The 111,797-nt window shown below is 64.9% G+C and carries 113 protein-coding genes, 6 tRNA genes and 9 pseudogenes (2 of these 128 cut by a window edge); 41 read left to right on the plus strand and 87 right to left on the minus strand.

Annotation, left to right across the window (positions count from 1 at the left end; all coding sequences use genetic code 11):
• The 3 genes and pseudogenes from G4G31_RS29440 to G4G31_RS29450 all read right to left on the minus strand — a co-directional run.
• On the minus strand, positions 1-88 hold the 5' end (the start) of the coding sequence (locus G4G31_RS29440; RefSeq protein WP_374011262.1) for a 3'-5' exonuclease. The gene continues 440 nt to the left of window position 1, outside the view; the window shows 88 of its 528 coding nt (coding positions 1-88); it begins with the start codon at positions 86-88; the stop codon falls past the left edge of the window.
• A gap of 106 nt (positions 89-194) precedes the next feature.
• Complete coding sequence (locus G4G31_RS29445; protein ID WP_374011263.1) at positions 195-1,364, minus strand: ATP-dependent helicase; 1,170 nt, start codon at positions 1,362-1,364, stop codon at positions 195-197.
• A 58-nt stretch (positions 1,365-1,422) separates the two neighbouring features.
• Positions 1,423-1,650, minus strand: a pseudogene (locus G4G31_RS29450) (UvrD-helicase domain-containing protein); the annotation flags it as partial.
• A 662-nt stretch (positions 1,651-2,312) separates the two neighbouring features.
• On the opposite strand from G4G31_RS29450, the gene G4G31_RS18660 reads away from it, so the two are divergent.
• From G4G31_RS18660 to G4G31_RS18695, 8 genes are all read left to right on the plus strand, one after another.
• Positions 2,313-2,489: a hypothetical protein gene (locus tag G4G31_RS18660; RefSeq protein WP_182988895.1), complete on the plus strand. Its 177-nt coding sequence runs from the start codon at positions 2,313-2,315 to the stop codon at positions 2,487-2,489.
• 73 nt (positions 2,490-2,562) lie between these two features.
• A complete protein-coding gene (locus G4G31_RS18665) occupies positions 2,563-3,093 on the plus strand; it encodes a chromate transporter (RefSeq protein ID WP_182991836.1) in 531 nt (176 codons plus the stop codon).
• A gap of 10 nt (positions 3,094-3,103) precedes the next feature.
• Entirely contained in the window at positions 3,104-3,685 is a 582-nt protein-coding gene (locus G4G31_RS18670; protein ID WP_182988896.1) for a chromate transporter, read from the plus strand.
• Positions 3,686-3,748: 63 nt separating this feature from the next.
• Positions 3,749-4,588, plus strand: a complete 840-nt coding sequence (gene fghA / locus G4G31_RS18675; protein WP_182988897.1) for an S-formylglutathione hydrolase — start codon at positions 3,749-3,751, stop codon at positions 4,586-4,588.
• A gap of 248 nt (positions 4,589-4,836) precedes the next feature.
• Positions 4,837-5,307 (plus strand): Hsp20/alpha crystallin family protein, encoded by a 471-nt coding sequence (locus G4G31_RS18680; protein ID WP_182988898.1) that lies wholly within the window; start codon positions 4,837-4,839, stop codon positions 5,305-5,307.
• Positions 5,308-5,317: 10 nt separating this feature from the next.
• Positions 5,318-6,148 carry a phosphoribosyltransferase gene (locus G4G31_RS18685; RefSeq protein ID WP_308621720.1) on the plus strand — a complete coding sequence of 277 codons (831 nt, stop codon included), beginning with the start codon at positions 5,318-5,320 and terminating at the stop codon, positions 6,146-6,148.
• Positions 6,145-7,245 (plus strand): SRPBCC family protein, encoded by a 1,101-nt coding sequence (locus G4G31_RS18690; protein ID WP_182988899.1) that lies wholly within the window; start codon positions 6,145-6,147, stop codon positions 7,243-7,245. The genes G4G31_RS18685 and G4G31_RS18690 overlap by 4 nt, the downstream gene beginning before the upstream one ends.
• 91 nt (positions 7,246-7,336) lie before the next feature.
• Positions 7,337-8,677 carry an erythromycin esterase family protein gene (locus G4G31_RS18695; RefSeq protein ID WP_182988900.1) on the plus strand — a complete coding sequence of 447 codons (1,341 nt, stop codon included), beginning with the start codon at positions 7,337-7,339 and terminating at the stop codon, positions 8,675-8,677.
• A 35-nt stretch (positions 8,678-8,712) separates the two neighbouring features.
• Here G4G31_RS18695 and G4G31_RS18700 read toward each other — a convergent pair whose 3' ends face one another.
• A complete protein-coding gene (locus tag G4G31_RS18700; RefSeq protein ID WP_182988901.1) occupies positions 8,713-9,480 on the minus strand; it encodes a hypothetical protein in 768 nt (255 codons plus the stop codon).
• A 124-nt stretch (positions 9,481-9,604) separates the two neighbouring features.
• On the minus strand, positions 9,605-10,252 hold the full coding sequence (locus G4G31_RS18705; RefSeq protein ID WP_182988902.1) for a zinc ribbon domain-containing protein: 648 nt from the start codon (positions 10,250-10,252) through the stop codon (positions 9,605-9,607).
• Between the two features lie 322 nt (positions 10,253-10,574).
• Between G4G31_RS18705 and G4G31_RS18710 the strand changes: the two genes are divergently transcribed.
• From G4G31_RS18710 to G4G31_RS26780, 3 genes are all read left to right on the plus strand, one after another.
• On the plus strand, positions 10,575-11,054 hold the full coding sequence (locus G4G31_RS18710; RefSeq protein ID WP_182988903.1) for a (2Fe-2S)-binding protein: 480 nt from the start codon (positions 10,575-10,577) through the stop codon (positions 11,052-11,054).
• A gap of 69 nt (positions 11,055-11,123) precedes the next feature.
• Positions 11,124-12,746: a xanthine dehydrogenase family protein molybdopterin-binding subunit gene (locus tag G4G31_RS18715; RefSeq protein ID WP_229425637.1), complete on the plus strand. Its 1,623-nt coding sequence runs from the start codon at positions 11,124-11,126 to the stop codon at positions 12,744-12,746.
• On the plus strand, positions 12,644-13,303 hold the full coding sequence (locus tag G4G31_RS26780) for a molybdopterin cofactor-binding domain-containing protein (RefSeq protein ID WP_210283263.1): 660 nt from the start codon (positions 12,644-12,646) through the stop codon (positions 13,301-13,303). Before G4G31_RS18715 ends, G4G31_RS26780 begins: the two co-directional genes overlap by 103 nt.
• A 35-nt stretch (positions 13,304-13,338) precedes the next feature.
• Here G4G31_RS26780 and G4G31_RS18720 read toward each other — a convergent pair whose 3' ends face one another.
• Complete coding sequence (locus G4G31_RS18720) at positions 13,339-13,698, minus strand: hypothetical protein (RefSeq protein ID WP_182988904.1); 360 nt, start codon at positions 13,696-13,698, stop codon at positions 13,339-13,341.
• A 474-nt stretch (positions 13,699-14,172) separates the two neighbouring features.
• Between G4G31_RS18720 and G4G31_RS26785 the strand changes: the two genes are divergently transcribed.
• The 9 genes from G4G31_RS26785 (at position 14,173) to G4G31_RS18755 (ending at position 22,344) form a co-directional block, all read left to right on the plus strand.
• Positions 14,173-15,000, plus strand: a complete 828-nt coding sequence (locus G4G31_RS26785; protein WP_229425098.1) for a cache domain-containing protein — start codon at positions 14,173-14,175, stop codon at positions 14,998-15,000.
• Entirely contained in the window at positions 14,982-16,409 is a 1,428-nt protein-coding gene (locus G4G31_RS26790) for a response regulator (RefSeq protein WP_229425099.1), read from the plus strand. The genes G4G31_RS26785 and G4G31_RS26790 overlap by 19 nt, the downstream gene beginning before the upstream one ends.
• Positions 16,410-16,481: 72 nt before the next feature.
• Positions 16,482-17,150, plus strand: coding sequence for a cation:proton antiporter (locus G4G31_RS26795; RefSeq protein ID WP_229425100.1), 669 nt, complete (start codon positions 16,482-16,484; stop codon positions 17,148-17,150).
• A gap of 69 nt (positions 17,151-17,219) precedes the next feature.
• A complete protein-coding gene (locus tag G4G31_RS26800) occupies positions 17,220-18,179 on the plus strand; it encodes a hypothetical protein (protein WP_229425101.1) in 960 nt (319 codons plus the stop codon).
• Between the two features lie 100 nt (positions 18,180-18,279).
• Entirely contained in the window at positions 18,280-19,416 is a 1,137-nt protein-coding gene (locus G4G31_RS18735; protein WP_182988905.1) for a DNA topoisomerase IB, read from the plus strand.
• Between the two features lie 24 nt (positions 19,417-19,440).
• Positions 19,441-19,947: an L-dopachrome tautomerase-related protein gene (locus G4G31_RS27720; protein ID WP_267873628.1), complete on the plus strand. Its 507-nt coding sequence runs from the start codon at positions 19,441-19,443 to the stop codon at positions 19,945-19,947.
• On the plus strand, positions 19,944-20,531 hold the full coding sequence (locus tag G4G31_RS27725; protein WP_267873629.1) for a hypothetical protein: 588 nt from the start codon (positions 19,944-19,946) through the stop codon (positions 20,529-20,531). The genes G4G31_RS27720 and G4G31_RS27725 overlap by 4 nt, the downstream gene beginning before the upstream one ends.
• Before the next feature lie 158 nt (positions 20,532-20,689).
• Positions 20,690-21,991 carry an ATP-binding cassette domain-containing protein gene (locus tag G4G31_RS18745; RefSeq protein ID WP_202033652.1) on the plus strand — a complete coding sequence of 434 codons (1,302 nt, stop codon included), beginning with the start codon at positions 20,690-20,692 and terminating at the stop codon, positions 21,989-21,991.
• A complete protein-coding gene (locus G4G31_RS18755) occupies positions 21,988-22,344 on the plus strand; it encodes a hypothetical protein (RefSeq protein ID WP_182988907.1) in 357 nt (118 codons plus the stop codon). The genes G4G31_RS18745 and G4G31_RS18755 overlap by 4 nt, the downstream gene beginning before the upstream one ends.
• Positions 22,345-22,770: 426 nt before the next feature.
• On the opposite strand, the gene G4G31_RS18760 is transcribed toward G4G31_RS18755, so the two are convergent.
• The 3 genes from G4G31_RS18760 to G4G31_RS18770 are packed head-to-tail and all read right to left on the minus strand — an operon-like array spanning position 22,771 to position 25,066.
• Positions 22,771-23,322, minus strand: coding sequence for a DUF4019 domain-containing protein (locus G4G31_RS18760; RefSeq protein WP_182988908.1), 552 nt, complete (start codon positions 23,320-23,322; stop codon positions 22,771-22,773).
• 36 nt (positions 23,323-23,358) lie between these two features.
• Complete coding sequence (pncB, locus tag G4G31_RS18765; protein ID WP_182988909.1) at positions 23,359-24,564, minus strand: nicotinate phosphoribosyltransferase; 1,206 nt, start codon at positions 24,562-24,564, stop codon at positions 23,359-23,361.
• 16 nt (positions 24,565-24,580) lie between these two features.
• Positions 24,581-25,066: an SET domain-containing protein gene (locus tag G4G31_RS18770; protein WP_182988910.1), complete on the minus strand. Its 486-nt coding sequence runs from the start codon at positions 25,064-25,066 to the stop codon at positions 24,581-24,583.
• A gap of 346 nt (positions 25,067-25,412) precedes the next feature.
• On the opposite strand from G4G31_RS18770, the gene G4G31_RS18775 reads away from it, so the two are divergent.
• Both G4G31_RS18775 and G4G31_RS18780 read left to right on the plus strand, forming a co-directional pair.
• Positions 25,413-25,961, plus strand: a complete 549-nt coding sequence (locus G4G31_RS18775) for a GNAT family N-acetyltransferase (RefSeq protein ID WP_182988911.1) — start codon at positions 25,413-25,415, stop codon at positions 25,959-25,961.
• Positions 25,962-26,084: 123 nt separating this feature from the next.
• Entirely contained in the window at positions 26,085-26,429 is a 345-nt protein-coding gene (locus tag G4G31_RS18780) for a hypothetical protein (protein ID WP_182988912.1), read from the plus strand.
• 211 nt (positions 26,430-26,640) lie between these two features.
• Here G4G31_RS18780 and G4G31_RS18785 read toward each other — a convergent pair whose 3' ends face one another.
• The 18 genes and pseudogenes from G4G31_RS18785 to G4G31_RS18865 form a co-directional block, all read right to left on the minus strand.
• Complete coding sequence (locus G4G31_RS18785) at positions 26,641-28,320, minus strand: AMP-binding protein (RefSeq protein ID WP_182988913.1); 1,680 nt, start codon at positions 28,318-28,320, stop codon at positions 26,641-26,643.
• Between the two features lie 136 nt (positions 28,321-28,456).
• On the minus strand, positions 28,457-28,960 hold the full coding sequence (locus tag G4G31_RS18790) for a hypothetical protein (protein ID WP_182988914.1): 504 nt from the start codon (positions 28,958-28,960) through the stop codon (positions 28,457-28,459).
• Between the two features lie 64 nt (positions 28,961-29,024).
• The gene (locus tag G4G31_RS26805) at positions 29,025-29,477 is read right to left on the minus strand and encodes a 4Fe-4S dicluster domain-containing protein (protein WP_229425102.1); all 453 of its coding nucleotides are present in this window, start codon (positions 29,475-29,477) and stop codon (positions 29,025-29,027) included.
• Positions 29,435-29,920 (minus strand): hypothetical protein, encoded by a 486-nt coding sequence (locus G4G31_RS26810; protein ID WP_229425103.1) that lies wholly within the window; start codon positions 29,918-29,920, stop codon positions 29,435-29,437. Before G4G31_RS26810 ends, G4G31_RS26805 begins: the two co-directional genes overlap by 43 nt.
• Positions 29,887-30,750, minus strand: coding sequence for a hypothetical protein (locus G4G31_RS26815; protein WP_229425700.1), 864 nt, complete (start codon positions 30,748-30,750; stop codon positions 29,887-29,889). The genes G4G31_RS26810 and G4G31_RS26815 overlap by 34 nt, the downstream gene beginning before the upstream one ends.
• Before the next feature lie 434 nt (positions 30,751-31,184).
• Positions 31,185-31,511, minus strand: a pseudogene (locus tag G4G31_RS26820) (DUF3306 domain-containing protein); the annotation flags it as partial.
• A gap of 8 nt (positions 31,512-31,519) precedes the next feature.
• Positions 31,520-31,960 carry a DUF3305 domain-containing protein gene (locus tag G4G31_RS18805; RefSeq protein WP_182988915.1) on the minus strand — a complete coding sequence of 147 codons (441 nt, stop codon included), beginning with the start codon at positions 31,958-31,960 and terminating at the stop codon, positions 31,520-31,522.
• Positions 31,957-32,646: a hypothetical protein gene (locus G4G31_RS26825; protein WP_229425104.1), complete on the minus strand. Its 690-nt coding sequence runs from the start codon at positions 32,644-32,646 to the stop codon at positions 31,957-31,959. The genes G4G31_RS18805 and G4G31_RS26825 overlap by 4 nt, the downstream gene beginning before the upstream one ends.
• Entirely contained in the window at positions 32,646-33,095 is a 450-nt protein-coding gene (locus G4G31_RS18820) for a hypothetical protein (RefSeq protein WP_182988917.1), read from the minus strand. The genes G4G31_RS26825 and G4G31_RS18820 overlap by 1 nt, the downstream gene beginning before the upstream one ends.
• Before the next feature lie 19 nt (positions 33,096-33,114).
• Entirely contained in the window at positions 33,115-34,206 is a 1,092-nt protein-coding gene (locus G4G31_RS18825; RefSeq protein WP_229425105.1) for a formate dehydrogenase subunit gamma, read from the minus strand.
• 10 nt (positions 34,207-34,216) lie between these two features.
• Entirely contained in the window at positions 34,217-34,429 is a 213-nt protein-coding gene (locus G4G31_RS18830) for a hypothetical protein (protein WP_182988918.1), read from the minus strand.
• Entirely contained in the window at positions 34,426-35,109 is a 684-nt protein-coding gene (gene fdh3B / locus G4G31_RS18835; protein WP_202033655.1) for a formate dehydrogenase FDH3 subunit beta, read from the minus strand. The genes G4G31_RS18830 and fdh3B overlap by 4 nt, the downstream gene beginning before the upstream one ends.
• Positions 35,110-35,199: 90 nt before the next feature.
• The gene (locus G4G31_RS18840; RefSeq protein ID WP_182988919.1) at positions 35,200-38,034 is read right to left on the minus strand and encodes a molybdopterin-dependent oxidoreductase; all 2,835 of its coding nucleotides are present in this window, start codon (positions 38,032-38,034) and stop codon (positions 35,200-35,202) included.
• 19 nt (positions 38,035-38,053) lie between these two features.
• Positions 38,054-38,287, minus strand: coding sequence for a formate dehydrogenase (locus G4G31_RS18845; protein WP_182988920.1), 234 nt, complete (start codon positions 38,285-38,287; stop codon positions 38,054-38,056).
• A gap of 19 nt (positions 38,288-38,306) precedes the next feature.
• Positions 38,307-38,921, minus strand: coding sequence for a molecular chaperone (locus G4G31_RS18850; protein WP_229425106.1), 615 nt, complete (start codon positions 38,919-38,921; stop codon positions 38,307-38,309).
• A gap of 188 nt (positions 38,922-39,109) precedes the next feature.
• A complete protein-coding gene (locus G4G31_RS18855) occupies positions 39,110-39,253 on the minus strand; it encodes a DUF2474 domain-containing protein (RefSeq protein WP_182988921.1) in 144 nt (47 codons plus the stop codon).
• Positions 39,253-40,260, minus strand: coding sequence for a cytochrome d ubiquinol oxidase subunit II (cydB, locus tag G4G31_RS18860; RefSeq protein ID WP_182988922.1), 1,008 nt, complete (start codon positions 40,258-40,260; stop codon positions 39,253-39,255). Before cydB ends, G4G31_RS18855 begins: the two co-directional genes overlap by 1 nt.
• A gap of 1 nt (position 40,261) precedes the next feature.
• Positions 40,262-41,698, minus strand: a complete 1,437-nt coding sequence (locus G4G31_RS18865; RefSeq protein ID WP_182988923.1) for a cytochrome ubiquinol oxidase subunit I — start codon at positions 41,696-41,698, stop codon at positions 40,262-40,264.
• 154 nt (positions 41,699-41,852) lie between these two features.
• Here G4G31_RS18865 and fnr point away from each other — a divergent pair, with 154 nt between their 5' ends.
• A complete protein-coding gene (gene fnr / locus G4G31_RS18870) occupies positions 41,853-42,620 on the plus strand; it encodes a fumarate/nitrate reduction transcriptional regulator Fnr (protein WP_182988924.1) in 768 nt (255 codons plus the stop codon).
• A gap of 320 nt (positions 42,621-42,940) precedes the next feature.
• Here the strand turns inward: fnr and G4G31_RS18875 are convergent, their stop codons facing one another.
• From G4G31_RS18875 to ccoN, 10 genes and pseudogenes are all read right to left on the minus strand, one after another.
• Positions 42,941-43,369 (minus strand): VOC family protein, encoded by a 429-nt coding sequence (locus G4G31_RS18875; protein ID WP_182988925.1) that lies wholly within the window; start codon positions 43,367-43,369, stop codon positions 42,941-42,943.
• A gap of 310 nt (positions 43,370-43,679) precedes the next feature.
• Positions 43,680-44,837 carry a DUF885 family protein gene (locus tag G4G31_RS18880; RefSeq protein WP_267873630.1) on the minus strand — a complete coding sequence of 386 codons (1,158 nt, stop codon included), beginning with the start codon at positions 44,835-44,837 and terminating at the stop codon, positions 43,680-43,682.
• The gene (locus G4G31_RS27730; protein ID WP_267873631.1) at positions 44,828-45,184 is read right to left on the minus strand and encodes a DUF885 family protein; all 357 of its coding nucleotides are present in this window, start codon (positions 45,182-45,184) and stop codon (positions 44,828-44,830) included. The genes G4G31_RS18880 and G4G31_RS27730 overlap by 10 nt, the downstream gene beginning before the upstream one ends.
• A 4-nt stretch (positions 45,185-45,188) precedes the next feature.
• On the minus strand, positions 45,189-45,524 hold the full coding sequence (locus G4G31_RS26830; protein ID WP_229425107.1) for a hypothetical protein: 336 nt from the start codon (positions 45,522-45,524) through the stop codon (positions 45,189-45,191).
• Positions 45,525-45,634: 110 nt separating this feature from the next.
• Positions 45,635-46,177: a FixH family protein gene (locus G4G31_RS18885; protein WP_182988926.1), complete on the minus strand. Its 543-nt coding sequence runs from the start codon at positions 46,175-46,177 to the stop codon at positions 45,635-45,637.
• Positions 46,178-46,185: 8 nt separating this feature from the next.
• Positions 46,186-47,581, minus strand: a pseudogene (gene ccoG, locus G4G31_RS18890) (cytochrome c oxidase accessory protein CcoG).
• Positions 47,578-48,561, minus strand: coding sequence for a cytochrome-c oxidase, cbb3-type subunit III (ccoP, locus tag G4G31_RS18895; RefSeq protein WP_182988927.1), 984 nt, complete (start codon positions 48,559-48,561; stop codon positions 47,578-47,580). Before ccoP ends, ccoG begins: the two are co-directional and overlap by 4 nt.
• Positions 48,554-48,718 carry a CcoQ/FixQ family Cbb3-type cytochrome c oxidase assembly chaperone gene (locus G4G31_RS18900; protein ID WP_182988928.1) on the minus strand — a complete coding sequence of 55 codons (165 nt, stop codon included), beginning with the start codon at positions 48,716-48,718 and terminating at the stop codon, positions 48,554-48,556. Before G4G31_RS18900 ends, ccoP begins: the two co-directional genes overlap by 8 nt.
• Before the next feature lie 10 nt (positions 48,719-48,728).
• Entirely contained in the window at positions 48,729-49,346 is a 618-nt protein-coding gene (gene ccoO, locus G4G31_RS18905) for a cytochrome-c oxidase, cbb3-type subunit II (protein ID WP_182988929.1), read from the minus strand.
• A gap of 16 nt (positions 49,347-49,362) precedes the next feature.
• On the minus strand, positions 49,363-50,820 hold the full coding sequence (gene ccoN, locus G4G31_RS18910; RefSeq protein WP_182988930.1) for a cytochrome-c oxidase, cbb3-type subunit I: 1,458 nt from the start codon (positions 50,818-50,820) through the stop codon (positions 49,363-49,365).
• A 226-nt stretch (positions 50,821-51,046) separates the two neighbouring features.
• On the opposite strand from ccoN, the gene G4G31_RS18915 reads away from it, so the two are divergent.
• Complete coding sequence (locus G4G31_RS18915; RefSeq protein WP_182988931.1) at positions 51,047-51,445, plus strand: TraR/DksA family transcriptional regulator; 399 nt, start codon at positions 51,047-51,049, stop codon at positions 51,443-51,445.
• A 46-nt stretch (positions 51,446-51,491) separates the two neighbouring features.
• Here G4G31_RS18915 and ccoS read toward each other — a convergent pair whose 3' ends face one another.
• The 3 genes from ccoS to G4G31_RS26835 all read right to left on the minus strand — a co-directional run bounded on the left by ccoS (position 51,492) and on the right by G4G31_RS26835 (position 53,762).
• Positions 51,492-51,641 (minus strand): cbb3-type cytochrome oxidase assembly protein CcoS, encoded by a 150-nt coding sequence (ccoS, locus tag G4G31_RS18920; RefSeq protein ID WP_182988932.1) that lies wholly within the window; start codon positions 51,639-51,641, stop codon positions 51,492-51,494.
• Positions 51,620-53,326 carry a cation-translocating P-type ATPase gene (locus G4G31_RS18925; protein WP_229425108.1) on the minus strand — a complete coding sequence of 569 codons (1,707 nt, stop codon included), beginning with the start codon at positions 53,324-53,326 and terminating at the stop codon, positions 51,620-51,622. The genes ccoS and G4G31_RS18925 overlap by 22 nt, the downstream gene beginning before the upstream one ends.
• Positions 53,327-53,501: 175 nt before the next feature.
• Complete coding sequence (locus G4G31_RS26835) at positions 53,502-53,762, minus strand: hypothetical protein (RefSeq protein WP_229425639.1); 261 nt, start codon at positions 53,760-53,762, stop codon at positions 53,502-53,504.
• Between G4G31_RS26835 and G4G31_RS26840 the strand changes: the two genes are divergently transcribed.
• A complete protein-coding gene (locus G4G31_RS26840; RefSeq protein ID WP_229425701.1) occupies positions 53,686-53,850 on the plus strand; it encodes a hypothetical protein in 165 nt (54 codons plus the stop codon). The genes G4G31_RS26835 and G4G31_RS26840 overlap by 77 nt on opposite strands.
• 38 nt (positions 53,851-53,888) lie before the next feature.
• Here G4G31_RS26840 and G4G31_RS28605 read toward each other — a convergent pair.
• The 4 genes and pseudogenes from G4G31_RS28605 to hemN form a co-directional block, all read right to left on the minus strand.
• A pseudogene (locus G4G31_RS28605) lies at positions 53,889-54,026 on the minus strand (heavy metal translocating P-type ATPase metal-binding domain-containing protein); the annotation flags it as partial.
• A 3-nt stretch (positions 54,027-54,029) separates the two neighbouring features.
• A complete protein-coding gene (locus G4G31_RS28610; protein WP_308622180.1) occupies positions 54,030-54,410 on the minus strand; it encodes a sulfite exporter TauE/SafE family protein in 381 nt (126 codons plus the stop codon).
• Positions 54,411-54,471: 61 nt separating this feature from the next.
• Positions 54,472-54,783: pseudogene (locus tag G4G31_RS28615) on the minus strand (sulfite exporter TauE/SafE family protein); the annotation flags it as partial.
• A gap of 5 nt (positions 54,784-54,788) precedes the next feature.
• Complete coding sequence (gene hemN, locus G4G31_RS18935; RefSeq protein WP_182988933.1) at positions 54,789-56,240, minus strand: oxygen-independent coproporphyrinogen III oxidase; 1,452 nt, start codon at positions 56,238-56,240, stop codon at positions 54,789-54,791.
• Positions 56,241-56,865: 625 nt separating this feature from the next.
• Between hemN and G4G31_RS26850 the strand changes: the two genes are divergently transcribed.
• The 8 genes and pseudogenes from G4G31_RS26850 to G4G31_RS18965 all read left to right on the plus strand — a co-directional run bounded on the left by G4G31_RS26850 (position 56,866) and on the right by G4G31_RS18965 (position 63,746).
• Positions 56,866-57,246, plus strand: a complete 381-nt coding sequence (locus tag G4G31_RS26850) for a metal-dependent hydrolase (protein WP_229425109.1) — start codon at positions 56,866-56,868, stop codon at positions 57,244-57,246.
• The gene (locus G4G31_RS18940) at positions 57,234-58,097 is read left to right on the plus strand and encodes a hypothetical protein (protein ID WP_229425110.1); all 864 of its coding nucleotides are present in this window, start codon (positions 57,234-57,236) and stop codon (positions 58,095-58,097) included. Before G4G31_RS26850 ends, G4G31_RS18940 begins: the two co-directional genes overlap by 13 nt.
• A 175-nt stretch (positions 58,098-58,272) precedes the next feature.
• Positions 58,273-58,554: pseudogene (locus tag G4G31_RS26855) on the plus strand (hypothetical protein); the annotation flags it as partial.
• Positions 58,555-58,624: 70 nt separating this feature from the next.
• Positions 58,625-59,596 carry a sigma-54-dependent Fis family transcriptional regulator gene (locus G4G31_RS18945; protein WP_229425111.1) on the plus strand — a complete coding sequence of 324 codons (972 nt, stop codon included), beginning with the start codon at positions 58,625-58,627 and terminating at the stop codon, positions 59,594-59,596.
• Positions 59,597-60,115: 519 nt separating this feature from the next.
• Complete coding sequence (locus G4G31_RS18950) at positions 60,116-61,957, plus strand: hypothetical protein (protein ID WP_182988934.1); 1,842 nt, start codon at positions 60,116-60,118, stop codon at positions 61,955-61,957.
• 128 nt (positions 61,958-62,085) lie between these two features.
• On the plus strand, positions 62,086-62,547 hold the full coding sequence (locus G4G31_RS18955) for a hypothetical protein (protein WP_182988935.1): 462 nt from the start codon (positions 62,086-62,088) through the stop codon (positions 62,545-62,547).
• Positions 62,544-63,227 (plus strand): C39 family peptidase, encoded by a 684-nt coding sequence (locus tag G4G31_RS18960; RefSeq protein ID WP_182988936.1) that lies wholly within the window; start codon positions 62,544-62,546, stop codon positions 63,225-63,227. The genes G4G31_RS18955 and G4G31_RS18960 overlap by 4 nt, the downstream gene beginning before the upstream one ends.
• 9 nt (positions 63,228-63,236) lie before the next feature.
• On the plus strand, positions 63,237-63,746 hold the full coding sequence (locus G4G31_RS18965; protein WP_182988937.1) for a hypothetical protein: 510 nt from the start codon (positions 63,237-63,239) through the stop codon (positions 63,744-63,746).
• Positions 63,747-63,788: 42 nt separating this feature from the next.
• Here the strand turns inward: G4G31_RS18965 and G4G31_RS18970 are convergent, their stop codons facing one another.
• Complete coding sequence (locus G4G31_RS18970) at positions 63,789-63,956, minus strand: hypothetical protein (protein ID WP_182988938.1); 168 nt, start codon at positions 63,954-63,956, stop codon at positions 63,789-63,791.
• Positions 63,957-64,017: 61 nt separating this feature from the next.
• Here G4G31_RS18970 and G4G31_RS18975 point away from each other — a divergent pair, with 61 nt between their 5' ends.
• Positions 64,018-65,235 carry an acetate kinase gene (locus G4G31_RS18975; RefSeq protein ID WP_229425112.1) on the plus strand — a complete coding sequence of 406 codons (1,218 nt, stop codon included), beginning with the start codon at positions 64,018-64,020 and terminating at the stop codon, positions 65,233-65,235.
• A gap of 106 nt (positions 65,236-65,341) precedes the next feature.
• On the opposite strand, the gene G4G31_RS24630 is transcribed toward G4G31_RS18975, so the two are convergent.
• The 31 genes and pseudogenes from G4G31_RS24630 to G4G31_RS19125 form a co-directional block, all read right to left on the minus strand.
• Complete coding sequence (locus tag G4G31_RS24630; protein WP_202033657.1) at positions 65,342-65,728, minus strand: hypothetical protein; 387 nt, start codon at positions 65,726-65,728, stop codon at positions 65,342-65,344.
• Between the two features lie 14 nt (positions 65,729-65,742).
• Complete coding sequence (locus tag G4G31_RS18980) at positions 65,743-67,299, minus strand: glycosyltransferase family A protein (RefSeq protein ID WP_202033659.1); 1,557 nt, start codon at positions 67,297-67,299, stop codon at positions 65,743-65,745.
• A gap of 295 nt (positions 67,300-67,594) precedes the next feature.
• Positions 67,595-67,668: transfer RNA gene (locus tag G4G31_RS18985), tRNA-Cys, on the minus strand.
• A 124-nt stretch (positions 67,669-67,792) separates the two neighbouring features.
• Positions 67,793-67,866, minus strand: a tRNA-Cys gene (locus G4G31_RS18990).
• A gap of 76 nt (positions 67,867-67,942) precedes the next feature.
• Positions 67,943-68,018: transfer RNA gene (locus G4G31_RS18995), tRNA-Gly, on the minus strand.
• 40 nt (positions 68,019-68,058) lie between these two features.
• A tRNA-Gly gene (locus G4G31_RS19000) sits at positions 68,059-68,134 on the minus strand.
• Positions 68,135-68,175: 41 nt separating this feature from the next.
• A tRNA-Gly gene (locus G4G31_RS19005) sits at positions 68,176-68,251 on the minus strand.
• A gap of 88 nt (positions 68,252-68,339) precedes the next feature.
• Positions 68,340-68,415: transfer RNA gene (locus G4G31_RS19010), tRNA-Gly, on the minus strand.
• A gap of 88 nt (positions 68,416-68,503) precedes the next feature.
• The gene (pgsA, locus tag G4G31_RS19015) at positions 68,504-69,082 is read right to left on the minus strand and encodes a CDP-diacylglycerol--glycerol-3-phosphate 3-phosphatidyltransferase (RefSeq protein WP_182988939.1); all 579 of its coding nucleotides are present in this window, start codon (positions 69,080-69,082) and stop codon (positions 68,504-68,506) included.
• Between the two features lie 277 nt (positions 69,083-69,359).
• The gene (gene uvrC / locus G4G31_RS19020) at positions 69,360-71,351 is read right to left on the minus strand and encodes an excinuclease ABC subunit UvrC (RefSeq protein ID WP_229425640.1); all 1,992 of its coding nucleotides are present in this window, start codon (positions 71,349-71,351) and stop codon (positions 69,360-69,362) included.
• A 117-nt stretch (positions 71,352-71,468) separates the two neighbouring features.
• Positions 71,469-71,870 carry a holo-ACP synthase gene (acpS, locus tag G4G31_RS19025; RefSeq protein ID WP_182988940.1) on the minus strand — a complete coding sequence of 134 codons (402 nt, stop codon included), beginning with the start codon at positions 71,868-71,870 and terminating at the stop codon, positions 71,469-71,471.
• A gap of 13 nt (positions 71,871-71,883) precedes the next feature.
• Positions 71,884-72,654, minus strand: a complete 771-nt coding sequence (locus G4G31_RS19030; RefSeq protein WP_182988941.1) for a pyridoxine 5'-phosphate synthase — start codon at positions 72,652-72,654, stop codon at positions 71,884-71,886.
• A 13-nt stretch (positions 72,655-72,667) separates the two neighbouring features.
• A complete protein-coding gene (recO, locus tag G4G31_RS19035; RefSeq protein WP_229425641.1) occupies positions 72,668-73,597 on the minus strand; it encodes a DNA repair protein RecO in 930 nt (309 codons plus the stop codon).
• Positions 73,531-74,640, minus strand: coding sequence for a GTPase Era (era, locus tag G4G31_RS19040; RefSeq protein ID WP_229425113.1), 1,110 nt, complete (start codon positions 74,638-74,640; stop codon positions 73,531-73,533). Before era ends, recO begins: the two co-directional genes overlap by 67 nt.
• A 67-nt stretch (positions 74,641-74,707) precedes the next feature.
• A pseudogene (rnc, locus tag G4G31_RS19045) lies at positions 74,708-75,463 on the minus strand (ribonuclease III); the annotation flags it as partial.
• A 213-nt stretch (positions 75,464-75,676) separates the two neighbouring features.
• Positions 75,677-76,072, minus strand: a complete 396-nt coding sequence (locus G4G31_RS19050; protein ID WP_182988943.1) for a DUF4845 domain-containing protein — start codon at positions 76,070-76,072, stop codon at positions 75,677-75,679.
• 26 nt (positions 76,073-76,098) lie between these two features.
• Positions 76,099-77,016, minus strand: a complete 918-nt coding sequence (gene lepB / locus G4G31_RS19055) for a signal peptidase I (protein ID WP_182988944.1) — start codon at positions 77,014-77,016, stop codon at positions 76,099-76,101.
• A complete protein-coding gene (gene lepA, locus G4G31_RS19060) occupies positions 77,013-78,806 on the minus strand; it encodes a translation elongation factor 4 (protein ID WP_182988945.1) in 1,794 nt (597 codons plus the stop codon). Before lepA ends, lepB begins: the two co-directional genes overlap by 4 nt.
• Positions 78,807-79,135: 329 nt before the next feature.
• Positions 79,136-79,339, minus strand: a complete 204-nt coding sequence (locus G4G31_RS19065; RefSeq protein WP_229425642.1) for a glutaredoxin family protein — start codon at positions 79,337-79,339, stop codon at positions 79,136-79,138.
• A 59-nt stretch (positions 79,340-79,398) separates the two neighbouring features.
• Positions 79,399-80,868, minus strand: a pseudogene (locus G4G31_RS19070) (DegQ family serine endoprotease).
• Positions 80,869-81,168: 300 nt separating this feature from the next.
• Positions 81,169-81,486: a sigma-E factor negative regulatory protein gene (locus G4G31_RS19075; RefSeq protein WP_182988947.1), complete on the minus strand. Its 318-nt coding sequence runs from the start codon at positions 81,484-81,486 to the stop codon at positions 81,169-81,171.
• 167 nt (positions 81,487-81,653) lie between these two features.
• Positions 81,654-82,256 carry an RNA polymerase sigma factor RpoE gene (gene rpoE, locus G4G31_RS19080; RefSeq protein WP_182988948.1) on the minus strand — a complete coding sequence of 201 codons (603 nt, stop codon included), beginning with the start codon at positions 82,254-82,256 and terminating at the stop codon, positions 81,654-81,656.
• A gap of 195 nt (positions 82,257-82,451) precedes the next feature.
• Positions 82,452-82,937: a hypothetical protein gene (locus G4G31_RS19085; protein WP_182988949.1), complete on the minus strand. Its 486-nt coding sequence runs from the start codon at positions 82,935-82,937 to the stop codon at positions 82,452-82,454.
• Between the two features lie 101 nt (positions 82,938-83,038).
• Positions 83,039-84,286, minus strand: coding sequence for a beta-ketoacyl-ACP synthase II (gene fabF / locus G4G31_RS19090; RefSeq protein ID WP_182988950.1), 1,248 nt, complete (start codon positions 84,284-84,286; stop codon positions 83,039-83,041).
• A 27-nt stretch (positions 84,287-84,313) separates the two neighbouring features.
• Positions 84,314-84,553, minus strand: coding sequence for an acyl carrier protein (acpP, locus tag G4G31_RS19095; RefSeq protein WP_020653257.1), 240 nt, complete (start codon positions 84,551-84,553; stop codon positions 84,314-84,316).
• Positions 84,554-84,744: 191 nt separating this feature from the next.
• A complete protein-coding gene (gene fabG / locus G4G31_RS19100; protein ID WP_182988951.1) occupies positions 84,745-85,482 on the minus strand; it encodes a 3-oxoacyl-ACP reductase FabG in 738 nt (245 codons plus the stop codon).
• 37 nt (positions 85,483-85,519) lie between these two features.
• Positions 85,520-86,458, minus strand: coding sequence for an ACP S-malonyltransferase (gene fabD, locus G4G31_RS19105; RefSeq protein ID WP_182988952.1), 939 nt, complete (start codon positions 86,456-86,458; stop codon positions 85,520-85,522).
• Between the two features lie 114 nt (positions 86,459-86,572).
• The gene (locus G4G31_RS19110; RefSeq protein WP_182988953.1) at positions 86,573-87,553 is read right to left on the minus strand and encodes a beta-ketoacyl-ACP synthase III; all 981 of its coding nucleotides are present in this window, start codon (positions 87,551-87,553) and stop codon (positions 86,573-86,575) included.
• A 28-nt stretch (positions 87,554-87,581) separates the two neighbouring features.
• A complete protein-coding gene (gene plsX, locus G4G31_RS19115; RefSeq protein ID WP_182988954.1) occupies positions 87,582-88,604 on the minus strand; it encodes a phosphate acyltransferase PlsX in 1,023 nt (340 codons plus the stop codon).
• 197 nt (positions 88,605-88,801) lie between these two features.
• Positions 88,802-88,984, minus strand: coding sequence for a 50S ribosomal protein L32 (gene rpmF / locus G4G31_RS19120; protein ID WP_028104096.1), 183 nt, complete (start codon positions 88,982-88,984; stop codon positions 88,802-88,804).
• A 184-nt stretch (positions 88,985-89,168) separates the two neighbouring features.
• Positions 89,169-89,666, minus strand: coding sequence for a DUF177 domain-containing protein (locus G4G31_RS19125; RefSeq protein ID WP_182988955.1), 498 nt, complete (start codon positions 89,664-89,666; stop codon positions 89,169-89,171).
• 217 nt (positions 89,667-89,883) lie between these two features.
• Here G4G31_RS19125 and G4G31_RS19130 point away from each other — a divergent pair, with 217 nt between their 5' ends.
• Positions 89,884-90,522: a Maf family nucleotide pyrophosphatase gene (locus tag G4G31_RS19130; protein ID WP_182988956.1), complete on the plus strand. Its 639-nt coding sequence runs from the start codon at positions 89,884-89,886 to the stop codon at positions 90,520-90,522.
• 98 nt (positions 90,523-90,620) lie between these two features.
• Positions 90,621-91,368: pseudogene (locus tag G4G31_RS19135) on the plus strand (SAM-dependent methyltransferase).
• 159 nt (positions 91,369-91,527) lie between these two features.
• On the opposite strand, the gene G4G31_RS19140 reads toward G4G31_RS19135, so the two are convergent.
• From G4G31_RS19140 to cadR, 11 genes are all read right to left on the minus strand, one after another.
• Complete coding sequence (locus G4G31_RS19140; RefSeq protein WP_182988957.1) at positions 91,528-92,799, minus strand: EAL and HDOD domain-containing protein; 1,272 nt, start codon at positions 92,797-92,799, stop codon at positions 91,528-91,530.
• A gap of 102 nt (positions 92,800-92,901) precedes the next feature.
• Positions 92,902-94,617 (minus strand): 23S rRNA (adenine(2030)-N(6))-methyltransferase RlmJ, encoded by a 1,716-nt coding sequence (locus G4G31_RS29455; RefSeq protein ID WP_182988958.1) that lies wholly within the window; start codon positions 94,615-94,617, stop codon positions 92,902-92,904.
• 194 nt (positions 94,618-94,811) lie between these two features.
• Positions 94,812-96,110 (minus strand): isocitrate lyase, encoded by a 1,299-nt coding sequence (gene aceA / locus G4G31_RS19150; RefSeq protein ID WP_182988959.1) that lies wholly within the window; start codon positions 96,108-96,110, stop codon positions 94,812-94,814.
• Positions 96,111-96,236: 126 nt separating this feature from the next.
• On the minus strand, positions 96,237-96,461 hold the full coding sequence (locus G4G31_RS19155; RefSeq protein WP_182988960.1) for a hypothetical protein: 225 nt from the start codon (positions 96,459-96,461) through the stop codon (positions 96,237-96,239).
• A gap of 32 nt (positions 96,462-96,493) precedes the next feature.
• Positions 96,494-99,106 carry an ATP-dependent chaperone ClpB gene (gene clpB / locus G4G31_RS19160; protein ID WP_182988961.1) on the minus strand — a complete coding sequence of 871 codons (2,613 nt, stop codon included), beginning with the start codon at positions 99,104-99,106 and terminating at the stop codon, positions 96,494-96,496.
• Positions 99,107-99,245: 139 nt separating this feature from the next.
• Positions 99,246-99,686 (minus strand): hypothetical protein, encoded by a 441-nt coding sequence (locus tag G4G31_RS19165; protein WP_229425114.1) that lies wholly within the window; start codon positions 99,684-99,686, stop codon positions 99,246-99,248.
• A 586-nt stretch (positions 99,687-100,272) separates the two neighbouring features.
• Positions 100,273-102,315, minus strand: a complete 2,043-nt coding sequence (locus tag G4G31_RS19170; protein WP_182988962.1) for an AAA family ATPase — start codon at positions 102,313-102,315, stop codon at positions 100,273-100,275.
• 1 nt (position 102,316) lies between these two features.
• Positions 102,317-102,757 (minus strand): hypothetical protein, encoded by a 441-nt coding sequence (locus tag G4G31_RS19175; protein WP_182988963.1) that lies wholly within the window; start codon positions 102,755-102,757, stop codon positions 102,317-102,319.
• A 5-nt stretch (positions 102,758-102,762) separates the two neighbouring features.
• Positions 102,763-103,689: a hypothetical protein gene (locus G4G31_RS19180; RefSeq protein ID WP_182988964.1), complete on the minus strand. Its 927-nt coding sequence runs from the start codon at positions 103,687-103,689 to the stop codon at positions 102,763-102,765.
• Between the two features lie 514 nt (positions 103,690-104,203).
• A complete protein-coding gene (locus tag G4G31_RS19185) occupies positions 104,204-105,226 on the minus strand; it encodes a toll/interleukin-1 receptor domain-containing protein (protein ID WP_182988965.1) in 1,023 nt (340 codons plus the stop codon).
• An 11-nt stretch (positions 105,227-105,237) separates the two neighbouring features.
• Positions 105,238-105,678 (minus strand): Cd(II)/Pb(II)-responsive transcriptional regulator, encoded by a 441-nt coding sequence (gene cadR / locus G4G31_RS19190; RefSeq protein ID WP_182988966.1) that lies wholly within the window; start codon positions 105,676-105,678, stop codon positions 105,238-105,240.
• A 77-nt stretch (positions 105,679-105,755) separates the two neighbouring features.
• On the opposite strand from cadR, the gene G4G31_RS19195 reads away from it, so the two are divergent.
• The 5 genes from G4G31_RS19195 to G4G31_RS19215 all read left to right on the plus strand — a co-directional run.
• On the plus strand, positions 105,756-108,179 hold the full coding sequence (locus G4G31_RS19195; protein WP_182988967.1) for a cation-translocating P-type ATPase: 2,424 nt from the start codon (positions 105,756-105,758) through the stop codon (positions 108,177-108,179).
• A gap of 88 nt (positions 108,180-108,267) precedes the next feature.
• Positions 108,268-108,585 (plus strand): DUF2946 family protein, encoded by a 318-nt coding sequence (locus G4G31_RS19200; RefSeq protein WP_229425643.1) that lies wholly within the window; start codon positions 108,268-108,270, stop codon positions 108,583-108,585.
• Between the two features lie 73 nt (positions 108,586-108,658).
• A complete protein-coding gene (locus G4G31_RS19205) occupies positions 108,659-109,954 on the plus strand; it encodes a TolC family protein (protein WP_182988969.1) in 1,296 nt (431 codons plus the stop codon).
• Between the two features lie 9 nt (positions 109,955-109,963).
• Positions 109,964-111,205, plus strand: coding sequence for an efflux RND transporter periplasmic adaptor subunit (locus G4G31_RS19210; protein ID WP_182988970.1), 1,242 nt, complete (start codon positions 109,964-109,966; stop codon positions 111,203-111,205).
• Positions 111,206-111,219: 14 nt separating this feature from the next.
• Positions 111,220-111,797, plus strand: partial view of an efflux RND transporter permease subunit gene (locus G4G31_RS19215; RefSeq protein WP_182988971.1) — the beginning only. 2,593 nt of this gene lie beyond the right edge of the window; 578 of the gene's 3,171 nt are visible here — the first part of the coding sequence; the start codon lies at positions 111,220-111,222; its stop codon lies beyond the right edge, outside the window.

A 111,797-nucleotide genomic window follows, 5' to 3' on the forward strand; every position in this document is an offset into this window, starting at 1 on the left:
GGTCCAGCGTGATCTCGGCGAGGAAGGTTTCGCGGGTGCCGTAGCCGCCGGCAAGCTGCACCAGCTGCTCGAGGTCGGCCGCGCGCACCGGGCGTCGTCGTGCAGGCGCTCCAGGTGCGGGGTGTACCACTCTTTGGCGAGCTCGAGGTCGGCTGGCCAGCGCAGCCCCGGCGTACGCAGGCGCCGGTACAGGGTCACGAAGGCATCCCAGTCGCCGCGGCATTTCGCCGGCACCTCGAAAGCGGCGACGGCGTCCGCCGCTTCCGGCGCCTCGGCCACCGCGTCGAGCAGGCGCGTGGCGGTAGCCGGCCGATGCCGGGGATGAGCTGGGCGACCCGGAAACCGGCCATGCGCCCGTTCGGATTCTGGGCAAAGCGCAGCAGGGCCAGCAGGTCCTTGATGTGCGAGGCTTCCAGGAATTTCAGGCCGCCAAACTTCACGAACGGGATATTCCGGCGCATCAGTTCGAGTTCCAGCGCCGCGCTGTGGCTGGCCGCGCGGAACAGCACGGCCTGGTTCGTCAGCTTGATGCCCGCGTCGCGGTGCTCGAGAATGCGCTTGCAGACCCAGCGCGCCTGCTCGGCTTCGTCTGGAATGAGTACCAGTTGCGGCAGGTTGCTGGCCGCCTTGTCGGTCCAGAGCGTCTTCGCATGGCGTTCCAGCGCCGCCGCGATCACGGCGTTCGAGGCGTCCAGGATGGGTTGCGTCGAGCGGTAGTTGCGCTCGAGCGTGATCACCTGCGCGCTCTGGCTGAACTGCCCGGGAAAATCGAGGATGTTGCGCACGGTGGCGCCGCGGAAGGAATAGATCGACTGGGCATCGTCGCCCACCACCATCACGCCCTCCCCGCCCGGCTTCATGCCGGTGATGATGGCCGCCTGCAGGCGGTTGGTGTCCTGGTATTCGTCGACCAGCACATGGTCGAACAGGGCGCCGAGTTCTGGCCCCAGTTCCGGATCGGCCGCCATCTCGGCCCAGAACAGCAGCAGGTCGTCGTAGTCGAGCACGTTCTGTTCCTGCTTGGCGTCGACATAGGCGCCGAACAGGCGTTTCAGTTCCGGTTCCCACTCGCTGCACCAGGGGAAGGTACTCTGCAGCACGACGTCGAGCGGTTCGCGCGCATTGACCACCCGCGAATAGATCGACAGGCAGGTGCCTTTCAGGGGAAAGCGCTTCTGGGTCCCGGTCAGGCCGATCTCGTGGCGCACCAGGCCCATCAGGTCTTCGGAATCGCCGCGGTCGTGGATCGTGAACGATTCGTCCAGGCCGATGCGGCCGGCATACTCGCGCAGCAGGCGTGCGCCGATGCTGTGGAAGGTGCCGGCCCAGGGCAGGCTGATGCTGCCGTCGCTCCTCGCCTTCATGACGCGTGCCAGCACATTGCCCGCGCGCCGCGTCATCTCGCCGGCGGCGCGCCGCGAAAAAGGTCAGCAGCAGGATGCGCTGCGGGTCGGCGCCGCTCATGATCAGGCGCGCGACCCGGTGCGCCAGCGTGTTCGTCTTGCCCGAACCGGCTCCGGCCACCACCAGCAAGGGACGGCTGGCGGCGGCCCCGATGTCATGCTCGACAGCGGCGCGCTGCTCGCGGTTCAGGCTGGCAAAAGGGTCGTCGCCGACAGCGGCGGGTTCGGGAAGGACGGCAGAGGACATGGATGCATGACAGTTGGGAAACCACGCAACTGTACATTTGTCCAGTGGAGGTCGGCAAGTGCATTTTACGACGATGGCCTTGCGCAATGTCGTGCAAACCACGCAGGGTGCATGAGCGCAGTTAAAGCGAAGTCGGACGCTTCTGCGCTAAGTCTTCGGAATTAAAGAACTTTTCCAGATATCCACAAAGTCTGTGAATAACTTTGTGGACAAGGCGGGACTTGACAGCCCGGAAGCGCGGCCGGATGCGGCTTTCAACAATTTGCCCAATCCGCGTGCAGAGCGCAAAACGCGAAAAATCAAGGACTTGCAGGTAGTTGTCCAGAAAGGTGGTGCAAGGCCGTGATGATAAAAAAAAGAAACATTTGTGTATAACCGCAGGACCCTACGTGACATAAAAATGTCTGTTTGATATCAGATTCTAGTTTCTTGGGGAAACTTTGTAGAACCGGACGGCCTTGGCGGGGGGCCGCGGCCCGCGGCACGCTGGTGCCCGGGCTCCGGCATCACGCGCGTGTCACGCCGGTACCGGCGCCGGCCATGCACGGATACGCGGCTGCCGGCATCGTGGAGCAACCCGGCCGAGCCGGCCCAGCGTGGCGCCGCGCGCCTGCGCCGCGCACTAGAATGGTCCCGTTGTCGACCCTACCTGCGAGGCACCCATGTCCACGACTCCCGAACCAGACCTGAACCCCGGCGACGAAGCCGCTCCCGGCACGCCCGGCGCCGGCGAAGACGTCTGCGAAGCCTGCGCCGGCAGCGGCAAGCTCGGCGACGGCAAATCCTGCCCCATGTGCGGCGGCAGCGGGCGCGTGATGCGCGGTATCGGCGGCGGTTGACCGCCATGGACCGGCACGGCGGGCAGGCGGGTCGCCTGATGCCGCACCCCTCGCCCACCCGCGCCCGGCCTCGCTGTCCGCGCTGTTCCTCGCCTTCACGCTGCTGGCCCTGCAAGGGTTCGGCGGGGTGCTGGCGGTCGTCCAGCGCGAGCTCGTCGAGCGGCGCGGCTGGCTCAGCCAGGAAGAATTCGTCGAGGATTGGGCCGTGGCGCAGATCATGCCGGGGCCGAACGTCGTCAACCTGTCGATGATGATCGGCGCCCGCTACTTCGGGCTGCGCGGCGCCCTCGTCGCATTGGCCGGCATGCTGGCGCTGCCGCTGCTGGTCGTGCTCCTGCTTGCCACCTTGCATGCACGTTTTGCCGGCAATCCCCAAGTAGCCGGCGCCCTGCGCGGCATGGCCGCCGTCTCGGCCGGCCTGATCGCGGCTGCCGGCCTCAAGCTGTCGCTGGCGCTGAAGCGCAATCCCCTGCCGCTGCCCTGGTGCGTGCTGCTCTGCGCGCTCGGCTTCATGCTGGTGGCACTGCTGAAACTCCCGCTCGTGCTGGTCCTGCTTGGCCTGGGCGGACCTGGCTGCGTACTGGCCTGGCGTCGCCTGGCCTGACGAACTGCCCATGGACACGACGCTGCACATCACCCTGAGCTGGCACGACTGGCTGAACCTGTTCTTCCACTACCTGCTGCTGTCGATGATGTCGCTTGGCGGCGCCATCTCGACGACCGCCGACATGCACCGTTTCCTGGTCGAGCAGCAAGGCTGGCTGACCCAGGCCCAGTTCAACGATGCGATCGCCATTGCCCAGGCGGCGCCGGGACCCAACGTGCTCTTCGTCGCCCTGATGGGCTGGCAGGTGGGAATGAACGCAGGCAGCCTTGCCGCCGCGTGGCTGGGCGTGGCCACAACCATGACGGGCATCCTGCTGCCTTCCACCATCTTCACCTACCAGGTGGCGCAGTGGGGCCACCGCAACCGCGAGCTGCGCGCCGTGCGCGCCTTCAAAGGGGGCATGGCCCCGGTCGTCATCGCGCTGCTGCTGTCGACCGCATGGATTCTCGCCACCGCCGGCGGCGCGGACAGCAACTGGCGGCTCTGGCTGCTTGCCCTGGGCAGCTGCCTGGTCATCTGGCGCACGCGCCTGCACCTGCTGTGGATACTTGCCGCGGGCGCACTGCTGGGCGCGCTCGGGATCGTCTAGCCTGCGCTGCGCGGTGCATGCCGAACTGGCATACTCCCGCAATCGACCACGACGGATCTTCCCATGCCACAGCTTCTCAGCGAACATGCCTGCTTCGGCGGATTGCAGCGCTTCTACCAGCACGATTCCAGCGCCATCGGCCTGCCGATGCGTTTTTCAATCTACCTGCCACCCGGCGCCGAGGGCCGCCCGCTGCCCGTGCTGTTCTATCTTGCCGGCCTGACCTGCACCGAAGAGACCTTCGCCATCAAGGCCGGCGCCCAGCGCGTGGCCGCCGAGGAGGGCCTCATCCTGGTCGCGCCGGACACCAGCCCGCGCGGCGCGCAGGTCCCGGGCGAGGCCGACAGCTGGGACTTCGGCGTGGGGGCCGGCTTCTATATCGACGCCAGCCAGGCGCCGTGGTCGCGCCACTACCGCATGGACAGCTACATTCTCGAACTGCGCGAACTGGTGCTGCGCGAATTCGGTGCCGACCCGGCCCGTTGCGGCATCTTTGGCCATTCGATGGGCGGACATGGGGCGCTGACGATGGCGCTGAAGCATCCCGAGCTGTTCCGCTCGGTGTCGGCCTTTGCGCCGATCGCCGCGCCGAGCCGCTGCCCCCGGGGCGAGAAGGCCTTCACGGGCTACCTTGGGGAGGACCGCGCCGCCTGGCGGGCGCACGATGCGACCGAACTGGTGGCAAGCGGCCCGGTGCGCTTCCCCGGCGGCATCCTCGTTGACCGGGGCATGGCCGACAAGTTCCTGCCAGAGCAGCTCCATCCGGACGCCTTCGAAGCGGCCTGCCGCGCCGCCGGCCAGCCGCTGACCCTGCGCCGCCACCCCGGCTACGACCACGGCTACTACTTCATCGCCAGTTTCGTCGAAGACCACCTGCGCTTCCACCGCCGCCAGCTCGGCTGAGCACACGGCGGCTGCGCCGGGCGCCAACCAGTCCCGGCGCAGCCGGCTGCCAGGTCACAGCTTGACCACGCTCGTGGCAAGCGGTTCCCGGTTGCCGCACCCTTCCTGCCCCTGCGCAAAGCTGCCTCCGCACGAGGGCAGCCCCCTTCCGCCCGCCTTGAAATCGCCGCCGCCCTGCCCTATAAATGAAGGGCGGCAGCCCGCCGCACACCATCCCAAACGTTCATTGCGAGGAAAGGAGGCCGATCATGAATCTCGTCAGGAGAGCGGGTACGCCACTGCCCGCATATCGTCCCGGTTCGTTCAAGGACGGCTTCGCCCGCCTCGTCGACAACATGTTCCAGGACTTCTTCGCGCCCCTGGCGCAAGGCGGCAATGCCATGGATGGCAGCACCGGCATGCCGCGCCTGGACATGACCGAAAGCGAACAGGCCTACGACATCCAGGCCGAGATGCCGGGTGTGGACAAGGAAGACCTGAAGGTCGCGATCGACGGCACGCGCGTCACCATCGAGGGAGAATGCCGCAAAGCAAACGAGCGGCGCGAGGGCGAAAACGTGGTGTATTCTGAACGCTCGGCACGCAAGTACGTGCGCAGCTTCACGCTGCCGACCGAGATCGACGATACCGCCGCGCAGGCCAGGCTGGAGAACGGCGTCCTGCACCTGACCCTGCCTAAAAAACAGGGCAAGGGGGCACGGCGGCTGGAGATCCACTAAGGTCAGGCGCGTGACGCCAGGCGCTGGCGGGCGCGACGCCATGCGCCGATGGGCGCGCCGCTGGGGGGCTGACGGGCGCGCCGATGGAGGCGCCATCGGCGCCACGGTCAATGCCGGCCACGGCCGGACGGAGCATGCGATGGCGGACCTTCCACGCTTCAGGAACCGCGCGCAGGCCGGCAAGCAGCTCGCCGGCGCGCTCGCGGCCGAGGTGCGCGGCTGCGACGCCATCGTCCTGGCCCTGCCCCGTGGCGGCGTGCCAGTCGGCTTCGCCGTCGCCATGACGCTCGGCCTCGCGCTCGACATCCTGATCGTGCGCAAGCTGGGGCTGCCCGCCCAGCCCGAGTTTGCCATCGGCGCCGTCGGCAGCGGCGGCGTGCGGGTGCTCCAGCCGGGCGTGCCCGGATTGATGGGCGTCACGCAGGACGAGGTCGAGGCGATCGCCGCGCGCGAATTGGCCGAGATCGGGCGGCGCGCCCGTCTCTACCGCGGCGAGCGACCCGAACCCGACCTGGCCGGGCGCACGGTGCTGCTGGTCGACGATGGCATCGCCACCGGCTCGACCATGCTGGCGGCGGTCGAGGTGGCGCGGCGCCGTCGCGCCGCACGCGTGCTCGTGGCGGCGCCTGTCGCGCCGCCCGCCACGCTGGCCAGTTTGCGGGCACACGCCGATGGGGTGGCCTGCCTGCTGGCACCGCCGCGCTTCTTCGCGGTCGGGCAATGGTACGAACGGTTCGACCAGACGAGCGACGAGGAAGTGCAGGATCTGCTGGCGATGGCCTGGCGCAGCCGGGCCACGGGCCAGATTGAAACGCAACCTAACCGAGAGGAACGAACATGAGCATGAACACGCGACATCCGACCACCACCGAAACCAATATCGAAGCGTCCGACCTGGTCAAGCTGCTCGGTGGCGCCGCCGCCGGCGCCCTCCTGATGTACATGCTCGACCCGGACCGCGGCGGTGCCCGCCGTGCCAGCTCGACGGCAGCGATCCGCAACGCGGGTTCGCGCACCGGCAGTGTGCTGGGCAATGCCGTCCATGGCATTGGCGAGCGCATCGGCCTGGCCGCGCGCGAAGCGGGCGACACCGCGAGCGACCTGTTGGGCAGCGCCGGCAGCACCGCGCGCGACTACATGGACGAAGCCGGTACGCGCACCAGCCGCATGCTGGAATCGGCCAAGCCGAACGGCTCGGCACGCCGCACCCTTGACGACACGATGGATTCCGCCTCGCGCATGGCCGGCTCGGCCGCCGACAGTGCCGACGCCGCCGCTTCCCGCCTGGGCCGCCTGGCCAGCCAGGCCGCCGGCAGCGTGATGGGCGCCCTCAACGTGCACGGCCGCGACGACCTCTCTTCCCTGCTGCGCAACCCGGCGGTGGTCGGCGGCGGCCTGCTCGGCCTGTTCGGGCTGATGCGCCGTTCGCCGGTAGCCGCGGCGCTGGGCCTGGCCGGCTTGGCGCTGGCCGCGCGCAGCGGCGGCGGCCAGGGCCTGTCGAACCTGCTGGGCCTGGGGGGCGGCCGCGGCCAGAGCATCGAGCTCGAAAAATCGATCCGCATCGACGCCTCGCCTGACGAGGTGTACGAACTGTGGAGCAACTACGAAAACTTCCCGCGCTTCATGTCGCACGTCGTCGAAGTGCGCGACATCGGCCGCCGCCGCTCGCACTGGGTGGTGCAGGGCCCGGCTGGCACCCAGTTCGAATTCGACTCCGTGCTGACCGAGCAGTCGAAGAACCGCCGCCTGGCCTGGCGCAGCGAACCGGGTGCCCAGATCCCGAACGCCGGCTCGGTCGAGTTCGAACCCTACCGCGGCGGCACCCGCGTCACCGTGCGCCTGTCGTACACGCCGCCGGCCGGCGTGCTCGGCCACGGTCTGGCATCGCCCCGGGCTCGGACCCGAAACGCCAGATGGACGACGACCTGGCGCGCATGAAGCACTTCATCGAGCGCGGCGTGATTCCGCACGATGCTGCCATGCGCGACAAGTCGAGCAGCCGCTTCCTGCACTGAGGCGAGGCGATCCGATGACGAGCGCGATCGACATCAGCGCGGCGGCCCTGGCGGCCGCTGCCCGGCCGCTGACGGGCGGGCCGGGCGACTACGACGCCCTGCTGCAGCTGGTGGGCGATGCCCGCTTCGTCCTCATCGGCGAAGCGACCCACGGCACCCACGAGTTCTACGAGGAACGGGCGCGCATCACCCAGCGCCTGATCCGCGAAAAGGGCTTTACGGCCGTGGCGGTCGAGGCCGACTGGCCGGACGCCTACCGCGTCAACCGCTACGTGCGCGGCCAGGGCCAGGACGGCAGCGCCAACGAGGCCTTGTCCGGCTTCGAGCGCTTCCCGTCCTGGATGTGGCGCAACACCGATGTCGAACGCTTCGTCGACTGGCTGCGCACGCATAACGAGGGTAGCGGAGCCGACGCGCAGGTCGGCTTCTATGGACTCGACCTGTACAGCCTGTTCACCTCGGTGCGGGAAGTGCTGAACTACCTGGAAGAAGTCGACCCGCAAGCGGCGGCCGAAGCACGCCAGCGCTATGCCTGCTTCGACCACTACGGCGAGGACAGCCAGCAGTACGGCTACGCGGCCGGCATCGGGCTGTCCGAGTCCTGCCAGAAAGGTGTGCTGACCCAGCTTGCCCACCTGCAGGCCAGCGCCCTCGACTACATGCAGGCCGACGGCGGATCGAGCGAAGACGCCTTCTTCTACGCCCAGCAGAACGCGCGCCTGGTGAAAAACGCCGAGGAATACTATCGCACCATGTTCCGCGGCCGGGTCTCATCCTGGAACCTGCGCGACAGCCACATGGCGGAAACGCTGGACGCGCTGGCCAAGCACCTGTCGCGCGACGGCACCCCGGCGAAAATCGTCATCTGGGAGCACAACTCCCATATCGGCGATGCCCGCGCCACCTACATGGGCGGCCTCGGGGAATGGAACCTGGGCGAACTGGCGCGCAAGGCCTACCCTGGCGAAACCTGCCTGATCGGGTTCTCGACCTATGACGGCCACGTGACGGCGGCTTCGGAATGGGATGGACCGGCCGAACACAAGCGGGTACGTCCGGCCATGCCCGGCAGCTACGAGGAATTGCTGCACCACGTGGGCCTGCCCCGCTACTACCTGAACCTGCGCGACGACAGCAGCGTGCGCCGCATCATGCTCGAGCGGCGCCTGGAGCGGGCCATCGGCGTGCTCTACCTGCCGCGCAGCGAACGCCAGAGCCATTACTTCGATGCCAAAATGGCCGAGCAGTTCGACGCCATCATCCACATCGACCGCACCGAAGCCCTGGTCCCGCTCGACGCCACGAGCGGCTGGCACTCGGGCGAGCCGCCGGAGACTTACCCGGAAGGCATCTAGCCGATCAGCCGGATTGCCGTCCTGGCCCGTGCAGCTTACGGCGCCGCGGCGGCGTCGAAGACGGCCGGGTCGATTGTCAGGCCGACCTTGACCGATACCGGCTCGGTCACCATCACGCTCTGCAGCTTCTGGACAATGGGGACGCGCGAGTACAGCACCAGCGGCTCGTTCTGCACATCGGTCAGCGTACCCGGCTTCAGGTCCGCAACGCACAAGTCGGTGATCAGCGCTTGCGTGTTCGGCAGCATCGGCATGCATTTGACGGCATGGCCCTTGACCATGCGTGGCTCGGTAAACAAATGCTCCCGCGACTTTTCGGGCGGCAGGTTCCACTCCTGTGGCGGCTCGCTGTAGCGCTTGCCCTGCGCATCTACGCCGGCGTCATACATCTTGCCGTCGCGGATCAACTGGGTATTCGAGGTTTTTTCCAGGTAGGTGCGGCAACTGAATGCCGGTTCGTCGACCTCGGCGTGATAAGTAAAGTGTTCTTCCTTGACGAGGTAAGCCTTGCCGTCGCTGGTGTAGGTCTTGCGCTCGGTGATGTAATCGGCCGGTGGCTGCAGCATCGGCGCCGGCGGCCCCATGCCCTTGGCCTTGCGCACACCAGCGCACATTTCGTAGATTCCCCGATACATCTTGTGGTACTCCGCCACCGATTCCGGGCGCTCCACCGTCACGATCTCGTAGGAGCGGGCACCTGATGAACCTGGCTGTCCAAGCGCGGCGTCCTGCCCATCCGTCCTGGAGCAGGCGCAGAGGCCTGCGCACACGGCGCCTGCGAACAGGACGCCGGAAAATGTCATTCGCATGTCAACCTTGTCGGAAATGCAGTCCTGTTGCGTTCCAGGCGCGCGTGTCCCGCCGCTCCGGGCAGCGTCCTCACCGGCATGCCGCAGGCACGCTTGGCGGCAGGCGCGACGCGCCCGCTCAAGCCTGGCGCTCGCCGCAGTCGGTACAGAACTTGGTACCGGGCTGCAGCATCGTCGAGCAGGCGCGGCAGGCCACCTGCTGCGCGGTCTTGTGGCCGCACTCCGGGCAGAATTTCGCGCCGTGGGTCTCGGCCCGGCATTGCGAGCAGACCAGCTGCATGTCCGCCGTCACGTCGTGGCGCCCGCCGCGCACCTGGCCTTCGGCAGTCGCCTTTTCCGATGCCGCATGGACCTCGCCCTGGGCGCGCGCCTGGGTGATCTTCACCTGCACGTTCGGTGCGCAGTTGAAGCACAGGCCGTTGGCCGTGTCGAAGCACTGGCTGCAGACATAGTCATGGCAGTTGCCGCAGCGGTTGAAATGGGCCTTGCCGGCAGCCACGGCTTCGGTGAAGGCTTCGTCGCGCGACGAGTGCCAGCCGGCTTCGGCCATGCTGCCGAGCACGCTGCCGGCATTGCCCAGCAAACCGCCGAACATGCTGGCGCCCTTTTGCAGCCAGCCCGAAGCCTGGGCGCTGCGGTAGGGCTTGAAGTGGGTACGCCAGCGATCGCTGCAGCGTTCGCAGTAAAACTCGAACTGGAAACCGGCGTCGACGCCTGTCGAGTTGCTCAGGTCGCGGTAGTTGTTGGCAAACTGCATTTCGGACATAGACGGGCATGGTTGGTTAACACGGAGCAGCGATTATAACTAGTTAGCAAATAAACAGCTTGTGGACCGGTACCTCAGCCGCTCCGGCGTCGCGCCCGCACCACGTTTGCGCTGCATTCGGCGCGTGGCGCATGGGCCGCCGCGGGCCGGCTGGACCAGGGGAGCCGCATCGATGCCGACTTCCAGGCTGTTTCAGGAATTCCTGCAACAATTCCCTAACAATAAAACTTGCCCGGCGCCACCGCTCCGGCGGGCTGTTTTGGTAGGATGCTCGGGTTTATCCTCAGGCAATTCTCGAGCAATTCTCAGGCAAGGAGCAGTAATGAGTCGCACTACGCTGAACATCAATGGCAAGCCGCGCCAGGTCGATGTCGAACCGGATACCCCCCTGCTGTGGGCCCTGCGCGACACACTCGGCCTCGTCGGCAGCAAGTACGGCTGCGGCGCCGGCCAGTGCGGCGCCTGCACCGTGCACGTCGACGGCGCACCGGCCCGTTCGTGCCTGCTCCCCGTGTCCAGCCTGGGCAAGGCGAAGATCACGACCATCGAGGGCCTCGACAAGGAGCACCGCCATCCGCTCCAGCTCGCCTGGCAGGAACTGGACGTGCCGCAATGCGGCTACTGCCAGGCCGGCCAGATCATGAGCGCCTGCGCCCTCCTGAAACAGCATCCGAAACCGACCGACGCCCAGATCGACGAGGCCATGGCCGGCAACCTGTGCCGCTGCGCCACCTATACCCGCATTCGCGCCGGCATCCACCGTGCCGCCGAGATCGCTGGCAACGGGAAAGGCAAGAAATGAGCGCTCCCACCTCCCCTTCGCGCCGCGGCTTTCCTGCGTGCGGGCGCGGCCGGTGCCCTCGTGATCGGCATGCACCCCTCCGGCCTGCTGGCCGCACCGACCGCCGGCTCGCCCGCAGCCGGCGCCGATGCTTCCTTCGCACCGAACGTCTTCATCCGCATCGACCGCAAGGGCATCGTCACCCCGGTGTCGAAACAGCCCGAAATCGGCCAGGGCATCAAGACCTCGCTGCCGATGGTGATCGCCGAGGAACTCGAGATCGACTGGCGCGACGTGCGCATCGTCCAGGGCGACCTCGACCCGGCCTACGGCAGCCAGGGCGCCGGCGGCTCGACCTCGACCCCGACCAACTACAACGACTTCCACCGCCTCGGCGCCACCGCGCGAACGATGCTGGTGCAGGCCGCGGCCCAGACCTGGGGCGTGCCCGCGAGCGAATGCAGCGCCGCGCATGGTGCCGTCCTGCACGGCCCGAGCAAGCGCAAGCTCGGCTACGGCGCCCTGGTGCCTGCGGCCAGGGAGCTCGCCTTGCCCGACGCCGCCGCCGTCCAGCTGAAGGATCCGTCCACCTACACCCTGCTGGGAACGCGCATCGGCGGTGTCGACAATGCGGCCATCGTCAGCGGCAAGCCGCTGTTCGGCATCGACGTGCAACTGCCCGGCATGCTGTACGCGGTCTACGCGAAGTGCCCGGTATTCGGCGGCAAGCCGGTGAGCGCCAATCTCGACGCCGTGAAAGCCCTGCCGGGCGTGAAGGACGCCTTCATCGTCGAAGGCACGGCCAACCTGAACGGCCTGCGCCCGGGCGTGGCGATCGTCGCCACCTCGACCTGGGCCGCGTTCAAGGCGCGCCGCGCGCTCGCCGTGCAGTGGGACGAAGGCGCGGGCAGCACCCACAGCTGGGCCGGCTTCACGGCCCAGGCGCAGGCGGCCGCCGGCAAGCCCGGCGCCACGGTCCTGCGCCAGGATGGCGACGTGCAGGCCGCCCTGCAGGGCGCAGCCAGGACGGTCGCGGCCAGCTACAGCTATCCCTTCATCTCGCACGCGAGCATGGAGCCGCAGAACTGCACGGCATGGTTCAAGCCGGGTTCGGCTGGCGAAGCGGGCCAGCTGGAACTGTGGGCGCCGACCCAGAACCCGGGCGCCGGCCAGGCCCTGGTCAGCACGACCTTCGGCATCCCGAAGGACAACATCGTGCTGCACATCATTCGCAGCGGCGGCGGCTTCGGCCGGCGCCTGAGTTCCGACTTCATCGTCGAGGCGGCCGCGATCGCGCAGAAGGTGGGCGCGCCAGTGAAACTCACCTGGACCCGCGAAGACGACCTGCAGCACGACCATTTCCGCGCCGGGGCTTCCACCACCTGCGCGGCGGCCTCGATGCGCAAGGCAAGCTGGTGGCCTGGCACAACCACTTCGTCACCTTCGCCAACCGCGTCGAGCGCGAGGGCAAGAGCATCCTGCAACCGGGCAGCGGCGGCTCGCTGTCGGGCGACGAGTTTCCGGGCCGCTGGCTGGCCAACTGCCTGCTGGAACAGACCGCGCTCGAATGCCGCATCCCGATGGGACCGTGGCGCGCACCGGGCAGCAATGTGTTTTCCTGGGTGTTCCACAGCTTCATCGACGAGCTGGCCCATGCAGGCGGGCGCGATCCGATCGCCTTCCGCCTGGAGCTGCTGGGCGACAAGGATGTGATTCCGGGCACCGGAGAACGTGGACAGCCGTACAGCGTCAGCCGCATGCGCAATGTGCTGAAGGAAGTGGCCGAGCGCTCGGGCTGGGGCAAGCGCAGCTTCAAACGCGGCCAGGGTGCCGGCGTTGCCTTCCACTTCAGCCACCGTGGCTACGTGGCGGAAGTGGCCGAGGTCACGGTGTCGCGCGATGGCAAGCTGACCGTCGACCGTGTCGTGGTGGTGACCGACATCGGCGCCCAGATCGTCAACCTGAGCGGCGCGGAAAACCAGGTGCAGGGTTCGGTGATCGATGGCCTGTCGACCTTGCTATACCCGGAACTGGACATCGAAGGCGGCCGCGTAGTGCAGAGCAACTTCCACGAATACGGCCTGCTGCGCATGCCGGACACGCCGACGCAGATCGACATCCACTTCCTGAAGACCGACTACCCGGTCACGGGACTCGGCGAACCGGTGTTGCCGCCGCTGGCGCCGGCTGTCTGCAACGCGATCTTCGCCGCCACGGGAAAACGCGTGCGCCAGCTGCCGCTCGCCAAAACCGACCTGAGCTGGAGCTGAACGCGCACCCGCGCCTGGCCCGGCCAGGAGTAGGCTCAGGTGCTGGCGTGGCCGGGATCGGTCGCGCCCGGCGGATCGCGCGCGACGTCGATGTCGTGGGCGCCGTGGCGTGCGAGGATGACCGCGGCGCGCTCCGACTGCGCGGCGTCGGCCGCGCCCACCGTCATCACGCAATGCGCGGTGCCGTGGGCGTGGGGCGCGAAGACGTCCTTGTAGTCGGTACCGCCCTTGACGGAGGGCGTGTCGCCCACCAGGAAGTTGCCCTGGCCGGGACCCGCCTCGTCGGAGGTCACGGCGATCTCGATACCGGCGCGGTCGAAACCCTCGGCCAGTAATTCCTTGCGGGCGCTGTCCGCGCCCTCGAACGTGCTGAACACGCGTACGATCTGGTTCATGTCTGCTCCAATGTCACGGTTGATCCCACCGTACCAGAATCGACTGCGGCGCGGCGCCCGCACGCCTGCCCGGTCCGCGCCGGGGCGCTGCTGTGCGCCCGGTGCCGGCCGCTCCCGCTATGCTGGCGGGCACCCCGCCTGCGCCCTTGCCCGTGCCCGCAGCGCCCCCAGCCTGTGGCGCGGCCATGCCCGCCGCATGGAACCTGGCGTGCGCCGCTGCGCGCCCGCGGCAAACTATGTGTATATGCACTTTTGTGACTGGCGAAGGAACCAAAATTTAGTACAATCGGGAAACGTTGAGGAGCGGGGAGACCACGACGGGAAACCCATGCCGGCAGCTTGCCGCCAACGGGTGGACGCTTTACCCACTACACACAAGAAGATGACGAGATCACACCGGACTGCCCCATTCCGGCCCCTGGCAACCACCGACGCGCGCCGAACCGCCCGCTGCGGCTTGCTTGCGGCGCAGCGATGAAACCATCAAGCGGCTTCTTCCGCCTTACCAGCCTGCGCAGCAGGCTGATGCTGCTGGTCGCCCTGGCGATCCTGCCGCTTGCCCTGATGACGATCCTGGGTGGCGTGCGCGAACGCGAACAGGCCATCCGCGCCTCCGAAGACAACCTGCGCCGCCTGACCAGCCTGGCCGCCGCCAACGAGGCGCAATCGGTCGAGCGCGCGCGCCAGATCCTGGTCGACCTGGCCAGCGTGCCCGATTTGCTGGGCCCTGCTCCGCGCTGCAATGCCCTGCTGGCCGACGTCCTCGACCGCAACGAAGGCTATGTCAACTTCGGCCTGATCCAGCTTAACGGCGAGGTCAGCTGCAGCGCCGTGCCGATGCTCCATCCGGTCAACCTGGGCGACCGCGCCCACTTCAAGCGCGCCATCCTCGAGCGCCGCTTCATCGCCGGCGACTACGTGTTCGGCCGCGTGATCCGGCGCCACACGATCAACCTCACCTATCCCGTGATCGACCGCGCCGGCAAGGTCGTGGCGGTGGTGTTCGCGGCCATGGACCTGGCGGGCCTGGACACCTTCGTCGCCGACATCAACCTGCCGCCCGGCTCGGTGCTGGTGACCTCCGACGCCAACGGCACCATCATTTCGCGCCGCCCCGACCCGGAGCGCTGGTTCGGCACCAAGGCCTCGACCACCATGCGCGACGCGATGCGCAGCGCCGGCCGGCGCGCCGTCGTGATCCGCGACGACGACGGCATCGAGCGCCTGCATACCTTTGCCCGCGTGGGGGGCCCGCGCTGTCGGACTACACCGTCACCATCGGCGTGCCGGTCGACAGCGTGACGATCGGCGCGCGCCGCGCCCAGTTCATGTCCCTGATCGGCCTGGCCGCCACCACCATGCTGGCCCTGCTGGCGGCCTGGCTGGCCGGCGACGTGCTGATCGTGCAGCGGGTGAGGAAGCTCATGGACACGGCGCGCCGCATCGCCGCCGGCGAACTCGATGCGCGCTCGGGCATCCCCTACGAACGCGAAGAGATCGGCCGCCTGGCCGAGGCGCTCGACGAGATGGCGGCCACGCTGCAGAAGAAGAAGGAAGCGGCGCGCGGCCTGGCCGAGCGCGAGCTGCGCGCGGCCGACCAGCGCAAGGATGAATTCTCGGCGATGCTCGCACACGAGCTGCGCAACCCGCTGGCGCCGATCAGCACCGGCGCCCACCTGTTGAAGCTCCTGCACTCGGATAACGCCCAGATCACCCAGACCTGCGCCATCATCGCGCGCCAGGTCGAACACATGACGGGCCTGGTCGACGACCTGCTCGATGTCTCGCGCGTGACCCGCGGCCTGGTCTCGCTGTCGACCGGGGTGCTCGACCTGCGCCGCGTCATCGACGACGCCGCCGAACAGATCCGGCCGCTGATCTCGACGCGCCGCCACACCGTGCTGCTCGACCTGCCGCCGGAGCCGGCCACGGTCAAGGGCGACCACAAGCGCCTGGTGCAGGTGATCGCCAACCTGCTCAACAACGCCAACAAGTACACGCCCGAGGGCGGCCGCATCGAGCTGCGCCTGTTCAGCGAAGGGGGCGAGCATGTGGTGACCGTCACCGACGACGGCATCGGCATGGAGCCGCAGCTGGTGGCGCGCGTGTTCGACCTGTTCACCCAGGCCGAGCGCACCCCGACCGCTCGCAGGGCGGACTGGGCCTGGGCCTGGCGCTGGCCAAGAGCCTGGTCGAACTGCACGGCCGGTAAGGTAGAGGCGACCAGTCCGGGCCTGGGCAAGGGCAGCACCTTCACCGTGCGCCTGCCGCGCCACACCCGGGAACTGCCTTTGATCGTGGCGCAAACCTCGGGCCACGGCGCCGCCGTCAAACCGCTGAAGGTGCTGCTGGTGGACGACAACCTCGACGCCGCCCATACGCTGCAGCTGTTCCTGCGCGCGGCCGGCCACGAAGTCGAAATCGCCTATTGCGGCGCCGACGCCGTCGACCTGGCCCGGGTGTTCGCCCCCGACGTCTGCCTGCTCGACATCGGCCTGCCCGACTTCGATGGCAACGAGCTGGCACGGCGCCTGCGTCGCCTGCCGCAGGCCACCGGTGCGACCCTGATCGCGATGACCGGCTACGGCCGCCAGCAGGACCGCGACGCCGCCCAGGCGGCAGGCTTCGACCACTACATGGTCAAGCCGGTCAATACCGTGCAGCTGTCGGACCTGCTGGCCGAGGCGGCCGAGGCCCAGCACCCGCGGTAAGGCCCTCCGCGCCCGTCCGCCATCCCCTGGCACATTCCCGTATCATCGCTGCTCGACGATGAGGGAATGAAAATGGATTCGATGGACGTGGTGCTGGCCATGCTGCTGGCCGTGATCGGAAGCGGGTATCTCGTGCGCCTGCTGCCCTTCGGCCTGCCCCTGCCCCTGGTCCAGATCGCGCTCGGCGCCATCATCGCCGGCGTCTTCAAGCACGGCGTCACGCTCGACCCCGAACTCTTCTTCGTGCTCTTCCTGCCACCCCTGCTCTTTCTCGACGGCTGGCGCATCCCCAAGGTGGGCCTGTTCCGCGACAAGGGCACCATCCTTGAACTGGCCCTGGGCCTGGTGGTCTTTACCGTGGTCGGCGCGGGCTTCCTGATCCACTGGCTGGTACCAGGCATGCCGCTCGCCGTTGCCTTCGCCCTGGCCGCCATCGTCGCCCCGACCGATCCGGTGGCCCTGTCCGCGATCACGGCGCGCGTTCCCGTGCCGCGCCGCCTGATGCACATCCTCGAGGGCGAATCCCTGCTCAACGATGCCAGCGGCCTGGTGTGCTTCCGCTTTGCCGTCGCCGCCGCCATGACCGGCAGCTTCTCGCTGGCGACGGCTTCGCTGACCTTCCTGTGGGTGGCGCTGGCCGGGGTGGCGTGCGGGGTCGGCGTCACGCTCGCCATCTCCTTCGCGCAGCGCGTGGCCGCCAAACCGCGTCGGCGAAGAGCCCGGCTCGCCGATCCCTGGTGAACCTGCTGATACCCTTCGGCGCCTACCTGGCCGCCGAGCACCTCGAGGCCTCGGGCATCCCTGGCGGCGGTGGCGGCCGGCGTCACGATGAGCTATGTCGAACTGTCGGGCCGCGCGCTGGCCACCACCCGCGTGCGCCGCGCCGTGGTCTGGGACACGGTGCAGTTCGCGCTCAACGGCGTGATGTTCGTGCTGCTGGGCGAACAGCTGCCCGAGATCGTCGGGCGCACGCTGGCCGACAGCCGGCTCGACACCGGCGCCACGCCGCTGCAACTGGCGGGTACCGCGCTGGCGATCGCGCTGGCGCTGACGCTCCTGCGCCTGGTCTGGGTGTGGGTATCGCTGCGCCTGACGCTGCGCCATGCGCGCCGCCAGGGGCAGGAAGTCTACAAGCCGGGCTTCCGCCTGGTGCTGGCCACCTCGCTGGCGGGGGTGCGCGGCGCGATCACGATGGCCGGCGTCCTGACCTTGCCCCTGACCCTGCCGGGCGGTGCGCCCTTCCCGGGGCGCGACCTGGCCATCTTCTACGCCAGTTCCGTCATCATCCTGTCGCTGCTGGCGGCCAGCGTGGCGCTGCCGCGCCTGCTGCGTGGCCTGGAGGTGCCGGAAGAAAGCGGCGAGGAAGCCGCGGAAGACCATGCGCGCCACGCGGCCGCCGTCGCCGCGATCGCGGCCGTCGACAAGGCGGCGCACGCCCGTATCGAAGACGAGCTCGACATCGATGCCGACGTCCATGCCAGCGCGGTCGACCATGTCCGCGCGGCATCTACGAGCATCGACTCGGCGGCGAGGGTGCCTACGACCCTTCGCGTTCGCGCGTGGCCGAGCAGACCGAGCGCGATTACCGGCTGGCGGCGCTGCAGGCCGAGCGCCGCGCGATCCCGGCACTGGTGCATGCGCGCAGCCTGTCGGACGAGACGGCGCGCAAGCTGCTGCGCGAAATCGACCTGGTCGAGGCACGCTACCGGTAGCGAGGGCGGCCGTGGCCGCCCTCGGCTGCAACGTTTGCCCACCGCTTCGGCCCTGTGACGCCGGTCGCCCGGGCGCTCTCGAGCGTTAGCTCGCGAACGGTGTGCGCATGCAGAAGGCGTAACATCGGCGCGGCATGTTCCACTTCCGATCGGCACCCATGACTCTCGATACCCAGCCATCAAGCGATGCGGCGCCGCTCAGCGATCCGCCCGTTGCCGCCAGGGCGGCCGGCCTGCGCTACGTCCACGACGACAAGCCGGGCATCCGCCGCGAGCGCAATGGCGAGGGCTTCCGCTACGTTTCGCCCAAGGACGAGCCCATCGAAGACGAGGCCACGCTGGCGCGCATCAAGTCGCTGGCGATTCCCCCCGCCTGGACGGAAGTGTGGATCTGCCCCCAGGCCAATGGCCACCTCCAGGCTACGGGGCGCGACGCGCGCGGGCGCAAGCAGTACCGCTACCATCCGAAATGGCGCAGCGTGCGCGACGAAGCGAAATACGAACGCATGATCAACTTCGGCAAGGCGCTGCCGGCGATTCGCTCCGAGGTCGACCGCGCCCTGAAACTCCCCGGCCTGCCGCGCGAGAAGATGCTGGCCACCATCGTCTACCTGCTCGAGGCGACGATGATGCGCGTCGGGAACGAGGAATATGCCCGCACCAACAAGTCCTTTGGCCTCACCACGCTGCGCAACCGCCACGTGAAGGTCGACGGCAGCGATGTCGAGTTCCGGTTCCGGGGAAAAAGCGGGGTGTACCACAAGATCCAGGTGCACGACCGCCGCGTGGCCCGCATCATCCGCAGCACGCGCGACCTGCCTGGCCAGGAACTGTTCCAGTACGTGGGCGAAGACGGCGAGACCCACAGCATCGATTCCAGCGACGTCAACGACTACCTGCGTTCGATCACCGGCGAAGACTACACGGCCAAGGACTTCCGCACCTGGTCCGGCACGGTGCTGGCGGCACTGGCCCTGCAGGAATTCGAGAAGTTCGATTCCGAGACCCAGGCCAGGAAGAACATCGTGCGCGCCATCGAATCGGTGGCCGAAAAACTCGGCAACACGCCTTCGGTCTGCCGCAAGTGCTATGTGCACCCGGGCGTGCTCGATGCTTACCTCGACGGCGCCGTGCTCGAGGCCCTGCGCGAACGCACCGAGGAAGAGCTGAGCGAAGACCTGCACGCGCTGCAGCCGGAAGAAGCGGCCGTGCTGGCCATGCTGCAGCAGCGCCTGGCCCACGATGCCGAGCGCGCCGCGGCCAGCAAGGGCAAGGGCCAGCGCAAGGCCGCTTGAGCCACCCCTGCAACAGGAGAACACATGAACGACACCGCCGCAGCTTCCCTTCCCTTGCGCGAAAACGCCTGCACGATCGAGCGCGTGGCCCGATTTGAGCACCAAGTGACCGGCGTTACCGTCAGCGAAGACGGCCGCATCTTCGTCAACTTCCCGCGCTGGACCGAGGACGCGCCGGTGTCGGTGGCCGAGCTGCTGGCCGGCGGCGAAGTCAAACCCTATCCTGACGAGGAATGGAACGCCTGGCGCAATGCGCGCAAGGACGAACTCTCGCCCGGAGAGCATTGGGTATGCGTGCAGAGCGTGGTCGCCGACGGCCGCGGCAGCCTGTGGGTGCTCGACCCGGCGGCGCCGGCGCAGAGCCACGTGGTATCCGGCGGCCCGAAGCTGGTGCAGGTCGACCTGACCAGCGACAAGCCGGTGCGCACGATCGCGTTCGACGAAGACACGGCGCCGCAAGGCTCCTACCTGAACGACGTGCGCTTTTCCCGGATGATGGGGCCTGGGCCTACATCACCGATTCTGGCGTGAAAGGCGCGCTCGTCGTCGTGGAACTGGCAAGCGGGCGCGCCGTGCGGGTCCTCGACGGCGACCCGTCGACGCAGATGAAGAAGGGACTGGACGTCAAGGCCGACGGCGCCGTGCTGCGCCGGCCGGACGGGCGCGGCGTGGAGTTTTCCGCCGATGGCATCGAACTGTCCGGCGACGGCGCCTGGCTGTACTGGCAGGCGATCAAGGGCGACATCCTGTACCGCATCGCGACAAGCGTGCTGCAGGGCGCCGGGATGCGCGGCGAGGATGTCGGCGCCAGCGTCGAGGACTATGGCCACAACGGCGTCAACGACGGCCTGTTGATCGCGCGCGGAACCGAGCGCATGCTGCTGACGGCGGTCGAACACGACGCCATCCGGATGCGCGACCTGGCCCGGGGTCCGCAGGCCCCCCTGGTCACGCTGGTGCAGGACGCGCGCCTGCGCTGGCCCGACACCTTCAGCCAGGGACCGGACGGCAGCGTGTATGTGACCACCTCGCATATCCAGGATTCGGCCTTCTTCAAGCCGGACGCGCCGGGCGCCCTGCCGACCGAACTGTGGAAGCTGCGTCCGGCGGAGTAAACCCGGGGAGCCGGCGCCTTTTTGCCGGGCAGGCATGCATATCCAATGATGCTTGCCTTTCCGTCAAGGTCTCGTTATCGTGCAGCTTCCTCCCTGCTGGAGCCGCCCATGCGTCGACCTTTCCCGCTGTCCTCTTCAGCTTGCGCGCTGGGGGCGCCATGAGCCCCGCCATCGAACTGTCCGGCGTCGACAAGCGGCTGGGCGCGCGCGATGTGCTGGGTGGGGTCTCGCTGCAGGTACCGGGCGGCAGCGTCTTCGCCTTCCTCGGCAATAACGGCGCCGGCAAATCGACGACGATCCGCATCCTCACCGGCCTGCTCGATGCCGACCGCGGCGAGGTGCGTGTCCTCGGCCGCGCACTCCCGGACGCGCGCATGGAGGTGCTGCGCGAGGTCGGCTGCCTGGTCGATTCCCCCGCGCTCTACCCCAACCTGAGCGCCACGGAGCTGCTCGAGATCGGCCGTCGCATCAAGGGTTTGCCGCGCTCGGAAAGCGCACGCGTGCTCGAGCTGGTGGAACTGACGCCGCATGCCCGCGAGCGCATCGCCGGTTTCTCGCTGGGCATGCGCCAGCGCCTCGCCCTGGCGCATGCGATGCTGGGCGGGCCCCGCCTCCTGATCCTGGACGAGCCGGGCAACGGGCTCGACCCGCAAGGCATGCGCGACATCCGTGCCCTGCTGGCCGCCCTGCCGGCGCGTACCGGCTGCACCGTGTTCCTGTCCAGCCACCAGCTCGACGAAGTGGAAAAGATCGCCACCCACGTCGCGGTGCTGCATGGGGGCCGGGTCCTGTGCCGGGAAGCGGTGCCGCGCCTGCTGGCCAGCCAGCCGGGCAGCCTGGCGCTGGAGGTGGACGACGCCAGGCGTGCCCAGGCCGTGCTGGCAGGCCTGGGCCGGCCGGCTCGCATGCTCGATGGCCGCCGGCTGGAGGTGGCGGCCATCGATGCACAGGGGGCGCGCCGCTGCATGCGGCCCTGGTGGGTGCCGGCGTGGCGCTCTACCAGTCGGTTCACCGGCGGCCCACGCTGGAACAATGGTTCCTCGAACTCACCACGACGGATGCGAACAAGGAGCGCCATGCTGCTCGCGACACTGTTCCGGCTTGAGGCGATGAAGGCGCGCCGTTCGCTGGCGCTCTTGATGATGCTGGCCTGTCCGCTGATGGTGGTGCTGCTCAACACGGGCATGCTGCTGCGCCAGGTGGGTGCCGATGGTGTGCCGCCGCGCGCCTGGGAAGGCTTCTGGCTGGGCAACCAGGCCCTGTGGTGCTACTTCATGCTGCCGCTCTACCTGGCGCTGTGCACGGCGCTCGTCAACGGTGTCGAGCACCGCCAGCACGGCTGGCGCCTGATGCTGACCCTGCCCGTGGGCGCGCGCCAGCTCTACCTGGCCAAGCTCTTGCTGGCCCTGACCATGGCCGCCATCGCCCACCTCTGCCTGCTGCTCTTCACCGGGCGGTGACGATGCTGCCGCTGGGCGCACCCGCACCGCACGGCGCGTTCGGGGCGATGACGATTGCGATGCTGGGGGCGCTGGCGGCCAGCCTGCCCGTCCCGGTGCTGCAGCATACGCTCAGCTGGACCAGCCAGAACATCGTCACGCCGCTCGCGCTGGGCGTGTGCGCGACAATGGGCGTGATCCAGCTCGGCAGCTCCGAGCACTGGCGCCTGTTTCCCCGGACCTACCCCCTGATGGCAGCCAACGGCAGCGACCCGGCCATGCGCGATGCCGCCCTGCTGCTCGGGCTGGCGGTCGGCGCCGGGTTGCTGGCGCTGGGCTGCTGGTGGGCCGGACGCCGGCGCCAGCCGGCGTGATCGTGGCAGTTAAGCTGACGTCTTCCAGGTTGAACCGCAAAGACCTTGTAGGGTGGGCGGCTCTACCCCGGCAGAGTGTCCACCCGCTGCTTGAATGCCGCCCACGCGTTCAACCACGCCCTGAAACCTCGCGAGGAATCGCCTGCTGGTTGAACGCGTGGGCGGCGCAGACCTTGCCGGTTCGCTGGCTGACAGGGTGGAGCCGCCCACCCTACGGGCCTGTGCATGGTTCGGGAAGAAAATGCGATGTCACATGTGCGTCGGGACGAACAGGAGCGCCTGACAACAGCTTCAGAACAAGGCGCGTCGTCGAAGACAGTACGAGCGTACGGCGAGACGATGCAACCCTGGACTGGAGGTGTTGTCGGGCGCTCCACAGCATGGCTTGAATGACCGGCATGACGCCCTGACCGGGCGCCCCAGCCCTTACTGCACGCGGTAGGTCGCGACTTTCCAGCTGCCGTCCGGCTGGCGCATCGGCACCACCGTCTCGACGACCCCGGCGCGGGTGGCGAAATCGGTCGTGTAGCGGATGATGACGAATTCGCCCGGCGGCGAGCCGGGCGCATCGCGCGTGTAGGCTGCCGCCACGGTCTTGCGCGACTTGACTGCGCCCAGCGGCGCACGCACGGTCCTGCCGACGTCGAGCCAGCCGCTGCGTCCGACTGCCTTTTGCAGCAGCGGTGCGCCCTGCTCCCAGGCGGCGCCGGCCTGGCCGGCATCCATCAGCGCCAGCCAGCGTCCGCTGGCCTCGACCGCGGCCTCGATCGCCGCCTTCTGTGCAGGATCGACAGCGGCCGCCTTGGGTGCGATGGTGCCGGCCTTGGGCCGCGGGGCCTGGGTGGAGGCGGTGGCGGTGCCGGCCGGGGTGGCCGCTGGTGCCGCTGGTGCCGCTGGTGCCGCTGGCGGGGTCTGCTGCGCATGGACCGGCGCGATCGCGGCGGCGCCGGCGGCGGCTATCGCTGGTAGGGTTTTCATGGTGGTACTCCTTCTTCTGTGGGGGGCGGTGGCCGGTCAGTCGGCCGGTCCGGTGGGTTCGGCGTGGTTGAATACCTGGCGCAAATAGGCCAGGAAGGTTTCGTCGTTGCTCATCGACTTGCCGGCGGTGTCGGACAGCTTGGCCACCGGCTGGCCGTTGCAGCGCACCAGCTTCATGACGATGTTCAGCGCCTTGTAGGGCGTGTCGTTGGTGAGCTGGGTGCCGATGCCGAAACCGAGCATCACGCGGTCGGCGAAATGGCGGTACAGGGCCAGCGCCTTGGGCACCGTCAGCGCGTCGGAGAACACGAGGCGCTTGGTGCGCGCATCGATGCGCAGCCTGGCGTAATGCGCCAGCGCCTTCTCGCCCCATTCCGTCGGGTCGCCGGAATCGTGGCGCAAGCCGTCGAAGAGCTTGGCGAAATACAGGTCGAAATCGTTCAGAAAGGCGTCCATGCCGACCACGTCGGTCAAGGCGGTGCCGAGGTCGCCGCGGTACTCCTGCACCCAATCCTCGAGCGCCGCCTTTTGAAAATCGCGCAGGCGCACCCCGAAGGACTGGAAGGCCTGCATGTATTCGTGCGCCATGGTGCCGATCGGTACCAGGTTGTACTTCTTCGCCAGGTAGACGTTGGAGGTGCCCTTGAAGTACTGCGGCAGCTCGCACGCCAGCGTCGACACGACTTCGTCCTGCCACGCGCCCGAGAAGCGCCGGCGCACGCCGAAATCGAAGAATTCGAAGGGATTGGCGCGCGGCGGTTCCTGCTCGAATGCGCGCAGCTGCTCGACCTTCAGCGCCAGCCGTTTGCGCGCTTCTTCGATCGCCGCAGCCTGGTCGAAGCGGCGGAAATACAGCTCGTTGACGATGTAGAGCACGTAGATCTCGAAGCCCATCACGTGCACCACCGGGCCACAGGCGCGGATGCGCAGGTGCGGTCCGTCGGTTTCCACCGTGATGAACTTGCGCTGGAAGCGAAACACCGTGAGGAAGTCCGCGAAGTCGCTCTTGATGAAGCGCAGCTTGCGCAGGTACTCGACTTCGTCCTCGGTGAACATCATCGAGCACAGGTGGTCGAGCTCGCGCTCGACTTCCTCTTTCAGCTCGGCGAGCGGATAGGCGGGCTCGTTGCGGCACTTGAACTCGTACTCGCCATGGGCGTTCGGATGGCGGTGCAGCAGGGCCTGCCACATGGTGAACTTGTAGAGGTCGGTCTCGAGCAGGCTGCGAACGATCGGTTTCATGGCGCGGGTTCCTCCTTCAAGCCGCTTTTTTGCGCTTCTTTGGCGCCAGCATGGTGCCGGTGCAGCCCGGCGTGCCGCAACGGCAGGCGAACAGTTTTTTCAGCGCCGGCGTATGGCGTTCGTCGTAGATCAGCGCGTAGTTGTAGTTCAGCTCCTGGCCCGCCTCGATCGGATGCAGCGCATGGATGTAGACGCGGCCGTCTTCCTCGTAGGCCTCGCAGTTGGGCGAACAGGCATGGTTGATCCAGCGCGCCTCGTTGCCGCGTCGGCCGCCATCGATGACGCGGCCATCGTGCAGGCTGAAGTAGAAAGTATGGTTGATCGGCCCCCCGGCCCTGGCCGCGCGCTCGGTCGCCTCGTCCCAGCTGATGCGTTCGCCCCGGTATTCGATGATGCGCTCGCCTGGCTCGATGTGGCGCCGGGCGAAGACGCCGTTGCCGTGGATCGGGGACTTCTTGACTTCGTAGGCCGGGTCGGCCTTGGCTGCGGATGTGGTGGGCATGTAGGGATTGGGAGGGCGAGGGTAGGATGCGAAATTGAAATCGTTACTATTATGGTACGTTTTTGTGTTGCCTGCCGCACTACAGCACACTTTCGGTGGCAGCCCCTTCCACTTGGCGCGTACACGACCATGCAGGACTCCAATCCTCTTGATCCGAAGGCGCTGACGCATCCGCCACAGTCCGGGGCGTGCAGAACGCCTGCCTGCGGCCGCTGGCGCCCATTCGGCGGTGTCGGACTGATATGATGCATGCTCATGCGTACGACGCCCGGACGGCGCCGCATACCTTATCCATCGGGCCTGGCGGCACTCCCGATGCCTTCCCGCCGCCAACGCGAGAACGAACATGGACACCATCGCTTTGACCTCCGGCGCCAGCCTCGCCATCCTGCCCGTCGCCATTGAGCATGCGGATGGACTGGCGGCGCTGGTGTGCGAGAACGCTGGGCACCTGGGCGAATATTTGCCCGCGGTGGCCGAGCTCGGCTCGCCTGACGCCGCGCGCAGCCATCTCCAGGCTGCCATCGCACGCGCGGCGGCAGGCGCCAGCTTCGAATGGCATCTGTTCCTGAATGATCAGCTGTGCGGCGCCATCCGCCTGAAGAACATCGACAGCGACAACCGCAAGGCGGAGATTGGCTATTTCCTGGGCAGTGCCTTCGGCGGCCAGGGTATCGCCACCCTCGCCGTGCGCGCAGTACTCGGCTATTCATTTGCCTCCCTGGACCTCAACCGCCTCGAATTGCGTTGTGCCGCGGCGAACACGCCCAGCATCCGCGTGGCCGAGCGCTTGGGCTTCACGCTGGAGGGCGTGCTGCGCCAGGATGAGTGGCTGGACGGGGGCTTTGTCGACGTGCATGTCTTTGGGCTGCTGCGTGCCGAGTTCGCGGCTTGATGTGCAACACCGGCATGTTTTTCAGGGGCTTTTGGCCAAGTGAATGTATTCGTGCGCAACTCCATCTGGCGAATCCGGTCACCGGTCTCCACAGTCATTCGCAGTCGGCGAGGAATAATGATCATGGATCCATTCTCGGATTTACCTTACCTGGTTCACACCGGACGTGAACTCGAATTGATGGTCGCGGGCCGCAAACCGCTTGTGGTATTCTGCGACGCTTATCCTGCAGAAGCTTGTGAAGAGATCATTCCAGAGCAGGCATTCGCACCTTACCTGGCGACAGGAAAGCTCGACAAGCGCGAGTTCGTCGAACTCCTCGATCGCCCGGCGCCGGCCAGTTATCGCCAGCTCAAGGGATATCGCTGCGTACTGTATTCGACCCCGGAGGAGAACTGGCGAATCGATGCGTACATCGAGATGAAAGCGCAGGCCAGCCTCCAGGTTGGCGACCGGCCGGCCACGTAGCCGACGCATGGCAATCCGACACAAGGGAGAATGTGATCATTTCCGAAGTCATCGATTTTGTTGGTCATGCTATCGAAGGAATGACCGTATGGCGTTATCTGTTTTCGCCCGCCTACCGCGCCACCGTGCACGAGCGATGGCGTGACGAATCCCGTTTTGACATCGGAATGGAAGTCCTCAACTTCGCTCTGAGTTTCATCTTTGTTAGCCTTCAGTTGCCGACGTCCTCTTCGCGGAACTCGAGACCCGTGCCCGGGGCCGTGTCGCGCGTGGATTCCTCCTTGCGCAGCTCGACGCGGCGGATCTTGCCCGAAATGGTCTTCGGCAGTTCGCGGAACTCGATGCGGCGGATGCGCTTGTAGGGCGCGAGGCGCTCGCGGGCAAAGGCGAAGATTTCGCGCGCCAGTTCGCGGCTCGGTTCGACACCCGGGCGCAGCGTGATGAAAGCCTTCGGGACCGACAGGCGCAGCGGGTCCGGGCTGGGTACGATCGCCGCTTCCATTACCATCTCGTGCTCGACCAGCACGCTCTCGAGCTCGAACGGACTGATGCGGTAGTCGGACGACTTGAAAACATCGTCGTTGCGGCCGACGTAGAAGTAATAGCCGTCCTCGTCGACGGTGGCGGTGTCGCCGGTGTGGTAGAAGCCGGCGCGCATCACGTCCGCCGTTTTTTCCTCGTCGCCCTCGTAGGCCAGCATCAGGCCGAGCGGACGGGGTTCGAGCTTCACCGAGATCTCGCCTTCGCTGGCCGGCTGGTCGTCGCCATCGAGCAGCGTGACCGTATAGCCCGGCAGCGGACGGCCCATCGAGCCGGGTTTCAGGAGCTGGCCCGGCGGATTGCCGATCTGGGCCGTGGTTTCGGACTGGCCGAAACCGTCGCGGATGCGGATGCCCCAGGCGCGTTCGACCTGTTCGATCACTTCGGGGTTGAGCGGCTCGCCAGCGCCCACCAGTTCGCGCAGCGGCGGCTTCCATTGCGACAGGTCTTCCTTGATCAGCATGCGCCAGACCGTCGGCGGCGCGCACAGCGAGGTCACGCCGCAGCGCTGCACGGTTTCCAGCGCCGCCTTGGCGGAAAAGCGCTCGTAGTTGTAGACGAAAATGGTGGCGCCCGCGTTCCAGGGCGCGAAGAAGCAGCTCCAGGCATGCTTGGCCCAGCCGGGCGAGCTGATGTTCCAGTGGACATCGCCCTTTTGCAGGCCGATCCAGTACATGGTCGACAGGTGGCCGACCGGATAGCTCTGCTGGCTGTGCAGCACCAGCTTCGGCTTGGCCGTGGTGCCGGAGGTGAAGTACAGCAGCAGCGGGTCGGTGGCGCGCGACTCGCCTTTCGGGGTGAAAACGCTCAGCACGCTGCGTGCTTTCTCGAAATCGTGCCAGCCCTCGAGCGCGCCGCCGACGGCGATGCGCGTGAAATTGCCCGTCACACCTTCGAACTTGTGCGCCTCCGACACCTGCGCGATCACGTGGCGCACACGTCCGCGGTCCATGCGGTCCTGCAGGTCGGCGGTCGAGACCAGCATGGTGGTGGGCACCAGCACGGCGCCGAGCTTGATCCCGGCCAGCATGATTTCCCACAGCTCGACCCGGTTCGGCAGCATCAGGAGCACGCGGTCGCCGCGCTCGACCCCGCACTGCTGCAGGTACTGGGCTACCTGGTTCGAGCGCGCCGCCATGTCGGCGAACGAGATCTTCTGCTCGCGCCCGTCTTCCTCGACCACCCACAGCGCGGGCGCGTGGTTGTCCTTCGCTTCGACGTCGAAGAAGTCGAGTCCCCAGTTGAAGGCATCGAGCTTCGGTGCCTGGTAGTCGCGGTAGGCGATGTCGTAATCAAGACGGTGCTGCTGCAGGAAGTCGCGCGCCTGCGCGAAACGCTGATACGGGGTCATGGTGTCTCCTGTGCGCTGATGACGGTGGCCAGGCGCGGCGCGCCGATGGCGTGACCGCAGCCCGATCCCTGTGTGTTGTCTGTTTGCGCACATTGTGCCACGGCTTGGCCGTGGCGACGGGCGATTCGCGTGGCGTCTATTGCGGTCCGCCGCTGGCGAGGCTGCAGGTAAAGGCATACGGTGTCGTCGTCGGGATCGCCTTGCCGTTGCGCACATCGATCAGGCCCTTCGTGATCAGGTATTGCCCGTCCGCCCCCGCCCTGCCCAGCACGACGCCAGGCATCCTCGTTTTCACATCCTTGCCCAAGCGGATGCCGGCAGCGGCGAGCGCGTCGGTGAATTCCTCCAGGCGGGCGTTGCAGATTTCGCCCTGGATCACCATCGCGCCGAAGCCGCCCATCATGCTGACGTTCTTCAAGCATGCCTTGCCCAGGGTGACCGGTCCGGACAACCGCAGGCCTTCGTCGCGCGGCAGCTTCCGGGCGGCCCCGTTCAGCCAGTCGGTTGCCGCGCCGCGCCCGGCGCCGGCGGCAGCCGTGTCGCAGGAGAGGAGGCGCAGCTTTTTCCTCGTCGAGCGAGGCGTGGGCCGCGCTTGCAAACGACAGGCCGCACAAGAGAAGTGGAGCAAAAAGTGCTTCATGGTGTCCTGTAAAACGATGTGATGACCCGATCCCGCACCGGACGCGGGGCGGTCCGCAAGCGCGTCAGGTTGGCCGCCGCAGCGGCACCGCGAACTCTCCCTCGGGCTGCATCATGTCGATCACGCGGCAGTCGCCGCACATGCGCAGGCGGTCGAGGTTGCCGGCAAAGGCGCTATGGCTGGACAGGCGCGAGAGCATGTTCTCGACCATGTGCAGTGTACCGAAGGGTTTGCTGCAGCGGATGCAGTGGAAGGGCTGGGATTCGTTCAGGGTGCGGGTTTCCTTGCGCGCCGCACCAAACACCATGCGCGGCACCAGGGTGATGGCGTTTTCCGGGCAGGTATTCGCGCACAGGCCGCATTGCACGCAGTTCTGCTCGACGAAGCGCAGGCGCGGCAGGTCAGGCGTATCCATCACGGCCGAGGACGGGCAGACGCCGACGCAGGCCATGCACAGGCTGCACGACTGGGTATTCACGGCGATCGCACCGAAAGGCGCGCCGGCGGGCAGCGCCACCGCCTCGACCGCCTGCGGCGCGTGGCGGTACAAATGGTCGAGCGCGTAGTCGAGCGTGTTGCGCTTGTCTGGGCCAGGTTGAAGGTGGCCATCTCGGCCGGGGCCTGCCCGCGTGGCGCGTGCTGCAAGGCCAGGCCCAGTTCCTCCGGCGTGGCCACTTGCAGGAACTGGAAATGCGGGCCGGCATAGCCAAGGCCTTCCAGCACTGTCTGGGCGACTTCCATCTGGCGCGCAATCGCGCCTGCGTATTGCGGCGCCTCGGCGCCCGTCATCAGGACCGTGACGCCGGCCGCGCCATAGCTGAGTGCCGCCAGCCAGACGTCGATGCCGGTCGAGGCCGTGTGGTGCAGCGCCATCGGAATCACGCGGCCCGGCACGCCATGGGCCGGGTCGCTTTGGACCGCCTCGATCAGCGGCGCGCCGCCTTCGCTGTGCAGCAGCAATACCGGATCCTGGCCGCCCGCATCGACATAGGCGCGCAGCGCCGCCTTGATGCGGCTGCCAGTGTGCGCGGCCGAGGGGAAGTTGTAGCCGAGGGCGCCGGTCGGCAGACCGTGGTGCAGGCGCCGCAGCCGGCGCACAGATAGGGGTTGACCTTGATGCGGTCGCCGTTGCCGGATATCGCCTTGGCCGAGCAGATCTCGACGCAGGCGTTGCAGCCGACGCGCTCGTTGCGGCTGTGGGCGCACAGCCGCTCCTTGTAGCTGAAATACTTCGGCTTTTCGAAGTCGCCGATCATGTCCAGCAGTTCGCTCGCCGCCGCGCGCCGCGCCGCTTCATCCGGACCCGGGGCGTAATAGCCGTGCGGATGCTGGTGCGACGAAATGAGCGGGCTCGGACAGAGGTCGAGCACGAGGTCGAAGCTGGCCTGCTGGGCCGCCTGGCCGGGGGCCTGCCAGCGTGCCTCGAAGGCGCCGAGCCAACCGGCTACGGCAATCGCACGGGCATGCAGCACCGGATAGGCCCGCGCCGCGAGTTCACCCTCGCCATCGAGCAGCACGGCTGTCACCGGCAGGCTGGCCGCCAGCAGGTCGGCCCGGGGCAAGGCTTGAACGGCAGTACCGACGACAAGCAGGCGCCCGCTCGACCGGTAAGTGACGGAGGCGGACGCTTCGGCCGGAGCGATGGCGTCGGCGGCGAGGATGGCGGCCGTCTTGGCGAGGGCATTGCGGCGCTCCTGCAGCGGATCGCCGGCCTGCCCATCCAGAATCGAATGTTCATGCTTGACCTTGGAGATGTTGCGGGTGCGGCCCGGCCGGAATGGCGGCGGCACCGGGCACGGCCGGCGTACCGGTGCTGTGCTCCACCGGAGGTGTACGCGTCCACGGCAATTTCCGTCGCCGGGTTGAGCTGCAACGCAGAAACATATTCCACGTGGGTGTGGGCATCCGTCAGGGCGCTCCGGTCGGCGTCGGATGCGGCAACCGGTATGGGAATCGTGGCGCCCGGCGTGGAGGCGGCGTCGCTGTCCGATAGCGCATCGGGAGCGCCGGCGGGTGGCGCGTCAGCGGCGGATACGGCCGGCGTATCCGCCGGGCCAGGAGGCATTGCCATCGGCGCCCCGATGCCCTCCTCCGGTTCGCGCGGATCCGGCATGCGCAGGGCACTGCGCGCATGGTCGAGCGACGCGAGCATGGCTGCCGAGACGGGAGACGGGATGTTGTAGTCGTCCATGTACATGTCGAGCCCGTCCATCACCTTGAAGTGCGGGTCGGCAAACAGCTTTTTGAGCGCCAGGCGCTGCACCGACTTGTCGACGCCCTGGCTGACGAACGCCGAGAAATCGGATTCGGGCGTGAGACGCGCCGCATCTTCCAGCGTGGGGGCGGGAGCGTCGGGCACCGGGGCGCCAGCAACGGCAACAGCTGGCGACGCGGCGTGCGGGATCGGTGGCCGCGTTGCGGCGGGAGCGCGAGCCGACGCCGGCAGGGACGCAGCCGTCCCTGCCGTATCGAGCGTCCGTCCCGGCTCGCCATCATCGCCGCCGGTCGCTTTCAGCCGCGACCAGCGCTTGAAAAATCCTTCCGCGGGCATGGGCGCTCCTATCCGTGCTGGCGGCCGCGGCGCGGCTTGGGCTGGTAGTGCTCGCGCAGGTAGCCGGCCAGCCAGGCATAGATTTCGGCCGGCATGGTGACGCCGTCGGCCGATTCGCCGGAATCGAACATGCGCGTGCCCTCGACATAGCTGACGGACGCGCGCACCGGCATGGCTCGCCCCTCCTCCATCCGCCACAGGACGAACACTTTCGATTCGGGCGCCATGCAGTTCTCGTAATAGCCCTCGTGTTCGTCCGTGTAGAGCTCGAGTTCGAGCCCGGAGACGAGGTAATAGTCGCGCTCCGAACTTTCGCCGAGCACCTGCAGCGGCGCCAGGTTGCCGCGGTCGGGCACGACGCCGACCGCAGCCCAGGCTTCGTCGGCCCAGCGGTGGGCGACGGCGCGGCGCTGCATGATCACCGCGATCGGCATGCTGGCCATCTTCATCGGCTTTTCGCGTTGTCCGCGTTCCCTTTGTCGACCGCCGGCGAGGCGCCCTTCGGCACCGCCTTCGTCGGGCCCTTCTTGACGTCGTCGCTCGGCGCCGCCGTGCCCATCTTTTCGCTCTTGATCGGCACGTTGGCCGCGTTCAGCGCCTCGGGGCTGCGCGGCGCGGCGCCACGGCCGGGCGCCGCTGCCGAGGTTCCAGGCGCGGCACCGGCCGGAGCCGCCGCGCGCACGCCGGCCGAAGGCGGCGTTACGCCGGGGGCAGCAGGCCGCTCGCCGCCGCAACGCCGGCCGGCGTGCCGGGTGTCGCCACGACCGGCGCCGCGCTGCCGGGTTGCGTCACGGCGTTGGCTGGGACGGCTTGTCCCGGCGCGCCGGACAGCGCGCCCGGAACGCCGGGCGTTGCCACCGCCGGGGCCACGATGGCCACCGGCGCGTTCACCTTCCAGCCCTGGCCAGCTGCGCGGCTGCGCCAGCGCGCACTGACCGCATCCATCGATGCAGCCAGCGCTTCCCTTTTCCTTGGCGGCCCTGGCATCGGCCTCGGCTTTCTTGGCGGCCGCGGCCTGCTGCTGGGCCGGCGTCAGGGGCGGCTTGGGCAGCGCCGCCGACGCCGGCAGCGTGGCGCCCGGCCCCGGGGCCAGGCAGGCCGCCAGCGCACTCAGCGCCAGGTGCGTGCGTTTCATCATTTGTTCCCCATCTTGTCGGAGGCCGCCGGTCCCTGCGGCGCCGCGTTGCTGGCCGATCCGGCGTTCTGGTCCTGGACCGACGGTCCGGCGGGTTTGCCCATGTCGCCCGGCTGGGTCTGGGTACCGGGCATGGCGCCGGACGGCGGCGTTACGCCAGAGTTCGGACCCTGGCCGGTCTCGCGGGTGGTGCCACCGAGTTCAGCGCCTGAAGTCGTGCCGCCCGAGCCTCCGGCGATACCGGGCGTGCCGCCGGCATAGGTCGCGTCGGTGACGGGCTTGGCGCTGCGGGCGATGATCTCGCCGCTGGTGCCGCCACCGGCCGTCACCTGGCCGGGAAACCTGGTCTGGATGACGCCATCGCTGGCCGGCGCCGTGTTGCGGTTGCAACCTGCCCCCAGCAGGAGCGAGGCCAGCGCGCCGGCGATCAGGAAAGGTATTCGTTTCATCGCATCCTCGAAAACAGCGTCAGTGTGCGGGCCCTGGCCGGGGCGCAGGTGGGGGCGTGCGGGGTGCGTCCGCCGGCGCCGCCGCCGGTGCAGCACCCGACTTCACCTCGTCGTACCAGAGCGAATGGTGCGCCTTGGCCCAGTTTTCGTCGACAGTGCCGTGCCGCATCGCCTCGTAGGCGCCCGGCGTGCCCCAGGTGCCGATATAGCTGTGGCCCATGGCCGCCACGATGTAGAAGGCGGCGCCGGCAAGGTGGAAGTAGTTCGCCATCTGCAGGATGTAGCGGGTCTGGCCGAAGTTGACGAAGTTCAGCACCAGGCCGGTGATCGACATCACCAGGCCGAGCAGGGTCACGCCCAGCCAGAACCAGGTCTTTTCGCCCGCGTTGAAGTACCCGGCCGGCACGTGCTTGTGCGATACCAGTCCCCCGCCCTGCTTGACCCATTGCCAGTCGTTTCGATTGAAGAAATTACGGCGCAGGAAGGTGATGAACATCAGGATGGAGCACAGGACGAACAAAGGCCCGATGAAGTTGTGCACGTATTTCGAGATATAGGCGACACCCGAGAAAAAGCCATGCCCCATCCAGGGCAGCAGCACCTTCTTGCCGAAGGTAATGATCAGCCCGGAAACGGCCAGCAGGATGAAGCTGATGGCGGTTGCCCAGTGTATCTGGCGGTCCCATTTGCTGAAGCGCTGTAGCTTGCGGCCCGAGGCCGGCACTTCTCGCGCCGGCCCGATCGTGTTGTAGAACAGGACGATCAACAGCGGCACGACGATCAGCAGGGTGCCGGCAATCGAGGCAATCGGGCCGTTGCGCAGCGTGCGCCAGGTATTGCCGCCACGCTGGACGATGACGTTGCCCTCGCTTGCGCCGTACTGGCCGAGGAAATGGCGATCGATGTGGACGCGCCCGGACTGCGACGAGGCCAGGCCAGGCTCGCGTGCGCGCGCGTCGCCCTCGACCTGCAGCATCGTCTGCTCTTCCGCATAGGCCGGCTCGGCGCGTTGATTGGGCACCGCGCCGAAAGCCGCCGGCAGCAGCAAGGCCATCAGCAACGCCAGCATGGCGCGCAGGGCAAACAGGTTCGCTCGCATAGGGGATGGCATGGGCGACTCCTCAGGGGTTGGCGCGGTTGTATTCGTTCTGCTTCTGGTTGCGGTTCTGGATCGTTGCCGACCAGGACAGGCGGTCGTTATGGAAGCGCGCCTGGTAATGGCGGTTGTCTTCCTTGCCGGCGTACTCGCCGCGGATCCATTCCGGATGCTGGTCCACTTCCAGGCAGCCGGCGAGCAGCAGCCCGAGGGCGATGGCGACCATGAGTTTCTTCATTGCGGGAACCTCCCGCCGCCGTTCTGGAAGTCGCCGGAATCCTGATTCTCGCGCGGCAGGTCGCCCTTGGCCTTGATCTCGCCGCCGCGTTTCGGGCGTCCATAGGCGATCTTCCAGCCCCACAGTTCCGGGCCGTAGCCGCGCGTTTCCACGCGCTGGCGGTAGATGTCGGCGATCAGGTCGGCCTCGCCGCCGAGCAGCGCCTTGGTGCCGCACATTTCGGCGCAGGCCGGCAGCTTGCCCTCGGCGATGCGGTTGCGGCCGTACTTCTCGAATTCGGCTTCCGAGGTATCCGGCTCGGGACCGCCGGCGCAGAAGGTGCACTTGTCCATCTTGCCGCGGTGGTTGAACAGGCCGCTGCCGGCAAACTGGGGGGCGCCGAAAGGACAGGCGTAATAGCAGTAGCCGCAGCCGATGCACTGGTCCTTGCTGTGCAGGACGATGCCGTCCTCGGTGTGGTAAATGCAGTTGGTCGGGCACACTGCCAGGCAGGGTGCGTCGGTGCAATGCATGCAGGCCACCGACACCGAGCGTTCGCCCGGCACGCCGTCGTTGATCGTCACCACGCGGCGACGGTTCACGCCCCAGGGCGTTTCGTGTTCGTTCTTGCAGGCGGTAACGCAGCCGTTGCAGTCGATGCAACGCTCGGTATCGCAAATGAATTTCATCCTCGCGGCCATGTCCCGCCTCCTCTGCTCTGCTGCGTTTCTATCGCGCGATACCGATTGCCCGATACCGTTTGCTGTTTGCCTGCCTTGTTACGCGCGTCCTCATGCGCGTACCACCCGGCACATCGATACCTTGGTTTCCTGCATCATCGTCACGGCATCGTAGCCGTAGGTCCAGCCCGTGTTGATGGCTTCGCCTCGTACGGTCGGCGCGCCATCCTCGGGGTAATGCTTTTCCAGGTCTTCGCCCATCCACCAGCCGCCGAAGTGGAACGGCGCCCAGACGAGGCCGATCGGTACCCGTTCGGTCACCATCGCCATCATCTTCAGGCGCGCACCGGTCGGCGTCTCGACCCAGACGTATTCGCCGATCCGGGCGCCGATCTGCACGGCGTCCTTCGGGTTGATCTCGATAAACATGTTCTGTTGCAGCTCGGCCAGCCACGGATTCGAGCGCGTTTCCTCGCCGCCGCCTTCGTATTCGACCAGGCGACCGGACGTCATGATCAGCGGGAAGTCCTTGGAGAAGTCGATTGCCTGCACCGATTTATAGAGCGTTGGCAGACGCAGGAAATTGGCCTTGTCGTCGTAGGTCGGGTACCTGGCGACCAGGTCGCGCCTTGGCGAGAGCAAGGGTTCACGGTGGGTCGGCACCGGGTCGGGGAAGTTCCACACGTTGGCGCGGGCACGCGCGTTGCCATAAGGCGCACAGCCGTGGGAAATGACCACACGAATGATGCCGCCCGACGGGTCGGTCTTCCAGTTCTTGCCTTCGGCCATCGCCTGCTCGGCCGGCGTGAGTTCGGCCCACCAGCCCAGCTTTTTCAGGAAGACATGGTCGAACTCGGGGTAGCCGGTGTCGAGCTGGCTGTCCTTGTTGGTCGAGCCGTCGGCCGCGAGCAGGCTCTCGCCATTGTGCTCGACGCCCCAGTTGGCGCGGAACGGCAGGCCGCCCTCGGCCACGCTCTTGCTGGTGTCGTAGAGGATGGGCGTACCCGGATGCTTCATTTCCGGCGTGCCCCAGCACGGCCACGGCAAGCCGTAGTAGTCGCCCTTGCAGGGACCGTGGTCGGCGCGCAGCGTGGTCGGGTTGAAGGTGTGCTTGTTCTCCATGTGGAGCTTGAGGCGCTCGGGAGAGCAACCCGTGTAGCCGATGGTCCAGCACGAGCGGTTGATCTCGCGCAGGATGTCTTCGACCACTGGCTCGTTGTGCACCACCTTGATGTTCCTGCACAGTTCGTTATGGAAGCCGAGCTTCTTCGCGAACAGGTACATGATCTCGTGGTCGGTCTTGCATTCGAACAGCGGTGCAATGACCCGCTCGCGCCACTGGATGGAGCGGTTCGACGACGTGCACGACCCTTGCGTTTCGAACTGCGAGGCGGCCGGCAGCAGGTAGACGCCGTCGGTGCGGCCGTGCATCGAGGCCGTCATGCTCGGGTACGGGTCGATCACGACCAGCATGTCGAGCTTCTGCATGGCCGCCTTCATGTCGGGCAGGCGGGTCTGGCTGTTCGGCGCGTGGCCCCAGTAGAACACGGCGCGCAGATTGCTGGGCTGGTCGATGTACTGGTTCTGCTCGTTCACCGCGTCGAACCAGCGCGACACCGTGATGCCGGGCTTTTCCATCAGTTCCTTGGAACCGAAGCGCGACAGGATCCAGTTGTAGTCCACGCCCCAGGCGTTGGCGAAATGCTTCCAGGCCCCTTCGGCCAGGCCGTAGTAGCCGGGCAGCGAGTCGCCGTTCGGACCGACGTCGGTGGCGCCCTGCACGTTGTCGTGGCCGCGGTAGATGTTGGCGCCGCCGCCGGGTACGCCGATATTGCCCAGCGCCAGCTGCAGGATGGACAGCGCGCGGACGTTGGCGGTACCGACGTGGTGCTGGGTGATGCCCATGCACCAGACCACGGATGAGGGACGGTTCTTCGCCAGCGTTTCGGCAATCGTGCGCACCGAGGCCTCCGGCACCCCGGTGACGTCCGATACCTTGTCCGGCGTCCACTTCGCCACTTCCTTGCGCACATCTTCCATGCCATAGGTGCGCGCGGCGATGAAGGCCTTGTCTTCCCAGCCGTTGTTGAAGATGTGCCAGAGGATGCCCCAGACCAGCGGGATGTCGGTACCCGGACGCACGCGCACATAATGGTGGGCAAAGCGCGCGGTGCGGGTGAAGCGCGGGTCGACCACGATCATCTTCGCGCCCAGTTCCTTGGCGTGCAGGAAGTGCAGCATCGAGATCGGGTGCGCCTCGGCCGGGTTGGAGCCGATGAACATCACGGCCTTGCTGTAGTGCAGGTCGTTGAAGGAGTTCGTCATCGCGCCATAGCCGAAGGTCTGGGCCACGCCCGCGACCGTCGTCGAGTGGCAGATGCGTGCCTGGTGATCGCAGTTGTTCGAGCCCCAGAAGGAGACGAATTTGCGCAGCAGGTAGGCTTGCTCGTTGTTGTGCTTGGAAGAGCCGATCACCATCAGCGCGTCGGGCCCGGCCTGCTGGCGCAGTTGCAGCAGCTTGTCGCCGATCTCGTTGATGGCCTGGTCCCAGGAAATGCGCTCGTACTTGCCGTTCACCAGCTTCATCGGATAGCGCAGGCGGTGCTCGCCGAAGCCATGCTCGCGCACCGAGGCGCCTTTCGCGCAGTGCGCACCCATGTTGATGGGCGAATCGAAGGCCGCTTCCTGGCGCACCCAGACGCCGTTGGCGACCACCGCATCGACCGAGCAGCCGACCGAGCAGTGGCTGCAGACGGTACGCTTGATTTCGGTCTTGACGGGCGCGTCGGCGACCGGCGTGGAGGCCGTGGCCGGTTCGATGACGTTCAGCGGCAGCGAACGTGCCAGCGCGCCGGCGCCGGCGGCAACGCCCGCGCCGACCAGGAACTTGCGCCGCTTCGCTCCCCGCATGTCGCCATTCTGGCTCGCACTCTTGACTAAGGACATGGCTGGTCTCCGGGTACGCTCACCAGTAGGCGGCGGTTTGGTAGTAACGGCGGATGTGTTCGGTTTCGTGGTAGCCGCGTTTCACCGCCGGTTTGGCGGCCTCCGCAACGGGAAGTTCGGGCGCGGCTTCTGCCCCGCCGGCCACCACTGCCGGGGCGCCGAGCGGGGCGGCCTTCAGGAAGCTGCGGCGGGCCGGATCGGGTGCACCGGCCGGGGCGTTCCCGGCCTCGGCCGGATGGTGCTTGGGTTGCATCGCGTCCTCCTCCTTGGAATCAGTCATCGAAGCCGTCGTCGACCGCGAAGGCTTCCCTTTCGATCGTCAGCAATGCGTCGACGAAGCGCGCCACCAGCCGGTAGAAATTCGCGCCTTCGGCATTCTGGATATCGTTCAGGCAGCGCCCGTACCAGCGCGCGATGCGGGCTTCGAAAAAGGCTTTCTGCTGGGCGAGCGGCTGGCGCCGGATGCCGGCCCCGCCCGCGATCAGCACGCGCATGGTTTCGCACAGTGCGCCCAGGTGATCCTCGAACTCGCCCACGCCGCGCATGCGCTTGACGCCGAAGCGCGCCAGGTCGCCGCGCAGCTCGGCCAGCGGCGTGTCGTTCATGAAGCCGGACAGGTAGAGCGAACCGTAGGGGTTGAGCGCGGGCGTGCCATTGCTGATGAAGAGCAGGTCGAACTCGGCGGCCACGGCACCGGCGTCCATCACGCTCGAGGCCAGCACCAGCTTTTCCCGGGCATCCTCGAGCCGGTGGTCGCCGCCGCTGGCGAGGATCGGGTCGGCGCTGCCCAGCTGGGCCAGCAATTCGGCGCCGGGAGGCGCGAGCAGCAGGCGCGCGGCCAGCGCGTACAGGTCGGAGCGCGCCTGGTCTTCGGCCGCCAGCGGCAAGGAGACAGTAAGGGCAGCGGCGACGTTGACGGCGGTAGCAGCAGTGGCAGCGGTAGCGGCGGCCTCCGGTATCGCAGAGGATGAGGAAAGAGGTGATGCAACCTGCATGGACACTGGTGCGCTCCGTTATTAAATCTGTATCGAAAGTGTATTCCCTCACCCAGCCGAGGCGCGCACGCTTGAACTTTTCAGCGCATGCCGGCTGCATGCATGATCGCCCGGATCAGGCTGGCCGCGAGGAAGAGCGCCGCCACCCCGCCGGCCCAGAGCAGCACCATCCAGCCCAGGCGCCGCAGCCACAGCGGCGTTCGATTGCCACCGCGCGCTGTCATCAGTGGTAGCCCGCGTCGGCCTTCACCTTGCCGCGAAATACCCAGTACGACCAGACCGTGTACATCAGGATGACGGGCAGGATGAAGAGCGTGCCGACCAGGGCGAACCCCTGGCTGGCCGGTGGCGAGGCCGCTTCCCAGATGGTGATGGCGGGCGGCACGATGTGCGGCCAGATGCTGATCGCCATGCCGGTATAGCCGAGGAAGACCAGCGCCAGCGCCGCCACGAAAGGCCAGCGGTGCGGGTCGCGCCCCAGCGAGCGCAGCAGGATGGCGATGAAGAGCAGCACCAGCACCGGCACCGGTGCCAGGAACAGGATGTTGGGGAAGGTGAACCAGCGGTCGGCCACCGCCGGGTCGCGCAGCGGGGTCCAGATGCTGACCACCACGATGGCGCCCAGCAGCATCAGGGCGAAGGGGCGCGCCACCTTCACCATACGTTTGTGCAGCGCGCCCTCGGTCTTCATGATCAGCCAGGTGCTGCCCAGCAGCGTGTAGGCGATCATCACGCCAAAGCCGGCCAGCAGCGGGAAGGGCGCGATCCAGTCGAGCACGCCGCCGGCATAGCTGCGTCCGGACACTTTGACGCCGTCGAGGAAAGCGCCGAGCGACACGCCCTGGAAAAAGGCGGCCGTCACCGAGCCGCCGATGAAGGCCTTGTCCCAGAAGTGGCGCCCGGCTTCCTTTGCCTTGAAGCGGAATTCGAAGGCCACCCCGCGAAACACCAGGCCGACCAGCATGAAGATCAGGGGCAGGTAGAGCCCGGACAGGATGATCGAATACGCCACCGGAAAGGCCGCCAGCAGCCCTTCCCCGCCCAGCACCAGCCAGGTCTCGTTGCCGTCCCAGACCGGCGCGACCGTGTTCATCATGGTGTCGCGGTCGCGCTTGTCCTTGGCAAACGGAAACAGCATGCCGATGCCGAGGTCGAAGCCGTCGAGCAGCACGTACATGAAGACGGCGAAATAGATGATGATGGCCCAGATGACCGAGGTGTCGATGCCCATGTCATCCTCCTTTCGCGTCGTCGCCGGCGTCGTCGTGGTTGGCGACGTCCGCCGCCGAGAGCGGACGCATCGGCGTGCGTACCTCCCCCGGACCACCATCAAGCGCGCGGTGCAGCTCGAATTTCTGCGGCCCCTTGCGCATCATGCGCAGCACGTAGGCGGTGCCGGCCCCGAAGACGACGAGGTAGGCCGCCACGAACAGGCCGAGCGTGAGCGCCAGCGCCGGCGCCCCGTGCTTCGATACGGCGTCGCTCGTCCTCAGCACGCCGTAGACGACCCAGGGCTGGCGCCCCACCTCGGTGGTGATCCAGCCGGCCAGGATGGCGACCAGGCCGGCCGGCCCCATGATCAGCGCGGCGCGGAGAAAAACGCGCGAGGTGAAAAGGCGCCCGCCGCGGCGCATGAAGAGGCTCCACAACCCGAGCCCGATCATCAGCAGGCCCAGGCCCACCATCGTGCGGAAGCTCCAGAACACGATCAGGGAATTCGGCCGGTCTTCCTTGCGAAATTCCTTCAGGCCTGGAAACTGGCCCGCCCAGCTGTGGGTGAGGATGACGCTGCCCAGGTGCGGCACTTCGACCGAGAAATGGGTCTTTTCCTCTTCCATGTCGGGAATGCCGAAGAGTTTGAGCGGCACGGCCTCGCCCGGGGTGTTTTCCCAATGTCCTTCCATCGCCGCCAGCTTGGCCGGCTGGTGCTTTGCCGTGTTCAGTCCGTGGAAATCGCCGATGACGGCCTGGATGGGCGCGACAATCAACACCATCCACATCGCCATCGACAGCATCTTGCGCACCGCCGGGTTGTCCCTTTTGTGCAGCAGTTGCCAGGCGCCGACGGCGCCGACGATCAGCGCGGTGGTGAGGTAGGCTGCCACCACCATGTGCAGCAGCCGGTAGGGGAAAGAGGGATTGAAGACGATCGCCAGCCAGTCGGTCGGGACCATCCGCCCGCCTTCGATGGCATAGCCACGGGGAGTCTGCATCCAGCTGTTGGCGGCCAGGATCCAGGTGGCCGAGATCAGCGTGCCGGCCGCCACCATGCAGGTGGCCACCAGGTGCAGGGCCGGACCGACCCGGTTCCAGCCGAACAGCATCACGCCCAGGAATCCGGCCTCCAGGAAGAAGGCGGTCAGCACTTCGTAGGCCAGCACCGGCCCCATGATGGAACCGGCGAACTCGGACATGTAACTCCAGTTGGTGCCGATCTGGTAGGCCATCACGATGCCCGAGACCACGCCCATGCCGAACATGACGGCGAAGATCTTCAGCCAGAAGTGGTACAGGTCGACGAAGACCTGGCGCTTGGTGCGCAGCCAGGACAGTTCCAGCACGGCCAGGTAGCTTGCCAGGCCGATGGTGACTGCCGGGAACAGAATGTGGAAGGACATCGTGAAGGCGAACTGGATGCGTGCCAGCACCAACGCCGATAGGCCGAACATGGGCGCTCCTGTTGTCTGCGGTGTCCAGAATCTAGCATGGGCAGCGTTGCGCACGATTGAGCGCCCCGCCCTCCGCCGGGGCGGCGCACACGCATGAGTGCACGGACGACGGACGGGACTATAATTCCCGTATTGACCGCGACCCCGTTGACCGATGACCCAGGAACCTTCTTCCGCTCCACTGTTGCCCATCAGCCTAGGCGCGCTGAAGGCGAGCTGCAGCGCCTGCAGCATGCACCAGTTGTGCCTGCCCATGGGCCTGGACAACATGGACATCGACCGCCTCGACAAGATCATCGGCGCGCGCCGGCGTCTGTCGCGCGACGAGCGCCTGTACGCGATGGGCGACCCGTTCCGTAACCTGTACGCGGTGCGCTTCGGCCACTTCAAGACCTACCAGATCAACGCGGCCGGCGAGCAGCAGATCACGGGCTTCCAGATGGCGGGCGAGCTGCTCGGCATGGATGCCATCAGCGGCGAGCGCCACCACTGCGACGCGGTCGCGCTCGAGGACAGCGAAGTGTGCGAGATTCCGTTCTCGCGGCTGGAGGAACTGTTCGGCCAGGTGCCAGCGCTGCTGCGTCACTTCCACCGCATCATGAGCCAGGAAATCACACGCGAACAGAACGTCATGCTGCTGCTCGGAAACATGCGGGCCGAACAGCGCTTCGCCGTGTTCCTGGTGAATCTGTCGGCACGCTACGCCGCGCGCGGCTATTCGCCCACCAGCTTTGCATTGCGCATGTCGCGCGAGGACATCGGCAACTACCTTGGGCTCACCATCGAAAGCGTCAGCCGGCTGCTGTCGCGCTTCAGGAAGCAGGGCTGGATCGCCGTCGACAAGCGCGAAGTCATCCTGCTCGAGCCGGCCAGGCTGCGCGCCATTGCCGCGGGCACGGAGCAGTGCAGCCCGATGGCCTGAGGCCATCGGGCGCAGGGTGCGCGGCCTCGCCGCCCACGCGTTCAACGCACGTTGGTCGGTCGCATCGCTGGGCTGCAAGGACCTGTTGAACGCTTGATCGTGCGGGCGGTGTGCTGACGTGCGTAGCCGGGTGCCGCGTGCGTACCGCGTGGGCACAGGATGCCCACCCTACGATTGCAGGCGCTGCGACGGCGTTGTCGAAGCCGGCCGGTCGACCGTAGGGTGGGCACTCCGTGCCCACGCGGCAAGCTGCGCCGAACATCGCCACGGGCGGCGGCTGCTTCCCGGTTCCCCAAGCGGAGGGAGGCGGCTCCGCAAAGTCAGAACCTGACCACCACCGAAGCCGCGCTGCGTTCTGCCTCCCCGTGGTACACCGCCTCGATGTTGTTGCCATCCGGGTCGAGCACGAATGCCGCGTAATAGCCCGGGTGATACGGCCGCTCGCCCGGCGCGCCATTGTCCTGCCCTCCCGCACGCAAGGCGGCGGCATGAAAAGCATCGACGGTCGCCCGGCTGGCTGCCTGGAAGGCCAGGTGATGGCGGCCGGTCAGCCTTCCCTGCGCCGCCCGGCTGCTGGCCGTCGAGACGAACAGCTCGTCGGCCCAGAAGTAATCCTCGCCGGCGCCGCCGATGGGCAACTGCAGAACCTCGAAGATGGCTGAATAGAAGGTGCGGGATGCCGCCAGATCGCGGACCACGAGCTGGATGTGGTCGATCAGTCGGCCGCGGTGCAGTTCCTGGGTTTCCATGAGGCGCTCCTGGGGAAGTGGTCACGGTAGTGCTGCGGCGATTATGCCGCAAGCGGGGCGCCGGGTGCATCTGTTGTCGTGCCGGCGCAATGGACGGCACATCCATGTAGGGTGGGCACCCGTGCCCACGCGGGACGTAGGTGTGCACCAACCGGTAGCGGGACGCTCGCACCGCGTGGGCTCGGGGCGCCCACCCTCGGTTCGGCCGCGCCGCAGATGATCACGCGGGCGTTGGACGCGTGGACGGGGGCTCCGTCCACCCTCGGTTTGGCGCTTTACTCCCGGCAACGTACGGACATGCGCGCTGCGCTCACGCCTTCGCTTTTTCCTTCGCGATCCACCCGTCCACCAGCTGGCCGAGCACGTCCAGCGGCACCGAACCAGCGCCGAGCACCATGTCGTGGAAGGCCGGCAGCGAAAACTTGCTGCCCAGTTCCGCCTTCGCCTTTTCGCGCAGTTCGACGATGCGCAGCATGCCGATCATGTAGGCCGTGGCCTGACCAGGCCAGGCGACGTAGCGGTCGACTTCCTCGACGTTGATGCCGTAGTCGACGGCCTGCTGGCGCGTCCACCCCTTGGTGTGCAGGCCGGTGTCGACCACCAGCCGGCGCGCGCGGAACAGCTCGGAGCCGAGCGCGCCCAGCAGGCCCGGCACGTCGTCCTTGTACCAGCCCTGCTCCACCGCCAGCCGCTCGGTGTACAGCGCCCAGCCTTCGCTGTGGGCGCTGCCGCCGCTAAAGATGCGGGCGCTGCGGTATTTCGGGATCCCCTGCAATTCCTGCTGGATCGCCAGCTGGAAGTGGTGGCCCGGAACGGCCTCGTGGTAGGAAAGGCTGCGCATACGGATCGTATTGAACATCGGCCCGCGCAGCGGCACCCAGAACACGCCGGGGCGGCTGCCGTCCGGCGCTGGCAGCGTGTAGTGAGCCGCGGCCGACGGTTCCGTCAGCGGCGGCTCGCGCCGCACCTCGACCGGTGCGCGCGGCTTCAGGTTGAACAGCGTGCTGCTGCGCGCTTCGGCATCCTTCACCATCTCGGCATATTGCGCCAGGATGGCCGGACGCGGGTCACCTTCGACTTTGGGCTGGAAGCGCGCGTCCAGGGCCTTCAGGCGCGTCTCGATGTCGCCATCGGCAAGCCCAAGGGCGCGCAGGTGCTTGTCCATTTCGGCTTCCAGGCGCGCCACTTCGCGCAGGCCGATGGCGTGGATTTCCTCGGCGGAGAGGCCCGTACTGGTGTAGCTGGCGAGTGCCTGCTTGTAGGCCGCGGCGCCGTTCGGCAGGCGCGAGATGCCGGCCCGGTCGTCCGTCTTCGGATTGAGCTCGGCCATGTAGTCCTGCACGCGGACGTAGGCGGGGCGGATCTTCTGCTCGACGATGCGTGTCGCGCGGGCGATCGCCGCGGCGCGCGCCTCGGGCGTCAGGTCCTTCAGGGCGGCGGTGCGCGCTTCCAGCGAGGTCACCAGCACGTTCTGGCGCGCGTCCGGCGTGAGGAAGGTGGATACCGGAACTGGGCGCGCTCGAGGATGAAGCGCGGCGGGATGAAGCCGCGGCTTGTCGCGGCACGGGCCCGCGCCAGCGCCTCGTCCATGCGCGTGCCTGCCTGCTCGAGGCGCGCCAGGTAGCTGTCGACGTCGGATGCGCGCCGCAGCGGGTGGGTCTGGGTCATGAAGTTGACCAGGCTGACCTGGGCGCCGCTGAACTGCTGGAACACGAAGCCATGGTCCTCGAAGGGCGCGTTGGCGACCGTGTTTTCCAGCGACCAGCGCATCACCGCCGCCGAGACCTTCTGGGTGTCGTCGAGCGGCCCGGCCATCCACTTATCCAGGGCGCGCGAGGCCCTGCCTGGCCAGCGCGATCACCTTCTTGCGCTGGGCCGGCGTCTGCGGCGTCAGCTGGCGGTCGAGCGCGTCCTGCTCGGCGCCGCTGAAGTACTGGGTGCTCGTCGCCAGCTGGGGATTGGCGCGCACCCAGTCGTTGGCGAAGCTGTCGGCCCACTTGTCGAAGGCGGCGTTCGGTTTGCTTGCCGTTGCACCGGCGGCGGCTGAAGTGCCCGCCGCAGCAAGCGCCGCCTGGGGCAGAACGGCAGCGAGGGCGAACGAAATCAACAGGGAAGCGATGGCGGTGCGCGGGCTGCGCGGCGAGTGAGCGGGCATGGATGTCTCTTGTCCTTGATCGTTATGGCAAATTGCCTTGACGAAAATCTAGCATGGAAGAGACGGCATGCCCAGTCTTTACAGCTGCTATGCGCCATATCCGGTGCTGCTCAGTGCTGTGCCCCCTGGACCGCATCGGCGGCGATGTGCAGGACCGGCTGCCGGGCCGGGTTCCAGCCGCGCGCCAGGCGCCAGCCCCGTCCCTCGCCCTCGGCCACGACCTGCCAGTGGGTCGGCGCCAGCCCGGGCAGGCGCACGAGGAAGCGTCCGTCGGGGCCGGGCACCACCTGCAGCGCGATATCCTTCCGGGGCTGGGTCGGATGTGCCAGCTGCAGCCGGAACGGCGCCAGCATCGGCCTGCCGAAACTGGCCAGGCGCCCTTCGAGCGTGCCGGCAGCGGCATCGAAGCGGGCGTCGAATGCCAGCTGCAACGCGGTCGCCACGCGGTCGCGCCGCAGGTCCTGGTTGATCGCCTTGCCCTGCTTGTAGTAATCGTCGACCACCATCGCCTCCGGCTGGCGCAAGGCCAGCGAAACGGTGACGGCGGTGGCCAGCATCACCGCCACCGGACCGAGCATGATGAACCGGGGCCAGCGGTGCCGATACCAGGGCGCCACCGGTGCGTGGGGAAAAGCGGAAGGGTTGATCGACATGATGATTCCTAGCGCGGCACGACAAAGGCCGCTTCCTCGCGCACCGCGACTGCGGGGTTGTCGAGCGCGCTGATGTTGAAGACGATGCGATGCGCGCCGCGCTCGGCGGGAGCGGCCGCGCGCACCCGTACCGCCGCCCCCGCGCGTGCTGGCCGCGTCGAGCGACACGACGTCGGCACCGGCGATTTCGGCGCCCTCCAGGCCGCCAACCGTCAGGCGAACGGCGCGCGCCGTCTCGCTGGTATTCATCAGCTGCAGGCGGTAGACGTTCTCGATGCGGCCGTCATCGAGCTCGCGTCCCATCGAGCCGCGGTCGCGGATGACGTCCACCTTCAGCGGCGTGCGCAGCGCCAGCGAAGCCGTCATTCCCGCCACCAGCAGCGCCAGCACGGCGCCGTAGGCCAGGACCCGCGGCCGCGCCAGGCGGCGCTTCACCTGCGCCTTGCCCCAGCCCTTGGCCAGGGCGTTCTCGGTCGCATGGCGGATCAGGCCGCGCGGCGTGCCGATACGGTCCATCACGCTGTCGCAGGCGTCGATGCAGGCGGCGCAGCCGATGCACTCGTACTGCAGGCCCTGGCGGATGTCGATCCCGGTCGGGCAGGCCTGCACGCAGAGGGTGCAGTCGATGCAGTCGCCGGCGGGCTTTCCGTCCACCATCCCGGCTACGCGCGGTCCCGGCCGGCGCGGTTCGCCACGCTGGCGGTCGTAGGTGACGATCAGCGTGTCCTTGTCGAACATCGCGCTCTGGAAGCGCGCATAAGGGCACATGTACTTGCACACCTGTTCGCGCAGCCAGCCGGCATTGCCGTAGGTCGCCAGGCCATAGAACAGCACCCAGAAGGCTTCCCAGGGTCCGACCGTCCAGGAGGCGAATTCGCCCAGCAGCACGCGCACCGGCGTGAAATAGCCGACGAAGGTAAATCCCGTCCACAGCGCCACCCCCAGCCAGGCGCCGTGCTTGGCGCCCTTCTTCGCGATTTTCCCGAACGTCCAGGGCTGGCGGTCGAGCCGGATGCGGGCGCTGCGCGCGCCTTCGATGCGCCGTTCGATCCACAGGAACACCTCGGTGTAGACGGTCTGCGGGCAGGCGAAGCCGCACCAGACGCGCCCCGCCACCGCGGTCACCAGGAACAGGCCATAGGCGCAGATGATCAACAGGCCGGCAAGGTAGATGAAATCCTGCGGCCACAGCACCAGGCCGAACAGGTAGAACTTGCGCGTGCCGAGGTCGAACAGCACCGCCTGGCGGCCGTTCCACTGCAGCCAGGGCAGCCCGTAGAACAGCAGCTGGGTGAGCCAGACGCAGGCCCAGCGCAGGGTGGCATAGCGGCCCTTCACTTCGCGCGGATAGATCTCCTCGCGCGCGGCATACATCTTGATGACCGCTTCCTGTGGCGTGTTCATTGCTGGGCCTCGGGCTGCGCGGTGGTGTCAAGCGCGGTGCCGCCGCCGGTCGCCTGCGCGCTGCCCGAGCCGGTATTCGACAGGCTCCACACATAGGCCGCCAGCACGTGCACCTTGCCCTCGCCCAGTACCTCGCCGAAGGCCGGCATGGTGTTGGTGCGGCCCTTGCGGATGGTTTCCATCACCGTCTCGGCGGTGCCGCCATATAGCCAGACCTTGTCCGCCAGGTTGGGCGCGCCCAGCGCCTGGTTGCCCTTGCCCTCCACGCCGTGGCAGGCCACGCAGGCGGCGAACCCGGGCTTGCCGAACACCACCTTGACGGGGTCGGCGGTCAGGCCCGACAGGTTGCGTACGTAGTGGGCAACGGCTTCGACGTCCTTGTCCGAGCCGACGGCGGCACCCATCGGCGGCATCTGGCCCACGCGCCCGCCCATGATGGTTTTCTTGATGACCTCGGGCGTGCCGCCATGCAGCCAGTCGTTGTCGGTCAGGTTCGGGTAACCCTTGTTGCCGCGCGCATCGGACCCGTGGCACTGGGCGCAGTAGTTCAGGAACATGCGTTCGCCGATGGCGCGTGCCTGCGGGTCCGCGGCCACCGTCTTGATGTCCTGGCCCGCAAAGCGCGCGAACAGGGGGCCGTAGTCGTGGTCGGCCTGCTTCAGTTCGGCCTTGTATTCGCCCGTGGAAGCCCAGCCGAGCTTTCCTGCATAGCTGCCCAGGCCGGGATACAGCACCAGGTAGCCGATCGCGAACAGGATCGTCAGGTAGAACAGCCCCATCCACCAGCGCGGCATCGGGGTGTTCAGTTCGGTCAGGTCCTCGTCCCAGACGTGGCCGGTGGTCGTCAAGGGCTGGCCGTCTGGATCAAGCTTGACGCGAAAGCGCGATTGCGACCACAGCAGGATCGCGCAGCCGGCGATCGAGGCGATCGTGATCAGCGCGATATACCAGTTCCAGAAGCCGCTCGTGAAGTCAGCCATGCTCGCTCTCCTCGTCGGCGAAAGGCAGCGCGGCGGCGCCGTCGAAGTCGCCGGCGCGCTTGAGGAGGAAAGTCCACAGCAGGATGCCCATGAAGGTGGCAAACGAGACCACCGTCATCACGCTGCTGGCACTGTCAAAAAGTCGTTCGATAGCCATGTCGGTTCCTTCAATTCCTTGTCTTGATCTGGGTGCCCAGGCCCTGCAGGTAGGCGATCAGCGCGTCCTGCTCGGTCTTGTCCGCCAGTTCGGCGGGGGCGTTGCGGATCTCCTCCTCGGCGTAGGGCACGCCCAGGGTTTGCATCGCGCGCATTTTCGGGACGATCTCGCGCGGCACCAGGGCCGTCTTCGCCAGCCACGGGTAGCTGGGCATGTTCGATTCGGGCACCAGGTCGCGCGGGTTGTCGAGGTGGGTGCGGTGCCATTCGTCGCTGTAGCGCCCGCCCACGCGCGCCAGGTCGGGACCGGTGCGCTTGCTGCCCCACTGGAAGGGGTGGTCGTAGACGAATTCGCCGGCCACCGAATAGTGGCCATAGCGCTCGGTCTCGGCGCGGAAGGGGCGGATCATCTGCGAGTGGCAGTTGTAGCAGCCTTCGCGGATGTAGATGTCGCGGCCGGCCAGGCGCAGCGGTGAATACGGTTTCAAGCCCGCCACCGGCTCGGTGGTCGATTTCTGGAAGAACAGCGGCACGATCTCGACCAGGCCGCCAAAGGAGATCACCAGGATCACCAGGCCGATCAGGAGCCAGGGATTCTTTTCGATCCATTCGTGGGAAAAGTTTTTCATGTGGGTAGCTCCGGGTTCAGGCGTGTTGCGGCACAGGGCCCGTGGCCGTGCCGCGCCGTGCGTTCGGTTGCGGGATGCGCGCGTCGACGTTGACCGTGCCGGCCAGCGTCTTCCAGCTGTTGAAGGCCATCATCAGCATGCCCGACAGGTAGAGGAAGCCGCCGGTGAAGCGGATCGCGTAGTAGGGATAGGTGGCTTTCACGCTTTCGGCAAAGGTGTAGGTCAGGGTGCCGTCCGGATTCACGGCGCGCCACATCAGGCCCTGCATCACGCCGGCGATCCACATCGAGGCGATGTAGAGGACGATGCCGATGGTCGCCACCCAGAAATGCGCTTCGACCAGTTGCAGGCTCCACATCCGATTTTTCCCGGCCAGGCGCGGGATCAGGTAGTAGATCGAGCCCATCGTGATGAAACCGACCCAGCCGAGGGCGCCGGCGTGCACGTGGGCGATGGTCCAGTCGGTGTAGTGCGAGAGCGAATTGATGGTCTTGATCGACATCATCGGGCCCTCGAAGGTGGCCATGCCGTAGAAGGACAGCGAGACGATCAGGAATTTCAGGATCGGGTCCGAGCGCAGCTTGTGCCAGGCGCCCGACAGGGTCATCACGCCATTGATCATGCCGCCCCAGGAAGGCGCCAGCAGGATCAGCGAGAACACCATGCCGAGCGACTGGGTCCAGTCGGGCAGCGCCGTGTAGTGCAGGTGGTGGGGACCGGCCCACATGTAGGTGAAGATCAGCGCCCAGAAGTGCACGATCGACAGCCGGTACGAATACACCGGACGCTCGGCCTGTTTCGGGATGAAGTAGTACACCATGCCGAGGTAGCCGGCGGTGAGGATGAAGCCGACCGCGTTATGGCCGTACCACCACTGGATCATCGCGTCCTGCACACCGGCGTAGACCGGATAGGACTTGAAGGCGGAGACCGGAATCACGGCGCCGTTGACGACGTGCAGCACCGCGACGGCGATGATGTAGCCGCCGAAAAACCAGTTGGCCACGTAGATGTGCTGGACGCGGCGCTTGACGATCGTGCCGAAGAAGACCACGGCGTACGCGACCCAGACGACGGTGATGAGGATGGCAATCGGCCACTCCAGCTCGGCGTACTCCTTGCCTCGCGTGAAGCCCATCGGCAGCGTGATGGCGGCCGCCACCAGCACCGCCTGCCAGCCCCAGAAGGTGAAGCTGGCCAGGCGATCGGAGAACAGCCGCACCTGGCAGGTACGCTGCACCACGTAGTAGGACGTGGCGAACAGGCCGCAGATGCCGAAGGCGAAGATGACGGCGTTGGTGTGCAGCGGCCGCAACCGGCCGTAGCTGAGCCACGCGGTGTCGAAGTTGAGCGCGGGCCAGGCCAGCTGGGCTGCGATGAAGACGCCGGCGGCCATGCCGATGACGCCCCACACGACCGTGGCGATGGCAAACTGGCGCACGATCTTGTAGTTGTAGTTTAGACTGCTGTCCAAGATGCTCTCCTGATGGGATTTGCTGAGTTGACAGCAGGAGAGTAGTTTTCCGGACCTTAAAAATCCTTGATGTGAATCAAAATTTTCAGTGTCCTCGGGGCTACGAAGGAGATCGTCGGCTGCGTGTTGTACTGACTTCACTCAGGGTATGGAGTTGAAGCGTCTGAGGAACATCAAGGCTTGTGATCAGCAGCCACCACACTCAACGGACTGACAGGAAGAACTTATGCCGCCTATCTCGCAATCGCTCCACGAAGAAGTCGCCAAACGCCTGCAGCAAAGCCGCGAATCCACGCTCGCCGCGGTACGGTCCCGCACCGATACGGACGGTAGCGCACCACCCCAGATCGGCCCCGGCGCCCACATGGTGACAGGCGACGATTCCCCCGAAGCCGAAATGACGGCCCACGACGAACAGCATTTCGCCGACCACGAAACCGCCCTGCTGCACGAGATCGACGCCGCCATCGGCCGCCTCGAGTCCGGCGGCTATGGGGTCTGCACCTCCTGCGGCTGCGACATTCCCGAAGAACGCCTGCTCGCCACGCCCACGGTACAGACCTGCATCGCTTGCCAGGAGCGGATCGAGAAGGAAAACCACACGGGACGCGGACCGACGATGTAAGACCCGGCTGGCGCGGTCACGACGCCGGCCCGCCGCGGTCAGGCGCTCACTCTGGCGCGTCGTCGTCGCGCAGGATGCGCAGCGCCGGGCCTTCGAGGTCCTCGAACTGGCCGCTGTCGGCGGCGCCGAAGAACACCCAGATCGCCAGGGCGACCAGCATCAGGCTCAGGGGAATCAAGAGGTACAGGGCTTCCATGTCACTTCCTTAACCTGAGGGCGTTGAGCACGACGATGGCGGAACTGGCGGCCATGCCGATGCCGGACAGCCAGGGGGTTGAGCAGGCCGGTGGCCGCAAGCGGTATCGCCACCAGGTTGTAGACGCTGGCCCAGGCCAGGTTCTGGCGCACGACGCGCAGGGTGCGCCTGGCCGTGTCGGCCGCATCGCCGAGCGGCAGCAGGCCCTCGCCGAGCAGCACGCAATCGGCATTGAGTTGCGCCAGCGCGGCCCCGCCACCCATTGCGAACGAGACGTCGGCACCGCGCAGCACGGCGGCGTCGTTGATCCCGTCGCCCACCATCGCCACGATGGCGCCGGATTCCTGCAGGCGCCGCACATGGGCCAGCTTCTGTTCGGGCAGCTGGCCGCCAACCGCGTCCCGTATTCCCAGCCGTGCGGCGATGGCCCCCACGGTGCCCGGCTCGTCGCCACTGAGCAGGACAACCATCTTGCCGGCCGCCTCGAAGCGTCGCACCACCTCGGCCGCCTCGGGGGGCGCAGCGCGTCGACGATGTCGAAGCGCGCCAGCCAGCAGCTCTCCGAGCCCAGCCAGACCACGCCGCCGTGTGCCTCCCCGCCGGAAGGGGCTGCGCTGCCCGCCAGCGCGCCGACAAAGGCCGCGCTGCCGATGCGGTAGCGCCGCTGCGCGACTTTTTCCTTCGATGCCCCGCCCGACTGTGTAGTGCAAGTCCTGCGCCTGCAATGCGCCCGTCGCGGGAACATTGGCACGGATGGCCAGCGCCAGCGGATGGGCGTTGCCCGCTTCCAGCGCCGCGGCCAGGCGCAGCACGGCCGGCTCGTCCAGCGTTCCAAGCAGACGGGTCCTGTCCAGCCACGGGCGGCCCAGCGTCAGGGTACCCGTCTTGTCGAACACGACATGGGTGGCGCGCTCCGGGGTTTCCAGCGCATGCCCGCCGACTGCCAGTACGCCGCGCCGCAGCAGGCCATCATGGGCCGCGGCCAGGGCCGTGGGCATGGCCAGCGACAGCGCGCAGGGACAGGTGACGACCAGCACCGCGATCGCCGCCGGCCAGGCACGCGCCGGATCGATCAGCTGCCAGGTGGCGAACACGAGCACCGTCAGCACCAGCAGGGCCGCGACCGACCAGGCGGCCGCGCGGTCGGCCCACAGCGCCAGCGCAGGTTTGCCCTGCCCGGCCTTCTCGGCCAGGCGCACCAGCAGGGCCAGCGTGCTCTCGCGCGCCGCCGCCTCCACGCGCATGACCAGTGCCCGGGCCACGTTGACGGCGCCGCCGGCCAGCTTGTCGCCCGGGGCCATGCACCGTGTGCGGCTTTCGCCCGTGAGCAGCGAGAAGTCGACCTCGGTCTCGCCCTCGACGATGACGCCGTCGGCCGGCACCTGCTCGCCCGCCGCCACCAGCACGATGTCGCCGGGTACCAGGCTGCTTGCTGCCACGACCTCGATCGCGCGCTCGATCGGATAGCGCGCCATGCGCCGGCTCGAGGCCGGCAGGCCGGCCTGCAATGCTTCGAGCGCCGAAGCCGCGCGGCGGCGCGCGCTCAGCTCGAGGTAGCGGCTGGCGAGCAGCAGGAAGACGAACATCGTCACCGAATCGAAATACAGCGCACCCTCCCCGCGCACGAGGGCAAGCGTGCTGCCGCCGAACGCCGCGGCGATGCCCGGGGCGACCGGCACGTCCATGCCGGGCAGGCCGCGGCGCAGGTCGCGCCAGGCGCCGGCGAAAACGGCTGGGCCGAATACAGCACGGCCGGGAGCGTCAGCAGCAGCGAGGCCCAGCCCATCAACGCCGTCATGTCGGCGTCCATGGTGCCGTCCGTGACCATGTAGACGGGGACGGCGTACATCATCACCTGCATCATCGCCAGGCCGGCGATGAACAGCTGGCGAAACAGCTTGCGGCGGGCCCGTTCGAGCTGCTCGCCGTGGCGCTGCGCGTCGTAGGGATAGGCGCGGTAGCCGATCGCGTGCAAGGTGCGCAGCAGGTCGCTGACCTTGCACAGCGCCGGGTTCCAGCGCACCCCAGGCGCTCGCTGCTGACGTTGAGCAGCACTTCCAGCACGCCCGGCAGCGCCTGCACGCGGCGCTCGATCAGCCAGACGCAGGCGGCGCAGCGGATGCCCTCGACCGTGAAACTGCCCTCGCCCGGGTTGCCGGCGGCGTCGACCAGCGCCAGCTCGGGCGCATCGGTCACCGTCGCGCCGTAGCTGCTGCGGCTGTCGTAATAATCGGCGCAACCGGCATCGACGATGGCCTGCGCGGCCGCTGCGCAGCCGGGACAGCACATCGCGCGTTCGCTGCCTGCGATGCGGGCCGTCCACTGGCGCTCCCCCCGCCAGCGGAAGGCCGCAGTGGAAGCAGTCGCGGCTTGAGACGGTGCCATCCCTCATGGTGCCATTCCCGGCGCGACGCAGATCACCTGCAGCCAGCTGGCCGGCAAGCCGCCGGCGGCGCGTGCCAGCCCAAGGAGGCCGAAGGCGAGCACGCCCGCACCGCAGGCGATGCGCACAGGTAGAAGGCGCAGCCAGGCGCGCAGGCGCACACCGGCCAGGCCCAGCGCCAGCATCATCGGCAGCGTCCCCAGCCCGAAGGCCAGCATCGTCAGCGCGCCGGCGCCGGCCGAGCCGCTCAGCATTGCCGTGACCAGCGCGCTGTAGACCATTGCGCAGGGCAGCCAGCCCCACAGGGCACCGGCGGCGAACATGCGCGCCGGCGTGTCGGGCGGGCCGATGCGCGCCAGCCCGGGGCGCAGGTGGCGCCATAGCAGCTGCCCCTACCCGCTCGATGCGGGCGACGCCGCTCCATGCCCCCATCAGGTGCAGGCCGAGCGCAACCAGCATCAGGTTGGCGAGCCAGCAGGCGGCAGCCTGCGCGGCCGGCAGCGCCGTCATGGTCGCCGCGCCCTGCGCCAGTCCGCCCGCCAGCGCGCCGGCCGTCATGTAGCTGGCGATGCGCCCGCCGTTGTAGGCAGCGACGTGCACGCCGGCTCCCGCGCTGCGCGTCGGATGCAGCGTGATGACGCCCGTGCGGGCACGCGGCGGTGCCAGCGACAGCGCGCCGACGATGCCGCCGCACATGCCGGCACAGTGCACGCTGCCGAGCAGGCCGACCAGGAACAGCGGCAAGGGATGGATGTTCATGCGGGTCAGACGGTGCGCGAATAGCGTGGCATCGCCATCGGCTGCCCGAGGTAGCGGTCGAACACCATGCAGACGTTGCGGATCAGGAGGCGGCCGCGCAGCGTGACCGAGATCCAGTCGCCGTCCAGGGTGACCAGGCCATCGGCCGCCAGTTCGCGCAGCCGCGCCAGCTCGGCGGCGAAGTACTTGTCGAAGCTGACCGGGAAAGCCTGTTCGATGGCGGAGATCGACAGCTCGAACTGGCACATCAGCTTCTGGATGATCGCACGCCGCAGGAGATCGTCCATGCCGAGCGCGATGCCGCGCGCCACCGGCAGCTCGTTGTTCTCCAGGGCTTCGTAATAGGCCTCCAGCGTCTTGGCGTTCTGGCTGTAGGTGGCGCCGACGGCGCCGATGGCCGAGACGCCGCAGGACACCAGGTCGCTGTCGGCATGGGTCGAATAGCCCTGAAAGTTACGGTGCAGGCGACCCTGGCGCTGGGCCACGGCGAGGTCGTCGTCGGGCTTGGCGAAATGGTCCATGCCGATGTAGACATAACCGGCCGCGCCCAGGCGCTCGATGCACAGCGCCAGCATGGCCAGCTTGTCGCCAGATGACGGCATGTCCGCTTCCAGGATACGGCGCTGCGGCTTGAACACATGCGGCAGGTGGGCGTAGTGGTAGATCGAGATGCGGTCGGGACTGGCATCGATGACCTTGTCGATGGTCGCCGCCATCGTGACCAGACTCTGCTTCGGCAGGCCGTAGATCAGGTCGATGCTGATCGAGCGAAAGCCGGCTTCGCGCGCGGCGGCGATGATGGCGCGCGTCTCGGCTTCCGGCTGGACGCGGTTGACGGCTTTCTGTACGTCGGGGTCGAAGTCCTGCACGCCCAGGCTGATGCGGTTGAAGCCCTGGGCGCGCAGGCTGTGTACGCGCTCCCTCGAGACCGTGCGCGGGTCGACCTCGATCGAATACTCGCCCACCTCATCGGGCGCGAACCTGAAGTTGCGGCGCAGGTGCGCCATCAGCTCGCCCATCTGCTCGTCCGAAAGATAAGTGGGCGTGCCGCCGCCAAAGTGCAGCTGTTCGACCTCGTTCATCCCGGCGAACAGCGCGCCCTGCATGGCGATTTCGCGCTTCAGGTAGCCGAGGTAAGTCGCCGCCTTCTCGCGGTTTCTGGTGACGATCTTGTTGCAGGCGCAGTAGTAGCAGACCGTATCGCAGAACGGGATGTGCAGGTAGAGCGAGAGCGGCCGCGCCGCGCCGCGGGTGCGCACCGCGGCCACCGCGTGCAGGTAGTCGCGGTAGTTGAAGGTTTCGTCGAAACGGTCTGCGGTGGGATAGGAGGTATAGCGCGGACCGTTCTTGCCCAGACGCGCGATCAGGTCGGCGTCGAAATCGACCGCAGGGGCAACCGCCTGGGCGATCGGGATGACCGCGGCGCCGCGCGGGGTGCTGATGGAGGGATGAAACATCTGGACGACTCCTGCTGCCTGCCGTGCCGCGGGCTGCGGCTCGACTCGATGAGGGAAGTCTATTGATGCTCGACAGCAAAATCCTTGACTTGCATCAAAAATCGCAGAGGGGCCAGCTAGCCGGGGGGTGCCAGGGCTCATGCTCGAAACACAAATTTTCATCCTGCCCGGCCAGGTGCGGACAGGGTCAGACATTTTCCACGCAGATGACATCGAAATGTGGTGGGCTCGTAGCGAAAATGTCAGGCGTGAGCACGGTGGTCGGCTTTACAAGCACTGTCGTTCCGGCAGCAAAATTTCGCACCTTGATCCTGAAGCAGGAATACACGATCGCCGGTACCTGGGAAGGAAAGCCCGTTCCGCCGACAAAGGAAACCCTGACGCATTTCCTGGCAGGTGGTGTCGGCATCGTCAAGGAAGTTCCGAGTACTTCGGTGCCGGGTCACTGCTCGAAAGGGCGACCGATACCGAGGGGCGCGGGTCGATGAACCGGAAATACGACGCGTCCGCCAACGACAACGACTGATCGGCCGGCCGTTCCCTGCTGTGTTCAAGCGCCACGTGCTCGCCGGCGTGAGCGGCATCCTCCGGGTTTCTGCGGTCTCATCAATGATAATATTGCCGCATGGACAATCTTACCCACTCCCTCGTCGGCCTGGCGCTGGGCGAACTGGCCCACCGCGTACTGCCGACCGAAGCCGACCCGGCACGCGCCAGCACGCGGCGACGCCTGCTGTTGAGCTGCGGCGCGCTGGCCAGCAATTTCCCCGACCTCGACCTGGTCCTGACGCCGCTGCTGCCTGATCCGTTCGGCTACCTGCTGCACCATCGCGGCCACACCCACACCCTGCTCTACGCCCTGCCCCAGGCCCTGCTGCTCCTGGCCGGCCTCTGGCTGTTCTGGGCGAATGCGCGCGCGCTGCTGCGGGGCAGTTCGGCGGCGCGGTGCGGGCTGGGGGCGACGATCGTCATCGGCCTGCTGCTGCACCGGGCATGGATGCGCTGAACGTGTACGGCGTGCATCCCTTCGCGCCCTTCGATACGCACTGGTATTACGGCGACATGGTGTTCATTGTCGAGCCGCTGTTCTGGCTGGCGTTGGGTACGCCGCTGGCGGCGCAGGTCGCCCATGCCGGATGGCGGCGCCTCCTGCTTGGCCTGCTGCTGGCGGCGCCCGTGCTGTTCACCGTGTTCGGCTTCCTGCAGCCTGGTTCCCTGCTCGGGCTGGCGCTGGCCTGGGCGCTGTCGCAGTGGCTGACGCGGCGCGCAGGCGAGCGGGCGGCGCTGATTGCAGGCGTGGCGCTGTGCTTCGGTTTCGTATTGCTGCAGGGGACGCTGGCCGGGCTTGCGCGCGACCAGCTGAGCGCCGCGCTGCGCCGCGACGATGCGTCCGTGCATATTCTCGACCTGCCGCTGTCGGCCTTCCCCACCAATCCGCTGTGCTGGGGGACCGTCGCCGTCACCCGTGACGACCTCGGCGGCTACCGCCTGCGCCGCGGCGTGCTCAGCCTGGCACCGCGCTGGGTCGCGCCGTCGGCATGCCCGGCGAAGATTGCCGGCGTGTACGTGAGCGCGGGCGCGGCGGATGTACCGCAGGGCATCGCCTGGGCCGTGGAAACCCACGGCTCGGTGGCGGGGCTGCGCGTCCTGCGCGAGCGCGATTGCCGGATCGATGCCTGGCTGCGCTTTGCGCGGGCGCCAGTGCTCACCAACGGTAGCGCGACCGACCTGCGCTACGGCCTGCCGGGCGCCCGGAACTTCTCGACTCTGCCCTATGCAGCGCAGGCCGGCAAGCCCTGCCCGGCTCCCCTGCCGAAGTGGGGCTATCCGCGCGCCGATCTTCTCGGCCTGCCCTAGCCGCGCCGCGAGGTCAAGTCCCGCACATTGTCGAGTTGGTAACGGCACACGGCCGTTTCAACCGTCGGGCATGCGAAACAGATAATCCAGTATGCTTACCTGGAGTTACACACATTGCGGCGGACCGGCACGCGAGAGACCGCTTGCGCCTTATTGCAACCCGGGGAGGGAATGGATGGTCTCGAAACGATTGCTCTGTATCTCACCCGATGGTCATGGCGCGGCCGAGGTGCTGTGCGCTGAAATGCCGGGGTGGCAGATCCGCAGTGTCGGCAGTTTCGAGGAAGCCCGCTGCGCACTGCGCGAGGATGCCTATCTTGCCGGGGTGCTGGACCATGTCATCGGTGCGTGGCCCCACGGCGAGGTCGACCGTTTCCTGCGCCAGCACAGCCATGTGCAATGGGTCGGCGTGGTCGGCCGGGACACGCTGGCCGCAGCCAGCTGCCGCGAACTCGTCGCCGACTACCTCTGCGACTACCACACCGCCCCGCTCGACACCCGCCGCCTGGCCCATACCCCCGGGGCACGTGTACGGCCACGCCTTGTTGCGCAGGCCGCGCCCGCGCCCCGGCACCGCACCCTCGACCCTGATCGGCAGCTGCGCGGCAATGGCGCGCCTGCGCAGCCAGGTCGAGCGCGTGGCCAAGGTCGACGCGCCGGTCCTGATCTGGGGCGAGAGCGGCAGCGGCAAGGAATTGACGGCCCAGGCCATTCACCGCCAGTCGACGCGCGCGGCCGGTCCGCTGGTGCCGATCAACTGCGGCGCCATTCCACCCAACCTGATCCACTCCGAACTCTTCGGCTATGAACGCGGCGCCTTTACCGGCGCGGCGCGCGACAAGGTCGGCCTGATCGAATCGGCCAACGGCGGTACCCTGTTTCTCGACGAGATCGGCGACCTGCCGAAAGACTTGCAGGCGAACCTGCTGCGCTTCCTGCAGGACAAAACGATCAGCCGCCTGGGTGCCACGCGCGCCATTCCGGTCGACGTGCGCGTCATTTCCGCCTCTCACGTGAACCTGCAGCAGGCGGTGGCGCGCGGCGACTTCCGCGAAGACCTGTACTACCGGCTGTCGGTACTGCCCGTCACGGTGCCCTCGCTGCGCGAGCGGCGCGACGACCTGGTCGAACTGGCCGAGCACTTCTTCCACCTGCACGCGGCCGACCGCTCGCCGCACCTGAAAGGCTTTTCCAGCCGCGCCCTGGCGGCCATTGCCGCCCACGCCTGGCCCGGCAATGTACGCGAACTGATCAACCGCGTGCGCCGTGCCATGGTCATGGCCGACGGCAAATGGATCGAGCCGGACGACCTCGACCTGGTCATGCCCTCGCCGCCGATCGAGGCGAAACTGGACGACGCCCGCTGCAGCTCGGAACGCCTGGCCATCCGTGCCTGCCTCGACCGCAGCGGCCAGAACGTGAGCCGCGCCGCGCGCGACCTCGGTGTTTCGCGCACAACGATGTACCGCCTGCTGGCCAAGCACGGCATGCGTTCCTGATCCACCTGCCGTCACACGCTGCGGCGGCGCCCTGCCGCTGCCTGCCCTTCCCACGTCCGTCCCCCCTCCCCGCGCCGGTGGACGGCTGCCGGCGCGGTCGTCCCCGCCAGCCATGTCACGCGCATCCACGGCCGCGTTGTACACCGGCAGCTCTGCCACACATTCGCCCTGGCGTGCGCGCTTCATTACCGCCGCCCGAGGCAGCGCAACGCAGGTGACGGGCGGCTCGCCCGCATGTAGGCTGTATCCCGATCTGTTGGCAAGCAAAATCCTACAAGAAGCTGTCCGGCCCGTCTCCTCCAACGCTGCTACACAACTGCTCCACTTTCGGCTCAGCCATAAAACATTAAATTCCTACCAACAATGTCTTTTCGCAAATATGCGGTTTCTCAGGAGATTTGTGCTTTGAATTCAATTATTTGGGAATGAATCTTCAGGGGTGGCATCGGATTTGCATAAAGGGGTTCAACTGGTACGACTGCCAGTCCGAACTCAACCACACACCCTAGGGGAATTTGCATGAACAAGACCTTGCTCGTTACCGCCCTGTCGCTCGCTTTCGGCCTGAATGCCCAGGCCCAGACGACGGACCCGACCACCGATTCCTCGACCACCGTGACCCAGAGCGGCGGCGGCGCGAACGCCAATGGCGGCAGCGCCAGCATGGATGACAACTCGACGGTCACGACGACGACGACCAGCACGGACGACAATTCGAACCGCAACAACGATTCGTCGACGCGCGACAATTCCGGGCAGAACCGCAGCACCGGTTCGGCCATGGCCAGCGAGATGGGGGCCGCGGCTGCCAACAACGGCGGCACGGCGACCTCGAACTTCGCGAACTCGTTCAACACCTCGAGCGCCACGGCGACCAGCTCGCTGCAGGGCACCGTCACCGGCAATGCAATCAGCAACATCGGTAACGTCGCCAACAACTTCGGTAACGCCAACGGCGGCGGCGCCACCGGCGGCGCCGGCGCGACGGGCACGGGCGGCGGCGCCATGGGCAATGGTGGCAGCGGCGCCACCGGCACTGGCGGCACGGCGGCTTCCGGCTCGACCGGTGGCAATGCGACGACCGGCAGCGCCAGCACCGGCAACGCCATGGCCGGCACGGCGACGGCAGGCGCTGGCGGCGCCGGCGGCCTGGCATCGAACGCCGCGAGCGGCTCGGGTGCCTCGGGCGGATCGGGCGGCAGTGGCGGTGCGGGTGGCTCCAGCGGCAACGCCGGCGGCGGCATGGGCGGCGCCGGCGGTGCGAGCGGTGCCGGTAGCGGCGGCATGGGCGGCAACGCAATGGGCAATGAAGGCGGCAATGGCGGCAACGCCGGCCGCGTGGCCGCCGGCAATGGCGGCATGGGTGGTTCGACCGGGGCCGCCACCGGAGGCAACGGCGGCAATGGCGCCGATGGCGCCGCCGGCGGCATGGGTGGCATGGGCGGGACCGGCGGCAGCGGCGCGGCCGGCGGCGTGGCGACCGTGGGCGGCGCGACCTCCAGCGGCGATTCGAGCGGTGCGGGGGCTACCGGCAGCGGCAACATGGCCAGCAGCGGGGCCGGCGGCGCAAGCACCCCGGATGCCGGCGGCGGCGCCAGCGGCGCGGCCGACGGCGGCACCTCGACCAGCACGGGCGGCACCGTGACTGGCGGCAGCAACACCGCGACCGCGGGCACGGGCACCGGCGGCGCCGGCGGCGCCGGCGCGGCTGGCGGTACGGGCGGCGCGGGTGCGGCTGGCGGGGCCGGCGGCACGGCGGGCTCGGGCGCGACGGCCACGGCCAGCGCTGGCGCGGGCGCGGCCGGCGGCACCGCCACGGGCGGCACCGGCGGGGCGGGCGCGGCATTGACCAGCACCGGCGGCGCAGCCGGCAGCGGCACCAGCGGCACGGGCGGCGCGGGCGGGTCGGCCACGGCCGGCACCAGCACGGGTGGCGCCGGTGCGGCGGCGGGCGCCGGCGGCGCAGGCGGCTCGACCGGCCTGGCCTCGAACACGGGCGGTGCAGGCTCCTCGGGCGGCGCGGCTACCTCGGGCAGCGCCACCAACGGTTCGACCACCTCGGGCGCGGCGACGGCCGGTAACGGCGGCGCAGGCGGCACTGGCGGCACCGGCACCGGCGGCATGGGCGGCGCGTCCGGCGCCAACACGGCGGGCACCGGCACCGGCGGGGCAGGCGGCACGGCCACCGGCGGCGCCGGCGGCACCCAGACTGTCAGCGCGGGCACCTTCGACATGTCGAACACCATGAGCAGCGTCGGCCAGTCGGCCGCCGGTGTCACGGTACTGAGCCAGAACAACGGCTTCTCCTCCCTTGTCCAGCAGAGCGTCAACGTCCAGAGCAACCTGGCCGTCGGCCCGTAAGCGCCAGCGCACTGCCCTTCTACGGATGGGCAGTGCGCCGTTCGCGCATTGCTCGCGCATTGCGCGATAAGCAGTATCGGGACTGCCGCACCTACCGCCTGGCGGTCCCGGGATTTCAGGGAGAAACGATGAAAACGATTTTTGCATGTACCCCCCTGCGCCAGGCCTGGGCGCTGGCGGCGGCAGCCGCTTTCGGCTTGCCCGCCTTCGCGGGTGAACCGCCCTTGATGACGGCCGCGGAGCTGAGCGCCATGCCGCTCGTGGACGAGGCCGCCAGCATGCTCGTACCCACGCCGGAGAACGAGCCCGTTCGCCAGGAAACCGCTACGTTCGCGATCGGCGGCGAAACGGCCCAGGCGGTCGACCCGGGCAAGCTCGAGCACCAACGCGGCCGCGCCGATACGGTGCTCAACGACACCAGACTGGGCGGCGACGTCGCCAACAACAGCGCCACCAACGTGAATACCGGATCGAACACGATCGATGCCGGCTCCTTCGCCAACATGTCCGGGATTCCGGTCGTCATCCAGAACAGCGGCGCCAACGTCCTGATCCAGAACGCGACCGTCGTCAACCTGCAGTTCCGATGAAGCGCCGCGCACTTTCCTGGCTTGCCTGGGGCGCCCTGCTGCTGCCGGCGGCGAGCGGCGCCGCCGAGATGGCCCTGCCCAGCGGCATGCGCGTCGGCATGCCCGTGAAAAGCATGAAGGACCTGCGTTTCCAGGCCACGCTGCGCCAGCAGTACGACTTCAGTTGCGGCTCGGCCGCGCTCGCCACGCTGCTGACCCACCACTACGCCACCCCGACCAGCGAACAGGATGCCTTCCGGGAGATGTTCGTCGGCGGCGACCAGCAGAAAATCCGCCGCGAAGGCTTTTCGCTGCTCGACATGCAGCGCTACCTGAAAAGCCACGGCTTTACCGCCAACGGCTTCCAGCTGCCGCTCGACAAGCTGATCGAGGCGAAGCTGCCGGCCATCGTGCTCGTCTCGGACAACGGCTACCACCATTTCGTGGTCGTCAAGGGTGCTGAAGACGGGCGCATCCTGCTGGGCGACCCGTCGCGCGGCACGCGCCTGATGCCGCGCGCGCGCTTCGAGTCGATCTGGACCAACAAACTGCTGTTCGTCATCCACGACGGCCCGCGCAAGCCCGGCTTCAACCAGGACGCGGACTGGCGCAACGCGCCGCGTGCGCCGCTGGACGATGGCCTCGGCCGCGCCGTCGACAGCACCTACGGGCTGCCGAAATTCGGCCCCGGCGATTTCTAAGGAACCACCATGCGGCATGCCTTCACACTGTCCGTCCTGCTCTTGCCCCTGGCGGGACTATCCCAGGCCGCGCAGGCCCGGGATGCGCCGCCCGCGCTCTTCGCCGCCGCCAACGCCGTCGACGCGGCCGCGCTCGACGAAGCGCGCGGCGGCTTCATCACCGCCGACGGCCTCACGGTCACGCTGGGCCTGGAGCGGCTCGTTACCATCAACGGCAACGTTGTCGAGCGCACCGAACTGCAGCTGGGCGACATCGGCAAGCTGGCTTCCGGCCAGGCCAGCGTGTCGAGCGAAACGCTTGGCCAATTGCGCCTGATCCAGAACGGCGAAGTGCGCGCCATCACGCCGGACTCGACCACGCTGCTTGGCGGCACCATCATCCAGAACAGCCTGAACGACCAGCTGATCAAGAGCCAGACCGCCATCAATGCGACCGTCAACTCCGCCGGGATGTTGCGTGCGCTTAATTTCGGCGCAAGCCTGAATAATGCCTTGTCAACCGCCCTCGGCCCCCGCTGACGGCCCACCCACATGGAGCGATTTATGCAGACATTCCCGGCGCTACGTCTTGGCGCACTGGCCGTCGGCGCGGCATTGTGCGCCCTTCCGGCGCGGGCGCAGTCCGCCTCGGAACTGGCCGAACAGCTCAAGGCGATGCGCCAGCAGCTCGAGGAGCAGCGCGCCCGTATCGACGAACTCGAGCGTGACGTACGGTCCGCGCGGCAGCAAGCGCCTCTGCCGGCGCCGGACGCCCCTGCCAGCGCCGGCGCTCGCGGGCGCTGCGACGCCCGTGGCCTCCGCCGACCTGCTGTCCGCCGCACGCGGCGCCGGACAGGCACCGGCGAATCCGGCATCGGCCTCCCCGCTCGCGGCCGGCTTGAGCGTGCCGGCCCCCGCAGCGCAGCTCGACCTGCTGCGTGGCACCGGCCCCGCGGGCGCGGCGCCGCAATCCCCCCGCCGCCCCGGCGGCACCGGTGGCGGGGCCGGCCAGCGCGCCCACCGCCGCCACCAGCACGGCTGCGGTCGGCCGCGCCCCCCCACGCGCGATGCGCGCACGCCCGAGGTCGCGCCCATCTTCGAACAACCGGGCGTGCTGACGCCACGCGGCAAATATGTATTCGAACCGGCCCTGCAATATGGCTACTCGTCGAGCAACCGGGTCGCCCTGGTCGGCTATACCGTCATTCCGGCGCTCCTGATCGGCCTGATCGACGTGCGCGAGGTCAAGCGCAACACGACCACCGCCACCGTCACCCTGCGCCGCGGCCTCACCAACCGTGTCGAAGTCGAGGCCAAGCTGCCCTACGTCTACCGCAGCGACGCCACCGTCAGCCGCGAGGTGTTCACCGGCACCGCCGTGGAGCGTGCGTTCGAAACCAGCGGCAAGTCGATCGGCGACATCGAACTGGCCGCGCGCTACCAGCTCAACGACGGCGGCGTCGACAAGCCGTATTTCATCGGCGGCCTGCGCTTCAAGTCGCGCACCGGCAAGGATCCCTTCGAAGTCACCACCGACTGCCAGCGCCGCTGCATCGGCGAGAACATCACCGGCAGCGGCCTGCCGCTGGAGCTGCCGACCGGCTCGGGCTTCTACTCGCTGCAGCCGAGCCTGACCTGGCTGTTCCCGTCCGACCCGGCAGTCTTCTTCGGCAGCTTCAGCTACCTGCACAATTTCAAGCGCGAGGTCTCGCGCACGGTGCTCGGCGGAGAGCAGGAATCGCTCGGCGAGGTGGCACCGGGCGGCGTCATCGGCTTCAATTTCGGCATGGGCCTGGCGCTGAACGACAAGGCCTCGTTCAGCGTCGGCTACGACCACAACTCGGTGGCGCGCACCAAACAGTCCGGACGCACCGTGCCGGGTTCGGTGCGCATGCAGCTCGGTACACTCCTGATCGGCTATTCCTACCGCTTGAGCGACAAGAAAACGCTCAGCGTGGCGGTCGGTGCCGGCCTGACGCGCGATACGCCGGACGTGACGCTGATGGTGCGTGTGCCGATGTCGTTCTGACGCGGCCGGCGGGCCGCCAGCGGCGGGCGCCTACCTCAGTTTGCTGCCACATGGTTGCGGCCAGGCTGTTGTCTTGGCGGTGAAGACAATCGTGTCCGCCGTTTTTCTAGGGTGGCCGGCTGGCTGCCGCCGTTGGTGCGGCCGGTTCAGACGCGGCGGTCGTCGCGTCAAGCGTACCTGGTCCGGCCGGCTGCGGCCCGGCCAGAAACAGCCTGGCCGGTCGCGGCGCGTCAGCGGCGGACGCAATCACCTCACGGAAAAATGCAATCAGGGCAGGGACATGCCTATCGAAGCAAAAGCGGGTCCGCGCCGCTTCGACACGCTCGCGGATCGCGGCAAGCCGCGGCCCGTCACGCAGTTGCTCGGTCAGATCGGCAATGCTGCGGTAAAACACGCCGATGCCGAGTTCCCTGGCCAGGGTTTGCGTAGCCACGATCGCACCAGTATTGTCACGCTGGATCATCGGCAAGCCGGCAGCCGCCAGCAAGGCCATGCGCGCCGGGTAGTTCAGGTCGTCCCAGTTGGCGCGGCGAAGCTCGCCCCGGTTCTCGCTGGCAAAAGCATGCAGCCAGCCGGCGTCGTAGCGGGAAAATTCCTCGCGCCAGCGCGCGCCCTCGACATTCGCGTGCAGGTGCAGGTGGCGCGGCGCCAGCGCCCCGCCTTGTCGATCCATTCGCGCCATTGCCCCTGCGTGAAGTCGCCATAGAAATGCAGGTGCACGCCCTCATGGACCAGCTCGGCCACGGTGTGCGGATGCAGGCCGATCGGCCGCCCCGGCACCACGGTATGGGGCGCGCCGTCCAGCGCCGACAGCCGCGGCGCCGCAGGTCCGTCGAACTGCGCCTGGCGCGGCAGGTCGCCGTCGAGCACGTGGCAGGGCCGCGTTCGCGACAGGCCCGGCACGATGGTATCGAACCAGTCGCGCATCTCGGGGCTGCTGAAGATGCAGCCATCGGCATGCTGGTAGAGCGCGACCAGCTGCGGCCAGGTTCCCTTCTCCAGGCAAATGAACGGTCCCTCCTTGAAATGCCAGACGAAGGGAATGCCGGACGTGGCGAGCATGACCTCGTGCACGAAGGGTACCGCCTGCCAGTTCAGCAGGCCGTAGATGAGGTCGGGCTGGACGCGGGCAATTGCGCCGCGCCAGTCGTCCATGGGCAGGTCCTCGACATGGCCGAAGGGCAGCGGCCCGACGGTGTTGTACCAGTAGGGCTGGCGCGTCCACAAACCGTAGAGCGTATGCCCTGCCTCCTCCAGCGCGAGGATGCGGTCGGCATTGTAGGCAAGTTCGCCAACGAGCAGGATCTTCAGGCCATCGGGCGCGCGTGGCGTTGGCGCCCGCGCACGTGTGCTCTCGTATTGGCTGAGCTCGTCGATGACGTTGCCCCGTGAAGTACGAAAGCGCAGGGGCTCGCGTACCCGGTAATGCTGGCGAAAAGGATTGATGCCACCCAGCGGCTCCTGCATCAGCTTGTGACGCTGGGCCGGATGGTCGACCCACTCGCAACTGACCTGTCCGGTAGCCACGAAACGGCCGAGCGGCCGCAGCCGGTGCCAAAACAATTGCTCCAGGTCGTCGGATTCAAATCCGCTACGCTCGGTCCAGCGCACTGCACAGCGCCGGTGCAGGCATTGGACGAGCTGCAGCCAGCTGTCGGGGATTTGCCCTGCGGCGTGGCGGTTATAGCTGTGGCGCAGGCCGGAATACGCCAGTATCGCACCGGGGTCCCCATCGAGCGCCGCGCACAGCTGCGCCAGGTGGTCGCGGTAATGGACATCGTCGCTGGGCAGGTAGGCCACCATGGACGCCCGCGCCATCTCGAGCCCGAGGTTAAGCGACTTGCCCAGCCCTTCGTTGCGCTCGTGGCGCACATACCGCACGCGCGGATCGCCGCGCCACGGCGCCAGCGCCGCGCGCGTTGCCGGGCTGGAGCCGTCGTCGATGACGATGACTTCCCAGTCGGCCAGCGTTTGTGCGAACAGGCTGTCCAGCGCCCGCGGCAGGAAGGCTGCCTGCTCGTAGGTCGGCATCAGGACGCTCACGCGTGGGATCGCTGTCGTCATCTGGCGCCCTCGCTGCCATTGGAAGCCCTGGCTTGCATTGGCGCCTGGCGCTGCATGAGGGGTAATGCGGTATGGTGCATGGCCGGCCTCGGGATGGATGACCTGTCCAGCTTAGAGCTGGGTGACGTCGACGGTTTGCGAGGAATCAGGCGTGCCTGGGGAACTGTTCAGTTGCTTGTGGCTCGGCCTTGACAGGCTGAGCTGTCGTGTGGGGCATGCGACGATGCTTATCGTTCGTTCGCGCTGCACGCCGCAAAAGAAACGGGCCCTCAATGAAGGGCCCGTTTCGACATTCTGGAGGCGAGGACAGGAATCGAACCTGTCTGAACGGCTTTGCAGGCCGTCGCATAACCTCTTTGCTACCTCGCCAGAACCAAGAATACAGCTGCCGAGCTGGCGAGCTTTGTGGCGGATCAATGATGGACGAGCTTGGTCGATGTGGGAGCCAGAAATGCAAAAATCGCCGGCGGGCGGCGATTTTCTGCTTGCATTCTGGAGGCGAGGACGGGAGTCGAACCCGTCTAGACGGCTTTGCAGGCCGCTGCATAACCGCTTTGCTACCTCGCCGGAGGATTAGGTACAACTGCCGGGCTGGCGGGTTATTTGCCAACACAACATGAGAAGCAATTGCTTTCTCGCATTCTGGAGCGGGAGAAGAGTCTCGAACTCTCGACCTCAACCTTGGCAAGGTTGCGCTCTACCAACTGAGCTACTCCCGCTTAGGAGTTACTGCCATTCATACACGCCGGTTCGAGAACCTGGAGCGGGAGAAGAGTCTCGAACTCTCGACCTCAACCTTGGCAAGGTTGCGCTCTACCAACTGAGCTACTCCCGCTTGGAGTGTGTTACCGCACCTGCATTACTGCTGCTCCAAACTGGAGCGGGAGAAGAGTCTCGAACTCTCGACCTCAACCTTGGCAAGGTTGCGCTCTACCAACTGAGCTACTCCCGCATGCTGGAAACATTGATTATCGCAGAAATTGTGACAACTTCCAAGACAACCGGTACTGCTGAGTTATCGTCGACTTCAGTGCAAACGTTGGAGCGGGAGAAGAGTCTCGAACTCTCGACCTCAACCTTGGCAAGGTTGCGCTCTACCAACTGAGCTACTCCCGCTTTGTCTGTCGTTTGCTGCGATGTCGTCGCAACAGGCAAGCATTATAGATGATCTGATCCGTACGTCAAGGATGACGAAGAAGTAATCTTACAAATTCCCGCTTTTTTCCTTGATCAGCGGCCACGCGCGGCGCAGATAGTAGAACATCGACCATACCGTCAGCACGCCGGCCACCCACAACAGGATCTCGCCCCAGTAGTGCATATCCAGGCCGAACAGGCGGTCATGGAACAGCAGCATCGGGATCGCCGCCATCTGCGCGGCAGTCTTGACCTTGCCCAGCGAACTGACGGCAACGGACTTGCGCGCGCCGATCTCGGCCATCCATTCGCGCAGGGCCGAGATCGTGATCTCGCGGCCGATGATGATGAAGGCGATGACCGCATCCACACGCTGGAGCTGGATCAACATCAGCAAGGCGCCGGCGACCATCAGCTTGTCGGCAACCGGATCGAGGAAAGCGCCAAAGGCCGAGGTTTCGTTCCAGCGCCGCGCCAGGAAGCCGTCGAACCAGTCGGTGATCGCAGCAACGATGAATACGAGCGTCGCCGCCAGGTTCTGTTCGGGACGCGTCAGCCAGTGTTCGGGAAGATAGTAGACGCCGACAACGAGGGGAATGAGTGCTACACGTAACCAGGTCAGGAGAATCGGGATGTTAAAAGGCATAGAGGTTGAACTGGTTTACCGTTAAAAAAGCGTGCGCCGCTAGTCTACATGGGTATTGCCTTTTGAACCAGTTCAGCTCGGCGGTAGCGAACGGGGCATGGATGCCGGCGATGGCGCAAGGTAGACGGCTCTGCCCGGATGTATGCCTGTCGATAGCGCATCCGCCGCGCATCACCCGCCAATGATACGCCGCGATAGTTCGGGCGGTGGTTGAACGCGTGGGCGGCGCATACGCACGCGAAGCGCACACAGTCGGGCGGAGCCGCCCACCCTGCGGTCAATGCAACTGCCGATAGATCTCTTCGGCGAGCGTACTCGAGATGCCTTCCACCGACATCAGGTCCTCCACGCTGGCGTCGACCACGCCGCGCAGGCCGCCGAAGCGGGCCAGCAGGCGCTGGCGGCGCTTGGCGCCGATGCCTTCGATCTCTTCCGGGCGCGAGGCCTGGCGCGTCTTGGCACGCTTGGCGCGCATGCCGGTGATGGCGAAGCGGTGCGCCTCGTCGCGGATCATGGCCACCAGCATCAGCGCGGCCGATTCCTTGCCCAGCTCACGGGGCGCGCGGCCGTCGGCGAAGATCAGGGTTTCCAGGCCCACGCGGCGCGCCTCCCCTTTCGCCACGCCGACGATCAGCGAGATATCGAGGCCCAGCTCCTCGAACACCTGGCGCGCCATCTCGACCTGGCCCTTGCCGCCGTCGACCAGCACGATGTCGGGCACGACGCCCTCGCCGTTGGCCACCTTTTCGTAGCGGCGCGTCAGTACCTGGCGCATGGCGGCGTAATCGTCGCCCGGGGTGATGCCGTTGATGTTGAAGCGGCGGTACTCGCCGTTCTGCATCTGGTGATGGTGGAAGACCACGCATGAAGCCTGGGTGGCCTCGCCCGCCGTGTGGCTGATGTCGAAGCATTCGATGCGCAGCGTGTCGAGGTCCTCGCTGTCGAGATGCAAGGTATCGGCCAGCGCGCGGGTGCGCGCCTGTTGCGAACCCTGCTCGGACAGCAGGCGCGCCAGCGAAATCTCGGCGCCCTTGCAGGCCATCTCCAGCCACTGGCGGCGCTGCCCCTGCGGCTGGAAGATCAGGTTGATGCGGTGGCCGCACTGCTCGGCCAGGGCGCTGATCAGCTCGGGATGGTCGAACTCGACGTTCAGGACCAGGGTGCCCGGGATGAACTGGCCCGAGTAATGCTGGGCGAGGAAAGCGGCCAGCACTTCGACCTCGATCGGCTCTTCGCCGAGCGATTCACCGACGTGCGACGGAAAATAGGCGCGGTCGCCCAGGTGGCGGCCGCCACGCACCATCGCCAGGTTGACGCAGGCGCGGCCGCCCTGCACCAGCACGGCGATGACGTCGACGTCGGCGTCGCCCACGTTTTCCATGCTCTGCGCGTGCAGCACCTTGGACAGCGCCTGGATCTGGTTGCGCACGCTGGCCGCCTGCTCGAACTTCAGCTCCATCGCATACGACTGCATCTTCTGCTCGAGGTCTTCCAGCACCTCGCCCTGGCGTCCGCGCAGGAAGCGCGCGGCATTGTCGACGTCGCGCTTGTAGTCTTCCGGCGCGACCAGGTCGACGCAGGGCGCGCTGCAGCGGCCGATCTGGTGCAGCAGGCAGGGACGCGTGCGGTTGGCATACACGCTGTCCTCGCAGGTGCGCAGCATGAACACCTTCTGCAGCAGCTGGATCGATTCCTTGGCGGCCCAGGCGCTCGGGAAGGGACCGAAGTACTGGTTCTTCTTGTCCAGCGCACCGCGGTAGTAACCCATGCGCGGCGCTTCGCCGCTCGAGATCTTGATGTAGGGGTAGGACTTGTCGTCGCGAAACAGGATGTTGTAGCGCGGCTTGAGCGTCTTGATCAGATTGTTTTCCAGGATCAGCGCTTCGGCTTCGCTGCTGGTGACCGTCGTTTCCAGGTTGGCAATCTGCGACACCATCATCGCGATGCGCGGGCTCGACAGGTTCTTCTGGAAATAGCTCGAGACGCGGTTCTTCAGGTTGCGCGCCTTGCCGACGTAAAGGACGTTCCCATTGGCGTCGAAATAGCGGTACACGCCCGGCAAGCCTGGCAGCTTGGCGACGGTTTCCAACACGCGTACACGCGCCGACTCGCTCGGCTTCACCGGTTCCAGGGCGTCTTCCCTGAGCGTTGCTTTCAATTCTTCTTTCATCGCCTGCCAACTGTCCGGCCGCGCGCGCGGCGCGGGCACGGCCTTGTCCTGGGTCCTGGTGGCGCGAGTACGGGCCTTCTTGCGCGCCGCGGCCGGCATCGCCGCGCCGCCAGCGGCCACATAGGCCACCGCCTCGTCCACCAACTGCTCATCCCGCGCAGGCAAGCCCGCGTCGGGTACTGGAACTTCCTTGCCCACTGGTGCTTCGCTTGTCTGTTACTTCGCCGGGTCCTGGGTGACGATCACGAAAGCGACGCCGTAATCGGCCTCGTCGCTGATCGTCACCTGTGCCGTCAAACCGTTCTGGCGCATGAATTCTTCGAGGGCCCCGCTGCAGACGATGGTCGGCTTGCCGCTCGGGGCGTTGAGCATCTGCATCGAGCGCCAGGTCATGGGCATGCGCATCCCCAGGCCAATCGCCTTCGAGAACGCTTCCTTGGCCGAAAACCGGGTGGCCAGGAAGCGCAGCCCGCGCACCGCGTTCTTGGCGCTGCGGGCATGGTATTTTTCAAGCTCCTGCGGGCCCAGGATCTTTTCGGCGAAACGCGGGCCGCTGCGTGCGAGGGCCGCCTCGACACGCGAGATCTGCACGATGTCGGTGCCGATGCCATAAATCATTTCGCCCCCTCCTTCATTGCGTCCCCAGCGACACGCCCAGGCGCGCCGCGACCATGATCGCCTTCATCTCGCGCACCGCGTTCTCCCAGCCGGCGAACAGCGCGTGAGCGACGATCGCGTGGCCGATGTTCAGCTCCGCGATGTCGCGGATGGCCGCCACGGGCTGCACGTTGGTGTAATGCAGGCCGTGCCCGGCGTTGACCACCAGGCCATGCTTGACGCCGGCGGCGACGCCGACCTTGATGCGTTCCAGTTCCGCGGCCGCCTCGGTGCCTTCGGCCTCGGCATAGCGCCCCGTGTGCAGCTCGATCACGGTCGCGCCCGTGCGCGCCGCGGCCTCGATCTGCGCGGCGTCGGCATCGATGAAGAGCGAGACGCGGATGCCCTCGCCTTTCAGCTGCTTCACGGCCGCTTCCACCTCCTTGAAGTAACGGATGACGTCCAGCCCGCCTTCAGTGGTCACTTCCTCGCGCCGCTCGGGCACCAGGCAGACGTCCTGCGGCCTTACCTGGCAGGCGAAATCGATCATCTCCTGCGTCACCGCCGCTTCCAGGTTCATGCGCGTGGCCAGTTGCGGGCGGATCGCCAGCACGTCGGCATCCTTGATGTGGCGCCGGTCCTCGCGCAGGTGCAGCGTGATCAGGTCGGCGCCGGCCTGCTCGGCCAGCAAGGCCGCGCGCAGCGGGTCGGGATAAACAGTGCCACGCGCGTTGCGCACGGTGGCGATGTGGTCGATGTTCACGCCCAGGTCGATGACGGGGCCGACAGGTTGCAGGAAGCTCATGGTTTTTAGAAGTTTATAACTGCATCAGGTCGATCAAAATCTGGCGCGTATTGAGCGGCACGCCGCCCAGGTGATGCGCCAGCAGGAAGCGCATCAGCTGCTTGCTCTGGCTCTGCGTTGCCGGGTCGCCGTAATCCTCGCGCTCCATGTCCAGCAGGGTCTTGCCGGACACCACGGGCCAGACATCGGACACGCGCGCCTCGCGCGCACCGCGTTCCGGATCGACCACGTAGTCGCTCGTGGCCTGCACCACCTCACGCGTCGTCGTCGAGCGTCCCAGGTCGGCGGCCACGCCCGTTTCCTTAAGTAAGGCCCTTTCGAACTTTCGCAAGGCAATTTGCGCCGGTTCGTCGTGGGCCAGCTCGTTCAAGGTCGAAATATAGTGATCGAACAGGGCGCGGTGCGGGTCGTCGCGTGCCAGCAATTTCACCAGCAGCTCGTTCAGGTAGAAACCGCACAGGAGCGCCGTACGTTCCAGCGGCAGCATGCCACCCACCCATTCGGCATCGATCAGGGTGCGCAGTTCTGACTTCCCGCTCCACGACACGGCCAGCGGCTGGAAGGTCTGCAGCACGCCGCGCAACTTCGACAGCGGCCGCTTGGCGCCCTTGGCGACGACCGCGATGCGCCCATGGTCGCGCGTAAACAGGTCGACGATGAGGCTGGTTTCCTTGTAGGGATAGCTGTGCAGCACGAACGCCGGCTGGCCGTTGACGCGGGTATCGCGCACGGGGGTGCGGCTGCGGCGCGCGCAGCCGCCACCGGCGCCTGCGGGGGCACCGGTGCGGGGACTGGCAGGGGCGCACTGCCCCCGTTGTCGGTATCGAGGTCGGTATCGGGGGGCGTCATGCGTGGGGGTGGTCCTCCGGCTGCGGCTTACTCGTAGCCGTAGGCGCGCAGGCCCGCTTCGTTGTCGGCCCAGCCAGACTTGACCTTCACCCAGATCTCCAGGTACACCGGTCCGCCAAAGAGCTTTTCCATGTCCAGGCGCGACTGCGTCGAGATCTCTTTCAGGCGCGCTCCCTTGTTACCGATAATCATCGATTTATGGGTGTCGCGCTCGACCAGGATGGCGGCAAAAATGCGCCGCAGGTTGCCTTCTTGCAGGAACTGCTCGATGAGGACAGTGCTGGTGTAGGGCAGTTCGTCGCCCAGCAGGCGGAACACTTTCTCGCGCACGATTTCCGCTGCGAGGAACTTCTCGCTGCGGTCGGTGATGTCGTCCGGGCCGAAGACAGGCGGGTTTTCCGGCAGGTGGTTGCGGATCTCGCGCTCGAGCGAGTCGATCTGGAAGCGCAACTTGGCCGAGACCGGCACGATGGCCGTGAAGTCGCGCAAAGCGGCCACTCTCTGGGCGAAGGGCATCAGGGTCGCCTTGTCCTTCATGTGGTCCGACTTGTTGATGACCAGGATCACCGGCACGTTTTTCGGCAGCAGGTCCAGCACTTGCTGGTCGGCCGGGCCGAAGGTGCCGGCCTCGATGACGAACAGGACAACGTCCGAGGCCGTCAGCGTGTTCGAGACAGTCTTGTTCAGCGTTTTGTTCAGTGCATTCGCATGACGCGTCTGGAAGCCCGGTGTATCGACATAGATAAACTGGGCATCGTCGACGGTCTGGATGCCGGTGATGCGGTGGCGCGTAGTTTGCGCCTTGCGCGAGGTAATCGACACCTTGGCGCCGATCAGCTGGTTCATCAGGGTCGACTTGCCCACGTTCGGACGGCCGACGATGGCGATGTAGCCGCAGCGGAAGCCCGCGGTCGCGGCGCCGGCGGTGCCGCGCTCGCTGAAGAAAGCGTTCAGGTCGGCGCCCGCTGCATCCTCCACGGCCTCGCCTGCGTCGTCGGATTCCGTATCGGATTCGTCGTGCTTGCCAGGCTGGTGCGCGGCGGCATGTTGCTCGGCGGCGGCTTCGGTGGCTTCAGCGGCTGGATGTTTCTCGGCCGGGCCGGTGTCGGCGGGCTGGGTATCGGATCGGGTGTTCATAATATTGCTGGGCTCGTTCATGCGTGTTTGGTGGGCGCGGCGGCTGGCGCAGGGCTTCCCGCCGCGTCGTCGCCCTGGATGGTGGCAATGCCTGCCAGCTTCAGCTGGGCGGCACGCGGCTTGGCCTTGCGCGCCGAGGCCGGGGTCTTGCGCAGGGCCTGTTCGGCGACCTCGAGCGCCAGGCGCGCCGCCGCCTGTTCGCCGGCACGGCGGCTGCCGCCGCGGCCGAACACCGGATGCCGAGCTTGGGTACCAGGCATTCGATCTCGAATTCCTGGTTGTGGGCGGCGCCATGGGTGGCGATGACGTTGTAGGTCGGCAGCGAAATTTTGCGGCTCTGCAGGAACTCCTGCAGCAGGGTCTTGGCGTCCTTGCCCAGCGTGCGCGGGTCGACCGTGTCGAGCAGCGGAATGTAGAAGGCGCGGATCACGTCGCGCGCGGCATCGAAGCCGGCATCCAGGAAAATCGCGCCCAGCAGCGCCTCGAGGGTGTCGGCCAGGATCGAGGGACGGCGAAATCCGCCCGACTTGAGCTCGCCTTCGCCCAGGCGCAGGAATTGCGACAGTTCGAGTTTCTGGGCGATTTCGTAGAGCGACTGCTGCTTGACGAGGTTGGCGCGCAGGCGCGACAGGTCGCCCTCGTCGAGGTTGTTGAAGCGCTCGTACAGGATCGAGGCCACGACGCAGTTGAGGACCGAATCGCCGAGGAATTCCAGGCGTTCGTTATGCAGACTGCTATGGCTACGATGGGTCAGGGCCTGCTGCAAGAGGCCAGCGTCCCGGAACGAATACCCTAAGCGAGTTTGCAGTAACTGAAGATTCATTATGATTAATTGTAGTACGAGCGCGGCGCCGGCGGCGCCGCTTGCCCGCTGGCGCCGAGCGGCCGCTTGCGGAGCATCGATGGTGCAACCCGCGACACGCCAGCGGCGCCCCGCCCATAGCAATGCTTGCCAGCATGGCGCGCCGGCCGCGCGGAGGCGTCGCGCTTACGTATGGATGAGCACGCCGGTGCGCCTGCACCGGCGTGCGGCGAATCACTCGGCCTTGGCCGCCACCACGCCGCTCGGGTCGGTGGTGCCATCGTAATCGATGACGATGGAGATCCGGTCGGTGAACGGAATGCGCTTCTCGTAGGCGAAGCTCAGTTCCGGGGTGTCGCCATCGCGGGTGATCACGACGTCCTGTCCGCGGACGGCTTCGACGTTGTTGACTTCCGCGTACTTGTCGAAGGTCTTCTGCATGTCGCGCACGGTACCGCCCGCGGCCTTGGCCCGGACGATGCCGTCACGCACTGCGCGAAATTCGATATAGGACGGAATGATCTTGATCGCGACCACGGCGAAGGCGGACAGCACCGCCAGCACCAGGATCAAGCCGGTCAGGGAAATGCCGCGCTGCCTGCTGAATAAAACCTGTTTCGGTTGCTGCATCGTTTCTCCTTGGCGAAGCCGGGGCCTTACTTGATGCCGCCGATGCGCTTCGGATCGCCGAAGTTCATCCAGACCAGGAAGGCCTTGCCGACAATGTTTTTATCCGGAACAAAACCCCAGTAACGGCTGTCCGCGCTGTTGTCGCGGTTGTCACCCATCATGAAATAGTTGCCCTTCGGTACGATACAGGTAAATTTGTCGTAGGAATAGTCGCAGGCCTCGCGGTTCGGGAAATTCTCGACGGCACCCAGGTCGAAGGGACGGCGCGATTCCGAATTCAGGATACGGTGTTCGGCACCCGGCAGCTTCTCGATGAGCTGCTTGTGGTAGACCGGGCGTTCGTCGTCGAGGTAGTCGTCCAGCGGCGTGTAGTCGACCGGCTTGCCGTTCACCGTCAGGCGCTTGTTGTCATAGACGATGGTGTCGCCCGGCACGCCGATGACACGCTTGATGTAATCCTGGCTCATGTCCTTCGGATACTTGAACACCATCACGTCGCCGCGCTGTGGATCGTTGATCTCGATGATCTTCTTGTTGATGATCGGCAAGCGGATACCGTAGGTGTATTTATTCACCAGGATCAGGTCGCCGATCAGGAGCGTCGGCACCATCGAGCTCGACGGGATCTTGAACGGCTCCCACAGGAAGGAACGCAGCACGAACACGAGTGCGATGACGGGGAAGAAACTGCCGGAATACTCGATCCAGGTCGGCTGGCGCAGGTTGGCTGCCTCGATGGCCGCGCGATTCGCGTTATTGTCGACCTTGATGCCGTTTGCCGTCAGCTTGGCATTGCGGGCATCGTATTCGGCCAGCGCCGCATCGGCCGCGGCGCGGCGGCGCCTGGCCAGTACGAAAACGTCGAGACACCAGATAAGGCCCGTGACCACCATGGCCACGAACAGGATGAGCGCAAAATTCCCCAGGATCGGTTGCAGGTTCATTTATCTTCCACTTGAAGGATGGCGAGGAAGGCTTCCTGTGGAATCTCCACCGAACCAACCTGTTTCATGCGTTTCTTACCGGCTTTTTGTTTCTCAAGCAGTTTCTTCTTACGGCTGATGTCGCCGCCATAGCACTTGGCCAGCACGTTCTTGCGCAGCGCCTTGACGTTTTCGCGCGAGATGATGGTGGCGCCGATCGCCGCCTGGATCGCCACGTCGAACATCTGGCGCGGAATCAGTTCGCGCATTTTTGCCGCCACCTGGCGTCCGCGGTAAGGTGCGTTGGCGCGGTGCACGATGATGGCCAGCGCATCGACCTTCTCGCTGTTGATCAGCATGTCGACTTTCACGACGTCGGCGGCGCGGTTTTCCTTGAACTCGTAGTCCATCGAAGCATAGCCGCGCGAGGTCGACTTCAGGCGATCGAAGAAGTCGAGCACGATTTCCGCCATCGGGATTTCGTAGTGCAGTTTCACCTGGCGGCCATGGTAGGCCATGTCCATCTGGACACCACGCTTGCCGTTACACAGCGTCATCACCGAGCCGACATATTCCTGCGGCATGTACAGGTTGACGTCGACGATCGGCTCGCGCACTTCGTTGATCTTCGACGGTTCCGGCATCTTCGACGGGTTGTCGACGCGGATGATGGAGCCGTCGCGCATCTCGACTTCGTACACCACGGTCGGGGCCGTCGTGATCAGGTCCATGTCGAATTCGCGCTCGAGGCGTTCCTGCACGATTTCCATGTGCAGCAGGCCCAGGAAGCCGCAGCGGAAGCCGAAGCCCAGCGCCTGCGACACTTCCGGCTCGTACATCAGGGCGGCGTCGTTCAGTTTGAGCTTTTCCAGCGAGTCGCGCAGGGCGTCGTACTGGTTCGCTTCCACGGGGAACAGGCCGGCGAAGACCTGCGGCTGGACTTCCTTGAAGCCCGGCAGCGGCGCGGGTGCCGGACGGTTCGCCAGGGTGACGGTGTCGCCCACCTTGGCGGCGGTCAGTTCCTTGATGCCGGCGATGACGAAGCCGACCTGGCCGGCGGAGAGGGTGGGCAGCGAGACAGAACGCGGCGTGAACACGCCGATGTTTTCCACCAGGTTCACCGATTCGGTGGCCATCAGCAGGATCTTGTCTTTCGGACGCAGCGTGCCGTTCACCACGCGCACCAGCATCACGACGCCGACATACGGGTCGTACCAGGAGTCGACGATCAGGGCCTGCAGCGGTGTATCGACGTCGCCCTTCGGCGGTGGCACGCGTTTGATCAGGTCTTCCAGCACGTCTTCCACGCCGAGGCCGGTCTTGGCCGAGCAGGTGGTCGCTTCCGACGCGTCGATGCCGATGACGTCCTCGATTTCCTTCTTGGCGTTGTCCGGATCGGCGTGCGGCAGGTCGATCTTGTTCAAAATCGGCACCACTTCCACGCCCAGGTCGAGCGCGGTGTAGCAGTTGGCGACCGTCTGCGCTTCCACGCCTTGCGACGCGTCGACGACCAGCAGCGCGCCTTCGCAGGCGGACAGCGAGCGCGAGACTTCATAGCTGAAGTCAACGTGGCCGGGGGTATCGATCAGGTTCAGGTTGTAGGTCTGGCCGTCGCGCGCCTTGTACTGCAGGGCCGCGGTCTGCGCCTTGATGGTAATGCCGCGCTCGCGCTCCAGGTCCATCGAGTCGAGCACCTGCGCGTCCATTTCGCGATCCGACAGGCCGCCGCACAGCTGGATGATGCGGTCGGCCAGGGTCGATTTGCCGTGGTCGATGTGGGCGATGATGGAGAAGTTACGTATGTTGTTCATTAACAAAGCTCAAAACCAAAAAGGGGCGAAACCGCCTGCGCAATACGAAAAAGGCGCTTCGTGTGGGGCTGGTCTTCCCCAGGCGAGCGCCTTCGATGCATCAAAGCTCAACGTGTAAGCCCATGTACCAGGGACCAACGCTTTTCCAAACCAGGCATTTTACCGGATTTCAGGTTAGAAAGCCCGGATTATGAGGGAGGGGTGGCCGGCTGCGGCTGTTTTGTGCCCGAGGGTGGGTTTTGCGAGGGAATAAACCAGAGGACGCAGGGTGGGCACGGGGCGGCTCGGCGGCCACGCCCACCCTGGAGCGGATTGACGCGTCGTCTATCCTACGCGGGGATGCCCGCGAGATAGTTGCGCACTGCCGCCTCGTCGAGGAAGTAATGGCACAGCTCGGGCTCGTCGAGCCGGCCGTACAGCACCGGCACCAGCTCGTCGAAGCGTTCGACCAGGGCCGGGTCGGCATCGACATCGATCACGTCGACCTGGAACGCTGCCCCTGTTGGCGCGAGCGCCTGCAGGGCGGCGAGCATGTCCTCGCACAGGTGGCAGTAGCTGCGCGAGTACAGGGTAAATGGCGGCACCGGCCGGGTCACTTCGCTGCCGCCGGCTTCACGACCAGGTACTGGGTCGCGTTATCGCGCCGCACCAGCACGGCAACGCTCTTCTTCGGATCGAGTTTGGACGCCAGCGCATTGAACTGGGCCGTATCCTTGATCTCGACATTGTTCATCTGCAGGATCAGGTCGCCGGCACGGATGCCCGCCGTGGCCGCCCTGCCCTCGGACGACTCGACCATGACGCCGCCCTCGATGCGCAGCTGGCGGCGCTGCTCCGGCGTCAGGTTCGACACATGCAGGCCCAGCGCATTCGGCGCGCCACCAGGCACGGCCTTGTTCGGCTGCGGCTTGGCGGCGGCCGCCTTTTTCTTCCTCGAGCTCGACGATCGTCACCGGCACGTCGAGCTGGGCGCCGCGGCGCCAGACGGTGACGGTCGCGCGGGTGCCGACCTTCGTCGCCCCGACCAGGCGCGGCAGGTCGCGGGTGGTGTCGATCGGCTGGCCATTGAAGCGCAGGATGATATCGCCGACGCGGATGCCGCCCTTCTCGACCGGCCCGCCCGGCTCGACCATCGACACTTCCGCCCCCCGCGCGCCTTGCCCAGGCCCAGCGACTCGGCAACGTCGCGCGTGACTTCGCTGATCTGCACGCCCAGGCGGCCACGGGTGACGTGGCCCGTCTTCTTGAGCTGGTCGGCCACGCGCATCACCTCGTCGATCGGAACGGCGAACGAGATGCCGTTGTAGGCACCCGACAGGGTCGCGATCTGCGAGTTGATGCCGATGACTTCGCCGCGCATGTTAATGAGCGGACCGCCCGAGTTGCCGGGATTGACGGCGACGTCGCTCTGGATGAGCGGCAGGTATTCGCCCGTATCGCGCGACTTGGCCGAGATGATGCCGGCCGTCACGGTATTGTCGAGGTTGAACGGAGAACCGATCGCGATCACCCACTCGCCGACACGGATCTTGCTCGAGTCGCCGGTGCGCAGGTAAGGCAAATTGGACGCGCTTACTTTCAGCAGGGCGACGTCGGAACGGCGGTCGGAGCCGAGCACCTTGGCCTTGAACTCGCGGCGGTCGGTCAGGGTGACGGTCACTTCGTCGGCGCCTTCGACCACGTGGGCGTTGGTGAGCACATAGCCGTCGTCGGAAATGATGAAGCCGGAACCGACGCCGCGCTGGACCTCTTCTTCCTGCTGCTGCGGCTGGGGCGAGCGCCGGCGCGGAATCGGCTGGCCGAAGAAGCGGCGCAGGAATTCCTGCATCTCTTCCTCGCCCGGACCGCCCTGCCCGAGGCGCACCTTTTCGGTGGTGCGGATGTTGACGACGGCCGGCCCGGCCTTGTCGATCAGGTCGGAGAAATCGGGCAGGCCGGTCACGACCGGGGTTGGCACGGGTGCCGCCGCCAGCGCCGGGGCCGGCAGGGACAGGCCCGGGGATACACCGGCACACGCCGACAACAGGGCCGACAACACTACGCTCGCAGTTTTGCTTGTCATGGGAGTCAAGAGTCAGGGACGGGAATTGACGTTATGGTAAGCCAAAAACCGCCCGCTTGTCGCGCAGGCCGCTGGGATGGCGCGATGGATTGAATGAGCCTGCCGGATCCGAAGGGAGGGCAGCAGCCCAGCCGGCGGAGCCAGCCGCGCCTGCACAGGGCGGAGAGCACGGGCAAGGGCGAGAAATGCGCGAAACGCGCAGGGATGGGGAGACGTGGTCTCCGCATCGGCGCGCGGCGGTGCGCATCGATGCGGAGCGAAGGCGCGCGGGGCGGCAATCCGCGGCGCCGGACGCGCGAGTCAGGACGCCTGAGTCAGGACGATGGCGACGATGCGGACCAGGGCCGCCGGCGCGCCAAGCTCGGCCTCGAGGCTGCCGGCGCGCTGGCCGTGCAAGGGCTCGGCGGCAAGGCGCGCAGCCAGGCGTTCGGAAAAGCCGGGGGAAAGGTCGATCGACGCTTGCGCGCGCAGCGTATCGCCGATCCGGTGGTACACTTCCCACGCTTGCTGACCGTCATCGGTGCGCAGGGCAAGGGAAGCCAGTTCGAGGTCTTCCTTCGGCAAGGCGCCGTCGGCAAGAGCTGAAATGTGCTCGCGATTCTTTTTCTTGGTGTCCATCGGTGGTTCCATCACGGTAGCCGTGTGATCAAATATGCCCTGGTTTTAGAACGCCGACCATTCTTCCGCAGCTTGCAGCCGTCTCGCCCCCCCGCGGAGCGATATGTGATTGACGGCGTGCTTGCCGTGGAGCTGCTGTCAGGCGCTCTCAATGCGATCATCGCTACCTACCGACGTTTGTCACCCGGAAAATCGAGCAAAGGCTTCAATTTTTCTGCAATGACTTCGCGTGCGCGAAAAATCCTGCTGCGCACCGTGCCGATCGGGCACGCCATCACTTCGGAGATTTCCTCGTAGCTCAAACCCTCAATTTCTCGCAATACAATCGCTGTCCGCAATTCCAGCGGTAGCGCTTCCATCGCGGCATTGACCGTATACGCGATCTGCTTGCTTGCCAACACCGACTCAGGTGTATTAATGTCGCGCAAGCTGTCCGCATCGTCAAACGCTTCAGCACGTTCCGTATCTGCCTCGGTAGAGGTCGGTGCGCGCCTGCCCTGTGTGACGAGAAAATTCTTGGCTGTATTGATTCCAATTCGATACAGCCACGTGTAAAACGCCGATTCGCCGCGGAAGTGGCGCAATGCCCGGAATGCCTTGATAAAGGTTTCCTGCACCACGTCTTCGGCTTCGGCAGGGTCGTGCACGAGGCGCGACACCAGGCGCATCAGCCTGCGCTGATACTTTGCCACCAGTAGATCGAACGCCCGCCGGTCACCGGCCTGGACGCGTTCAACCAGCAGTTGATCACCCTCGCGTTCTGTCGTCACTGACCGTGTCCCGTTAACCGCAGCAGACCTTGGGGACTCGGACAACCCGCCCTGCGTCGGATATTCAGGAGCCAGACCTGGCGATGCGCGCCGTTTTTATTCTGACTGGCGGGCTCTGTGCCCACACCCAAACTCCTCCCGCTCGCTGGTTTCCCGAGGTGCCCCTTGTCTAAGAGTTGGCCGGCTGCAATAAGTTCAAAGTATTTCGTTCGTCGTTGCCTCAGGCCCAAGGCGCCCGCACAAGGTGCCCACCGCGACCCGCAAGGCCTGAAAATCGCCCGCCGCCAGGCTGTCGCGCAGGACCGGCACCACCCGCGTGCCACCGTGCCCATCGCCCAGCCGGAGCAACATCAGGCGCGGCCAGACCAGCGTTCCGGGCAAGAGCGTGACGACGATGCCATCGGGCGCCACCGGATCGGCTCCCATCTCCTGTTGTACCGTCAGGCGCATCGCACCGGTTCCAGATACATCAATCTGGTGCGGCTTTGTCGCGCTAACGCATCCGTACAGCAAGAACGACGCTGCAAGCAGGAAAAAGGCCGCGCACAAGCCGGGGTAAGCGATGCGCGAAAGCATCGCCGGCACGGCCACCGCGCAGGCGAACTGCAGGAGCGCGAACAGGCCGAGGCAGGCGCGCAGCTGGCGCGACGGTGCCACGTGCACGGACACGGCGATGGACATGAATGAAGGAAATACGGAAGGAAATGCGGAACGCCTGCCGGCGCGCGGGCTGCGGCAGGGTCAGGCGCCCACTCCCTTTGACAGGAGCGGGCGCGGCAGGTTCAAACCTTGGAGAAGATCAGGGTACCGTTGGTACCGCCGAAGCCGAAGGAGTTCTTCACGGCGTAGTCGATGCGCATGTCGCGGGCGGTGTTCGCCACGAAATCGAGATCGCAGGCCGGATCCTGGTTGAAGAGGTTGATGGTCGGCGGCGAGACCTGGTTCTTGATCGCCAGCACCGTGAACACCGACTCGAGGCCGCCGGCGCCGCCCAGCAGGTGGCCGGTCATCGACTTGGTCGAGTTGACGGCCAGTTTGCCGGCGTGGTCGCCGAAGGTCCGCTTGATGCCCTGCACTTCAGCCAGGTCGCCCAGTGGCGTCGAGGTACCGTGCGCGTTCACGTAGTTGACCTGGTCCGGATTGATGCCGGCATTGGCCATCGCCGAGACCATGCAACGGCTTGCGCCGCTGCCGTCTTCCATCGGCGCCGTGATGTGATTGGCATCGGCACTCATGCCGAAACCGACCAGCTCGGCGTAGATCTTCGCGCCGCGCGCCTTGGCATGCTCGTACTCTTCCAGCACCATGACACCGGCACCCTCGCCCAGCACGAAGCCGTCGCGGTCGCGGTCCCAGGGACGCGAGGCCGTTGCCGGATCTTCATTGCGCGACGACAGCGCACGTGCCGAGGCGAAACCGCCCAGGCCCAGCGGCGAAATGGTCGACTCGGCACCGCCAGCGATCATCACGTCGGCATCGCCGTATTCGATCAGGCGGCCGGCAGCGCCGATGCAGTGCAGGCCGGTGGTGCAGGCGGTGACGATGGCCAGGTTGGGACCACGCAGCCCGAACTTGATCGAGAGGTCGCCCGAGATCATGTTGATGATCGACGCCGGCACGAAGAACGGGGAAATACGGCGCGGACCGCGCTTGTCGTACTCGTCCTTCTGTTCCTCGATCCGCGGCAAGCCGCCAATCCCGGATCCGACCATCACGCCGATACGGTCGCGGTTTTCATCGGTCACTTCCAGGCCGGAGTCCTGCAGTGCCTCGATGCCTGCCGCCATGCCGAAATGGATAAACGTATCCATGTTACGGGCTTCCTTGGCGGGAATGACATCCTCGATGTTAAAGCCCTTGACCTCGCCCGCGAAGCGGGTCGAGAACGGCTCGGCATCGAACTTGGTGATATTGGCAATGCCCGACTTGCCGGCCAGCGCCGCGCTCCACGCATCGGCAATGTTATTGCCGATGGGTGAAACGCAGCCCAGTCCGGTAATGACGACGCGGCGGTTGCGTGAACGGCTCAAGCGATTCTCCCGAAAACGAAAGTCAGCTTAGGCCTTGACGTGCGCCGTGGCGTAGTCGATAGCCTGCTTGACGGTGGTGATTTTCTCGGCCTGCTCGTCAGGGATTTCCATTTCGAACTCGTCTTCCAGGGCCATCACCAGTTCGACGGTGTCCAGGGAATCGGCGCCGAGGTCGTCAACGAACGAGGACTCGATTTTGATGTCGGCTTCTGCAACACCCAGTTGCTCAGCGACGATTTTTTTAACGCGTTGTTCGATATCCGACATGTTATGGCTCCATTAGGTATGTGTTGCGGAAAGTGCGCGCATTTTATCAGGTTTGCGCGCTGAAAAACTATTTTCGGCGTCTGACGCTAATTCAGCCGAAACGTCTGTTAAAAGATGAGATTCCACCGGGAACGGATGACCTTATTCTACGATCATACCCGTCCTGTCAGCGCACCCATCAATTCACAGGTTTAATTCATGTACATGCCGCCGTTCACGTGCAGCGTGGTACCGGTGACATAAGCGGCCGTCGGGCCGGCCAGGAAGGCGACCGCATGGGCGATATCCTCGGGCTGGCCAAGGCGGCCCAGCGGAATCTGGGTCAGCAGCGCTTCGTGCTGGCCTTCGCCCAGGCCTTTGGTCATGTCGGTATCGATGAAGCCCGGAGCGACGCAGTTGACGGTGATGTTGCGGCTGCCGATCTCGCGTGCCAGCGCACGGGTCATGCCGGCCACGCCGGCCTTGGCGGCGGCATAGTTCATCTGGCCCGGGTTGCCGGACGATCCCACCACCGAGGTGATGTTGATGATGCGGCCATGTTTGGCCTTCATCATGCCGCGCAGCACCGCGCGCGACAGGCGGCCGACGGCCGTGAGGTTGGTCGCAATGACGCTGTCCCACTCCTCGTCCTTCATGCGCATGGCCAGGTTGTCCTGGGTGATGCCGGCATTGTTGACCAGGATCGAGACGCTGCCGAAAGTCTTTTGCACTTCGTCGATCAGGGCCGTGCAGCGTGCCGCGTCGGTCACGTCGAGGACCAGGCCCTGCCCGCCGAATTCGGCCAGGTAGGCGCCGATGGCTTCGGCGCCGGCGGCGCTGGTGGCGGTGCCGACGACCTTGGCGCCCTGGCGGGCCAGTTCGAGTGCGATGGCCTTGCCGATGCCGCGCGAGGCTCCGGTGACGAGGGCGACTTGGTTCTGCAGATTCATGTGATTCCTGTTCTTAACGATGACAACGGGTGGCGCTTCACGCGCCCTTGATGCTTTCAAGCACGCGTTCGAGCGAGGCCTGGTCGACCAGCGCGTCGCCCATCAAGACCGGATCGATCCGCTTGGCCATGCCGATCAGCGTCTTGCTCGGGGCGCATTCGATGGTGTGCGTGATCCCGGCGGCGGCCATTTTCTGCATGATCTCGACCCAGCGTACGGGGCCGGCGGCCTGGCGCACCAGGGCGTCCTTGATCGCTTCCGGGTCGGTGGCGATGGCGACATCGACATTGTTGATCAAATCGATGCGTGGCGCATGGAATTCCAGTTTTGCCATGTAGTCGCGCAGGCGGTCGGAAGCAGGTTTCAACAGCGAGGAGTGGAAGGGCGCCGACACCGGCAGTTTCATGGCACGCTTGGCGCCCTTCGATTTCGCCAGTTCGCAGGCACGGTCGATCGCGCCCAGGTGGCCGGCGATCACGGTCTGGGTCGGCTCGTTGAAGTTCACGGCTTCCAGCACCTCGCCCTGCGCTACCTCCTGGCACAGCGCGCGCACCGCGTCGGCATCGATGCCGAGCACGACGGCCATGCCGCCCTGCCCGACCGGTACCGCTTCCTGCATCGCCTGGGCGCGGAAGCGCACCAGCGGCACGGCATCCTTGAAGTCGATCACGCCGGCGGCGACCAGGGCCGAGTATTCGCCCAGGCTGTGGCCCGCCACCATGTTCGGGGTCGGACCGCCAGCGGCGATCCAGGCACGGTACACGGCCACGGCCGCGGTCAGCATCACGGGCTGGGTATTGGTGGTGAGGTCGAGTTCTTCCTTCGGGCCTTCGGCGATCAGGCGGCCCAGGTCCATGCCCAGGGCGTCGGATGCTTCGCGCACGGTCTGCTCCACGACCGGGTTGCCGGCGAAGCCGTTCAGCATGCCAACCGCTTGCGCGCCCTGGCCGGTAAACAGGAATGCGAATTTGCTCATCTTATTGTTTTCCTTGTAAAAATCGTGCAAAAGCGAACGCAGGCAGCGCGCGCGTGGCGGGCCGCCCTTTCGCGGGCCGCCCTTTCGCGGGCCGCCTGTTCTCCGGTCCGCAACTTACATGCGGGCGAGCACTGCGCCCCAGGTGAAGCCACCGCCGACGCCTTCCATCAGGATGTTGTCGCCTGCTTTGATACGGCCATCGCGCACGGCAAGGTCGAGCGCCAGCGGAATCGAGGCGGCCGAGGTGTTGCCATGCTCGTCGACGGTGACGACCATGCGTTCAATCGGCAGGCCCAGCTTCTTGGCCGTGCTCTTCATGATGCGGATGTTCGCCTGGTGCGGGATCAGCCAGTCGACGTCGGCGGCCTGCAGGCGGGCGGCGTCGAGTACCTCGGCGGCCACTTCCTCGAGCACATGGACTGCGAGCTTGAACACGGCCTGGCCATCCATGTGCAGGAAACCGCTGTTGGCCGCGCCCTGGATGCCAGGCGGAATCGACAGGATGTCGGCATGGGCGCCATCGGCATGCAGGCGGGTGGCCAGCACGCCCGGCTCTTCCGAGGCACTCATCACCACGGCGCCGGCACCGTCGCCGAACAGCACGCAGGTGGTGCGGTCCTCGAAATTGAGGATGCGCGAGAACACTTCCGCGCCGATGACGAGCGCGTTGCGGTACATGCCGGCGCGGATGTAGGCGTCTGCCGTGGCGACCGCGTACACGAAGCCGCTGCACACGGCCTGCACGTCGAAGGCGGCGCACTTGTTCTCGATACCGAGTTTGCGCTGGACGACGCAGGCGGTGCTGGGGAAGCTGCCCTGGAAGTCAGGGGTGGAACTGGCGACAAGGATCAGGTCGATCTCGCCAGGCTGCTTGCCGGCCATCTCGAGCGCGCGGCGAGCAGCCTCGACGCCGAGGTCGGACGAATTCTGTCCGGCCGCGGCGTAGTGGCGCGCGGAAATGCCGCTGCGCGAGCTGATCCACTCGTCCGAGGTTTCGATGCCTTTTTCTGCCAGCTGCGCAGCCAGCTCGTCGTTGGTAATCCTGCGTTCCGGCAGGTAGCTGCCGGTGCCGATGATTTTGCTGTAGACAGTCATTGCGTCTCCACCCTTGGTCAAGCGTGAATCAAACCTGGCGCTGTGCGTCAGGAGTCTCTGGCATGAGTTCGGCGATCATCGCCGACAGTTGCTCTTGTACATTGTATTTCGCCGCATCAAATGAACGTTTGATCGCCCACTCGAAGGCATACGCATTCGCGCCGCCGTGGCTCTTGAACACCAGGCCCTTCAGGCCCAGGAGACCGGCGCCGTTGTAGCGTTCCGGGTTCAGCTTCTTCAGTGCACCGCGGGCGATCAGCGCCCCCAGCATCGACAGCAGGCTGCTCTTGAACACCGACTTCATGTAGCGCGACAGGCCTTCGATGGCTTTCAGCGTGACGTTGCCGACGAAACCATCGCAGACGACGACGTCCGCCGTGCCCTTGAAGATGTCGTTGCCTTCGACGTTGCCGTGGAAGTTCAGGGCGCCGCGTTCGTGGTCGGCGCGCAGCAGGCTTGCCGTGTTCTTCACGACCTCGTTGCCCTTGATCTCTTCCGTGCCGACATTGAGCAGGCCGATGCTGGGCTTGCGTCCTTCCATGGCCGCGAACAGGACCGAACCCATGATCGCGAACTGGTGCAGGTGGTGCGGCTCGCAGTCGACGTTGGCGCCGAGGTCGAGCATGTAGGTCGGGCCGTTCTTCTGGTTCGGCAGGATCGAGCAGATGGCCGGGCGGTCGACGCCGGCCATGGTCTTCAGGACATAGCGCGATACGGCCATCAGGGCGCCCGTGTTGCCGGCCGAGACGCAAGCGGCGGCGCTGCCGTCCTTGACCAGCTCGACCGCAACGCGCATCGAGGAGTCCTTCTTGCGGCGCAGGGCCACTTCGACGGGGTCGTCCATGGCCACCACTTCCGAGGCGTGCTTGATGGACAAACGGGGATTGTTTTCCGCGTGATGTTTCTTGAGTTCCGCGCGCAGCGTGTCTTCGAGGCCGACAAGGATCAGCTCGGCTTCAGGCTGCTGCTTCAGGAAAGAGAGGGCTGCAGGAATCGTAACGGAAGGACCGTGGTCTCCGCCCATGCAGTCGATGGATATTTTAATTGTCATCTGGGGTAATACCGCGGCTCACGCAAGGCGGGCGGCTCGATGCATGCGCCCGATGGCGCCATGCCGGCTTGGAAAGGCAGCCGTGATGCTGCGCAAGAATGTGCAGCCGATAATAACGAAACGGCGAAATAAAAAGCGGCGCCACGCACTCAACATACGTCGCACCGCTTTCATGGTACAGAAAAACAAGACGGCGATTACTCGTCGTTCTTGGTCTTCAGGACTTTGCGACCACGGTAGAAGCCGTTCGGGCTGATGTGGTGACGCAGGTGGGTTTCACCGGTGGTTGGCTCGACTGCCAGGTTAGGTGCAACCAGGAAATCGTGCGAACGGTGCATGCCGCGCTTCGATGGGGACTTCTTATTCTGCTGAACTGCCATGATGACTCCTAATACTAAAGTTCTAAAATTCTAACACATTCGATTTGCAAACAACATGCGCATCGAGTATCCCACCGGCAATCTTACGACCGCCGACCTGTTTGAAACGCTGCCTTGACATACTCGACTGTGCACGCGTTTGACACGTTTCTGACGTACTGCTACTGCAAACTGCTGGAACTGCTTATTCGGATTTCAGGCTCTTCAAGCCCGCGAAGGGCGATACCTTTTCAGACTTCAGTGTGTCCAACAGCGTAGTGTCGGGACATTGCACATGTTTCGGTGCCTGCGGCAGGGCCAGCAGGGCTTCGTCCTCGAGCAGCTCGCGGATATCGGCAGCGTGGCTGCCGACGATCACGTCGATGCTTTCGTCGTCGAGGACCTCTTCCATGCCGTCCGCTTCCTCGTCGTCGCGTCCCAGCACCAGCTGGGTCGACGAATCGATACGGTAATCGAACGGGGTCAGGCAACGCTGGCATACCAGCTGGACCGTACCTGCCACCGACAAGGTCATCGTCGGATAGCCTTGCGGGGTCGTGCCGCCGTCGATCGCCCAGGCGATCTCGCCGCTGGCATTGGCGCAATCGGCGGCGAGGCGGGTCATCTCGGCAACCGGGGTAGTCCCTTCGCGATGGCCGTTGTTACGGCAGAACTCAAAGGCGTCGATGACAAAAGCGCTCATTGCAGAAAACGTCCCCGGAAAACCTGCGATAATAACAGGGTTATCCCCACGCAGTCAAAGACTTGGCGCGTTTTTTTGGGAGTCGCGGCCGTGACTGTTGCAGTGTGGCGTTCGGCGTCGCCGGCGCTTGCCCGCATGTCATCGTATCCATCGGATTTGCTTGCCGCGACGGGTTATTTATCTGTTTTGCTTATATATCTGCGCAACCGCGACCAACATGATACCAAGTTCCACCACGCCGCGCCTGATTCTCGCTTCGGGCTCCGCCTACCGCCGCGAACTGCTGGCGCGCCTGCGGCTGCCTTTCGAAGCGATCGCGCCCGACGTCGAGGAAACCCCGCTGCCCGGTGAAGCGCCTCAGGACACCGCCCTGCGCCTGGGCCAGGCCAAGGCGCAGGCGATTGCCGCACGCCACCCCGGTGCGCTGGTGATCGGGTCCGACCAGGTTGCCACGCTCGACGGCGAACAGATCGGCAAACCCGGCGACCACGCGCGCGCCCTGGTGCAACTGCAGAAGATGCGCGGGCGCGAAGTCGTGTTCCATACGGCGCTATGCCTGTGGGATGGTCGCGCGGCAAACCCGGCCGGGGCGCTTCAAATCGAGAACGTCCAGGTTTTCGTGCAGTTTCGCGACCTGCCCGATGCCGAGCTGGACGCCTACCTGCGCATCGAGCAGCCCTACGATTGCGCCGGCAGCGCCAAGAACGAGGGGCTGGGCATTGCCCTCCTCGAACGCATCGCATCGAACGACCCCACCGCCCTCACCGGCCTGCCCCTGATTGCCCTGACTGGCATGCTGCGCCGCGCCGGCGTGGCCTTCTTCGGCATTGACGAACGTCTGGCAAAACCGTCATAGCTGCGTTGCAGCTCCTCGCCGTACCGTCGTACTGTCTTCGTCGCTGCGCCTTGCTCTGACAGTTTTGTCAGGCGTTCCAAACCTTTTCTGATTACTCCATGCCTGGCACTCTCTACCTGATTCCGAATACCCTTGGTCCCACCGACGCCGTCTCCGGCGCCCTCTCCCACGTCCTGCCCGGCCAGGTGCAGGCGATCACCTCCCGGCTCGGCTATTTCGTGGCCGAGAACGCCAAGACGGCACGCGCCTTCCTGAAACTGGTCGCGATCGACCACCCACTGGCCAAGCCGCTGCAGGAAATCCGCATCGCCGAACTGAATGTGAACACGCCGCCGGCCGCGCTCGCCGACTTGCTGGCGCCGCTGCTGGCGGGCGAAGATGGCGGCCTGGTGTCGGAGGCCGGCGTGCCCGGCGGTGGCCGACCCGGGCGCGGACCTGGTACGCCTGGCCCACCAGCACGGCGTGCCGGTGCGGCCGCTGGTCGGGCCGTCGTCCTTGCTGCTGGCCGTCATGGCAAGCGGCCTGAACGGCCAGAGCTTCGCCTTCAACGGCTACCTGCCGACGGATGCGGCGGCGCGCACCAAGCGCATTCGCGAGCTGGAAGCGCGCTCGCGCGGCGAAAAGCAGACGCAACTCTTGATCGAAACGCCGTATCGCAACGGCCAGATGCTCGAGGCCCTGGTCGCCAGCTGCCAGCCGGGCACGCTGGTGTGCGTGGCGACCGACCTGTCGCTGCCGAGCGAGACGGTGCGCACCCAGACGGCAGCCAAGTGGAAGGCACAGCTGGCAAGCGGCAAGATGCCGGACTTTCACAAGAAGCCGACCGTGTTTTTGTTCCTGGCGTAAGGTGTGGGGCTCTACCCAGGTGCCTGACCATCCCCGCCTATATTAGAACGCGTGCTCGGCTGCCGACAGCGGCGCCGCCTACGCGTTCGACTGCCGACAGCGGCGCCGCTTAGGCGTTCAAGCAGCGGCTGCTCCGCCGTATCGCCCCAACGACCGCACTCAAGCCGCTTCGTGCACCAGCTCGCTCACCCAGTCGAAGGCAGCCAGTTCGATCTCGCGCACCTGCTTCGAGGTCAGGCCGAGCTTGCGCAGTTCGGCCGTGAACTGGCGGCCTGTGTCAGCCTTTTCCAGGCGTTCGACCACGTTGAGCATGGCGCCGAAGTCGCCCCCGCGTTCGAGCAGGGCGGCGCGCACATCCGCAGTCAGCTCGACATTGTCGAGAATGTCGGCCATCGGCATCGAAAACAGCGCATCGGCCAGGGACATGATGCCGACCGTGAATGCGCGCTCGGCGGCGGCGATGTCGCCCGGGCGCACCTGCAGCGACATCAGTTCGAGCAGCTTGCCGCGCGTGGTGGCCAGCTGCAGCAGCGGCGAATTCAGTTCCACCGCGCTGCCGGGCATGGTGTAGAGCAGGATCTGCAGCCAGCGCTGCAATTGTTTGCGTCCCAGGCGCGCCAGCGCGTCGGCAATCGATTCGATCCGCTCCTCCGGCACCGTGGCACGGCTGTTGACCAGGCGTAGCAGGTTCAGGCTGATCAGGGCATCGCGCTTGACCGCGGTTTCGATGACGTTGTCGTCGGCGTCCGAGTTGACCAGCTCCAGCAGGCTCAGGATCACCAGCTCCGACGGCGTGATGCGGCGCCCGCTGAGGATCACCGGCCGCGCGAAATAGTAACCCTGGAAATATTCGAAGCCCAGCTCGAGGCAGCGGCGGAACTCCTCGACCGTCTCGACCTTTTCCGCCAGCAGCTTCTTGTTGGCGGCGAGCATGGAGGCGGCCAGCGGCGCCAGCGCATCCGGGGCGATGCCCTGCAAATCGATCTTGATGACGTCGACCAGGCCCAGCAGCTGGTCGACTTCCTCGCTGTGGTTCACCACATCGTCGAGCGCGAACTTGAAACCGAGCTCCTTGAGCTCGGCCACGCGGGCCAGCAACTGCTCGGTCGGCTTGACGGTTTCGAGGATTTCGAGGATAACTTTATGTGGAGGCAGGAAACGTACGAAATCGCTCATCAGGACGACATCGTCGACGTTCACGAATGCCAGCTTTTGACCGACCACCGTCTCCAAACCAAGCTGGGACGCGTGGGAAATGACGGCGGCGGTGGCCGCCGCGCCATCGGTCAGACGCGCGTCATCATGCTCGGCCGCGGCGCGAAACAGCAGTTCGAAGGCAACCAGATGCTGGTCGCGTCCAAGGATAGGCTGGCGCGCCAGGAAAAATTCGTCGGACGGCACGGTTGCTACCGCCCTTACTTCGGCATGCATGAGAGCTCCTGAAAACAATTGCTGCGCAGCAGGCGCAGCAAGAGGCACGCGCGGCACGCGCACCTTTTCCGACTATACACCAAAACGCCAATCTTTACATTTTTACATCGAAACGGCACGCTTTCGCTTAGCGTCGCTGTTGCGCAAACGCGCCGCTATGGATGCAACGTCCAGCTGGCGCGCACGGTGGACAGCCGGCATGCGTCCGGATCGCGAAAGCTGGGAATCGACTGGAACAGGCTGGCCCTGACCCACGCTCGCTGCAGGCAGGTAACCAGGAGCCAGTAAAGGAGGGAAATTGCTGCGGCCCGCGGAAAGCGCAAAGCCGCGAGCGGCACAAAAAAAGCGGCGCATCCGGGGCGTGATCCGCTGTTGAACAACGGGAACCCATTCATGGGCCGCTGCCAGGAACGCAGGCCATGCAAGCCCGGGCCTGGCCGGCAGCGAGAAAGGCGGCAACCCGGGCAACAGGCTCCGCTTGAAAAGTTCAGCGTTTGCCGCGCGTGCCGCTACGTGCCTGGCCGCCTTCTGGACGCGCTGCCGGCCGTGCGGCGTCGCCGCGACTGCCACGATTGCCGCCATCGCGCGCTTGCTGGTCGGCATAGCGCGCGCGTGGCGCGGTTGGGGCGCGGGACGGATCGAAACGTTCATCCGGGCGGGCACCGCCTTCGCGGACGCGCGGCGCCGGTTTGGCATCGGGACGCGCCGCCCCTCCCCCCCGCTCGGGCGCGAAAAGCGCTTGGCACGCGCCGCGGTGCCGGCCTTGTCGGCACCGGCACCGTCCGGCCGTTTTGCCTCCGGCTCGGCACGTTGGGGTGCCGCCTGGCCCGGCAGGCGCAAGCTGCCCACGCCCGACAGCGGGCTGGCACGGCGCGCATTGCCGACCGGCTGGCGCGCACTGCCGCCGGCACCGACCCGTCCTGCCGCCGCGCCCGTCACCTGGGTGCCGCGCTCGATCAGGAAGCTCGCGCCGGCATCCTTGCCCAGCACTTTCACCAGGTAAGGCATGACTTCGCGCAGGAGCGGCTCGAGGGTGTAAGGCGGGTTGAGGATGAACATGCCGCTGCTGTGCAGGCCGAATCCGTCCGGGCCCGGCGTCGATACGGTCAGCGTGACGTGCAGCCACTCCTTGGCCGGCAGGCGTTTGAGCCTGTCGGCGAACTGGCGCGACTCCATGCGCTGCAGCACCGGATACCAGACGGCATAGATACCCGCCGGGAAGCGGCCGAGCGCTTCTTCCAGCGCGTCCTTGACCCTGCGGTAGTCGTCTTTCACCTCGTAGGGCGGGTCGATCAGCACCAGGGCGCGGCGCGAAGGCGGCGGCAGCAGGGCCTTCAGGCTCAGGAAACCGTCGCCGCGCTCGATCATGACGCGCCGGCCACGGCTGCGCTCGCCCTGCTCGGCCTTGTGCGCCTCGGCCTTGCGGAAGTTCTCCGCCAGAATCTTGCTGTCGGCCGGATGGAGCTCGAACAGGCGCAGGCGGTCGTCCGGCCGCGTCATCTGGTCGGCCACGTAGGGCGAGCCCGGGTAGTAGCGCATCTTGCCGCTGGGGTTCATCGCCTTGACCAGGTTGACGTACTCGGCCAGGGCCGGCGGCAGGTCGGTGCGGGTCCAGAGCGGACCGATGCCGGTGTCGAACTCCGCGTTCTTGGTGGCGTAGGAACTGTCGAGCGCGTACACGCCGGCGCCCGAATGGGTGTCGATATAGGTGTAGGCGGTGTCCTTCTGATTCATGTACAGGTGCAGTTGCGCCTGGACGAAATGCTTGAGGACGTCGGCGTGATTGCCAGCGTGAAAGCCGTGGCGGTAGCTCAACATAGGGGAATTCCAATCAAAGAGGTCAATGCGGCGGCCGCGCGAGGCGGCGCAATACCGTCATTATCCATCACAACCGCGCCATGCCGTAAATAATCGCGGCTGGAAAGAAAAAGCCGCGGCTCCGAGGCCGCGGCTTCTTTATTGCACGGCGCATCCGGCCAGGGCCGACGCGCCATGCCTCCCCTTCAAGGAAATCAGGCGACTTTTTTCTCGTCGAAGAACTGTTCGTCTTCCGTCGAGCCATGCAGCGCCGTGGTCGAGCTCTGGTTCTGCTGGATGGTCTGGGTGACGGCATCGAAGTAGCCGGTGCCGACTTCGCGCTGGTGCTTGACTGCGGTGAAGCCCTTCTCGGCGGCGGCGAATTCCGCTTCCTGCAGTTCGACGAAGGCCGACATCTGGCGGCGGGCATAGCCGTGGGCCAGGTTGAACATGCCGTAGTTCAGGGCGTGGAAGCCGGCCAGCGTGATGAACTGGAACTTGTAGCCCATCGCGCCGAGTTCTTTCTGGAACTTGGCGATGGTGGCGTCGTCCAGGTTCTTCTTCCAGTTGAACGAAGGCGAGCAGTTATAGGCCAGCATCTTGCCCGGGAATTTGGCGTGGATGGCTTCGGCGAACTGCTTGGCGAAGGCCAGGTCCGGCTTGCCGGTCTCGCACCAGACCAGGTCGGCGAACGGCGCATAGGCCAGGCCGCGCGAAATGGCTTGCTCGATGCCTGGACGGGTCTTGTAGAAACCTTCGACGGTGCGCTCGCCGGTGCAGAATTCCTTGTCGTTGTCGTCCACGTCCGAGGTCAGGAGGTCGGCCGCTTCGGCATCGGTACGGGCGATCACCAGGGTCGAGGTGCCCGACACGTCGGCCGCCAGGCGCGCCGCGGTCAGCTTTTCGACGGCTTCGCGGGTCGGCACCAGTACCTTGCCGCCCATGTGGCCGCATTTCTTGACGGAGGCCAGCTGGTCTTCGAAGTGCACGCCGGCGGCGCCCGCTTCGATCATCGACTTCATCAGTTCGAAGGCGTTCAGCACGCCGCCGAAGCCGGCTTCCGCGTCGGCCACGATCGGGGCGAAGTAATCGATGTCGTCCTTGCCTTCCGACCATTGGATCTGGTCGGCACGCTGGAAGGTGTTGTTGATGCGGCGCACGACCATCGGCACCGAGTTGGCCGGGTACAGCGACTGGTCCGGGTACATTTCGCCGGCCAGGTTGGCGTCGCCGGCAACTTGCCAGCCCGACAGGTAGATCGCCTTCAGGCCGGCCTTCACCTGCTGCATGGCCTGGTTGCCGGTCAGTGCGCCGAGGGCGTTGACGAAGGGCTCTTCGTTAACCAGGGTCCACAGCTTCTCGGCGCCGCGCTTGGCCAGCGTGTGTTCGATCTGGACCGAACCGCGCAGACGGACGACGTCCTCGGCGGTGTAGTTGCGCACGACACCCTTCCAGCGTGGGTTGTTGTCCCAGTCGTTTTGCAAGGCTGCGATCTGCTGTTCACGAGTTGCCATTTGATTCTCCTGATAGTGAAAATGCTGAGTTGCTAAGTGAAATCCGTTAGACAAATCATAGCCCAGCTTGTGCAGAGCACAATTACTCTTATATAAGACATGAGAATATTTTTTTATTCTTATGTTTCAATGGCTTACCGCTTGTTTTTCATGATGCGCAATGAAATTTCTCAAAATGGGAATACCGCTGCCGACTTTTCTGCTGCGGCTTTTCATGAGATGGCAATGGTCTTTCACGATGTGAAATATTGAGCTGAGCAGCAGGCGCGAACGGCCGGCGCGGCCGTCGCCCCTGTCTTGAGGTCGGGCATCGCCGCAGGCAGCGGTGCACCTGACAAAAAAAGGGCGCATCGCTGCGCCCTTCCCGTTGGCTTGATACCAGCTTACTTCGCCAGTTCCACCTGCGGCTGCTCGCCGAAGACCAGCTGGCCGGCCCGCACCCGCACGGGAATCGTGTCCTTCGGCCCGAAGCGGCCGGACAGGATCGCTTTCGAGAGCGGGTTCTCGATCTGCTGCTGGATGGCGCGCTTGAGCGGACGGGCACCGTACACCGGATCGAAACCGGCTTCCGCGATCTTTTGCAGGGCATCCTCGTCGATGTCGAGCGTCATTTCCATCTTGCCCAGGCGTTCTTCCAGGCCACGCAGCTGGATCTTCGCGATCGCACCGATGTTCTTCTCATCCAGCGCGTGGAATACCACGATGTCGTCGATGCGGTTGATGAACTCGGGACGGAAGTGTCCGCGCACCTCGGCCATCACGGCCAGCTTCACCACCGCCGGTTCGTCCGTGTCCATCGACTGGATCTTGTGCGAACCCAGGTTCGAAGTCATCACGATCACCGTGTTCTTGAAGTCCACGGTGCGGCCCTGGCCATCGGTCATGCGGCCGTCGTCCAGCACCTGCAGCAGCACGTTGAACACGTCCGGGTGCGCCTTCTCGATTTCATCGAGCAGGATCACGCTGTAGGGTTTGCGGCGCACCGCTTCTGTCAGGTAGCCGCCCTCCTCGTAGCCGACATAGCCCGGCGGCGCGCCGATCAGGCGTGCGACCGAATGCTTTTCCATGAATTCGCTCATGTCGATGCGGATCATCGAGTCCTCGGTATCGAAGAGAAAAGCTGCCAGCGCCTTGCACAGCTCCGTCTTGCCCACGCCCGTCGGCCCCAGGAACATGAAGGAGCCATAAGGACGGTTCGGGTCGGACAGGCCGGCGCGCGAACGGCGGATGGCGTCCGACACCGCCTCGATGGCCTCGTCCTGGCCGACCACGCGCTCGTGCAGCTTTTCCTCGATGTGCAGCAGCTTGTCGCGCTCGCCCTGCATCATGCGCGAGACGGGAATGCCGGTTGCGCGCGAGACCACTTCGGCGATCTCCTCGGCGCCCACCTGCGTGCGCAGCAGCTTGGGCTTTTCAGCCGCGCCATTGTCCTGGCCGGCCACTTCCTCGGCATGCTTCAGTTGCGCTTCCAGCTGCGGCAGCTGCCCGTACTGCAGTTCCGAGACCCGCTGCCAGTTCGACTGGCGCTTGGCTTCCTCCATCTGGTGGCGGATGCGCTCGATCTCTTCCTTGATGTGGGTGGTGCCCTGCACTGCCGCCTTTTCCGCCTTCAGGATCTCCTCGAAGTCGTTGTACTCGCGTTCCAGGCGCGCGATTTCCTCGCCGATCAGGTCCAGGCGCCGCAGCGAGGCCTCGTCGGTTTCCTTGCGCACGGCTTCGCGCTCGATCTTCAGCTGGATCAGGCGGCGCTCGAGCTTGTCCATCACTTCCGGCTTGGAGTCGATCTCGATCTTGATTTTCGAGGCCGCCTCGTCGATCAGGTCGATCGCCTTGTCGGGCAGGAAGCGGTCGCTGATGTAGCGGTGCGACAGCTCGGCCGCCGCGATGATGGCCGGGTCGGTGATCTCGACCTTGTGGTGCAGCTCGTACTTCTCCTGCAGGCCGCGCAGGATGGCGATCGTCGCCTCCACGCTCGGCTCGTCGACGATGATCTTCTGGAAGCGGCGCTCGAGCGCGGCGTCCTTCTCGACATACTTGCGGTACTCGTCGAGCGTGGTGGCACCCACGCAGTGCAGTTCGCCGCGCGCCAGCGCGGGTTTCAGCATGTTCCCCGCATCCATCGCGCCTTCGGCCTTGCCGGCGCCGACCATGGTGTGGATCTCGTCGATGAAGACGATGGTCTGGCCCTCGTCCTGGGCCAGTTCCTTCAGCACGGATTTCAGGCGCTCCTCGAACTCGCCGCGGAACTTGGCGCCCGCCAGCAGGGCCGCCATGTCGAGCGAGAGCACGCGCTTGCCCTTCAAGGAATCGGGGACTTCGCCATTGACGATGCGCTGTGCCAGGCCTTCGACAATCGCCGTCTTGCCCACGCCCGGTTCGCCGATCAGGACCGGGTTGTTCTTGGTACGGCGCTGCAGCACCTGGATGGCGCGGCGGATCTCGTCGTCGCGGCCGATGACGGGATCGAGTTTGCCCAGGCGGGCACGCTCGGTCAGGTCGAGCGTGTATTTTTTCAACGCCTCGCGCTGGCCTTCGGCATCCTGGGAATTGACGTTCTCGCCGCCGCGCACGGCCGAAATCGCGGACTCGAGCGACTTGCGTGCCAGGCCATGTTCGCGTGCCAGGCGGCCGGCGTCGGACTTGTCGTCAAGTAGCGCCAGCAGGACCATCTCGCTGGTCAGGAACTGGTCGCCGCGCTTCTGCGATTCGCGGTCCGCGAGGTTCAGGAGGGCCATCAGTTCGCGGCCCGGCAGCACTTCGCCGCCGGTACCGGAGACTTTCGGCAGGCGCTCGAGAGCGCTCTTCAAGGCATTGGTCAATGCGCCGACATTCACGCCGGCGCGCTGCAGCAGCGAACGGGGACCGCCATCGTCCTGGTTGAGCAGGGCGACGAGCAGGTGCACGGGTTCGATGTACTGGTTATCGTTGCCGACCGCGAGGCTCTGGGCATCGGCCAGCGCTTCCTGCAGCTTGGTCGTCAGTTTATCTTGTCGCATTTCTGTTGCTCCCTAGAAGTATGGTGGGCGGACATTCGACGATGTCGCAGGCCCTTATCTAGGGAACAAAATTGGGGTCAAGGGAAACTTTTCAAGATCTCCGGCAAATCGGGACGCGGGCCGGGCCGACGAGGGGTGCTTACAGCGCCGGCCAGCGCTGGACCAGACCGATCAGATGCACGATCCCGAAACCGAGGCAGATGAGGGAGCTCCAGACGACGAACGGGGTCATCGGCTGTCCCATGGCGTGCATCGCCGGCGCGAAGGCGACCGCGCGCACCAGGTAGATGGCCGTGATCAGGACCGGGGCCGGGCGCAGCAGCGGCAAGGGCGGGATGGCGCCGGCGCCCGCGAGCGCATACGCCGACCAGGCGCCGAGCACGGCGGCGATGGCCAGCGTCACCGGGGCCGGCATGATGCGTCCCCGGGCGGCTGCAGCGGCCATGTCTTCGCCGGCGCCAAAGAAGCGGTACCAGGCGGGTCCGCCGGCGATGATCGCCAGGTGCAGCAGGGCCGCGCAGGCGCTGAGCGCGGCGCCGGCCAGGAGATACATGTTGGGGGCTTGCGGCATCGAGTTCATGGCATGCGGGTGCGTGGTTCCGGGCGCGGGCGCGCGCAGCCGCGGCGCCCGGCAAGCCCGGGCTCACTCCTCGTACGCCTTCGCGCTGCCCGGCACCATCGCCAGGTCGCGCACGTTCTTTTGCTATGCATCTTTCTTTTCGTAAACATCCCGCTTTTCAGACTTTTCTCTCCCGCAAAAATGGCTCGGTGTGGATAACTTATGTCCGGTAGCGGCGAAAAACTGTAAACAAGTCGCGTGAAAAAAAGTTGTTTACAAATACGCGGACGCGCTCCCTTGCGGCTGGGAGTGCCCACGCGCAATACGTTGCCTTACAGCCACTTTGGACGCGCGGGTCGGCGACGGCGTACTGGGGTGGTCCCAGTAAGGACATCGCGCTAGATACCATAGTTTCATGCTACGACCTGATGCTACCGCGGACTGCTATATTCCTTGACGATGACTCTGAGGGCAAGGTAGATTAAGTCGCCTCAATACCTAGAACGCCTCGCGATAAGATGCACTTTACTTAAATGGCGTACGAGAGAGTCTTCTAGCTACAGCAAACTTCCGACCAATTCGACTCTTGGTTATGTAGTTACAAAACCTAGAAAAGTGGCTGGATAGATTTCGCGCCCAGCTCAACCAGTTCAAACTCAATTCCTCTTGTGACTTCCTTGAAAACCTCAGGGGACTCATCAAACGAAGCAGCTACAATTCCTTGAAGCAATGGAGCACCAACAATCTGCAATAATAGTGCTCGCTGACTAGATTGCGCCATTGAATGCTGTCCCGGCTCATCAAACAACAGAATACCAGGATGGCGCCCACCGCCGCCTGGCAAGGACGACGCTTGATGTAATGCTAGCAAATAGCTAAGTATCAAGCGCACAAAATCACTTGCACTGGAGTCTGCCTTAATATCTGTCTTAATTTCTCGCAGTTCGATATTCTGTAAAAACGGAACCAAGGTTTCGTCGTTCACATGGATGTCTTTGACCTCAGCACTCTCATATTCGAATGAGCTTGCGTTAGCACGAAATAGTTTTTCGAATACCCGAATCTTTCGTTTATCCTCGTCGGAATAATACTCCTTTGGAACCATCTTTCGTCGGCTCTGATTGGCTTGGAGCTGTTTAGCGAGCATTTGAAACTTGTCAATCAACTTGGCAAGCTCCGTTTGTACGGTTTGCAGTCGCTCAATCTCCGTCTCGATTTGAACCTGCCTGCGGATTAGCGCTCGCGATTCAACAGCATCGGTAGCCACGTCAGAACGAAGCGCAGCAAGCCATTCACGGGTCTCACTCATTTTTCTGCTCAAATCGTGGATGAGTGCGTCGCTCTCCGCCGCTGCATTTCTGCCGCCCGCAATCTGCCGCTCAAGCATTCGCGCCTGTTTTTCCAAGTACAGGACGTTCGTTTCGAGGTCCATTTGGGGCCCCTCAATTAACCCAGTGAGCAGTGAATCTTCCACCGTCTGATGACATGTCGGGCATCGGTCACTCGCTAGCGCTACTTCGAACTCTTCAGCACCAAGCTTTCTTAATTTAAGAGCTGTCCTGTTGCGAGCAAGGTCATCCGCAGCCTCTCTGTAGAGTAACTCATACTCTTTCACAGATGCCCTTTGGTAGGCCTGCGTACTCACAGCCGTATCATACAAATTTGCTAGCCGGAAAAGCTCCTTTTTGCCGAGGTCCAACGCAGATTCAGCTTCGCTCGATTTCGGTTCCGGGCCAGTGGTAGTTCGCTGTTCAATTCTCTCGTGCTCAGACTTTAGTTTCGCTATATACGTGTGCAATGGGAACAGCTCGTCACCATCTCTCTTTTGCACTACAATTTCGCTTGTGAGAAAGAGTGCAGAGACTTTGGAGGGAACATTCGCAACATCAAAGCTGTTATCTTGGCTAATGCTCTGCAAGGCCTGAAAGGCGGAGTCCCACGCCGTTGCAATCACCACTGATTCGGCGTTCAGACGGTTGCGCTCAGCATTAGTCGAAAATACATCAAGGTCAAGTAAAAATTCGACGACACGAGTGCGCGCGTCTCTTATACCGAAGAACGGGATGTTTGCAATATAGTCAGTCCATCCCCGCTTCTGCTCAACAGCGATAGCAGCGAAGATTGCCTGCAAATAAAGCTTTGTACTACCGCCGCTAGTAGTCGGAACACTAGGAAGTTCATAACCCAAGAATTTCTCGAGTAGATTATGAAATCCTTCAGCCTTTTGTGCGCCGCCGGCATCATGCAAATAGGTCGGGCGTATGCGTGAGGTGTGCGGCCGGTCAGTAAGCCAAGTCCCGTCTAAGACCTCAATCAGCTTAGAACTCTTCTGCGGGTCACGAATTGCCCGGCGAAATGTGAGTACCTCACCTGAGCCATTCGTAACCTCCAAGTAAACCTCGGAAGCAAGCACCTCAATACGGCGCCCGTCATACATGAAGTGGTCCTTGGTCGCATATGGGAGGATAGCTTCGTTTTTTCCGCCAGCGATTTCTTCCATCCCGAGCGCATACAGAAGACAAAGAAAAAGCGTACTCTTGCCTGATGAGTTGTTACCTCTAATAATAGTTAATTTTTTTCCGAACTTTACGAAGAATCCGAAATCGCCTTCGCCAGTTGCCACCCGCAACTTAACCGCGTTAATGCGCATTTTAGTTCCAATCTTTAACGACTTTATCGACCATTGCTTCTGTAATACCCTTACCGATGACAGCCAAATCCGTGCGCTCTTTGGAAAATATTTCAGCGTCTTTCAAGGCTTCTTTAATGAAACTCGAGCCGTGGTCAGTCAACTGATATCCGTTTGAAATCGATTCTATGAATCGCTCAGCAATAGCGTAACGCAATGCGATTGCCAAAGCGGGGTCAAACCCCCATGCTGGAACTAACAAAGTACTGCGAGCTGCTGCCTCACGCAACGCAACAATTCGTCGTTCTGATTTAAGTGCCCAGTTAAAAAGATGCAGTCGGAGTACACTTGACTTCTTCCCGCGCGAGAAGTGCAAGACAAGAAGTATTTGGGCAATTTTGTAAAGTGGCCGGTGCTCAGGTAATACGGGTGTCGGGCGGCGTATGAATTTTAGTTTGGCCATGCAATTCAGTCGAAATCTAGTTCACAAACTGCAAGCCATCGAGCTACGATGTGCCGTGAGACTCGTTCTGCTTCCGTTAAATCGACCTGCGGACTTAACTGTGTCGTAATCCTGTGCGTCAGGCCATCTCTTACCCTGGCAACTAATTCTTCCGCCGGTCCAGACCAAGTGTCAGTGAGTTCAGTCACCGCCAACTCATATTCGCTTACAATACGCATTAATTTGATGTACACCGCTGGAGCTAAGCTATTTATTCGACCTAACACTGCGCCGTGCTCCAAGAAAGCCGATTGAGTCTGGTCAAACAGTGAATCTAGTCTTCGCTGAAATTGAGGATGAGCGGATTTTGGAGCGAGTCGGACTTCGGTTTTGCGTCGCAAATTTGCTTCATATTCTCCCGGGGGGCCACTGAGACTCGGCAACAGCCGAGGACCGACGTCAAAATTTAACGCCTCTCCGTTCAATGAGCGAATAGCATTAATTTCTGTATGGTAGTAGTCTGCATCACGCAAATAAATCGTGAACGCTGGGTCGAGTATCGGTAGATTCCAAGAACGTACCTCCAACTCTTTCGTTCTCGCGTGCGATATAAGCTTATGACGGTCAATCTCAGGAGTTACGAAGTGCCACTCACGGATTTTTAGTGAACCAATCCGCTGAGCAATTTCGCTCGAATAGGTACGAAGTTTCGCAAGGTCGGTCGTAATTTTATCCCGCTGCTTTTCGTATAATTCAGTAGGGTTATAATTGTGGTCCGGGCAGTAACACTGAAAGCCTATTCCACTTTGAAGTGTAAAACCCTCGAGACCAAAGTCACCTGGAGAAGCCGGGATTTCGTGGTATCCTGCGCTTTCATATTTTCTTTTGAAAACGAGCTGGCACAGACTTTCCCAGGATTTGCCATCGAATAGCCCGATTTTGGTTACTAGCATGCTGCTCCATTTCGAATACGCGACGACCTGTCGAACTCACAATAGGCTTTAGAAGACAATCTACTAACGAAGTCTATCGACAGACCACTGAAATGTCCACAAGTAACATTGGCTTGACGGCAAGTCCAGTGTTATATCCCTGCAGGCTGATTGCGATGCGCCTCAGCACCTGCTAGCGGCAAACCATGAAAAGTGACATCAGCACGTCGTTAGGTGGCACAACGAAGTCGGTCTTTTTCGTTTGCTCAGGCAAGAGAAGTGGCCCGGGGCCATGGCATTCGGACCAGAAGAGGTAGTACAAGCGTTGCTTGATGAATCCTCCTGTATTGATGACACAAGCTCGCCAGTTCCCTTGTGAGGTTCGGAGCTGCTCATCTTGACGCAGGCGCCCTCGACCGAGCTGTCACTATTTGCCATCTGTTCGCACCTGCCGTGGACGTGCGCCGTTGGCTAGAAGGTCGTAACAAAAACCACCGTCTCATCAGGTAATGGCAACTTGGCGTTGAAAAACTAGCTAGCGTTGAAGTCGCTCGATAAACATTTCCCAGAAGTACTCTGAGGCCCCCTGCTCTGATAACTGAGAATTTTGGTTGCCACGATGGAACTGCATACCCATCGGTTTGAAATGCATAGCTTGACTGTCGGACTCAATAGTAAGCATTTCGTTGAACGAGTTTGCCCCTGCGTCGGCGCCATATGAAAATGCTAGCGATGAAGAGCCCCTGCCAAGACCACCGATGCGTATCGAGCACTCAGCGACGGTTTTCCCTTCACGATAGACAACCGCAGAGAACGCTTGACCGCTCAGCGGCTGGAAGCGTACTTGGATGCCTGTGTTGCGAGCGGCAAGCTCTTCTAGCGAGGCGCTGAAAAACTTAGCCATGAATTCAAACGTGTCGTGCAAGAACTTATCACGGTCAAAGTCCGTGAAGTCCTTCTTGAGTCGCAGATTGCTAGACCTTGGCCTTTCCTGCGCTGACTGCTCCAACGCCTGCGTGGTACTAAATGCAGCCGGTTGGCCGACATCTGCCGCAGGCCGCGCGATGCCCCACGCTGACTCGCCCCTTTCTTTCGACGTTGTAGCTGTTGGGGTTGCACGAGCCATATCCTCGATTGCCGTGCGAATCTGACGGGCTACGTCCGTCCACGCCTCTGCCTGATTCGGCCATGTAGTCACAGCTTTACCATCTTTCGGGACAGCGAGCAGTTTGCCGAACGGTGCGGGATGCCAGTCACATGGTTCAAGAATCACAGGAATGACGCGGGCGCTGCCTTCAGCATGCCTCTCAAGAGCTCTCTTCATCTCAACGGAAAAGCAATACCAAGAGGCAATAAAATCCGCACTTACCAGCAAGAGAATAACGTCAGCGGTCTCGAGATTTTCCTTAATAGATGAGTCTAAATCAGAGCCAGCCGTAATTCCGCGGTCGTGCCATGTCTCGATTAACCCTTGATGTTTCATCATGGAGAGGTGCACTTCGAGCCGGTCCCGCAGCGCCTCGTCGGCATGACAGTAAGAGAAAAAAAGTTTAGCCATCGTTGATTCTCTTAAGCAGTTGTATGGTGTCGTTTGTGGCAGCCGCTGTCGGTGGCCGAGGCGACATCGCTCAGGTTCTGCAGAATGCCGCACTGCTGGACGAGATGAGGTTGCTCACACTGATGACGCAACGTCATCAGTTGCTTCTCCAGACTTTGAAGCTTCTGCATTTGGATGCGGACTAGCTCGATGTGGTGGTCAAGCAAGTCATTGACGCCTTGGCATCCGCTGGTCGGCTGCGCTTGGAGCTCTAAGAGCACGCGGATATCAGGGAGTCCCATCTGTAACGACCGACAGTGGCGGATGAACTGGAGCCTCTCAAGATGCGACGCCATGTATTGTCGATATCCGGAGTCGCTACGCGACGGCTCCGGCAGCAGTCCAGCCTTCTCATAGTAGCGAACGGTCTCGACGTCGCACCCCGTTTGCTTAGCCAACTCACCAATGCGCATAAATCCTCCAAAACGCTTGACCCCGTAGTTACTACAGGGTTTCTAATGGAATCATACTCGAATTTGAAAGTACTCACATGACCCCCGAACGTAGCAAGGATTGCTGTTCCCTAGCTCCTGCTGATGCTGCTCAGGCGCCTACTTTGGAATTACGTGAGCAATCGGTTGCGGAGGTTGACTCGGCAGATGAGCTGGCGACTGCTTGCTGCTCAAACGACAGTGCAATCCCGCATGCACTAAGCCGCTTTTCGTCGAATTCGCCCTTAGACGATGGAACGGAAAATCGTTCAGCCAGCCCGGCAGCTGCCTCATGTTGCGCGGCGAACGGACAAGCCACAACGACCGCTGAGGACGCGCCCTTGCCGCCTGTAGGAGCGGAAGTTGTGCGGTATCGCATCTCGAACATGGACTGCCCCACCGAGGAGCGGCTCATCCGTAACAAGGTCGAGCCGATAAAAGGCGTTCTTCAACTCGACTTTAACCTCATGAGTAGAACGCTTACGGTCCACCATGAGCTCATGAGTCCAGACCCCATCTCCGCTGCCCTACGGTCTGTCGGAATGAACGCGGAGCTAGTCGACGAAACTGCAGCGACTCAGCGTAACGATGGCGCGTCGGCGGGCCTCACGACGAGTCAAAAATCCCTGTTAGCAGTGTCTGGAGTCACCGCAGCGGCTGCGGAAGCGTTTGCTTGGACAACACACACGGACTCCTCCCCCCTCGTGATAGCCCTGGCGTTTATTTCTATCGCCACCGGCGGCATTCCAACTTTGAGGAAAGGGCTAATCGCGCTACGAACCCTCACTCTTGATATCAATTTCCTGATGAGCCTCGCGGTCATCGGCGCAGTTGTAATCGGTCAGTGGCCAGAGGCCGCGATGGTCGTCTTCCTCTTCGCTGTCGCCGAGCTAATCGAAGGCCTATCACTCACCCGGGCGAGGAACGCCGTCCACAGTCTCCTCAAGCTCGCACCTGACGTGGCAAACCTTCGGTCACCTAACGGTGAACTGCGCGAAGTACCGGTCGAAGCGGTACAAATCGGCGACGTCCTTCTAGTGAAACCTGGTGACCGCATCCCGCTAGATGGCGTCGTCCAGGCCGGCGAGTCCTCAGTAAACCAGGCACCTATTACAGGCGAAAGTGTACCTGTCGACAAAGGAGCCGGTGACCAGGTTTTTGCCGGAACCATCAATGAGCGAGGAGTCCTGGAAGTCAAGGCAACGTCGGACAGCCGAAACAGCACCCTCGCCAAAATCGTTCGAGTAATCGAGGAAACGCAGAGCAATCAGGCGCCGACCCAGCGTTTTGTCGACGTTTTCGCGCGTTACTACACTCCTGCCGTGGTTCTCCTGGCGTTGTCGGTCGCGCTAGTTCCGCCTCTGGTATTTGGAGGAGAATTTGTCCCATGGCTCTACAAGGCCCTAGTCCTTCTGGTCATCGCCTGTCCTTGTGCCCTGGTCATCTCTACGCCGGTGACCATCGTGAGCGGCCTCACTGCTGCAACAAGGATGGGCATCTTGGTGAAAGGTGGCCAGTTCCTTGAAACCGGCTACAGACTTCGAGCTATGGCTGTAGATAAAACCGGTACGCTAACGACCGGCCGGCCGAAAGTCACCGAAGTAGCTACGATGTCGTCCCTCTCAAGCGAAGACGTTCTGCGTATTGCCGGTAGTCTGGACATGAATTCGTCGCATCCCTTGGCGAGTGCGATTGTCGCTGCCTCCGTGTCAAATGGCGCACCGATGCCCGTATCGTCCTTTGAATCGCTGCCAGGACGTGGAGTTCGGGGCACCGTCGGCGGAGTGGCATACCACTTGGGTAACCAGCGATTGATAAGGGAACTGGGCCTCATTACTCCCGCGGTAGAACAAGTCCTCGGCAGCCTCGAAGAAAAAGGGAAGACGACAGTCATCCTGGCCGACTTCGCGTCAGTTCTAGGGGTGATTGCAGTGGCCGATTCAGTTCGTCCGGAAGCCGCGCTGGCAATTGACCGGTTGAAGCAGATGGGCGTTACCACTGTAATGCTCACCGGCGATAACGAGCGAACAGCACAGCATGTAGCAAAGCTAACTGGGATTGGCACTGTTCTCGCGCAGCTTCTGCCGGAGCGGAAGCTAGAAGAAGTAGCAGAACTTCAAAGGCAATTCGGTATGGTTGGCATGCTTGGTGACGGCATTAACGATGCTCCAGCGTTGGCCAAGGCAGACATCGGGTTTGCTATGGGGGCTGCCGGCAGCGATACCGCCATCGAGACTGCAGACGTTGCGCTCATGAACGACGACCTTACAAAACTTGCTTCGTTTGTTTCCCTCAGCCGCTCGACCCATGCGATTCTGATTCAGAACATAGTCCTTGCTCTCGGCATCAAAGCAGTCTTCTTTGCTCTTGCGCTAGCTGGTTCTGCGACGTTGTGGATGGCCGTGTTCGCTGACGTCGGAGCAAGCTTACTGGTCGTCTTCAACGGACTTCGCCTGCTGAAACCTAGCAAAGCTAGGTCGTAGACCGCGCCGATATTGTGAGCCCACACTTTGCCTTAACCATACTTATGCTATCGTCCGCACCGTGAAAAGACTTCTCCTCATCCTGTTAATGTTCGTGCTGCCTGCCCAGTATTCTTGGTCAGCCGCTGCCTCATATTGCCAGCACGAGACCGGAGCTAGTCTGCATTTCGGGCATCATGCGCACGAGCATAAGGCGCAGCTCGGCGAGGCTGACGACGATGGAGAGATGGAAAAAGCGCATGCGGACTGTGAATATTGTCACCTCTTCTCTCACGCATTTTTCACCTCTGTGTCTGATGGACCTCCAGTCCCTGACGCACGTCAGCATGCGGCGCACGGAGCACTGAACTACTCATCACATATCCCAGAGGGCCCCTCAAAGCCCGACTGGCATTTCGTCGCCTAACAGCGACGAGACTCCCTCCGTTAGTCCCTAACAAGGGGTCCCGTCGAATTTCGTCCAAATTTCGGAGAATTCGATGTATCGACCAATCATTCCACTTCTTGCGGTGGCATTGAGCTGTCCAGCTCTCGCGCAAATAACGGCACGCCCGCCTGCGCAGCTCGGGCATACGATGCCGTCAAATGCTGCAAACCAAACTCGTGAAGCGTCAGGCGCGTTATCCCTACAAGCCGCGCTTCGCTTGGCACTGCAGGCCAACCCTGAACTCCGCGCAGCGGAACATGAGGTCCTAGCCGTAGAGGCGGCCACCATGCAGGCCCGGGCATTACCGAACCCAACTCTTGAGATTGGAGTCGAGGGCACCAGGCGCGAGACAAGAGAAACTACTGTTCAGCTCAGCCAACCGCTTGAACTAGGCGGCAGACGTTCCAGCCGTGTGAGCGCAGCTGAACGGGCCCAGGACGCGGCACGGGCGGACCTGCGCGTCAGCCGAGCCGCGGTCCAGGCTGACGTCATTACGGCATTCATGAACACAGTGGCGGCACAGGAGCGTTTGCGACTTTCCCAGGAATCGCAAGACGTCGCCGACAGAGTGACAACTGCGGTCTCCAAACGCGTCCAAGCAGGGAAAGCCTCGCCCGTAGAGGAAACCCGGGCACGTGTCGCGCAGTCGTATGTTCGTCTCGAGGTCTCCAAAGCGCAGAGTGAACTAAACAACGCTCGGCTTGCCTTGGCCTCTACGTGGAAAAACCTCTCTCCGCAATTCCAGCATGCCGTTGGCACGGTATCCAATCTCCCAGAGCTTCCAAGCTGGGAGGTGCTAGCTGCTAAGTTCTCGTCCTTGCCTGCAGTACTGCGCGCTCGTGTCGAAGTGGCTCGTCGCGAGGCCCTCGTCGCAGTTGAACAGAGCCGGCGTACTCCCGACGTCGCCATAACGGCCGGCGTAAAGCGGTCAGCTGAGCTGGGTCGAAATCAGGCAGTCTTTGGCCTGTCGGTACCTCTACCTCTATTCGATAGGAACCGTGGAAACGTCCTTGAAGCACTGCGTCGAACAGATGTTGCAAAGGATGAGTTCGAAGCTGCGGAGACCAAGACCTACAACGAACTTACCCAGGCGTACGAACGACTGCGCGTGTCTCGTCACGAGGCTAAGGTACTCGCCTCCGAAATTCTTCCGGGTGCCCAAAGCGCATACGACGCTGCCGTTAAGGGCTTTGAGTTCGGCAAGTTTGCCTATTTCGATGTGCTAGATGCCCAGCGCACTCTTATCCAATCGAAAGCGGATTACCTGCGTGCCTTCACCGAATCGCATCGTGCTGCCGCGGACATCACACGTATTACCGGCGTAGACATGCCGAACATCGAACACTAAGAGAAGAAAATGGACAGCAAAATTTCAAAGAAACAGCTGGCATACATCGTCGGCATCGTAGCCGTGGGCGTCGTCCTGGCGCTTCTCATTATGTTGACCAAGCCTCGGGCTCCAGCCGCCGAGGCAGGTGAGTCAGAGCATGCGGAGGAACAGGTTGTGAGTAAGGCGGAAGGCAAAGCCGGTGAAGACGCTCATGAAGCCGAAGAGGCGCATTCCGACAGCGTCAAGCTCACGGACGCTCAAATCTCAGCTTCAGGAATCAAGGTGTTAAAGGCCGGGCCAGCTACGATTCGTTCTACGCTTACTCTTCCGGGAGAGATTAAGTTCAATCAGGACAGGACGGCACAGGTTGTCCCACTCCTTGAGGGAACCGTACAAGCTGTACACGCGGACATCGGTCAATCAGTGAAGAAGGGGCAAGTGCTGGCCGTTATCGCGAGCGTGGAACTCTCCGACCTGCGTAGCCAACTGTTCACCGCCGAAAAGCGATTATCGCTTGCCAAAACGACCCTCGCGCGCGAGAAGAAACTGTGGGAAGAAAAAATCTCGGCAGAGCAGGACTATCTGCAGGCCCGCCAAGCGATGCAGGAAGCAGAAATCGACTATCGCAACGCGGAGCAAAAGCTGCGCGCTCTCGGCTCCAGCGCCTATTCCAAAGGCGGGTTGAACAGCTACGAACTCCGGGCTCCCTTCAACGGTGTAGTCGTAGAAAAGGCCGTCTCCATGGGTCAATCTGTCAAAGAGGACTCATCCCTCTTTACCATTGCCGACCTCGCCACGGTCTGGGCAGATGTCGCGGTGCCGGCCAGTGACCTTAGTAACGTGCGTGTTGGCGAGCAAGTCACGGTTAAAGCAAGCGCGCTTGAAACTGAGGCCGTCGGGAAAATCGCATACGTCGGCTCACTGCTCGGTGCTGAAACTCGCACTGCCACCGCCCGCGTTGTCCTTCCCAATCCCGCCCTATCCTGGCGTCCAGGATTGTTCGTCAACGTCGAGGTACAGCTTCAGTCGAATCAGCGGGAAGCCCAGGTCACGGTTGCAGCGGCTGCGCTTCAAACTGTTGAAGAGAAGCCGACGGTATTTGTCCGTGTGCCTGGAGGCTTCCGAGCGGAGCACGTGACGCTGGGCCGTAGAGATACTGCCACGGTCGAGGTGACGAAGGGGCTCGCCCCAGGAACCGAGTACGCTGCCGGCAACAGCTTCGTAATCAAAGCGGAGCTGGGTAAATCCAGCGACGAAGATTCTCATTAAGGCGGAGCGCACTCATGTTCGAACGTCTAATCCGCTTTGCCATCGCGCACCGATGGCTGGTCCTTCTAATCGTGGTCGGTATGGCGGCGATTGGAGTCTACAACTATCAACGTCTCCCCATTGACGCCGTCCCAGACATCACGAATGTTCAGGTCCAAATTAACACTGCGGCGCCCGGGTTCTCTCCGCTCGAGTCGGAGCAACGGGTAACGTATCCTATCGAGAACGTAATGGCCGGTCTGCCGAATCTTGAGCAGACAAGGTCCATTTCTCGTTATGGACTTTCCCAAGTGACGGTGACGTTCAAGGACGGGACCGACATTTACTTTGCTCGGCAGCTCGTGAACGAAAAGCTACAGGAGGCAAAGGAGCGCTTACCTGCGGGCGTCACCCCTGAAATGGGCCCCATTTCGACGGGCCTCGGAGAAATCTACCTCTGGACAGTAGAGGCCGATGAGAACGCACGCAAGTCCGATGGGACGCCGTACACGCCAACGGACCTTCGGGAAGTTCAAGACTGGATTATCAAGCCGCAGCTTCGCGTTGTGCCTGGTGTCACTGAGGTCAATTCCATTGGTGGATACGTGAAGGA

Source organism: Massilia sp. Se16.2.3 (assembly GCF_014171595.1).
Classification (GTDB): domain Bacteria; phylum Pseudomonadota; class Gammaproteobacteria; order Burkholderiales; family Burkholderiaceae_D; genus Telluria.

Coding starts and splice junctions, on each gene's coding strand:
- plsX (WP_182988954.1), bottom strand. CDS start 88,604: ATGACAATTAAAATATCCATCGACTGCATGGGCGGAGACCACGGTCCT.
- G4G31_RS18915 (WP_182988931.1), top strand. CDS start 51,047: ATGCCGCCTATCTCGCAATCGCTCCACGAAGAAGTCGCCAAACGCCTG.
- G4G31_RS18885 (WP_182988926.1), bottom strand. CDS start 46,177: ATGTCGATCAACCCTTCCGCTTTTCCCCACGCACCGGTGGCGCCCTGG.
- fabG (WP_182988951.1), bottom strand. CDS start 85,482: ATGAATCTGCAGAACCAAGTCGCCCTCGTCACCGGAGCCTCGCGCGGC.
- G4G31_RS26785 (WP_229425098.1), top strand. CDS start 14,173: ATGAAACCATCAAGCGGCTTCTTCCGCCTTACCAGCCTGCGCAGCAGG.
- G4G31_RS18715 (WP_229425637.1), top strand. CDS start 11,124: ATGCACCCCTCCGGCCTGCTGGCCGCACCGACCGCCGGCTCGCCCGCA.
- G4G31_RS19200 (WP_229425643.1), top strand. CDS start 108,268: ATGTTCGTGCTGCCTGCCCAGTATTCTTGGTCAGCCGCTGCCTCATAT.
- G4G31_RS18680 (WP_182988898.1), top strand. CDS start 4,837: ATGAATCTCGTCAGGAGAGCGGGTACGCCACTGCCCGCATATCGTCCC.
- G4G31_RS19065 (WP_229425642.1), bottom strand. CDS start 79,339: ATGCTCGCCGCCCTGCAGGCGCTCGCGCCAACAGGGGCAGCGTTCCAG.
- G4G31_RS18825 (WP_229425105.1), bottom strand. CDS start 34,206: ATGCCATCCCCTATGCGAGCGAACCTGTTTGCCCTGCGCGCCATGCTG.
- ccoP (WP_182988927.1), bottom strand. CDS start 48,561: ATGGCTGACTTCACGAGCGGCTTCTGGAACTGGTATATCGCGCTGATC.
- G4G31_RS19085 (WP_182988949.1), bottom strand. CDS start 82,937: ATGTCCATCGCCGTGTCCGTGCACGTGGCACCGTCGCGCCAGCTGCGC.
- acpP (WP_020653257.1), bottom strand. CDS start 84,553: ATGTCGGATATCGAACAACGCGTTAAAAAAATCGTCGCTGAGCAACTG.
- G4G31_RS18780 (WP_182988912.1), top strand. CDS start 26,085: ATGGATCCATTCTCGGATTTACCTTACCTGGTTCACACCGGACGTGAA.
- G4G31_RS18830 (WP_182988918.1), bottom strand. CDS start 34,429: ATGAAGAAACTCATGGTCGCCATCGCCCTCGGGCTGCTGCTCGCCGGC.
- G4G31_RS18820 (WP_182988917.1), bottom strand. CDS start 33,095: ATGAAACGAATACCTTTCCTGATCGCCGGCGCGCTGGCCTCGCTCCTG.
- G4G31_RS18720 (WP_182988904.1), bottom strand. CDS start 13,698: ATGAACCAGATCGTACGCGTGTTCAGCACGTTCGAGGGCGCGGACAGC.
- G4G31_RS18980 (WP_202033659.1), bottom strand. CDS start 67,299: ATGACGACAGCGATCCCACGCGTGAGCGTCCTGATGCCGACCTACGAG.
- G4G31_RS18855 (WP_182988921.1), bottom strand. CDS start 39,253: ATGACAGCGCGCGGTGGCAATCGAACGCCGCTGTGGCTGCGGCGCCTG.
- G4G31_RS18840 (WP_182988919.1), bottom strand. CDS start 38,034: ATGTCCTTAGTCAAGAGTGCGAGCCAGAATGGCGACATGCGGGGAGCG.
- pncB (WP_182988909.1), bottom strand. CDS start 24,564: ATGAAACCGATCGTTCGCAGCCTGCTCGAGACCGACCTCTACAAGTTC.
- G4G31_RS18865 (WP_182988923.1), bottom strand. CDS start 41,698: ATGTTCGGCCTATCGGCGTTGGTGCTGGCACGCATCCAGTTCGCCTTC.
- G4G31_RS26825 (WP_229425104.1), bottom strand. CDS start 32,646: ATGAAACGCACGCACCTGGCGCTGAGTGCGCTGGCGGCCTGCCTGGCC.
- acpS (WP_182988940.1), bottom strand. CDS start 71,870: ATGATTTATGGCATCGGCACCGACATCGTGCAGATCTCGCGTGTCGAG.
- G4G31_RS19210 (WP_182988970.1), top strand. CDS start 109,964: ATGGACAGCAAAATTTCAAAGAAACAGCTGGCATACATCGTCGGCATC.
- G4G31_RS29455 (WP_182988958.1), bottom strand. CDS start 94,617: ATGTTGAGCTACCGCCACGGCTTTCACGCTGGCAATCACGCCGACGTC.
- ccoS (WP_182988932.1), bottom strand. CDS start 51,641: ATGGAAGCCCTGTACCTCTTGATTCCCCTGAGCCTGATGCTGGTCGCC.
- G4G31_RS18965 (WP_182988937.1), top strand. CDS start 63,237: ATGCGGCATGCCTTCACACTGTCCGTCCTGCTCTTGCCCCTGGCGGGA.
- G4G31_RS18660 (WP_182988895.1), top strand. CDS start 2,313: ATGTCCACGACTCCCGAACCAGACCTGAACCCCGGCGACGAAGCCGCT.
- ccoO (WP_182988929.1), bottom strand. CDS start 49,346: ATGAAAAACTTTTCCCACGAATGGATCGAAAAGAATCCCTGGCTCCTG.
- uvrC (WP_229425640.1), bottom strand. CDS start 71,351: ATGCCGGCCGCGGCGCGCAAGAAGGCCCGTACTCGCGCCACCAGGACC.
- G4G31_RS19180 (WP_182988964.1), bottom strand. CDS start 103,689: ATGCTAGTAACCAAAATCGGGCTATTCGATGGCAAATCCTGGGAAAGT.
- G4G31_RS19110 (WP_182988953.1), bottom strand. CDS start 87,553: ATGACTGTCTACAGCAAAATCATCGGCACCGGCAGCTACCTGCCGGAA.
- G4G31_RS18940 (WP_229425110.1), top strand. CDS start 57,234: ATGGATGCGCTGAACGTGTACGGCGTGCATCCCTTCGCGCCCTTCGAT.
- lepB (WP_182988944.1), bottom strand. CDS start 77,016: ATGAACCTGCAACCGATCCTGGGGAATTTTGCGCTCATCCTGTTCGTG.
- G4G31_RS18770 (WP_182988910.1), bottom strand. CDS start 25,066: ATGCCCACCACATCCGCAGCCAAGGCCGACCCGGCCTACGAAGTCAAG.
- G4G31_RS18950 (WP_182988934.1), top strand. CDS start 60,116: ATGAACAAGACCTTGCTCGTTACCGCCCTGTCGCTCGCTTTCGGCCTG.
- G4G31_RS18785 (WP_182988913.1), bottom strand. CDS start 28,320: ATGACCCCGTATCAGCGTTTCGCGCAGGCGCGCGACTTCCTGCAGCAG.
- G4G31_RS18695 (WP_182988900.1), top strand. CDS start 7,337: ATGACGAGCGCGATCGACATCAGCGCGGCGGCCCTGGCGGCCGCTGCC.
- G4G31_RS19030 (WP_182988941.1), bottom strand. CDS start 72,654: ATGAGCTTCCTGCAACCTGTCGGCCCCGTCATCGACCTGGGCGTGAAC.
- aceA (WP_182988959.1), bottom strand. CDS start 96,110: ATGGCAACTCGTGAACAGCAGATCGCAGCCTTGCAAAACGACTGGGAC.
- G4G31_RS19195 (WP_182988967.1), top strand. CDS start 105,756: ATGACCCCCGAACGTAGCAAGGATTGCTGTTCCCTAGCTCCTGCTGAT.
- G4G31_RS18900 (WP_182988928.1), bottom strand. CDS start 48,718: ATGGCTATCGAACGACTTTTTGACAGTGCCAGCAGCGTGATGACGGTG.
- G4G31_RS18700 (WP_182988901.1), bottom strand. CDS start 9,480: ATGACATTTTCCGGCGTCCTGTTCGCAGGCGCCGTGTGCGCAGGCCTC.
- G4G31_RS18845 (WP_182988920.1), bottom strand. CDS start 38,287: ATGCAACCCAAGCACCATCCGGCCGAGGCCGGGAACGCCCCGGCCGGT.
- fghA (WP_182988897.1), top strand. CDS start 3,749: ATGCCACAGCTTCTCAGCGAACATGCCTGCTTCGGCGGATTGCAGCGC.
- G4G31_RS18925 (WP_229425108.1), bottom strand. CDS start 53,326: ATGGACGTGCCGGTCGCCCCGGGCATCGCCGCGGCGTTCGGCGGCAGC.
- era (WP_229425113.1), bottom strand. CDS start 74,640: ATGAACACCCGATCCGATACCCAGCCCGCCGACACCGGCCCGGCCGAG.
- G4G31_RS18790 (WP_182988914.1), bottom strand. CDS start 28,960: ATGAAGCACTTTTTGCTCCACTTCTCTTGTGCGGCCTGTCGTTTGCAA.
- hemN (WP_182988933.1), bottom strand. CDS start 56,240: ATGTTTCATCCCTCCATCAGCACCCCGCGCGGCGCCGCGGTCATCCCG.
- G4G31_RS27730 (WP_267873631.1), bottom strand. CDS start 45,184: ATGGCCGGGCCGCTCGACGACACCCAGAAGGTCTCGGCGGCGGTGATG.
- G4G31_RS18955 (WP_182988935.1), top strand. CDS start 62,086: ATGAAAACGATTTTTGCATGTACCCCCCTGCGCCAGGCCTGGGCGCTG.
- G4G31_RS19155 (WP_182988960.1), bottom strand. CDS start 96,461: ATGCGCCCTTTTTTTGTCAGGTGCACCGCTGCCTGCGGCGATGCCCGA.
- G4G31_RS19205 (WP_182988969.1), top strand. CDS start 108,659: ATGTATCGACCAATCATTCCACTTCTTGCGGTGGCATTGAGCTGTCCA.
- G4G31_RS27720 (WP_267873628.1), top strand. CDS start 19,441: ATGAACGACACCGCCGCAGCTTCCCTTCCCTTGCGCGAAAACGCCTGC.
- G4G31_RS24630 (WP_202033657.1), bottom strand. CDS start 65,728: ATGGCCTTGCTGGCGGCTGCCGGCTTGCCGATGATCCAGCGTGACAAT.
- G4G31_RS19075 (WP_182988947.1), bottom strand. CDS start 81,486: ATGGACACCAAGAAAAAGAATCGCGAGCACATTTCAGCTCTTGCCGAC.
- rpmF (WP_028104096.1), bottom strand. CDS start 88,984: ATGGCAGTTCAGCAGAATAAGAAGTCCCCATCGAAGCGCGGCATGCAC.
- G4G31_RS18760 (WP_182988908.1), bottom strand. CDS start 23,322: ATGAAAACCCTACCAGCGATAGCCGCCGCCGGCGCCGCCGCGATCGCG.
- cydB (WP_182988922.1), bottom strand. CDS start 40,260: ATGGGCATCGACACCTCGGTCATCTGGGCCATCATCATCTATTTCGCC.
- G4G31_RS18705 (WP_182988902.1), bottom strand. CDS start 10,252: ATGTCCGAAATGCAGTTTGCCAACAACTACCGCGACCTGAGCAACTCG.
- G4G31_RS18690 (WP_182988899.1), top strand. CDS start 6,145: ATGAGCATGAACACGCGACATCCGACCACCACCGAAACCAATATCGAA.
- G4G31_RS19125 (WP_182988955.1), bottom strand. CDS start 89,666: ATGAGCGCTTTTGTCATCGACGCCTTTGAGTTCTGCCGTAACAACGGC.
- G4G31_RS19050 (WP_182988943.1), bottom strand. CDS start 76,072: ATGCAGCAACCGAAACAGGTTTTATTCAGCAGGCAGCGCGGCATTTCC.
- G4G31_RS26850 (WP_229425109.1), top strand. CDS start 56,866: ATGGACAATCTTACCCACTCCCTCGTCGGCCTGGCGCTGGGCGAACTG.
- G4G31_RS29445 (WP_374011263.1), bottom strand. CDS start 1,364: ATGAAGGCGAGGAGCGACGGCAGCATCAGCCTGCCCTGGGCCGGCACC.
- G4G31_RS19140 (WP_182988957.1), bottom strand. CDS start 92,799: ATGCATGCCGAAGTAAGGGCGGTAGCAACCGTGCCGTCCGACGAATTT.
- G4G31_RS18805 (WP_182988915.1), bottom strand. CDS start 31,960: ATGAAGATGGCCAGCATGCCGATCGCGGTGATCATGCAGCGCCGCGCC.
- fabD (WP_182988952.1), bottom strand. CDS start 86,458: ATGAGCAAATTCGCATTCCTGTTTACCGGCCAGGGCGCGCAAGCGGTT.
- G4G31_RS18670 (WP_182988896.1), top strand. CDS start 3,104: ATGGACACGACGCTGCACATCACCCTGAGCTGGCACGACTGGCTGAAC.
- G4G31_RS19185 (WP_182988965.1), bottom strand. CDS start 105,226: ATGGCTAAACTTTTTTTCTCTTACTGTCATGCCGACGAGGCGCTGCGG.
- pgsA (WP_182988939.1), bottom strand. CDS start 69,082: ATGCCTTTTAACATCCCGATTCTCCTGACCTGGTTACGTGTAGCACTC.
- G4G31_RS18775 (WP_182988911.1), top strand. CDS start 25,413: ATGGACACCATCGCTTTGACCTCCGGCGCCAGCCTCGCCATCCTGCCC.
- G4G31_RS19170 (WP_182988962.1), bottom strand. CDS start 102,315: ATGCGCATTAACGCGGTTAAGTTGCGGGTGGCAACTGGCGAAGGCGAT.
- fdh3B (WP_202033655.1), bottom strand. CDS start 35,109: ATGGCCGCGAGGATGAAATTCATTTGCGATACCGAGCGTTGCATCGAC.
- G4G31_RS18735 (WP_182988905.1), top strand. CDS start 18,280: ATGACTCTCGATACCCAGCCATCAAGCGATGCGGCGCCGCTCAGCGAT.
- G4G31_RS26830 (WP_229425107.1), bottom strand. CDS start 45,524: ATGCCCGCTCACTCGCCGCGCAGCCCGCGCACCGCCATCGCTTCCCTG.
- G4G31_RS18960 (WP_182988936.1), top strand. CDS start 62,544: ATGAAGCGCCGCGCACTTTCCTGGCTTGCCTGGGGCGCCCTGCTGCTG.
- G4G31_RS18875 (WP_182988925.1), bottom strand. CDS start 43,369: ATGGAAACCCAGGAACTGCACCGCGGCCGACTGATCGACCACATCCAG.
- lepA (WP_182988945.1), bottom strand. CDS start 78,806: ATGAACAACATACGTAACTTCTCCATCATCGCCCACATCGACCACGGC.
- G4G31_RS18710 (WP_182988903.1), top strand. CDS start 10,575: ATGAGTCGCACTACGCTGAACATCAATGGCAAGCCGCGCCAGGTCGAT.
- G4G31_RS26795 (WP_229425100.1), top strand. CDS start 16,482: ATGGATTCGATGGACGTGGTGCTGGCCATGCTGCTGGCCGTGATCGGA.
- cadR (WP_182988966.1), bottom strand. CDS start 105,678: ATGCGCATTGGTGAGTTGGCTAAGCAAACGGGGTGCGACGTCGAGACC.
- G4G31_RS19165 (WP_229425114.1), bottom strand. CDS start 99,686: ATGAACTCGATGCCGCAAGCCCCCAACATGTATCTCCTGGCCGGCGCC.
- G4G31_RS18745 (WP_202033652.1), top strand. CDS start 20,690: ATGAGCCCCGCCATCGAACTGTCCGGCGTCGACAAGCGGCTGGGCGCG.
- G4G31_RS19175 (WP_182988963.1), bottom strand. CDS start 102,757: ATGGCCAAACTAAAATTCATACGCCGCCCGACACCCGTATTACCTGAG.
- clpB (WP_182988961.1), bottom strand. CDS start 99,106: ATGCGACAAGATAAACTGACGACCAAGCTGCAGGAAGCGCTGGCCGAT.
- G4G31_RS19130 (WP_182988956.1), top strand. CDS start 89,884: ATGATACCAAGTTCCACCACGCCGCGCCTGATTCTCGCTTCGGGCTCC.
- fnr (WP_182988924.1), top strand. CDS start 41,853: ATGACCCAGGAACCTTCTTCCGCTCCACTGTTGCCCATCAGCCTAGGC.